The organism is Kitasatospora aureofaciens, from assembly GCF_019192735.1.
Taxonomy (GTDB): Bacteria; Actinomycetota; Actinomycetes; order Streptomycetales; family Streptomycetaceae; genus Kitasatospora; species Kitasatospora aureofaciens_A.
In genome coordinates this window covers 1-115343 of the sequence record NZ_JAHTKP010000019.1, presented here as the reverse complement: position 1 = coordinate 115343, position 115343 = coordinate 1, and the positions used below count along the sequence as shown (strand labels likewise).

Here is a 115343-nt window from a genome sequence, read left to right as displayed (position 1 = left end):
GCCGCCGACGCAGTAGCCCATCACGGCCACCACCTCGTACTTCTCCCACGCGCCGTCCCGCAGCCAGTGCTCGGTGTAGAAGTCGCCGGCCGGACGGTCGGCCAGGCGCACCGGCGGGGGCGTGGTCTGCAGGAACCCGTGACCGGACCAGGCCGGGCCCATCTTCTTCGCGAGGTCCTCGAACCCGGCCTCACGACGCCCGGCCGCAGGGAAATCGACGCCGAGAATAAGGGAATTCGACGTGGGGGCGGTTATGACGCTCCAGGCGTTCTCGTTCGGCACTTTCTCATCCCGTCTTCGGAGTCGGATGGCTGGTTTCCCTGCGGTGCAGCCCGCGGAACTGATCTTCGAAAAAGCGGTTGGACGCTGGCACGATCCCGGATTGCCGCGGACCTCTCATTGGTCCCCGGCGCCTTCCTGAAGTGCCGCCGTCAGCTCGCCGAGCAGGAACTCCGCGATCGCTTCCGGCAGATAGAGGTCATAGACGAAGCCCTCCGGCAGCTTAAGGCCGGTCTGCTCGATAATTCTTTCCCGCAGTTGAACAGCCGACATGGACGTCATGCCCATCTCGAAGACGTCGCGGTTCGGGCGGACCGGGTCGACCGACGCGTAGCCGAGCATCGCGGCGATCTCCTGGCGGACCAGGTCGAGCATCAGCTCCTGCTGCTCGGGCCGGGAGAGGCCGGTCAGCTGCCGCGCCCAGCCGAGGTCCCCGGGCCCGGCCTCGGCCCCGTCATCGCCCTGCGGGCCGTCGAGCGGCGCCAGTTCGCGTTCCCGCTGACGCCACGTCGAGAGCTGCGCCAGCACCGTGCCCAGCGGCATGTCCTCCCGCAACGGCTCGGCCAGGCCAAGGACTTCGGCCAGGGCGGCCATGTCCTTGCCCTCCAGCGCGGCCCAGAAGCGTTGCTCGCCCGGTGAGGCGGAGCCGGCCGTGGCCGGTTCGGAGGCGGGCCTCCGGGCCGGCGGCTGCGGCCAGTAGTGCTGCCGCTGGAAGGCGTACGTCGGCAGATCGACGCGGCGCCCGCCGCCCAGGACCGCGGCCCAGTCCACGGTGACCCCGTGAACGTGGAGGGCGGCCAGGCCGGCCGTGAACGACCGCAGTCCCCCCTCCCCGTGGCGGAGCGTCCCGGTGACGGTGGCTCCGCCCTGGGTTCGCAGGCCCTTGTCGTCCAGGGCCCGGGCGATGGCCGCGGTGAGCACCTGGTCGGGGCCGACCTCGACGTACGCGCCGAACCCGCCGTCGGCCAGGGCGTCCACCAACTCTCGTACCGGCACGGTGTCCTGCGGGCTGCCGCACCAGTGGTCGGCGCCCAGGTCCGCGCCCTCGACCCAGGCCATGGCCCGGGTGGAGAACACCGGCACCGTCCCCGCCTGCGGGCGGATCGAGGCCAACTCCTCCCGGCTCGGATCCGCGCCTGCCGGCGAACGGCCGGTCAGCGCCGCGATCCTGGCCGCGTCCGGCAGCGACAGCACGCCGGCCACGTGCGCGGCCGCGATCTCGCCGACGGCGTGGCCTGCGACGGCGGCCGGGTGCACGCCCGCCGAGCGCCACAGCGCGGCGAGCGACACCATCACCGCCCACAGCGCCGGCTGGCGGACGTCGGGGCGGTCGAGCGCCGGGCTGTCCGCCCCTTCGCGCAGTACCTCGGTCAACTTCCAGTCCACGTACGGGGCCAGGGCCTGTTCACACGCGGCGATCCGGGCCGCGAAGACGGGTGCCTCGTCCAGCAGTGCGGCAGCGGAGCCGGGCCACCCGGACTCGCTGCCGGGGAAGACGAACACCGGCTTCCGGCCCGCCGCCGCGGTTCCGGTCAGGACGTCCCTGGTCTGCACGCCCGCAGCGGCCACGGCGAGGCCCGCGAGCAGGCCGTCCCGGTCCCCGCCCAGCACGACCGCCCGGCGGTCGAAGACCGTGCGCGTCGTGGCCAGCGAGAACCCGATGTCCACCGGGTCCACGTCCGGCCGGTCGAGAAGGAACTCGCGCAGCCGTCCGGCCTGGGCCTGGAGCGCCTCCGTGGTCCGCCCGGACAGCACCCACGGCACCACCGCCGGCGGTGCCGACGGCGCCGCGGCAGTCCCGGTTGACGCAGGGGCGGTCGCGGTCGGCGCCGGGGCCTCCTCCACGATGACGTGCGCATTGGTGCCGCTGATCCCGAACGAGGACACGCCCGCACGACGCGGCCGCCCGTTCGCCTGCCACGGCACCGGTTCGGTCAGCAGCCGCACCTCGCCCGCCGACCAGTCCACGTGCGGCGTGGGCTCGTCCACGTGCAGCGTCGCGGGCAACTCGCCGTGCTGCAGCGCCAGCACCATCTTGATCACACCGGCCACACCGGCAGCCGCCTGCGTGTGCCCGATGTTGGACTTCACCGAGCCCAGCCACAACGGCCGGTCCTCCGACCTGTCCTGGCCGTACGTCGCCAGCAGCGCCTGTGCCTCGATCGGGTCGCCGAGCCTGGTGCCCGTACCGTGCGCCTCCACGACATCGACCTCGTCCGCGCGCAGCTTGGCGTTGGCCAGTGCGGCCCGGATCACCCGCTGCTGCGAGGGACCGTTGGGGGCGGTCAGACCGTTCGACGCACCGTCCTGGTTGGTCGCACTGCCCCGCAGCACCGCAAGCACCTTGTGCCCGTTGCGCTGCGCGTCGGACAGCCGCTCGACCACGAGCATGCCCGCGCCCTCGGCGAAGCCGGTGCCGTCCGCCGCGGCGGCGAACGCCTTGCAGCGGCCGTCCGGGGCGAGCCCGCGCTGCCGGGAGAACTCGACGAACGTCCCCGGGGTGGCCATGATCGTCACGCCGCCGGCCAGCGCCATCGAGCACTCACCGGACCGCAGCGCCTGCGCGGCCAGGTGCAGCGCCACCAGCGCCGACGAGCACGCCGTGTCGACCGTCACCGCCGGCCCCTCCAGGCCGAACGTGTAGGCCAGCCGGCCGGACAGGATGCTGGTCGCGATCCCGGTCATCAGGTGCCCCTCGACCTCGGCACCGCCATGCATCAGCACGCTCATCTCGTACCCGGACGTGTACCCGCCCACGAACGTACCGGTCTGGCTGCCGCGCAGGGAGGCGGAGTCGATCCCGGCCCGCTCGAAGGCCTCCCAGGCCAGTTCGAGGAGCAGCCGCTGCTGCGGGTCCATGGCCAGCGCCTCGCGCGGGCTGATCTCGAAGAAGCCGGCGTCGAACCCGCTGGCCTCCTCCACGAACCCGCCGGCCTGGGTGTACGAGGTGCCGGTGTGAGCGGCGTCCGGGTCGTACAGGGCCTCCAGGTCCCAGCCGCGATCGTCGGGGAACGCCGCTATCGCGTCCTGCCCGTCGGCGAGCATGCGCCAGAGGTCCTCGGGACCGGTCACACCGCCCGGGAACCGGCAGCTCATCCCGACGATCGCGATCGGCTCGTCGTGGGCCGCGGCCCCGACCGGGACCGGAACCTCCGCGCCCACGGCAGCCTCGCCGCCGAGCCGGCCGCGGAGGTGACCGGCGAGCGCGGCCGGGTTGGGGTAGTCGAAAACGAGCGTGGCCGGCAGCCGCAGCCCGGTCGCGGTGGTGAGACGGTTGCGCAGTTGGACGGCGGTGAGCGAGTCGAAGCCCAGCTCCTTGAAGGCGCGGCCCGGCTCGATGGCGTCGCCGGAGGCGTGGCCCAGAACGGCGGCGACGTGTGCGCACACCAGGTTCAGCAGCATCCGGTCGCCGTCCGCGGCGGGCAGCGCCGCGAGTTGCTGCCGCAGCGAGTCCGCGCCCGCCCCGCCGGAGGCGGCGCTCCGCCGGGCCGGCCGGCCGGCCAGCGCCCGCCACAGCGGCGGGATCTCACCGGTGCGGGCCGCCTGGGACCGCAGTCCGGCCAGGTCCAGCCGGGTCGCAACCAGCAGCGCCTCGTCCCGGGCGAGGGCCAGGTCCATCAGGGCCAGGCCCTCGGCCGCGCTCAGCGCGGTGGTCCCGCTTCGGGTCATCCGGGAGCGCTCGGAGTCGGTGAGCTGCCCGGTCAGGCCGCTGACGTTCGCCCACAGGCCCCAGGCCAGCGACGTTCCGGGCAGGCCTGCGGCGCGGCGATCGGCCGCGAGTGCGTCCAGGAACGCGTTGGCCGCAACGTAGTTGCCCTGGCCCGGGACACCGAACGTCGCCGCGGCCGAGGAGAACAGGACGAAGTGCTCCAGGTCCAGGTTCCGCGTGAGCTCATGCAGGTTCCACGCACCGTCGGCCTTCGGCCCCATGACGGTGGCCACCCGCTCCGGGGTCAGCGACGCGATCGTCCCGTCGTCGAGAACACCAGCCGTGTGGACGACGGACTTGAGCGGACGCTCGGCCGGGATACCCGCGAGCAGTGCGGCCAGCGCATCCCGGTCCGCCGCGTCACACGCGACCACGTCCACCGACGCACCCAGCTGTGCCAACCCCGCGGCCAGCACGGCCACATCGGCGGCCGCCGGACCCGAACGGCTCGTCAGCACCAGCCCGTCGGCCCGCCCGGTGGTCACCAGATGCCGGGCAACGAGGCCACCCAGCGTGCCCGTACCACCCGTCACCAGAGCGGTCCGCGGGCCCGACGACTGTTCAACTGCCGCCAGGGAGCGGGATGGACGCGTCAGCCGTCGTCCGTGGGCCACCTCGCCACGGATGGCCACCTCCGCTTCGCCGGCGGCCAGTGCCGTTGGCAGGACGGCGGCGGCCTGGTCGTCAGTGGCGGGCAGGTCCACGAGGACCAGCCGGCCCGGGTTCTCCGACTGCGCCGAGCGCAGCAGACCCCAGACGGCGGCGGCGGACAGGTCGGCGACCCGCTCACCAGGCGAGGCGGCCACGCCGCCACGGGTGACGACGACCAACTGGGCCGTCTCCAGCCGTTCCTCGGCCAGCCAGTCCTGGGCCAGGCCCAGGGCCTCGCCGGTCGCCCGCGTGGCGGCCTGTGCCGCGTTGCCACCGTGCTGGTCACCGGCGCAGGCCAGGACCATGGCGGGCTCGATCTCCCCCGCCTCGGTGGCGGCGGCGACGTCGGCCAGACCCGGGAACGAGCGCACCGACACGCCGGAGGCGCTCAGCGCATCGACCAGACCGAACCGGTCGGCGCCGATCAGCGCCCAGTCCCCGGACGGTGCCTGCGCCCCGGCGATCGGGGCCCACTCGACGGTGAACAGGGCGTCCGCCACTGCCGAGTCGGCGGACTGGAGCTGATCGGCCGCCACCGGGCGGGTGATCAGCGACGCCACCGACACCACGGGAGCGCCCGTGGCGTCCGCCGCCGTCAGCGTCAGGCCGCCCTGCGCGTCACGGCGCAGCCGGGCCCGCAGGACCGAAGCCCCGCCGGCGTGCAGCTCCACGCCCGTCCAGGCGAACGGCAGCCGCACCTGACCCGGCTCGTCGGCGCTGCCGGCCAGGGCACTGGCCTGCAACACCGCGTCCAGCAGCGCCGGATGCAGACCGAACGCCCCTGCGTCCTGCGCCACGGACTCCGGGAGCGCCACCTCGGCGAAGACGTCCTCGCCACGGCGCCAGGCGGCCCGCAGCCCCTGGAACGCCGGGCCGTAGCCGTACGGCCCCTCGGCCGCGGCCTCGTACATGCCGGTGACGTCCACCGCCGTGGCGCCGCGCGGAGGCCAGACCGCGAAGTCCTCCTCCGCCACTGCGGTTTCCTCGGTAGGGGCGACCACACCGCCGGCGTGCTGGACCCATTCCTGCTGCGCGTCGGGACGCGAGAACACCTCGAGTCCGCGCCGCCCGTCGGCGTCCACCTCGGCCACGACCACCTGGACCTGGACCCCGCTGCCGTCGGCCGGCAGGACCAGCGGTGCCTGGAGGGTCAGTTCCTCCAGGAAGCCGCAGCCCACCTGGTCGCCGGCGCGCACGGCCAGCTCCACGAAAGCCGTACCGGGCAGGAGCACAGCCCCGCCGATCGCGTGGTCGGCCAGCCACGGGTGGGTGCGCACGGACAGCCGTCCCGTGCAGACCATTCCCGCGCCACCGGCCAGTTCGACGGCCGCGCCCAGCAGCGGGTGGCCGACCGCGCCCAGGCCGAGCGACACCGCGTCCCCGCCGGTGGCCGGTCCGGCCGCGCGCGGCCAGAACCGCTCGTGCTGGAAGGCGTAGGTCGGCAGTTCGATCCGCTCGGCGGCCGGAAGGACGGACGTCCAGTTCACGGCGGCGCCGTGGACGAAGGCCTCGGCGAGCGAGGTGATCAGGCGGGTCGCGCCGCCTTCGTCGCGGCGCAGCGTGCCGCAGACGGCGGCGGGCGTGATGCCCGGGCCCGCCTCCTGGGCGACCTCTTCGAGGGTGTCGTTCATCGCGCCCATCAGCACCGGGTGCGGCGTGACCTCCACGAACAGCTGGTGGCCCTGACCGGCCAAAGTCCGCACCGCGCGGTCGTAGTGCACCGTCGCGCGCAGGCTTCCGTACCAGTAGGCGGCGTCCAGCTCCTCGCCCGTCAGGGTCTCCCCCGTCATCGCGGAGACCATCGGCACGCGGCCCCGGCGGGGAGCGATCCCGGCCAGGACGGACGTGATCTCCTCCTCCAGCCGGTCGACCTGAGCGCTGTGCGACGCGTAGTCCACGGCGACCATCCGGGCGCGGACGCCCTCGGCCTCCAGCTCCGCCTTCAGCTCCTCCAGGGCCTCCGGCTCACCCGAAACCACCACCACAGCCGGACCGTTGACCGCTGCCAGCGAGAGGCGGTCCCCCCAACGCGGGAGACGTTCCTCAACAGCGGCGGCCGACCGGCTCACCGACAGCATCCCGCCGAGACCGGCCAGCACCTTCAGCGACTGCGAGCGGAGGGCCACCACGCGGGCGCCGTCCTCGATGCTGAGCATCCCGGCGACCGTGGCCGCGGCGATCTCGCCCTGCGAGTGGCCCACGACAGCGTCGGGCGTGACGCCCGCGGCCTCCCAGACCGCCGCGAGCGAGACCATCACGGCCCACAGCGCCGGCTGGACAACATCCGCAGCCTTCATCTCGGGCGCACCCGGCGCGCCGGCGAGAACCTCGCTCAGCGACCAGTCCACATACGGCGCCAGCGCCGCCTCACACTCGGCCAGCCGAGCCGCGAACACCGGGCTGGACTGCGCCAACTCCTGGCCCATGCCGACCCACTGCGACCCCTGACCCGCGAAGGCGAACACCACCCGCGCACCTGGCCGGGCCACACCCGACACCACCGAACCCGCAGGCACACCAGCAGCAAAACTCTGCAGACCCGACACCAGCTCAGCACGGTCGGTACCGACCACGACCGCCCGGTGCTCGAACACCGACCGCGTCGTCGCCAGCGACCACGCCACCTCCGCCGGCGCCGACTCCGGCCGGGCGGTCACCCAGTCGTGGAGCCGCTCCGCCTGAGCCGTCAGGCCTTGAGCCGACCGGCCCGACACCACCCAGGCCTCGGCCCCACCGGGCTCGACCACCAGCGGACCAGCGGCCGGCTCGACCTTCTCGGCGCCGTCCTCGGCGGGCGGTGCCTCCTCCAGCAGAACATGGGCGTTGGTGCCGCTGATGCCGAACGAGGACACGCCCGCTCGCCGCACCCGGCCGTCGGACGGCCACGGCACCGCCTCCGTCAGCAGCTCCACCTCACCGGCGGACCAGTCCACGTGCGGCGACGGCTCGTCCGCGTGCAGCGTCCTCGGCAGCTCCCGGTGCTGCAACGCCAGCACCATCTTGATCACACCCGCCACACCGGCAGCCGCCTGCGTGTGCCCGATGTTGGACTTCACCGAGCCCAGCCACAACGGCCGGTCCTCCGGCCGCTCCTGGCCGTACGTCGCCAGCAGCGCCTGCGCCTCGATCGGGTCGCCCAGCGTGGTGCCCGTCCCGTGCGCCTCGACCACGTCCACATCGGCGGCCGACAGGCGCGCGTTGGCCAACGCCGCCCTGATCACCCGCTGCTGCGACGGACCGTTCGGCGCCGTCAGACCGTTCGACGCACCGTCCTGGTTCACCGCCGACCCGCGCACCACCGCGAGCACCTTGTGCCCGTTGCGCAGCGCGTCCGACAGCCGTTCCAGGACCACCATGCCGGCGCCCTCGGCGAAGCCCATCCCGTCGGCCTGCGCGGAGAACGCCTTGCACCGCCCGTCCTCCGCGAGGCCGCGCTGCTGGCTGAACCCCACGATCCCGTCGGGGGTGGCCATGACCGTGGCCCCGCCGGCGAGCGCCATCGAGCACTCCCCGGCGCGGATCGCCTGGGTGGCCAGATGCAGCGCGACCAGGGACGACGAGCACGCCGTGTCCACCGTCACCGCCGGGCCTTCGAGACCCAGCACGTACGACACCCGGCCCGACATCACACTCGTGGCGAAGCCGGTCGTCAGGTGCCCTTCCGCGCCCTCGCTCCCGGTCGCCAGACCGAGCCCGTAGGCCGACGCGAACCCGCCGACGAAGACGCCGGTCTGGCTGCCGCGCATCGAACCCGGGTCGGTGCCGGCCCGCTCCAGCGCCTCCCAGGACGTCTCCAGCAACTGCCGCTGCTGCGGGTCCATCGCCAGCGCCTCGCGCGGGCTGATCCCGAAGAACCCGGCGTCGAACCCGCCGGCGTCCGCGACGAATCCGCCCTCCCGGGTGTAGGAGGTGCCCACACTCTCGGGGTCCGGGTCGTAGAGCCCGTCCACGTCCCAGCCACGGTCGTCCGGGAAGCGGGAGACCGCGTCCGTCCCGGTGGCGAGCAACTGCCAGAACTCGTCGGGGTCGTTCACGTCGCCGGGGAGCCGGCAGGCCATGCCGACGATCGCGATCGGCTCGTCGGAGACCGCCTCCGCCGTGCGGACCGGCAGGAGACTCACCGGCTGCTCGCCGTCGCCCACGAGCCGGGCCCGGAGGTGACCGGCGAGCGCGACGGGGTTGGGGTAGTCGAAGACGAGGGTGGCCGGCAGCCGCAGGCCGGTCGCGGTGCCGAGGCGGTTGCGCAGTTCCACCGCGGTGAGCGAGTCGAAGCCCAGGTCGGAGAAGGCCCGGCCCGGCTCGACGGCGTCGGCGGAGGTGTGCCCCAGGACGGCGGCCACGTGCGTCCGGACCAGGTCGGTGAGCAGCCGCATCCGGTCCTGCTCGGACAGCCCGGCCAGCTGCTGGTGCAGCGAGTCCGCGCCGCCGGCGCCCGAGGCGGCGGTCCGCCGGCCGGTCCCGGCGGTGACCAGGGTCCGCCACAGCGGCGGAATCTCCGCGCTGCGGGCCGCCTGGGCCCGCAGCCCGGCCAGGTCGAGCCGGGTCGCCACCAGCAGCGCCTCGGATCGGGCAATCCCCATGTCCAGCAGGGCCAGGCCCTCGGCCCCGCTCAGGGCCACGGCGCCGCCGCGGGTCAGGCGGGCCCGGTCGGAGTCGGTGAGCTGCCCGGTCAGGCCGCTGACGTTCGCCCACAGGCCCCAGGCCAGGGACGTTCCGGGCAGGCCGGCAGCCCGGCGGTCGGCCGCGAGTGCGTCCAGGAACGCGTTGGCCGCAACGTAGTTACCCTGGCCCGGGACACCGAACGTCGCCGCGGCCGAGGAGAACAGGACGAAGTGCTCCAGGTCCAGGTTCCGCGTGAGCTCGTGCAGGTTCCAGGCGCCGTCGGCCTTGGGCCCCATGACGGTGGCCACCCGCTCGGGGGTCAGCGACGCGATCGTCCCGTCGTCGAGGACACCGGCGGTGTGGACGACGGACTTGAGCGGACGCTCGGCCGGGATGCCCGCGAGGAGCGCGGCCAGCGCATCCCGGTCCGCCGCGTCGCACGCGACCACCTCGACCGATGCACCCAGCTCCGCCAACCCGGCGGCCAGCACGGCCACATCGGCGGCCGCCGGACCCGAACGGCTCGTCAGCACCAGCCCGTCGGCCCGCCCGGTGGTCACCAGATGCCGGGCAACGAGGCCACCCAGCGTGCCCGTACCACCCGTCACCAGCGCCGACTTGCCGTTCCTGCCGAACTCGAGCGGGGCGGTGGGGATGGCGAGGACCAGCTTGCCGGTGTGCCGTGCCTGCTGCATGAAGCGGAACGCCTCCCGCGCCCGCCGCACGTCCCAGGCGCGGATGGGAAGCCGCGTCAGCTCGTCGGCCGCCATCAGCTCGACGATCCGGCCGAGCATCGCGCCCATCCGCTCGGGACCGGCCTCGCCGAGGTCGAACGGCCGGTAGAGGACCCCCGGATGCTCCGCCGCCAGCAGCTCCGTGTCCCGCAGGTCGGTGCGACCCATCTCGACGAACGCCCCACCGCGCGGAAGCAGCCGCAGCGACGCGTCGATCAGCTCGCCCGCCAGGGAGTTCACGACGATGTCGACACCGGCATTGTTCGTAGCGGCCAGGAACTCCGCCTCGAACCCGGCGCTGCGCGACGAGGAGATGTGCGCCCCGTCCAGACCCATCGCCGCCAGCACCGGCCACTTGGCCGGGCTCGCCGTCGCGAAGACCTCCAGCCCCAGGTGCCGGGCGATCTGCACCGCCGCCATGCCGACACCACCGGCGCCGGCGTGCACGAGCACCCGCTGCCCGGCCTTCGCACCGGCCAGCTCCACCAGGGCGTACCACGCCGTCATGAACGCCACGGGTACCGATGCGGCGTCGGCGAAGGACCAGCCGTCCGGGATCCGCACCATCTGCCGCGCGTCCGTGACCACCACCGGCCCGAACCCGCCTGCGGCGACGCCCATCACGCGGTCGCCGACAGCCAGTCCGGTCACCTCGGGGCCGAGCTCGATCACCGTTCCGGCGATCTCACTGCCCATCACACCACCGCCCGGGTACATGCCCAGGCCGATCAGCACGTCCCGGAAGTTCAGCCCGGCCACCCGGACCGCCACCCGGACCTGCCCGGCCCCCAGCGGGTCACCGGCCTGCGGCGCCGCCGCGAGCACCAGGCCCTCCAGCGACCCGCCGGCATCCGGCTCCAGCCGCCACAGACCCTCGGGCACCACCAACTCGCCCGACGGACGCGCCAAGCGACGCCCGTAGACCGCCTCGCCACGGATGGCCAGCTCCGACTCGCCGCTGCCCACGGCGGACGGCAGCACGTCGGCGTGCGTACCGGTCTCACCGGCCGGCAGGTCCACGAGGATCAGGCGGCCCGGGTTCTCCGACTGCGCGGAGCGCAGCAGACCCCAGACGGCGGCGGCGGGCAGATCGGCGACCCGCTCACCGGCAGCGGCAGCCACGCCGCCTCGGGTGACAACCACCAGACGGGCCGCCTCCAGCCGCTCCTCGGCCAGCCAGTCCTGCACCAGCCCCAGGGCCTCGCCGGTCACCCGCGCGGCGGCCTGTGCCGGGTTACCACCGTCCTCGCCACCGAGGCAGACCAGCACCGGCCCGGGCTCGATCTCCCCCGCCTCGGCAGCAGCGGCAAGCTCTGCCAGGCCCGGGAACGAACGCACCGGGACCCCGGACGCGTCGACGACGCCGAAACGGTCGGCGCCGATCAGCGCCCAGTCCCCGGACGGGGTCTGAGCCGCGGCGATCGGAGCCCACTCCACGGTGAACAGCGCATCCGCCACCCCGGGGCCAGTGGACCGGAGTTGATCCGCCACCACCGGACGGGTGATCAGCGAGGCCACCGACACCACCGGAGCACCCGTGGCATCCGCGGCCGTCAGCGTCAGGCTGCCCTGCGCGTCACGGCGCAGCCGGGCCCGCAGGACCGACGCACCAGCAGCGTGCAGCTCCACGCCCGTCCACGCGAACGGCAGCCGTATCTCGCCCGGCTCAGCGTCCACGCCACCACCGACCAGAGCGGAAGCGTGCAACACCGCGTCCAGCAGCGCCGGGTGCAGACCGAACGACCCCGCGTCCTGCGCCACGGACTCCGGGAGCGCCACCTCGGCAAAGACCTCATCGCCGCGACGCCACACCGCCTTCAGCCCGTGGAACGCCGGACCGTAGCCGTACGGCGTCCCGGCCAGGGCCTCGTACATGCCGCTGACGTCCACCGCCGTGGCCCCACGCGGCGGCCAGACGGCGAAGTCCTCCTCCACCACTGCGGTTTCCTCGGCGGGGGCGACCACACCGCTCGCGTGCTGCACCCATGCCTGCTGCGCATCGGAGGCGTCAGGACGCGAGAACACCTCGACCGTCCGGCGCCCGTCCGCATCGGCACTGGCCACGACCACCTGGACCTGCACGCCGCCGCCGTCGGCCGGGAAGATCAGCGGTGCCTGCAGGGTCAGTTCCTCCAGCAGGCCGCAGCCCACCTGGTCCCCTGCGCGAACCACCATCTCGACGAAGCCGGTACCCGGCAGGAGCACGACCCCGCCGACCACGTGATCGGCCAGCCACGGGTGCGTGCGCACGGACAGCCGTCCGGTGCACACCATGCCCGCGCCACCGGCCAGTTCCACCGCCGCGCCCAGCAGCGGGTGACCCACCGCCCCCAGGCCCAGCGACACCGCGTCCCCGCCGACGGTCGGCCCTGCTGCCGGCGGCCAGTACCGCTCGTGCTGGAAGGCGTAGGTCGGCAGCTCGATCCGCTCACCGGCCGGGAGCACGGACGTCCAGTTCACGGGCGCACCGTTGACGTACGCCTCGGCCAGCGAGGTGAGCAACCGCGTCGCGCCGCCGTCGTCACGCCGCAGCGTCCCGCAGACGGCACCCGGCACCGCACCCGGGCCGGCCTCCTGTGCGACCTCTTCCAGGGTGTCGTTCATCGCACCCAGCAGCACCGGGTGCGGCGTGACCTCGACGAACACCTGGTGACCCTGGCCCGCCAGGGTCCGCACCGCGCGGTCGTAGTGCACCGTCGCGCGCAGGCTTCCGTACCAGTAGGCGGCGTCCAGCTCCTCGCCCGTCAGGGTCTGGCCGGTCATCGCGGAGACCATCGGCACGCGGCCCCGGCGGGGAGCGATCCCGGCCAGGACGGAGACGATCTCCTCCTCCAGCCGGTCGACCTGAGCGCTGTGCGACGCGTAGTCCACGGCGACCATCCGGGCACGCACGCCCTCGGCCTCGAACTCCGCCTTCAGCTCCTCCAGAGCCTCCGGCTCACCCGAAACCACCACCACAGCCGGGCCGTTGACCGCCGCCAGCGACAGACGATCGCCGAACCGCGCAATGCGTTCCTCGACCACCTCGGCGGACCGGCTCACGGAGAGCATCCCGCCGAGACCGGCCAGCACCTTCAGCGACTGCGAGCGGAGGGCCACCACCCGGGCGCCGTCCTCCAGCGACAGCATCCCGGCCACCGTCGCGGCAGCGATCTCACCCTGCGAGTGACCCACAACCGCACTCGGGTTCACGCCGGCGGCCTCCCAGACCGCCGCCAGCGACACCATCACCGCCCACAGCGCCGGCTGGACGACATCCGCAGCCTTCATCTCGGGCGCACCCGGTGCGCCGGCGAGAACATCGCTCAGCGACCAGTCCACGTACGGCGCCAGCGCCGCCTCACACTCGGCGAGCCGAGCCGCGAACACCGGGCTGCACGAAGCCAGTTCCTGGCCCATGCCCAGCCACTGCGACCCCTGACCCGCGAACGCGAACACCACCCGCGCACCGGCACGCGCCACACCCGACACCACCGAACCCGCAGGCACACCGGCGGCCAGACTCTCCACACCGCCGAACAGTTCGGCATGCTCGGTGCCCACCACCACGGCCCGGTGCTCGAACACCGACCGCGTCGTCGCCAGCGACCACGCCACATCCGCCGGCGCCGACTCCGGCCGCGCCGCCGCCCACTCGCGCAGCCGCTCCGCCTGAGCCGTCAGCCCCTCGGCCGTACGGCCCGACACCAGCCAGGCGTCCGCCCCCGACACCACCGGCGCCGTCGCCGGGGTGTCACCGTCCTGGGGCTCGCCGCCCTCGGCGGGCGCCTCCTCCAGGATGAGGTGGACGTTGGTGCCGCTCAGGCCGAACGAGGACACGCCGGCGCGGCGGGTGCGCTCACCGGCCGGCCACGGCACGGCCTCGGTCAGCAACTGCACGTCGCCGTCCGTCCAGTCCACGTGCGGCGAGGGCTCGTCCACGTGCAGCGTCTGCGGAAGCTGCTCGTGCTGCAGCGCCATCACCATCTTGATCACACCGGCCACACCAGCAGCCTGCTGGGAGTGGCCGATGTTGGACTTCACCGAGCCGAGCAGCAACGGCCGGTCCTCCGGCCGGTCCTGGCCATAGGTCGCCAGCAGCGCCTGCGCCTCGATCGGGTCACCGAGCGTGGTGCCCGTCCCGTGCGCCTCGACCACGTCCACGTCAGCGGCCGACAGGCGCGCGTTCGCCAAGGCCGCGCGGATGACGCGCTGCTGTGACGGCCCGTTCGGCGCCGTCAGACCGTTCGACGCACCGTCCTGGTTCACCGCCGACCCGCGTACCACCGCGAGCACCTGGTGCCCGTTGCGCAGCGCGTCCGACAGGCGCTCGACGACGACCATGCCGGCGCCCTCGCCCATCCCCATGCCGTCCGCCGCGGCCGAGAACGCCTTGCAGCGCCCGTCCTCGGCCAGGCCGCGCTGCCGGGAGAAGCCGACGAAGCCGTTGGTGGTGGCCATGACCGTGACGCCGCCGGCCAGCGCCAGCGAGCACTCCCCGGACCGCACCGCCTGGCAGGCCAGGTGCAGCGCCACCAGCGACGACGAGCACGCCGTGTCGATGGACACCGCCGGCCCCTGCAGCCCGAGCAGGTAGGAGATGCGGCCGGACATCACGCTGGCCGCACCACCGGTCATGAGGTGCCAGTCGAGGCCCTCCATGGTCTGCAGGGACTGGTGCGCGACGTAGTCGGAGGGGGCGACGCCGACGAACACGCCGGTCAGCGAGCCCCGGAGCGAGGCCGGGTCGACCCCGGCCCGCTCCAGTGCCTCCCACGAGGTCTCCAGCAGGAGCCGCTGCTGCGGGTCCATCGCCAGCGCCTCACGCGGACTGATCCCGAAGAACCCCGCATCGAAGCTCGCCGCGTCCCGCAGGAACCCGCCCTCGACCACGTAGGAGGTGCCCTGGTGGTCCGGGTCGGGGTCGTAGACACCCTCGGTGTCCCAGCCACGGTCGTCCGGGAAGCCGGAGATCGCGTCCCCGCCGGCGGCGAGCAACTCCCACAGTTCCTCGGGAGTCGTCACGCCGCCCGGGTAACGGCAGCTCATACCGACGATCGCCAGCGGTTCCGAGGCCGCAGAGACGAGCTGGCGGTTCCGCTGCCGCAGCCGCTCGGTCTCCTTCACGGAGGCACGCAGCGCCTCAAGGAGCTTGTCGGCCTGTCCGGTCATCGCTGCCTCCACGCATCGAGCTTCATCAACGTCATTCCGTCTCGCCGTCCAGGGCCAGGCGGATCAGGCTGTCGGCGTCCAACGCGTCGATGTCCTCGACCTCTTCGCCCTGGTCGCTCGTCAGGGCGTCGTCACGGACTCCGGCGAGCCGCATCAGCGCCTCCATGAGCCCGGCCTCACGGAACCTGGACAGCGGGACGGTCGCGAGCGTCTTCCGGAGTTTCTCCTCGGCAGCGTCCGTTTCGCCATGTTCAACGATCTCCGGCAGCAGCTTTTCCAGCAGGAACGCGGCCAGTTCGGTGGGGTTGGGGTAGTCGAACACGAGCGTGGCCGGCAGCCGCAGGCCGGTCGCGGTGCTGAGGCGGTTGCGCAGTTCCACCGCGGTGAGCGAGTCGAAGCCCAGGTCGGTGAAGGCCCGGGTGGACTCGATCGCCTCGGCGGAGGTGTGTCCCAGGACGGCGGCCACGTGGGACCGGACCAGGTCGGTGAGCAGCCGCATCCGGTCCTGCTCCGCCAGCCCGGCCAGCTGCTGGTGCAGCGAGTCCGCGCCGACGCCGCCCGAGGCGGCGCTCCGCCGGCCCGCTCCGCCGCTGACCAGGGCCCGCCACAGCGGCGGGACCTCCGCGCTGCGGGCGGCCTGCGCCCGCAGCCCGGCCAGGTCCAGCTTGGCCGGCACCAGCATCGCCTCGTCCCTGGCCAGCGCCAGGTCCAGCAGGGCCAGACCCTCGTCCGCGCCCAGCGCCGCGATGCCGCCACGGTTGATGCGGGCCCGCTCGGAGTCGGAGAGTTGCCCGGTCAACGCACTGGCCTCGGCCCACATGCCCCAGGCCAGCGACGTTCCGGGCAGTCCGGCCGCCCGGCGGTCGGCCGCCAGCGCGTCCAGGAACGCGTTGGCCGCCACGTAGTTGCCCTGGCCGGGGCTGGAGAACGTCGCCGCCGCCGAGGAGAACAGCACGAAGTGCTCCAGGTCCATGCCCTGGGTGAGCTCGTGCAGGTTCCACGCGCCGTCGGCCTTGGGCCGCATCACCGTCGCCACCCGCTCCGGAGTCAGCGACGCGATCGTCGCGTCGTCGAGGACACCCGCCGTGTGGACGACGGTCGTCAGCGGAGCCTCCGCGGGGACCCTCGCCATGACGGCGGCCAGGGCATCGCGGTCCGCGGCGTCGCAGGCCACGATCTGCACCCGGGCACCCAGCGTCGCCAGCTCCGCCGCCAGCGCGGCCGCAATCGGGGCGGCCGGGCCCGAACGGCCGGTCAGGACAAGACCGTCGGCACGGCCCGTGGTCACCAGGTGCTTGGCCACCAGGCCGCCCAGCGTGCCCGTACCACCGGTCACCAGCGCCGACTTGCCGCTCCTGCCGAACTCGAGCGGGGCGGTGGGGATGGTGAGGACCAGCTTGCCGGTGTGCCGTGCCTGCTGCATGAAGCGGAACGCCTCCCGCGCCCGCCGCACGTCCCAGGCCCGCACCGGAATCCGCGTCAGCTCGCCCGCGGCCATCAGCTCGACGATCCGGCCGAGCATCGCGCCCATCCGCTCGGGCCCGGCTTCGGCCAGGTTGAACGGCCGGTAGAGGACCCCCGGGTGCTCCGCCGCCAGCGCATCCGCGTCGCGCACGTCCGTGCGGCCCATCTCGACGAACGCCCCACCGCGCGGCAGCAGCCGCAGGGACGCGTCCGTCAGCTCGCCCGCAAGGGAGTTCACGACGATGTCCACGCCCGCGCCGCCCGTGGCGGCCAGGAACTCCGCCTCGAACCCGGCGCTGCGGGACGAGGAGATGTGCGCCTCGTCCAGGCCCATCGCCGCCAGCACCGGCCACTTGGCCGGGCTCGCGGTCGCGAAGACCTCCAGCCCCAGGTGGTGCGCGATCTGCACCGCCGCCATGCCGACACCACCGGTGCCGGCGTGTACGAGCACCTTCTGCCCGGCCTTCGCACCGGCCAGCTCCACCAGGGCGTACCACGCCGTCATGAACGCGCTCGGGACGGACGCGGCCTCGGCGTAGGACCAGCCGTCCGGGACGCGCACCACCTGGCGCGCGTCCATGACGGCGACCGGGCCGAACGCGCCCTCGGCGACGCCCATCACGCGGTCGCCCACGGCCAGTCCGGTCACCTCGGGGCCGAGCTCGATCACCGTTCCGGCGATCTCGCTGCCCATCACGCCGCCACCGGGGTACATGTCCAGGCCGATCAGCACGTCCCGGAAGTTCAGCCCGGCCACCCGGACCGCCACCCGGACCTGCCCGGCCCCCAGCGGGTCACCGGCCTGCGGCGCCGCCGCGAGCACCAGGCCCTCCAGCGACCCGCCGGCATCCGGCTCCAGCCGCCACAGACCCTCGGGCACCACCAACTCGCCCGACGGACGCGCCAGACGCCGTGCGTAGGCCACGGTGCCGCGGACGGCCAGCTCCGGTTCTCCGCCGGCGAGCGCCGTCGGCAGGACGGCGATCTGCTCGGCGGTGCCGGTGGCGGGCAGGTCCACGAGGACCAGCCGGCCCGGGTTCTCCGACTGCGCCGAGCGCAGCAGACCCCAGACGGCGGCGGCGGGCAGGTCGGCGACCCGCTCACCGGCCGCAGCGGCCACGCCGCCACGGGTGACAACGACCAACTGGGCCGTCTCCAGCCGCTCTTCGCCCATCCAGTCCTGGACCAGGCCCAGGGCCTCGCCGGTCACCCGGCGAGCGGCCTCGGCCACGGCGTCGCCGCCTTCGTCACCGGCGCAGACCAGCACCTTGGCGGGCTCGATCTCCCCCGCCTCGGTGGCGGCGGCGACCTCGGCCAGCCCCGGGAACAAGCGCACCGTCACGCCGGAGGCGTCGAGAGCGTCGACCAGGCCGAAACGGTCGGCACCGATCAGCGCCCAATCCCCGGACGGGGCCTGCGCCCCGGCGATCGGGGCCCACTCGACGGTGAACAGGGAGTCCGCCATCGCCGAGTCGGCGGACCGCAGCTGGGCCGCGGCCACCGGGCGGGTGATCAGCGAAGCCACCGACACCACCGGAGCACCCGTGGCGTCCGCAGCCGTCAGCGTGAGGCTGCCCTGCGCGTCACGGCGCAGCCGGGCCCGCAGGACCGAAGCCCCGCCGGCGTGCAGTTCCACGCCCGTCCACGCGAACGGCAGCCGCACCTGACCCGGCTCGCCCTCCTCGGCACCACCGACCAGGGCACTGGCGTGCAGCACCCCGTCCAGCAGCGCCGGGTGCAGGCCGAACGCCCCTGCGTCCCCGGCCACGCTCTCGGGCAGCGCCACCTCGGCGAAGAGGTCCTCGCCGCGGCGCCACACCGCCCGCAGCCCCTGGAAGGCCGGGCCGTAGCCGTACGACGCCCCTGCGCCGGCCTCGTACACACCGGTGACGTCCACCGCCGTGGCGCCGCGCGGAGGCCAGACCGCGAAGTCCTCCTCCGACACTGCGGTTCCCTCGACGGGGGCGACCACACCGCTCGCGTGCTGGACCCATTCGTGCTGCCCGTCGGGACGCGAGAACACCTCGACCGTCCGGCGCCCGTCCGCATCGGCATCGGCGACGACCACCTGGACCTGTACGCCGGAGCCGTCCGCGGGCAGGACCAGCGGTGCTTGCAGGGTCAGTTCCTCCAGCAGGCCGCAGCCCACCTGGTCCCCTGCGCGAACCACCATCTCGACGAAGCCGGTGCCCGGCAGGAGCACGACCCCGCCGACCGCGTGGTCGGCCAGCCACGGGTGCGTGCGCACGGACAGCCGTCCGGTGCACACCATGCCCGCGCCACCGGCCAGTTCCACCGCCGCGCCCAGCAGCGGGTGACCCACCGCCCCCAGGCCGAGCGACACCGCGTCCCCGCCGGTGGCCGGTGCGGCCGCCCGCGGCCAGTACCGCTCGTGCTGGAAGGCGTAGGTCGGCAGCTCGACGAGGTCGGCGGACGGCAGGACAGCCGTCCAGTCGACCGCCACACCGTGCACGAAGGCCTCGGCCAGCGACGTGAGCAGGCGCAGGGCGCCACCGTCGTCGCGGCGCAGCGTCCCGCAGACGGCGGCCGACACCGAACCGGAGTCCAGCGCGACCTCGTCCAGGGTGTCGTTCATCGCGCCCATCAGCACCGGGTGCGGGGTGACCTCGACGAACACCTGGTGGCCCTGGCCGGCGAGCACGCGCACGGCCCGGTCGTAGTGCACCGGGGCCCGCAGGCTCTGGTACCAGTACGCGGCGTCGAGTTCGGTGCCCGTGAGGACCTCGCCCGTCATCGCGGAGACCATCGGGACCCGTCCCCGACGCGGCGTCACGCCGGCCAGGACGGACCTGATCTCCTCTTCGAGCCGGTCGACCTGTGCGGAGTGCGAGGCGTAGTCCACGGCGACCATCCGGGCGCGGACGCCCTCGGCCTCGAACTCCGCCTTCAGCTCCTCCAGAGCCTCCGGCTCGCCGGAAACCACCACCGCAGCCGGGCCGTTGACCGCTGCCAGCGACAGACGATCACCGAAGCGCGCAATGCGTTCCTCGACCACCGCGGCGGACCGGCTCACGGAGAGCATCCCGCCGAGACCGGCCAGCACCTTCAGCGACTGCGACCGCAGCGCGACCACCCGGGCACCGTCCTCCAGCGACAGCATCCCGGCCACCGTGGCCGCCGCGATCTCGCCCTGCGAGTGACCCACGACCGCACTCGGGGTGACGCCCGCGGCCTCCCAGACCGCCGCCAGCGACACCATCACCGCCCACAACGCCGGCTGGACGACATCCGCAGCCTTCATCTCGGGCGCACCCGGTGCGCCGGCGAGAACATCGCTCAGCGACCAGTCCACGTACGGCGCCAGCGCCGCCTCACACTCGGCCAGGCGCTCGGCGAACACCGGGCTGCAGGAGGCCAGTTCCCGGCCCATGCCCAGCCACTGCGACCCCTGACCCGCGAACGCGAACACCACCCGCGCACCGGCACGCGCCACACCCGACACCACCGAACCCGCAGGCACACCAGCCGCAAAACTCTGCAGACCCGACACCAGCTCGGCCCGCTTGGCACCGACCACCACGGCCCGGTGTTCGCCCACCGACCGCGTCGTCGCCAGCGACCACGCCACCTCCGCGGGCTCCAGCTCCGGCCGCACGGTCAGCCAGTCGTGCAGCCGCTCCGCCTGCCCGGCCAGCGCGCCGGCCGACCGGCCGGACACCAGCCAGGCCTCGGCCCCACCGGGCTCGACCAGCAGCGGACCAGCGGCCGGCTCGACCTTCTCGGCGCCGTCCTCGACCGCCGGGGCCTCCTCCAGGATGACGTGCGCGTTGGTGCCGCTCAGGCCGAACGAGGAGACACCGGCCCGCCGCACCCGGCCGTTGGCCGGCCACGGCACCGCGTCCGTCAGCAGCTCCACCTCACCGGCGGACCAGTCCACGTGCGGCGACGGCTCGTTCACGTGCAGCGTCCGCGGCAGCTCGCCGTTCTGCAGCGCCAGCACCATCTTGATCACACCGGCCACACCGGCAGCCGCCTGCGTGTGCCCGATGTTCGACTTCACCGACCCCAGCCGCAGCGGCTGCTGACCGCCCCGGTCCTGGCCGTACGTCGCGAGCAGCGCCTGCGCCTCGATCGGGTCACCGAGCTTGGTGCCCGTGCCGTGCGCCTCCACCGCGTCGACATCGGCGGCCGTCAGTCCGGCGTTCGCCAGCGCGGCCCGGATCACCCGCTGCTGCGAGGGACCGTTCGGCGCCGTCAGACCGTTCGACGCACCGTCCTGATTGGTCGCACTGCCCCGCAGCACTGCGAGCACCTTGTGCCCGTTGCGCCGCGCGTCGGAAAGGCGCTCCACCACGAGCACGCCCGCACCCTCGGCGAAGCCCATGCCGTCCGCCTCGGCCGAGAATGCCTTGCAGCGACCGTCCGTCGCCAGGCCGCTCTGCTCGCTGAAGCCGACGAAGCCCTCGGGGCTCACCAGGATCGTGACACCACCGGCCAGGGCCATCGAGCACTCGCCGGAGCGCAGGGCCTGGGCGGCCATGTGCATCGCCACCAGGGACGACGAGCAGGCCGTGTCGACCGTGACCGCCGGCCCTTCGAGCCCGAGCGCGTACGACACCCGGCCGGACAGCACGCTCGTCGCGTTGCCGGTGATGAGGTGGGCCATCCCGTCGATGTCCGCGCCGTAGCCGTAGCCGGACGTGTACCCGCCGACGAAGACGCCGGTCGCGCTGCCGCGCAGCGACTCCGGGTCCATGCCGACCCGCTCCAGCGCCTCCCAGGACAGCTCCAGCATCAGCCGCTGCTGCGGATCCATCGCCAGCGCCTCGCGCGGGCTGATCCCGAAGAACCCCGCATCGAACCCGCTCATGTCCTGGACGAACCCGCCGGCCCGGACGTACGAGGAGTCGCCGAGGGCCGCCAGGTCCCAGCCGCGGTCGTCCGGGAAGCCGGAGATCCCGTCCCCGCCGGAGGTCAGCAGCGCCCACAGCCCGTCGGGGTCGGTCACGCCGCCGGGGTAGCGGCAGGCCATGCCGACGATCGCGATCGGCTCGTCGGCCGCGATCACGGCCGGCACGGCCGCCGGCGCCCCGGTGTCGTCCGGCAGGGCCCCCAGCAGCTCCGCCTCCAGGTGGTCGGTCAGCGCGGCCGGGGTGGGGTAGTCGAACAGCAGGGTCGCGGGCAGCCGCAGCTCCGTGGCGGAGCTGAGGTCGTTGCGCAGCTCCACCGCGGTCAGCGAGTCGAAGCCGAGTTCGCTGAAGGCGCGGTTGACCTCGACCGCCTCGGGCGACGGGTAGCCGAGTACGTGGGCCGCCTTGGCCTGGACGAGTTCGGTCAGCACCCGGCGCTGCTCGGCCCGGCTCAGGCCGGCCAGTCGGCGCACCAGGTCCTGCTCGGCCGGTGCGGCCGGGACCTCGGCCACCAGCGCGGCCAGCCGGTGGATCTCCGGCAGGTCCCGCATCAGGGGGACCTGCAGCAGGCTCGCCGCCGACTGCGGCACCGAGAGGATCACGGACCAGTCGATGTTCGTCACCGTCAGCACGGTGTCGCGGGCGTCCAGCGCCTCGCCCAGGGCCCGGACCGCCAGATCCGGATCCATCACGCCTTCCCACTGGTTGCGGGCCAGCCGCTGCCGCGCCGCCTCGGAGCCCTGCGCCACACCGGCCGCCCACGGGCCCCAGGCCACGGCGAGCGCGGCCAGGCCGCGGCTGCGCCGGTTCTCGGCCACGGCGTCCAGGTAGGCGTTCGCCGCACCGTAGTTGGCCTGGCCCGGGCCGCCCGTGGTGGCCACCACGGAGGAGAACAGCACGAAGGCGTCCAGGTCCAGGTCCGCGGTGAGCTCGTCCAGGTAGGCCGCGCCGGCAGCCTTGGCCGCGAGCACCGACTCCAGGCGGGCCGCCGAGAGGCCGTCGATCACGCCGTCGTCCAGCACCGCCGCGGTGTGCACCACCGTGCCCAGCGCGGGGCCGCTCGTGGCGATCCAGTCCAGCACTCCGGCCAGGTCGGACCGGTCGGCCGCGTCACAGGTCACCACGTCCACGCGGGCACCCTGCGCGGCCAGTTCGGCCGCCTGCGCGGCGACGCCGGGGGCTCCGGCTCCGGAACGGCTGGTCAGCACCAGTCGCTCCATGCCGCGTCCGGTGAGCCAGCGTGCCACGTACCCGCCGAGCGCGCCGGTACCACCGGTGATCAGCGCGCTTCCGTTCGTCGGCCGCCAGGTGCCGGTCGCCGACGGCTGCGGGGCGTGGGTCAGCCTGCGGCCCACGATTCCCACCGGGCGGATCGCGACCTGGTTCTCGTCGCAGCCGGCGAGCACGGTCACGAGCCGCGAGCCGGTCCGCTCGTCCAGGACGGCGGGCAGGTCGATCAACCCGCCCCAGCGGTCCGGGTATTCGAGGCCGACGACGCGGCCGAAGCCCCAGACCTGCGCCTGCAGCGGGCTGGTCAGCACCTCGCCCGGTCCGGTGGCGACGGCGCCGCGGGTGAGGATCCAGAGCGGTGCGACGACCTCGGCGTCGCCCAGGCCCTGCACCAGACCCAGCGTGGCGGCGAGGCCCACGGTCACCACCGGGTGGGCGGGCATCGGCGTCTCGTCCAGCGCGAGGAGCGACAGCACGCCGGACACCGCCTCGGCGCCCTGGAGCACCTCGCCGAGCAGCGTGGCGATCTCGGTCCGGTCCACGGTCCCGGCCGGGACCTCGACGAACACGACCTCGGCTCCGCGGGAGGAGAGCGCCGCCAGGCAGCCCTGCGCCACGTCGCCGCCGATCTCCCCGGCGGGGAGCACGACCAGCCACCGGCCCGCCAGCCGGGCGAGGCCGCCCGGCTCGACCGCGGGCGACCAGGTCACCCGGTAGCGCCAGCCCTCGGTCACCGAGCGGTCCCGTTCGCGGCGTCGCCAGGACGCCAACGCCGGGAGAACGGCGCTGAGTTGCTTCTGGTCCTCGATCGCCAGCGTGTCGGCGATCCGGGCAAAGTCGCCGCCCTCGACGGCCGCCCAGAACCGGGCCTCGGCGGCCGTGCTCGCGCCGTCGCCACCGATCGGGGACGTCGTCGCGGCGGCCTGCAGCCAGTAGCGCTGGTGCTGGAAGGCGTAGGTCGGCAGGTCCACCGGCTCGGCGGCGGGCAGAACGGTCTTCCAGTCGACGGTCAGGCCGCCGACGTAGGCCTGCGCGAGCGAGGTGATCAGGCGCGTGGCGCCGGCGTTGTCACGCTCCAGCGTGCCCACCGTCAGAACGTCGGCGATGCCCGCGTCCTCGGCCGTCTCCGTCACCGACGCCGTCAGCACCGGGTGCGGCGACACCTCGACGAACGCACCGTAGCCGCCACCGAGAAGGACGCGGACGGCCTCCTCGAAGCGGACCATCCGCCGCAGGTTCGCGAACCAGTAGGCAGCATCCACCTCGGTACCGGACAGCCACTCGCCGGTGACCGTGGAGATCATCGGCATCCGGCCGGCCTGCGGGGTGATCCCGGCCAGCTCGCTCTCCAGCATGGCGGCCAGCGGCTCCACAGCCGGCGAGTGCGCGACGAAGTCCGTCGCCGGGATACGCCAGCGCAGCACCTTCCGCGACGCCAGCTCCCGCTCGAACTCGGACAGCGCGTCCGGCTCACCCGAGACGACGACCGCCGCAGGGCCGTTGATCGCGGCCACCGACAGACGCTCGCCCCAGCCCTCGACAATCTCCCGCACAGCCTGGGACGGCATCACCACGGACACCATCGAGCCCTGCACGTCCAGGCTCGTCAGCGCCCGCGCACGAACCGCCACAACCCGGGCGCCGTCCTCCAGCGACAGCATCCCGGCGACCGTCGCAGCCGCGATCTCGCCCTGCGAGTGACCCACGACAGCGTCTGGGGTCACGCCGGCGGCCTCCCACACCGCGGCCAGCGACACCATCACCGCCCACAGCACCGGCTGCACGACATCCGCCGAGTCCAGCCCCGGAGCACCCTCGGCCCCGGCCAGAACCTCGGACAGCGACCACGGCACATGCGGCGCCAACGCCCGCTCACACTCCGCAAGCCGAGCCGCGAACACCGGGCTGGACAGCGCCAACTCCCGGCCCATCCCGACCCACTGCGCACCCTGACCCGCGAACACGAACGCCGTCCGGCCACCCGAACGGGCAACACCCGACACCACCGAACCCGCACGCGTGCCGGCAACCAGGCTGCCCAGCCCCGACACCAGCTCCTCACGACCGCCACCGACCACCACAGCCCGGTGCTCGAACACCGACCGCGTCGCCGCCAGCGACCACGCCACATCCGCCGGCGCCACCTCCGGCCGCGCCGACACCCAATCCCGCAGCCGACCCGCCTGCCCGGCCAGCGCCTCGGGCGACCGGCCCGACACCAGCCACGCGCCGACACGGTCGCCCTCGACCACCACCGAAGCAGCAGTCGATCCGACCTCATCAGCGGGCTCGTCCAGGACGTCCGCCTGCTCGGCGTCCCCGGCCGGGGCCTCCTCCAGGATGACGTGCACGTTGGTGCCGCTCATCCCGAACGCCGACACGCCGGCCCGGCGCACATGCTCGCCGGTCGGCCACGCCACCGGCTCGGTCAGCAGCCGCACCTCGCCCGCCGACCAGTCCACGTGCGGCGTCGGCTCGTCCACGTGCAGCGTCCGCGGCAACTGCTCGTGCTGCAGCGCCAGCACCATCTTCATCACACCGGCCACACCGGCGGCCGCCTGCGTGTGCCCGATGTTCGACTTCACCGAGCCCAGCCACAGCGGACGGTCCTCGGCACGTTCCTGGCCGTACGTGGCCAGCAGCGCCTGCGCCTCGATCGGGTCACCGAGCTTGGTCGCCGAACCGTGCGCCTCGACCACGTCCACGTCGGCGGGCGACACACGGGCACTGGCCAGCGCCGCGCGGATCACCCGCTGCTGCGACGGACCGTTCGGCGCCGTCAGACCGTTCGACGCACCGTCCTGGTTGACCGCCGAACCGCGGATCACCGCGAGCACCTTGTGCCCGTTGCGCAGCGCGTCCGACAGCCGCTCGACCACGAGCATGCCCGCGCCCTCGGCGAAGCCGGATCCGTCGGCCGCCGCGGCGAACGACTTGCAGTGCCCGTCCACCGAGATGCCGCCCGCCTTGGCGAAGGCCGCGAACACCCCGGGGGTGGCGGTGACCGTGGCCCCGCCGGCGAGGGCGAGCGAGCACTCTCCCCCGCGGAGCGCCTGGGCGGCCATGTGCAGCGCCACCAGCGACGACGAGCACGCGGTGTCCACCGTCACGGCCGGCCCCTCCAAGCCGAACGTGTAGGACAGCCGGCCCGAGAGCACGCTGGTCGCGTTCCCGGTCACCAGGTGCCCCTCGACGACGTCCGTCCCGTCCAGGTCCACGTCGGTCGCGTACCGGGAGCTGTACCCGCCGACGAAGGCACCGGTCTGGCTGCCGCGCAGCGACGCGGGGTCGATCCCGGCCCGCTCGAACGCCTCCCAGGACGTCTCCAGCAGCAGTCGCTGCTGCGGGTCCATGGCCAGGGCCTCACGCGGGCTGATCCCGAAGAAGCCGGCGTCGAAGGCGCTGGCGTCCTGGACGAATCCGCCCGCCTGCTCGTACGACGCGCCCGCGCCTTCCGTGTCCGTGTAGTTGAGGCTCTCCAGGTCCCAGCCGCGATCCCGCGGGAAGGGGCCGATCGCGTCCGCGCCCGTGGCCAGCAGGTGCCACAGCTCCTCCGGGCTGGCCGCGCCGCCCGGGAACCGGCAGGCCATGCCGACGATCGCGATCGGCTCGTCCACCGCACCCGTCGCCACCGGCGCGGCGGGTGCCGCGACGGCGCCCAGGTCCCCCGCCAGCTCCCCGCGCAGCAGCGCGGCCAGCGCGGTCGGGGTGGGGTAGTCGAACACGAGCGTCGCGGGCAGCCTCAGGCCGGTCTCGGCGTTCAGACGGTTCCGCAGCTCCACCGCGGTCAGCGAGTCGAAGCCGACGTCGGTGAACGGCCGGCCCGCGTCGATCGCCGCCGCCGAGGCGTGCCCCAGCGTGGCGGCGACATGGGCGAGCACGAGGTCCAGCAGCACCCGGTCGCGCTCCGCGCCCGACAGGGACGCCAGCTGTCGCCGCAGGGCCTCCGCCGCGTCGGCACCCGTGCCGACGGCAGCGGCCGAGGCGGCCGTGCGCCGGACGGACACACCGGCCAGCGTCCGCCACAGCGGCGGGATGTCCGTGCTGCCCGAGGCCTGCGCCCGCAGCGCCGCCACGTCGAGGCGGGCGGGCATCAGCACCGCCTCGTCCCTGGCCAGCGCCACGTCCAGGACGGTCAGGCCGTCCTCGGCGCCCAGCGGCACGAAGCCCCGGTCGATCCGCGACAGCGACGTCCGGTCCAGGTTCCGGCCGATGCCGGCCTCGTGCATCCAGGGACCCAGCTGCAGCGACATCCCCGCGAGGCCCGCGGCCCGGCGGTACCCCGCCAGGGCGTCCAGGAACGAGTTCGCCGCCACGTAGCTGCCCTGGCCGGCCGCGCCGAAGGTCGACGCCGCGGACGAGAACAGGACGAAGTGCTCCAGCTCCAGCTGCGCCGTCAGCTCGTGCAGGTTCCAGGCCGCGTCGACCTTCGGCCGCATGACCGCCGACAGCCGCTCCGGCGTCACCGACGCGATCACGCCGTCGTCGACGACGCCCGCGGAGTGGACGACGGAGCCCAGCGGGCACTCGGCCGGGATCCGCTCCAGCACCGCGGCCAGCGCGCCCCGGTCGGCCGCGTCGCACGCGATCACCTGGACCCACACGCCCAGCTCCGCCAGCTCGGCGGCCAGCACGGCCACACCGGCGGCACCCGGGCCCGAACGGCTGGTCAGCACCACGCCGCCGGCCCGTCCCGTCGCCACCAGGTGCCGGGCCACCAGCGCGCCCAGCGTCCCGGTGCCACCCGTCACCAGCAGCGAACGGGCCGCGGGATCGGCCTTGGGCTCGGCCGGCCATTCGACCGGCACCAGCTCGCCGGAGGGGCGGGTCAGGCGCCGGCCGTAGGCGGCCCGTCCGCGGATCGCCAGCTCGGGCTCACCGCTGCCGACCACCGTGGGCAGCAGCGCGATCTGCCCATCGGCGTCGACGGCGGACAGATCGGCCAGGACCAGCCTGCCCGGGTTCTCCGCCTGCGCCGACCGCAGCAGACCCCGGACGGAGGCCGCCACCAGGTCCGTCACCGCCTCGCCGGCGACCGCGTCCACCGCGCCACGGGTGACGGCCACCAACTGCGCGGCGCCCAGGCGCTGTTCGTCCAGCCACTCCTGCACCAGCCGCAGCGCCGCGGCACCGGCCCGCCGCACCGCGTCCGGGAGCCCGGCGCTCGCGTCGTCGTCCGCGCCGAGCAGGGCGTCGGCGCACACCAGGACCGTGCCCGGGTCGATCTCGCCCGCCTCGGCGGCGGTGGCCAGCTCGGCGATGCCGGCGAAGGAGCGCACCTGCACGCCCGCGGCGCCCAGCCCGTCGACCAGACCGACGCGGTCGGCGCCGATCAGCGCCCACTCCCCGGCCGGGACGTCGGTCCCGGCCACCGCGGTCCAGTCCTGGACGAACAGCGAATCGGTCAACTCGTTGTGAACTGCCCGCAGTTGGTCCATCGAGACCAGCCGCTTCACCAGCGACCCCACCGACACCACCGGAGCCCCGGTGGCGTCCGCGGCCGTCAGCGACACACCGCCCTGCGCGTCCTGGCGCAACCGCACCCGCAGCACCGACGCCCCGCCGGCGTGCAGCTCGACGCCCGTCCACGCGAACGGCATCGGCACCTGGCCCGGCCCGGCCTCGACCGCCGTCTCCGCCAGGATCGAGGCGTGCAGCGCCGCGTCGAGCAGCGCCGGGTGCAGACCGAACGCACCCGCCTCCTGCGCCACCTCCTCCGGCAGCGCCACCTCGGCGAAGACGTCCCCGCCGCGACGCCAGACGGCCCGCAGGCCGTGGAACGCGGGGCCGTACACATCCGCCAGGTGCACCGCGTACACGTCCGTGATGTCCACCGGCGCGGCGTCCCGCGGCGGCCACACCACCAAGTCCTCGTCGGTCTTCCCGGCCGTCGTGGCGGGGGCGACCACACCACTGGCGTGCAGAACCCACGCCTGCTGCGCACCTGCCTCCTCGGGACGGGAGAACACCTCGACCCCGCGGCGGCCCTCCGCGTCGGGCGCGGCCACGACCACCTGGAGCTGGACCCCGCTGCGGTCGGCGGGCACCACCAGCGGCGCGTGCAGCGTCAGCTCCTCCAGGAGGCCGCAGCCCACCTGGTCGCCGGCGCGCACCGCCAGCTCCACGAAGCCGGTGCCGGGCAGGAGCACCACCCCGCCGACCGCATGGTCGGCCAGCCACGCATGCGTGCGCAGCGACACCCGGCCCATGCACACCAGGCCCGCGCCACCGGCCAGTTCCACCGCCGCGCCCAGCAGCGGGTGGCCCACGGCGCCCAGGCCCAGCGACAGCGCGTCGCCACCGGCCGACCGCGACGACCTCAGCTCCCCCAGCGTGCCCTTCGGCCAGAACCGCTGGTGCTGGAAGGCGTACGTCGGCAGGTCCACCTGCCGGCCGGCCGGGAGCACGGACGCCCAGGTGACGGCCACGCCGTTGACGAAGGCCTCGGCGAGGGAGGTGACCAGCCGGGTCGCGCCGCCGTCGTCGCGGCGCAGCGTGCCGCAGACGGCGGCGGCCACGGCGCCCGGGCCGGCCTCCTGCGCGACCTCTTCCAAGGTGTCGTTCAGCGCGCCCAGCAGCACCGGGTGCGGCGAGACCTCGACGAACACTCGGTGGCCCTGGCCGGCCAGGGTCCGCACCGCGCGGTCGAAGTGCACCGTCGCGCGCAGGCTCTGGTACCAGTAGGCGGCGTCCAGCTCCTCGCCGGTCAGCGTCTCGCCGGTCATCGCGGAGACCATCGGGATCCGGCCCTGCCGCGGCGTCACGCCGGCCAGGACGGACATGATCTCCTGCTCCAGGCGCTCGACCTGGGCCGAGTGCGACGCGTAGTCCACGGCGACCATCCGGGCGCGGACGCCCTCGGCCTCGAACTCCGCCTTCAGCTCCTCCAGCGCCTCCGGCTCACCCGAAACCAGCACCACAGCCGGGCCGTTGACCGCCGCCAGCGACAGACGATCACCGAACCGCGCTATCCGCTCCTCGACCACAGCGGCGGACCGGCTCACCGACAGCATCCCGCCGAGACCGGCCAGCACCTTCAGCGACTGCGACCGCAGCGCAACCACCCGGGCGCCGTCCTCCAGCGACAGCATCCCCGCGACGGTCGCCGCGGCGATCTCACCCTGCGAGTGACCGACAACCGCCTCCGGCGCCACACCGGCGGCCTCCCACACCGCCGCCAGCGACACCATCACCGCCCACAGCGCCGGCTGGACGACATCGGCAGCCTTCAGCTCGGGCGCGCCTTCGGCACCGGCCAGCACGTCGCTCAGCGACCAGTCCACATACGGCGCCAGCGCCGCCTCACACTCGGCCAATCGGGCCGCGAAGACCGGGCTGGCCTCCGCCAACTCCCGGCCCATGCCGACCCACTGCGAACCCTGACCCGGGAACACGAACACCGGCCGCGCCGCATCGGTCCGGGCCACGCCCGAGACGACGGCACCGCTCGGCACCCCGTCGGCCAGGTTCTCCAGACCGGCCAGCAGCTCGCCGCGGTCGCCACCCACCACGACGGCACGGTGCTCGAAGGTCGCGCGCGTGGTCGCCAGCGACCACGCCACATCCGCCGGCTTCGCCTCCGGCCGCGCCGACACCCAGTCGCGCAGCTGGCCGGCCTGCGCCGACAGACCCTCCGTCGAACGCCCCGACACCAGCCACGCGCCGGCACCCGAGACGACCGGAGGAGCAGCCTCCTCCGCCTCGGACGCGCCGTCCTCGGCGGGCGCCTCCTCCAGGATGATGTGCGCGTTCGTACCGCTGCCGCCGAACGACGACACACCCGCACGGCGCACCCGCTCACCGGCCGGCCACGGGACGGGCTCGGTCAGCAGCTCCACCTCACCGGCGGACCAGTCGACGTGCGGCGTGGGCTCCTTCACGTGCAGCGTCCGCGGCAGCTCGCCGTTCCGCAGCGCCAGCACCATCTTGATCACGCCGGCCACGCCGGAGGCCGCCTGGGTGTGCCCGATGTTGGACTTCACCGAACCCAGCCACAGCGGCTGCCCGCCGCCGCGCTCCTGGCCGTAGGTCGCGAGCAGCGCCTGCGCCTCGATCGGGTCGCCCAGCTTGGTGCCCGTCCCGTGCGCCTCCACCGCGTCGATGTCGCCGGCGGACAGCCGGGAGTTCTCCAGCGCGGCGCGGATCACCCGCTGCTGGGACGGGCCGTTGGGCGCCGTCAGGCCGTTGGACGCACCGTCCTGGTTGATCGCGGAGCCGCGGATCACCGCCAGCACCTTGTGCCCGTTGCGGCGCGCGTCGGACAGCTTCTCCACCACGAGCACGCCGGTGCCCTCGGCCCAGCCGGTCCCGTTCGCGTCCTCGGAGAACGCACGGCACCGGCCGTCCACCGACAGGCCCTGCTGCCGGGAGAACTCGACGAACATGCCCGGCTGCGCCAGGACCGTCACACCGCCGGCGAGCGCCATCGAGCACTCCCCGGCGCGGATCGCCTGGCAGGCCAGGTGCAGCGCCACCAGGGACGACGAACACGCCGTGTCCACCGTCACCGCCGGGCCCTCAAGACCCATCACGTAGGACACGCGGCCGGAGAGCACGGCGGTCAGGTTGCCGGTCATCATGTGACCTTCCAGCCCGGCCGTGCCCCCTTCCGCCAGCTCCAGGTTCACGAGGTAGTTCGAGGTGAAACCGCCGACGAAAACGCCGGTCCTGCTGCCCTTCAGCGTCCCCGCGTCGATTCCCGCGCGTTCCAGGGCCTCCCAGGCCACTTCGAGGAGCAGCCGCTGCTGCGGGTCCATGGCGACCGCTTCACGCGGGCTGATCCCGAAGAACGCGGCGTCGAATCCGCTCGCGTCCTTCACGAAGGCCCCGGAACTCGTGTACGACCGGCCGGACTTCTCCGGGTCCGGGTCGTAGATGCTCTCCAGGTCCCACCCGCGGTCGGTGGGGAACTCGCCCACCGCGTCGCCACCGGCCGCCAGCAGCTTCCAGAGGTCCTCCGGGGTCTCCACATCGCCCGGGTACCGGCACGCCATGCCGACGATCGCCAGCGGCTCGTACTCGCCGGCCTCCAGCTTGTGCAGGCGCTTGCGCGTCTCCTGGAGCTCGGCCGCGGTCTTCTTGAGGTAGTCGAAGAGTTTCTCTTGGTTATCCACAGTGACCCCTTACCAAAACATGCCGTCAATTAGCGCGAAGTAACTAGTTGGACAGACCAAGTTCCTTGTCGAGAAACTCAAACACCTGGTCGGGTGTTGCCGACTCGAGTTCAACCTCACCGCTGCCGGACTCCGCTGCGCCCTGCTTTTCGATCCACTTCGACAGAATGCTCTGCAGCCGCCTCGTGATTCGCTCGCTCGTGTCCTGGTCGGGCGCAGCCGAACCCGACAGGCTGGATTCGAGCCTGTCGAGGTCGTCGAGCACCGGCACCGAAGCCGCCTCGTCCGGGACGAGTTCGGTGCGCAGCCAGGCGGCCACCGCCACCGGGGTGGGGTAGTCGAAAATCAACGTAGCGGGCACCCGCAGTCCGGTCGCAGTGTTCAACCGGTTGCGGATCTCCACGGCCGTCAGCGAGTCGAAGCCCAGGTCCTTGAACGCCTGCTGGGCCTGGACCCCCTCCGCCGACGCGTGGCCCAGGACGACGGCCGCCTCGGCCCGCACCAGGTCCGTCAGCACCCGCTCCTGCTCGGTGCGGTCCAGGCCGGCCAGGCGCCGGCCCAGCTCGCCCTCGCCGGGGACGGCCGCCTCGGCGGACCGGGCGCCGACGGTGGCGAGTCGACGGACCTCCGGCAGGTCCCGGACCAGCGGCGCCTTCGGCAGGTCCACCGCGGTCTGCGCCAGCACGGCCCAGTCGACGTCCATCACCGTCACCACGGCGTCGGGGCCCTGCAGCGACTCGCCCAGCGCCCGGACCGCCAGCTGCGGGTCCATCGCCGACATCGGGAGCTTCTTCATCCGCTCCCGGATCGCGTCCTTGGACTCCGCCAGGCCGCCGCCGCCCCACTGGCCCCAGGCCACCGACAGACCGGTCAGCCCGCGGGCCCGCCGGTTCTCGGCGAGGGCGTCGAGGAAGGAGTTCGCGGCCGCGTAGTTGCCCTGGCCGGCGGAGCCGAGGGTCGACGCCGCGGAGGAGAACAGCACGAACGCGTCCAGGTCCAGATCCGCGGTCAGCTCGTCGAGGTACGCGGCGCTCGCGGCCTTGGCCGCCAGCACCGTCTCCAGACGGGACACCGACAGCCGGTCGACCACACCGTCGTCCAGGACCGCGGCCGTGTGCATCACCGAGGACAGTGCCGGACCGGTCTCCCCGATCCAGGCCACCAGGCCGGCCAGCGCCTCCCGGTCGCTCACGTCACAGGACACCACGTCCACCCGCGTGCCCCGAGCGGCCAGCTCCGCGACCGTCGCCGCGACACCGGCGGCCGCCGGACCGGAACGGCCCGTCAGCACCACGCGCGCCGCGTCCCCTTCGGCCAGCCAACGGGCCACGTGCCCGGCGATCGCGCCGGTGCCGCCGGTGATCAGCACGGTCCCGCGCGGCGTCCAGCGGCCCTCGTCGGCACGCGCCTCGGCGGCCCGGCTCATCCGGCGGCCCAGCATCCCGGCCGGCCGGATGGCGACCTGGTCCTCGCCGCAGCCGGCGAGCACCGCGACCAGCCGCGCGCCGGCCCGGTCGTCCATCACCTCGGGCAGGTCGATCAACCCGCCCCAGCGGTCCGGGTGTTCCAGGCCGACGACCCGGCCGAGGCCCCACACCTGCGCCTGCACCGGACCGGTCGGCACCTCGCCGCGCGCGGCCGCGACCGCGCCGCGCGTCGCCGGCCACAGCGGCGCCTCGATTCCGGCGTCGCCCAGTGCCTGGATGAGGGTCAGGGTGGCGGCCAGCCCGCCGGCCACCACCGGATGGTCCGGCACCGGCGTCTCGTCCAGCGCCAGCAGCGACAGCACACCGGACACGTCGGCCGGCTCCGCGCCCGCGTCCCGGAGCGTCCGCGCGAGCAGCGCCGTCAGGGCGGCCCGGTCCGTGGTCCCGGCCGGGACCTCGGCCACCACGACGTCGGCGCCGCGGACGCCCAGCGCCACCGCACAGCCCTGCGTCAGATCGTCGGCGGCCAGGTCCGCGGGGACCGCCACGAGCCACGTGCCGGACAGCACGCCCGGGTCGGGCTCGGCGACCGGCGCCCAGCCCATCCGGTACCGCCAGCTCGCGGTCGTCGACCGGTCTAGGTCACGCCGTCGCCACGAGGCCAGCGCGGGCAGCACCTCGCCGAGATGCTGCTGGTCCCCGATCGCCAGCGTGTCCGCCAGCTGCTCCAGGTCGCCGCCCTCGACGGCCGCCCAGAACGCCGTTTCGGCCGCCGTGCCCGACCCGTCCCGGCCGGTGGCCGAACCGCCGGCCGGCAGGGCCGACGGGACCTTCGGCCAGAAGCGGTCGTGCCGGAAGGCGTACGTCGGCAGGTCCACGCGCTTTCCGGCCGGGAGCACGGACGTCCAGTCGACGGCCGCGCCGTTGACGAACGCCTCGGCGAGGGACGTGATCAGGCGGGTCGCGCCGCCGTCGTCACGGCGCAGCGTGCCGCAGACGGCAGCGGGCACCGCGGCCGCGCCCGCCTCCTGCGCGACCTCTTCCAGCGACTCCGTCATCGCGCCCGGCAGCACCGGGTGCGGCGAGACCTCGACGAAGACCCGGTGGCCCTGACCGGCGAGGGTCCGCACCGCGCGGTCGAAGTGCACCGTCGCACGCAGGCTGCCGTACCAGTAGGCGGCATCCAGCTCCTCGCCCGTCAGGGTCTCGCCGGTCATCGCGGAGACCATCGGGACGCGGCCCCGGCGCGGGGCGATCCCGGCCAGGACGGACGTGATCTCCTCCTCCAGCCGCTCGACCTGGGCCGAGTGCGAGGCGTAGTCCACCGCGACCATCCGGGCGCGGACGCCCTCGGCCTCGAACTCCGCCTTCAGCTCCTCCAGCGCCTCCGGCTCGCCGGAAACCACCACCACGGCCGGGCCGTTGACCGCCGCCAGCGACAGACGATCACCGAACCGCGCTATCCGCTCCTCGACCACCGCGGCGGACCGGCTCACCGACAGCATCCCGCCGAGACCCGCCAGCACCTTCAACGACTGCGAGCGGAGGGCCACCACGCGGGCGCCGTCCTCGATGCTGAGCATCCCGGCGACCGTCGCCGCCGCGATCTCACCCTGCGAGTGACCCACGACAGCGTCGGGCGTGACGCCCGCGGCCTCCCAGACCGCCGCGAGCGAGACCATCACGGCCCACAGCGCCGGCTGGACGACATCCGCCGCCTCCATCGCGGGCGCACCCTCGGCACCGGCCAGCACGTCACTCAGCGACCAGTCCACATACGGCGCCAGCGCCGCCTCACACTCCGCGAGCCGCGCGGCGAAGACCGGGCTGCACGACGCCAACTCCCGGCCCATGCCGACCCACTGCGAACCCTGACCCGGGAACACGAACACCGGCCGCGCATCGGACCGGGCCACGCCGGACACCACCGACCCGGCGGACGTACCCGCCGCCAGGCTCGCCAGCCCCGTCACGAGCTCCGCGCGGTCGCCGCCCACGACGACGGCCCGGTGCTCGAACAGGGACCGGGTCGCCACCAGCGACCCGGCCACGTCGGCCGGCTCCGCCCCGGGCCGGGCGGCCACCCACTCGCGCAGCCTGCCCGCCTGTCCCGACAGCGCCTTGGCCGAGCGGCCCGACAGCACCCACGCGCCGGCACCCGAAACCACCGGAGCCGTCTCCTGCACCTGGGCGGCCTCGGCAGCCGGCGCCTCCTCCAGGATGATGTGCGCGTTGGTGCCGCTGATCCCGAACGAGGACACGCCCGCGCGGCGCGGCCGCCCGTTCGCCGGCCACGGCACCGCCTCGGTGAGCAGCCGCACGTGTCCGGCCGACCAGTCGATGTGCGGCGACGGCTCGTCCACGTGCAGCGTCCGCGGCAGTTCCTGGTGCTGCAGCGCGAGCAGCATCTTCATCACGCCGGCCACGCCGGCGGCCGCCTGGGTGTGCCCGAGGTTGGACTTCACCGAGCCGAGCCACACCGGACGGTCCTCGGGACGGTCCTGGCCGTAGGTGGCGAGCAGCGCCTGCGCCTCGATCGGGTCACCGAGCTTGGTCCCCGTGCCGTGCGCCTCCACCGCGTCCACGTCGGCGGCCGACAGTCCGGCGCCGGCCAGCGCGGCGCGGATCACGCGCTGCTGCGACGGGCCGTTGGGCGCCGTCAGGCCGTTGGACGCACCGTCCTGGTTGACGGCGGAACCGCGCAGCACGGCCAGCACCGGGTGCCCGTTGCGTCGCGCGTCCGACAGCCGCTCGACCACGAGCATGCCGACGCCCTCGGCCATGCCCATGCCGTCGGCCGCCGCGGCGAACGCCTTGGAGCGTCCGTCCACCGCCAGGCCGCGCGCCTGGGAGAAGGCGATGAACCCGTCCGGGGCCGCCATGACCGTGATGCCGCCGGCGAGCGCGAGCGAGCACTCCCCCGACCTGACCGACTGGCTCGCCATGTGCAGCGCCACCAGCGACGAGGAGCACGCCGTGTCCATCGTCACGGCGGGACCCTCCAGGCCGAAGGTGTACGACAGCCGGCCCGACAGCACGCTGGTCGCGTTCCCGGTCATCACGTGCCCGTCGATGCCCTCGAACTCCGACTCGCCGTCGAGGCTCATCCCGGCGTAGCCCGATCCGTAACCGCCGACGAAGGCACCGGTCCGGCTGCCGCGCAGCGCGGCCGGATCGATCCCGGCCCGCTCGAACGCCTCCCAGGACACTTCGAGGAGCAGCCGCTGCTGCGGGTCCATCGCCAGCGCCTCACGCGGGCTGATCCCGAAGAACGCCGGGTCGAACCCGCTCACGTCCCGGACGAACCCGCCCTCCTGGGTGTAGGAGGTTCCGGCGTGCTCGGTGTCCGGGTCGTACAGCGCGTCGAGGTCCCAGCCGCGGTCCTGCGGGAACGGGCCGATCGCGTCCCGGCCCGCGGCCAGCAGCTCCCACAGCTCCTCGGGGCTGCCCGCGCCGCCGGGGAACCGGCAGGCCATGCCGACGATCGCGATCGGCTCGTCCGTCACCACGGCGGACGGACGGACGGGCTCGACCGCGGGCAGCTCGCCCGCCAGCTCGCCCCGCAGCAACGCGGCCAGCGCGACGGGCGTGGGGTAGTCGAAGACCAGCGTGGCCGGCAGCCGCAGCCCCGTCTCCGTCCGCAGCCGGTTCCGCAGCTCCACCGCGGTGAGCGAGTCGAAGCCCAGGTCGGTGAAGGCCCGGGTGGGCTCGATCGCCTCGGTGGAGGCGTGTCCGAGCACGGCGGCCACGTGCGCCCGCACGAGGTCCAGCAGCATCCGGTCGCGGTCCTGGCCGGACAGCTCGGCCAGGCGGCGCCGCAGCGTCTCCGCGGCGTCCGCACCGGCCGTGGCGGTCCGGCCCGCAGCCGTCCGCCGGACCCGGCCACCGGCCAGCACCCGCCACAGCGGCGGGATCTCACCGCTGCGGGCGGCCCGCGCCCGCAGATCCGCCAGATCCAGCCGGGCCGGCACCAGAACGGCCTCGCCGCGGGCCAGCGCCGTGTCCATCACGACCAGGCCCTCGTCCGCGCCCAGCGCCGCGACTCCCGACCGGCTGATGCGGGTCAGCAGCCGCTCGCCCAGGTCCCGGCCGATGCCGGCCTCGTGCACCCACGGGCCCCACGCCAGCGACAGACCCGCCAGCCCGGCGGCCTGCCGGTAGCCGGCCAGCGCGTCCAGGAAGGAGTTGGCGGCGACGTAGTTGCCCTGGCCGGGCGCGCCGAAGGTCGCGGCGGCCGAGGAGAACAGGACGAAGTGCTCCAGGTCCAGGTCCTGCGTGAGTTCGTGCAGGTGCCAGGCGGCGTCGACCTTCGGCCGCATGACCGCCGCCAGCCGCTCGGCGGTGAGGGTGCCGATCACGCCGTCGTCGATGATCCCGGCGGCGTGGAAGACGGAGCCCAGCGGGCACTCGGCCGGGATCGTCGCCAGGAGCGCGGCCAGCGCGTCCCGGTCGGCCACGTCGCACGCCACGACCCGGACCCACGCGCCCAGCCCCGCCAACTCGGCGGCCAGCCCGGCCACCTCGGCGGCGGCCGGACCCGAACGGCTGGTCAGCACCACGCCGTGGGCCCGTCCCGTCACCACCAGATGACGGGCCACCAGGCCACCCAGCGTGCCCGTCCCACCGGTCACCAACAGCGACCGCGGGCCGTCGGCGAGGAGGCTCGCAGGCCGTTCAACCGCTGCTCCGGCCTCGGACGGACGGGTCAGCCGCCGTCCGAACGCGGCCGTTCCGCGGAGGGCCAGCTCCGGTTCGCCGGCGGCGAGAACCGTCGGGAGAACGGCGATCTGCTCGCCGGTGTCGGCCACCGGCAGGTCGACGAGGACCAGTCGGCCGGGGTTCTCCGCCTGCGCCGAGCGCAGCAGGCCCCGGACCGCGGCCGCCGCCAGGTCCACCACGGCCTCGCCGTCCGCGGCCGCCACGCCGCCGCGGGTGACGACCACCAACTGCGCGGACCCCAGCCGCTGTTCGTCCAGCCACTCCTGGGCCAGACCCAGCGCGTCGGCGGCGAGCCGGCGGGCCGCCGCCGGGACCGCCTCGGCTTCGGTCTCGGGAGCACCGACGCAGACCAGCACCACCTGCGGAGCGGTCTCGCCCGCCTCCGTCGCCGCGGCCGCCTCGGCCAGGTCGGCGAAGGTACGCACCGGCACGCCGGCGACCCCCAGCCCCTCGACCAGCCCGAAGCGGTCGGCGCCGATCAGCGCCCACTCCCCGGCCGGGACGGGTGCCCCGGCCACCGGAGCCCACTCCTCGACGAACAGCGTGTCGGTCACCCCGCGGTCGGCGGTCGGCAGCTGACCGGCCGACACCGGGCGGCTGACCAGCGACTCCACCGACACCACGAGCGCCCCCGCGGGGTCCGCCGCCGTCAGCGCCAGACCGCCCCGCGCGTCACGGCGCAGCCGGGCCCGCAGGACGGAGGCCCCGCTCGCGTGCAGCTCCACGCCCGTCCACGCGAACGGCATCCGGACCTGACCCGGCTCGACGTCCGCGTCCGCCAGGGCCGTGCCCTCCAGCAGCGCGGCGTGCAGGGTCGCGTCGAGCAGCGCCGGGTGCAGACCGAACGCACCGGCCTCCCGCGCCACGGACTCCGGGAGCGCCACCTCGGCGAAGACGTCCTCGCCGCGACGCCAGGCGGCCCGCAGGCCGTGGAACGCCGGACCGTACACCTCGGCCAACCGGACGGCGTACACCTCGTCGATGTCGAGCGCGGTCGCGCCCTCCGGCGGCCAGACCGACAGCTCCTCGGGCGTCCGCCCGTCCATCGGGGCCGGGGCCACGACGCCACTGGCGTGCTGCACCCAGGCCTGCTGCGGGTCGGACGCGTCGGGGCGCGAGAACACCTCGATCGCCCGCCGGCCCTCGCCGTCCGCCTCGGCCAGCACCACCTGGACCCGCACCCCGCCGCCGTCGGCGGGCAGGACCAGCGGTGCCTGCAGGGTGAGTTCCTCCAGGAGGCCGCAGCCCACCTGGTCGCCCGCACGGACCACCATCTCGACGAAGCCGGTGCCCGGCAGGAGCACGACCCCGCCGACCACGTGATCGGCCAGCCACGGGTGCGTACGCAGCGAGAGCCGTCCGGTGCACACCATGCCCGCGCCACCGGCCAGTTCCACCGCCGCGCCCAGCAGCGGGTGGTCCACCGCGCCCAGGCCCAGCGACGCCGCGTCCTGGCCCGCGCCCACCGGCGACAGGGGGATCATCCCCTGCGGCCAGTAGCGCTCGCACTGGAAGGCGTAGGTCGGCAGTTCGATCCGCTCGGCGGCCGGGAGCACGGACGTCCAGTCGACGGGCGCGCCGTGCACGAAGGCCTCGGCGAGCGAGGTGACCAGCCGGGTCGCGCCCCCTTCGTCGCGGCGCAGCGTGGCGCAGACGGCGGCGGGCACGATGCCCGGGCCTGCCTCCTGGGCGACCTCCTCCAGGGTGTCGTTCATCGCGCCCAGCAGCACCGGGTGCGGGGTGACCTCGACGAACACCTGGTGGCCCTGGCCGGCGAGCACGCGCACGGCCCGGTCGTAGTGCACCGTGGCGCGCAGGCTCTGGTACCAGTAGGCGGCGTCCAGCTCCTCGCCGGTCAGCGTCTCACCAGTCATCGCGGAGACCATCGGGACCCGGCCCTGGCGCGGGAGGATCCCGGCCAGGACGGACGTGATCTCCTCTTCCAGGCGCTCGACCTGGGCGGAGTGCGAGGCGTAGTCCACCGCGACCATCCGGGCGCGGACGCCCTCGGCCTCGAACTCCGCCTTCAGCTCCTCCAGAGCGTCCGGCTCACCCGAAACCACCACGGCGGACGGGCCGTTGACCGCAGCCAGCGACAGACGGTCCCCCCAACGCGGGAGACGTTCCTCAACAGCGGCGGCCGACCGGCTCACCGACAGCATCCCGCCGAGACCGGCCAGCACCTTCAGCGACCGCGAGCGGAGGGCCACCACGCGGGCGCCGTCCTCGATGCTGAGCATCCCGGCCACCGTCGCCGCGGCGATCTCGCCCTGCGAGTGACCGACAACCGCCTCCGGCGCCACACCGGCGGCCTCCCAGACCGCCGCCAGCGAGACCATCACGGCCCACAGCGCCGGCTGGACGACATCCGCCGCCTCCATCGCGGGCGCACCCGCCGCGCCGGCGAGAACCTCGCTCAGCGACCAGTCCACGTACGGCGCCAGCGCCGCCTCGCACTCCGCGAGCCGCGCGGCGAAGACCGGGCTGGCCTCCGCCAACTCCCGGCCCATGCCGACCCACTGCGAACCCTGCCCCGCGAAGGCGAACACCACCCGCGCGCCAGGACGGGCCACGCCCGACACCACCGAGCCCGAAGGCACACCGGCCGCAAAGCTCTGCAGGCCGGACACCAGCTCGCCGTGCTCGGTTCCGACCACGACCGCCCGGTGCTCGAAGGCCGACCTCGTGGTGGCCAGCGACCACGCCACCTCCGCCGGCTCCAGCTCCGGCCGGGCGGTCACCCAGTCGTGGAGCCGCTCCGCCTGAGCCGTCAGGCCTTGAGCCGACCGACCCGACACCAGCCACGCACCGGCACCCGACACCACCGGAGCCGTCTCCTGCACCTGGGCGGCCTCAGCAGCCGGCGCCTCCTCCAGGATGATGTGCGCGTTGGTCCCGCTCATCCCGAACGAGGACACACCCGCCCGCCGCACCCGGCCGTCGGACGGCCACGGCACCGCCTCCGTCAGCAGCTCCACCTCACCGGCGGACCAGTCGACGTGCGAGGACGGCACGTCGGCGTACAGCGTCTGCGGAAGCTGCTCGTGCTGCAGGGCGAGGATCATCTTGATCACGCCCGCCACACCGGCGGCCGCCTGCGTGTGCCCGATGTTGGACTTCACCGAGCCGAGCAGCAACGGCCGGTCCTCCGGCCGGTCCTGGCCGTAGGTGGCGAGCAGCGCCTGCGCCTCGATCGGGTCGCCCAGCGTCGTGCCCGTCCCGTGCGCCTCGACCACGTCGACGTCAGCGGCCGACAGGCGCGCGTTGGCCAACGCCGCCCGGATCACCCGCTGTTGTGACGGGCCGTTGGGCGCCGTCAGGCCGTTGGACGCGCCGTCCTGGTTGACGGCGGAACCGCGCAGCACGGCCAGCACCGGGTGCCCGTTGCGTCGCGCGTCCGACAGGCGCTCGACCACGAGCATGCCCGCGCCCTCGGCCCAGCCGGTGCCGTCCGCGTCCTCGGAGAACGCGCGGCACCGCCCGTCCACGGACAGCCCCTGCTGCCGCGAGAAGTCGATGAACATGCCCGGCGTCGCCATCACCGTCGCGCCACCGGCCAGCGCGAGCGAGCACTCGCCCGAGCGCAGGGCCTGCGCGGCCAGGTGCAGCGCCACCAGGGACGACGAGCACGCCGTGTCGATCGTCACCGCCGGGCCTTCGAGACCCAGCACGTACGACACCCGGCCCGACAGCACACTCGTCGCGTTCCCCGTCAGCAGGTGGCCCTCGACACCGGCCCCGCCCTCACCCGCCAGGGTGAAGCCGTAGCCGGACGCGTAGCCACCGGCGAAGACGCCCGTCGCCGTGCCGTGCAGCGCCGCCGGGTCGATGCCGGCCCGCTCCAGCGCCTCCCACGACGTCTCCAGCAGGAGCCGCTGCTGCGGGTCCATCGCCAGCGCCTCACGGGGGCTGATGCCGAAGAACCCCGCGTCGAACTCCGTCGCGTCGCGGACGAAGGCGCCCTGCGCCACGTACGAGGTGCCCTCGCGCTCGCCGTCCGGGTCGTACACGCCCTCCAGGTCCCAGCCGCGGTCGGTCGGGAACCCTCCCACCGCGTCGCCGCCCGAGGACAGCAGCTCCCAGAACTCCTCCGGACTGCCACCCCCCGGGAAGCGGCACGCCATGCCGACGATCGCCAACGGCTCGTCCGCAGCCGCTGCCGCCACGGCGACGACCGCGCCCGACCCGGTTGCCTCCCCGGTCAGTTCGCCCCGCAGGAAACCGGCCAGCAGCAGCGGGGTGGGGTAGTCGAAAACCAGCGTGGCGGGCAGCCGGATGCCGGTCACCGCGTTGAGGCGATTGCGCAGCTCGACGGCGGTCAGCGAGTCGAAGCCCAGGTCCTTGAACGACCGCCGGTCCTCGATCGCGTCGGCGGAGGCGTGCCCCAGCACGACGGCCACCTCGGTTCGGACGACATCCGTCAGCACCCGCTCCTGCTCGGCCCGGCCCAACCCCGCCAGCCGCCGTGACAGTTCACCCTCGGCACGCGCGACGGCCGCGGTCCCGGCACCCGGGGCGGTCAGCCGGCGGACCTCCGGCAGGTCGCGGAAGAGCGGCGCCTCCCGCAGATCCGCTGCCCCGGCCGCGGACGCCAACTGGGCCCAGTCCACGTCCATCACGGTGACGACGGCGTCCCGGCCCTCCAGCGCCTCGCCCAGCGCGCGTACGGCGAGCTGCGGGTCCATCGCCGGCATCGGGCCGCGCTCGACCCGCGCCCGTGCCGCCTCGCTGGACTCGGCGAAACCGCCGCCGCCCCACGCCCCCCACGCCACCGACAGCCCGGTCAGCCCGCGGCTCCGCCGGTTCTCGGCGAGGGCGTCCAGGAGGGCGTTCGCCGCCGCGTAGTTGCCCTGACCGGCAGCGCCGAGCGTGGACGCGGCCGAGGAGAACAGGACGAACGCGTCCAGGTCCAGATCGGCGGTCAACTCGTCGAGCAGGACCGCGCCTTCGGCCTTCACGCTCAGCACGGATGCCAGCCGCGCCGCCGAGAGGCGGTCGACCACGCCGTCGTCCAGGACGGCGGCCGTGTGCAGCACCGAGGACAGCGCCGGGCCGGTCTCCGCGATCCAGGCCAGCAGCCCGGCCAGAGACTCTCGGTTACTGACGTCGCAGGACACGACATCCACACGCGTGCCCTGAGCGGCCAGCTCCGCGACCGTCGCCGCAATGCCGGCGGCAGCGGGACCGGAGCGACCGGTCAGCACCAGCCGCTCGGCACCCCGATCGGCCAGCCAGCGCGACACGTGCCCGGCGATCGCGCCGGTGCCGCCGGTGATCAGCACACTGCCGCGCGGCGCCCAGTGGGTCCTGCCGCGAGACTGCGACGCACGGGTCAGCCTGCGCCCCAGGATCCCGGCCGACCGGATCGCGATCTCGTTCTCGCCGCAGCCGGCGAGGACCGCCACCAGCCGCGCACCGGCACGGTCGTCCATCACCTCGGGCAGGTCGATCAACCCGCCCCAACGGTCCGGCTGTTCCAGGCCGACGACCCGGCCAAGACCCCACACCTGCGCCTGCACCGGGTTGGTCAGCACCTCACCCGGACCGGCCGCCACGGCACCGCGCGTCGCCAGCCACAGCGGCGCGCCGATCCCGGCGTCACCCAGCGCCTGGATGAGGCTCAGGGTGGCCGCCAGGCCACCGGTCACCACCGGGTGGTCCGCAACCGGCGTCTCGTCCAGCGCCAGCAACGACAGCACACCGGACACGGCGGAAGGTTCCACCGCCTCGCCGAGCAGCGCCACCACCTCGGCCCGGTCCACAGCACCGGCCGGGACCTCGACCACGACGACCTCGGCCCCGCGAGCAGCCAGCGCGGACACACACTGCTGCTCGGCCGAGCCGGTCGGCACCACCAGCACCCAAGTGCCGGACAGCACACGGGAGTCGGGCTCGCCGATCGATGCCCAGTTCACCCGGTAGCGCCAGTTCGTGGTCACCAACCGGTCCAGCTCACGGCGCCGCCAGGACGCCAGCGCCGGCAGCACCTCGCTCAGCTGGCGCTGGTCCTCGATGGCCAGCGTGTCGGCGATCCGCGCCAAGTCGCCGTCCTCGACGGCCGCCCAGAACTGCGCCTCCACTGCCGTACTCGTACCGTCCCCGCCGGCCATCGCCGGTGGCATGAGCGACACCACGCCTTCCGGCCAGAACCGCTGGTGGCGGAAGGCGTACGTCGGCAGCTCGACCGGCTTCCCGGCAGGCAGAACCGAACTCCAGTTCACCGGCACGCCCTGCACGAACGCCCGGGCCAGACCCGTCACCAGACGCGCGACGCCCTCGTCGTCGCGCCGCTGCAGCGGGACGAACACGGCCTCGTCGCCGTCGACGCCCGCCACCGCGTCCGGGCCCAGGGAGGACAGCGACCCGTCCGGGCCCACCTCGATGAACACCGAGACGCCCTGCTTCGCGAGAGCCGCGACGGCGTCGGCGAAGCGCACCGCCCGGCGCGTCTGCGCCGGCCAGTACCCCGCCTCGCACTCGGTCACCAGCTCACCGGTCAGCGCACCCGCCCACATCATGTTCGGACGGTGGTACTCCAACCCGGCTGCCACAGCAGAGAGTTCATCGAGCACGGGGTCCATGGCGGGCGAGTGGAAGGCATGCGACACCCGCAGCCGCCGCACCCGCCGACCCCGCTCACGCCACACCTCCACCAGCTTGTCCACGGCGTCGGTCTCACCCGAAACCACCACCGACTCCGGCCCGTTGACCGCCGCGATCGACACACCCTCGGCAAGCGTGGAAACCACGTCCGCCTCCGGCGCATTGATCGCCGCCATCGCGCCACCGCCGGGCAACGCCTGCATCAGGCGAGCACGCGCCGCCACCAGCCGAGACGCGTCCTCCAGAGAGAGGACCCCGGCCACGTACGCGGCCGCAACCTCACCCACCGAGTGACCGACCACCGCATCCGGCGTCACGCCAGCAGCCTCCAGCACGGCCGCGACACCGACCTCGAAGGCGAACAACCCCGCCTGCGCATACAGCGTCTGATCCGCCAGAGCCCCGTCGACACCGTCCGCACCCAGGACCACGTCCCGGACCGACACGCCCAACTCCAGCTCCAGCAGCCCGCACACGCGATCGAACGTCTCCGCGAACACCGGGCTGCCCTCGTACAGGCCGCACCCCATGCCGGTCCACTGCGAACCCTGACCCGCAAAGATCAGGCCCACCCGAGCACCGGCACGCGCAACACCCGACACCACCGATGCCGCCGACACACCAGCGGCCAGACTCTCCACACCACCGACCAGCTCGGCACGCTCGGTGCCCACCACCACGGCCCGGTGCTCGAACGCCGACCGCGTCGTCGCCAGCGACCACGCCACATCCGCCGGCTCCAGCTCCGGCCGCGCCACCGCCCACTCGCGCAGGCGACCCGCCTGAGCCGTCAGACCCTCCGCCGACCGACCCGACACCACCCACGCACCGGCACCCGACACCACCGGAGCCGTCTCCTGCACCTCGACGGCCTCAGCCGCCGGCGCCTCCTCCACGATGACGTGCGCATTGGTGCCGCTGATCCCGAACGAGGACACGCCGGCGCGGCGCGGACGCTCCCCCGCGGGCCACGGCTCCGACTCCGTCAGCAACTTGACGTCGCCGGCCGTCCAGTCCACGTGCGAGGACGGCACGTCGGCGTGCAGCGTCGGCGGCAACTCCTCGTTCTGCAGCGCCATCACCATCTTGATGACACCCGCCACACCGGCAGCGGCCTGCGTGTGCCCGATGTTGGACTTCACCGAGCCGAGCAGCAACGGCCGGTCCTCCGGCCGGTCCTGGCCGTACGTGGCGAGCAGCGCCTGCGCCTCGATCGGGTCGCCCAGCGTCGTACCCGTCCCGTGCGCCTCGACCACGTCCACATCGGCAGCCGACAGGCGCGCGTTGGCCAACGCCGCCCTGATCACCCGCTGCTGCGACGGACCGTTCGGCGCCGTCAGACCGTTCGACGCACCGTCCTGGTTCACCGCCGACCCACGCAGCACCGCGAGCACCTTGTGCCCGTTGCGCTGCGCGTCCGACAGCCGCTCGACCACGAGCATGCCCACACCCTCGGCCCAGCCCGTGCCGTCCGCGTCCTCCGAGAACGCGCGGCACCGACCGTCCGCCGACAGCCCCTGCTGCCGCGAGAACTCCACGAACGTCCCCGGTGACACCAGCACCGTGACACCACCGGCCAGCGCCAGCGAGCACTCCCCCGACCGCAGCGCCTGGGCAGCCAGGTGCAGCGCCACCAGCGACGACGAGCACGCCGTGTCGATCGTCACCGCCGGGCCTTCGAGACCCAGCACGTACGACACCCGGCCCGACAGCACACTCGTCGCGTTCCCGGTCATCAGGTGACCCTCGACACCGGCCCCGCCGTCACCGGACCAGGAGACACCGATCCCGTAGTTGGACGCGAAGCCGCCCGCGAACACCCCGGTCGCGGTCTCCCGCAGGGACGCCGGGTCGATGCCGGCCCGCTCCAGCGCCTCCCACGACGTCTCCAGCAGCAAGCGCTGCTGCGGGTCCATCGCCAGCGCCTCACGCGGGCTGATCCCGAAGAACCCCGCGTCGAACCGGGTCGCGTCCCGCAGAAACGCACCCTGCGCCACGTACGAGGTGCCCTCGCGCTCGCCGTCCGGGTCGTAGACGTCGTCCAGGTCCCAGCCGCGGTCGGTCGGGAACCCTCCCACGGCGTCGCCGCCCGAGGACAGCAGCTCCCAGAACTCCTCCGGGCTGTCCGCACCCCCCGGGAAGCGGCACGCCATGCCCACGATCGCCACCGGCTCCGCCGCCTGCTCCTGCACCTTGCGCAGTCGTGCGCGGGCGTCCTGGGCGTCTGCGATGGCCCGCTTTAGGTAACTACGAAGCTTGTCCTCGTCGGACACAGTCGGCTCCCAGCAATGGTGTTTCGGCAGAGTCAGGGACGGGCTGTCCCGCACAGAGCGTGCGGGACAGCCCGGTTCGGGCGGAGCCCTCAGGGTCGGGCAGGCGTCACTCGAGTTCGTCGACGAGAGCGAACAGCTCGTCGTCGCTCGCGTCCTCAAGTTCCGCTTCGCGCTGCTTCTTGCTGTCGGCGGCCTGGTCGCCGATGGCGTCCAGCAGCCGACGCAGCCGGTCGGTGGCCTCTTCCCGCACCAGGTCGTCCATCGACCCGGCCCGGAGCGCGGCGTCGAGCCGGTCGAGCTCGGCCAGGATCGGCACCGACACCGCTTCCTCCGAGACAATCTCGGATCGCAGCCAGGTGGCAAGCGCGTTCGGGGTCGGGTAGTCGAACACCAGGGTGGCGGGCAGCCGCAGCCCCGTCACCGCGTTGAGCCGATTGCGCAGTTCGACGGAGGTCAGGGAGTCGAAGCCCAGGTCCTTGAACGCGCGCCGGTCCTCGATCGCGTCGGCCGAGGCGTGCCCCAGCACCACGGCGACCTCGGCCCGGACCACGTCCGTCAGCACCCGGTCCTGCTCCGCCCTGCCCAGCCCGGCCAACTGCCTTGCCAGTCCGCCCTCTTCGCGCACCGCACCGCTGCCGTTCGCGCTCGTGGCGGCGGCCAGCCGACGGATCTCGGGCAGGTCCCGCACCAGCGGCATCTCCCGCGGATCCACCGGGCCGGGCGAGGCCACCAGCTCGGCCCAGTTGACGTCCATCACGGTGACGACGGCGTCCGGGCCGTCCAGCGACTCGCCCAGGGCCCGAACGGCGAGCTGCGGGTCCATCGCCGGCATCGGGGCGCGCTCGACCCGCGCCCGGACCACCTTGCTGGACCCGGCCATACCACCGCCGGCCCAGGCACCCCAGGCGACGGTCAGACCGGCAAGCCCGCGGCTCCGGCGGTTCTCCGCGAGGGCGTCGAGGAAGGCGTTCGCCGCCGCGTAGTTGCCCTGACCGGCAGCGCCGAGCGTGGACGCGGCCGAGGAGAACAGGACGAACGCGTCCAGGTCCAGGTCCGCGGTCAGCTCGTCCAGGTACACCGCGCTCGCCGCCTTCGCGGCCAGCACCGTCTCCAGACGGGACACCGACAGCCGGTCCACGACACCGTCATCCAGGACGGCGGCCGTGTGCATCACCGAGGACAGCGCGGGACCGCTCTCCCCGATCCAGGCCACCAGCCCGGCCAGAGCCTCTCGGTTACTGACGTCACAGGACACGACATCCACGCGCGTGCCCCGAGCGGCCAGCTCCGCCACCGTCGCCGCGACACCGGCGGCCGCCGGACCGGAACGGCCCGTCAGCACCAGCCGCTCGGCACCCCGATCGGCCAGCCACCGCGAGACGTGCCCGGCGATCGCGCCGGTACCGCCGGTGATCAGCACGCTGCCGCGCGGCGCCCAGTGGGCCTTGCCGCGAGACTGCGACGCACGCGTGAGCCTGCGGCCGAGGATTCCGGCGGACCGGATGGCGACCTGGTCCTCGCCGCAGCCGGCGAGCACCGCCACCAGACGGGCGCCCGCACGGTCGTCGAGCGTCTCGGGCAGGTCGATCAACCCGCCCCAACGGTCGGGCTGTTCCAGGCCGACGACCCGACCCAGACCCCACACCTGCGCCTGCACCGGACGGGCCAGGGCCTCACCCGGACCGGCCGCCACGGCACCGCGCGTCGCCAGCCACAGCGGAGCGTTCAACCGTGCATCTGCCAGCGCCTGAACAAGGGTCAAGGTGGCGGCGAGTCCACCGGTCACGACCGGGTGGTCCGGCACCGGCGTCTCGTCGAGCGCCAGCAGTGACAGCACACCGGACACGGCGGAAGGCTCCACCGCCGCACTCAGCAGCGCCGCCACCTCCGCCCGGTCCACGGTCCCGGCCGGGACCTCGACCACGACGACCTCGGCACCGCGAGCAGCCAGCGCGGCCGCACACTGCTGCGCCGTGTCGCCGACCGGGCCCACAGGAGCGACGACCAGCCAAGTACCGGACAGCACACGGGAGTCGGGCTCGGCGATCGCCGCCCAGCCGCCCCGGTACCGCCAGTTCGCGGTCATGGACCGGTCCAGCTCACGACGCCGCCAGGACGCCAGCGCGGGCAGGATCTCGCCCAGCTGGCGCTGGTCCTCGATGGCCAGCGTGTCGGCGATCCGGGCCAGGTCGCCGTCCTCGACGGCCGCCCAGAACCGGGCCTCCGCCTCGGTGCTCGCGCCGTCGCCGCCGACAACCGGAGTCGCCGTCGGCAGGGCCAGGATGCCCTCCGGCCAGAACCTCCGGTGCCGGAACGCGTAGGTGGGCAGCTCGACCGGCGTGCCGGACGGGAGCACCGAACTCCAGTCCACCGCAGCGCCGTTGACGAAGGCCCGAGCGAGACCGCTCACCAGCCCGGTCACGCCCTCGTCGTCGCGCCGCTGCAACGGGACGAACACGGCCTCGTCGCCGTCGACGCCCGCCACCGCGTCCGGGCCCAGGGAGGACAGCGACCCGTCGGGTCCGACCTCGACGAACGCCGAGACGCCCTGCTTCGCGAGAGCGGCGACGGCGTCGGCGAAGCGCACGGCCTGGCGCGTCTGCGCCGGCCAGTAGCCCGCCTCGCACTCGGTCACCAGCTCACCGGTCAGCGCACCCGCCCACATCATCTGCGGACGGTGGTACTCCAACCCGGCTGCCACAGCAGAGAGTTCATCGAACACGGGGTCCATGGCGGGCGAGTGGAAGGCATGCGACACCCGCAGCCGCCGCACCCGGCAACCCCGATCACGCCACACCTCCACCACCTTCTCCACGGCGTCGGTCTCACCCGAAACCACCACCGACTCCGGCCCGTTGACCGCCGCGATCACCACACCCTCGGCAAGCGTCGAAACGACGTCCGCCTCCGACGCGTTGATCGCCGCCATCGCGCCGCCGGACGGCAGCGCCTGCATCAGCCGCGCACGCGCCGCCACGAGCCGGGACGCGTCCTCCAGGGAGAGGACCCCGGCCACGTACGCGGCCGCGACCTCACCCACCGAGTGGCCGACCACCGCATCCGGCGACACGCCCGCAGCCGTCAGCACCGCCGCGACACCGACCTCGAAGGCGAACAACCCCGCCTGCGCGTACAGCGTCTGATCCGCCAGAGCCTCGTCGACGCCCTCGGCACCGAGCACGACGTCCCGGACCGAAATCCCGAGTTCCAGCTCCAGCAGCCCGCACACCCGGTCGAAGGCCTCGGCGAAGACCGGGCTGCCCTCGTAGAGGCCCCGGCCCATGCCGACCCACTGCGAACCCTGACCCGCGAAGATCAGGCCCACCCGAGCACCGGCACGCGCCACACCCGACACCACCGACCCCGAGGAAACCCCGGCGGCCAGACTCTGCAGACCCGACAGCAACTCGCCGCGCCCGGCACCGAGCACAACCGCCCGGTGCTCGAACGACGACCGCGTCCTCGCCAGCGACCACGCCACGTCCGCCGGCTCCAGCTCCGGCCGCACGGAGATCCACTCCCGCAGCCGGCCCGCCTGAGCCGTCAGACCCTCGGCCGACCTGCCCGACACCACCCACGCACCGGCACCCGACACCACCGGAGCCGTCTCCTGCACCTGGGCGACCTCAGCAGCCGGCGCCTCCTCCAGGATGATGTGCGCGTTGGTCCCGCTCATCCCGAACGCCGACACACCCGCCCGCCGCACCCGGCCGTCGGACGGCCACGGCACCTGCGCGGTCAGCAACTTGACGTCGCCGGCCGTCCAGTCGACGTGCGAGGACGGCACGTCCGCGTGCAGCGTCTGCGGAAGCTGCTCGTGCTGCAGGGCGAGGATCATCTTGATCACGCCCGCCACACCGGCGGCCGCCTGCGTGTGCCCGATGTTGGACTTCACCGACCCCAGCAGCAACGGCCGGTCCTCCGACCGGTCCTGGCCGTAGGTGGCGAGCAGCGCCTGCGCCTCGATCGGGTCACCGAGCCTGGTGCCGGTGCCGTGCGCCTCCACGACGTCCACGTCACTCGCGGACAGCTGGGCGCTCGCGAGAGCCGCCCGGATCACCCGCTGCTGCGACGGCCCGTTCGGGGCGGTGAGCCCGTTGGACGCACCGTCCTGGTTGACGGCGGAGCCGCGCAGCACGGCCAGGACGGGGTGCCCGTTGCGCCGGGCGTCCGACAGCCGTTCGACCACGACCATGCCCGCGCCCTCGCCCCAGCCGGTGCCGTCGGCGTCCTCGGAGAACGCCCGGCAGCGACCGTCCGCCGCCAGCCCCTGCTGCCGCGAGAAGTCGATGAACGTCCCCGGCGTCGCCATCACCGTGACACCACCGGCCAGCGCGAGCGAGCACTCGCCCGAGCGCAGGGCCTGCGCGGCCAGGTGCAGCGCGACCAGCGACGACGAGCACGCAGTGTCCACCGTCACCGCCGGGCCTTCGAGACCCAGCACGTACGACACGCGACCCGACAGGACGCTCGTCGCGTTCCCGGTCATCACGTGCCCCTCGGCCCCGGAGTCGCCCTGGCTCGCCAGCGTCACACCGAACCCGTAGCCCGAGGCGAAGCCGCCGGCGAACACGCCGGTTTCGCTTCCCCGCAGGGACGCCGGGTCGATCCCGGCCCGCTCCAGCGCCTCCCACGACGTCTCCAGCATCAGCCGCTGCTGCGGGTCCATCGCCAGCGCCTCACGCGGGCTGATCCCGAAGAACCCGGCATCGAACTCCGCCGCGCCACGCAGGAACGCACCCGACTGGGTGTACGAGGTCCCCGTGCTCTCGCGATCCGGGTCGTAGAAGCCCTCCAGGTCCCAGCCGCGGTCGGTCGGGAACGCGCCCACCGCGTCACCGCCCGAGGACAGCAACTGCCAGAACTCCTCCGGGCTGCCCGCGCCGCCCGGGAAGCGGCACGCCATACCGACGACCGCCAGCGGCTCGTCCGCGAGCGCGGCCGCCACGGCGACGACCGGAGCAGCGGCATCCGCCTCCTTCCCGGTCAGTTCGCCGCGCAGGAACTCGGCGAGTGCCACCGGGGTGGGGTAGTCGAACACCAGCGTGGCGGGCAGCCGGATGCCGGTCACCGCGTTGAGGCGGTTGCGCAGCTCGACGGCGGTCAGCGAGTCGAAGCCCAGGTCCTTGAACGCGCGCCGGTCCTCGACCGCGTCGGCGGAGGCATGCCCCAGCACGACGGCGACCTCGGCCCGGACCACGTCCGTCAGCACCCGCTCCTGCTCGGCCCGGGCCAGCCCGGCCAGCCGGCGCGCCAACTCGCCTTCGGTGCGGACCACGGCAGCCGTGCCCTGGCCGGCCGCGGCCAGCTGACGGATCTCGGGCAGGTCCCGGACCAGCGGCCGCTTGGGCAGGTCCGCCGCGCCCGGCCCGGACGCCAGCTGCGCCCAGTCCACGTCCATCACTGTCACGAGGGCATCCGGGCCCTCCAGCGCCTCGCCCAGCGCACGGGCGGCGAGCTGCGGGTCCATCGCCGGCATCGGGCCGCGCTTGACCCGCGCCTGCACCACGGCGCTGGACTCGACCATGCCACCGCCGGCCCAGGCGCCCCACGCCACGGTGAGCGCGGCCAGCCCGCGGCTCCGGCGGTTCTCCGCCAGGGCGTCGAGGAAGGCGTTCGCCGCCGCGTAGTTGCCCTGACCGGCGGCCCCCAGCGTCGAGGACACCGAGGAGAACAGGACGAACGCGTCCAGGTCCAGGTCCGCGGTCAGCTCGTCCAGGTACGCCGCACTCGCCGCCTTCGCGGCCAGCACCGTCTCCAGACGGGACACCGACAGCCGGTCGACCACACCGTCGTCCAGGACCGCGGCCGTGTGCAGCACCGAGGACAGCGCCGGACCGGTCTTCCCGATCCAGGCCACCAATCCGGCCAGCGCCGGCCGATCGGTCACGTCGCAGGCGACGATGTCGACCGCGGAACCGGCCGCCGCAAGCTCGGCCGCCAGCGCCGCCGCGCCCTTCGCGGCGGGACCGGAACGGCTGGTCAGCACCAGTCGAGGCGTCTCGCGCCCGGTCAGCCACCGGGCGATGTGCCCGGCGATCGCGCCGGTGCCGCCGGTGATCAGCACGCTGCCGCGCGGTGTCCAGCGGGCCTTGCCGCGAGACTGCGACGCACGCGTGAGCCTGCGCCCCAGGACCCCGGCCGACCGGATCGCGATCTCGTTCTCGCCGCAGCCGGCGAGGACCGCGACCAGCCGCGCACCCGCACGCTCGTCGAGCGTCTCGGGCAGGTCGATCAACCCGCCCCAACGGTCCGGGTGTTCCAGGCCGACGACCCGGCCCAGACCCCACACCAGCCCCTGCACCGGGTTGGTCAGCGCCTCCCCCGGACCGGCCGCCACCGCACCGCGCGTCGCCAGCCACAGCGGCGCAGCGATGCCGGCGTCGCCCAGCGCCTGCACGAGGCTCAGAGTGTTCGCCATGCCTCCGGTCACGGCCGGGTGGTCCGGCACCGGCGTCTCGTCGAGCGCCAGCAGCGACAGCACGCCGGACACGGCGGAAGGCTCCACCGCCTCGCCGAGCAGGGTCGCCACCTCGGCCCGGTCCACGGTCCCGGCCGGGACCTCGACCACGACGACCTCGGCCCCGCGAGCAGCCAGCGCGGACACACACTGTTGCTCGGCCGAGCCGGCCGGCACCACCACCAGCCAAGTGCCGGACAGCATACGGGAATCGGGCTCAGCGACGGCCGACCAGGCGGTCTTGTAGCGCCAGTTCGCGGTCAGGGACCGGTCCAGCTCGCGGCGCCGCCACGACGCCAGCGCCGGCAGCACCTCGTTGAACGGACGGCCACCGTCCACGGCCAAGGTCTCGGCGAGCTGCGTCAGGTCCCCGCCCTCGACGGCCGCCCAGAACCGGGCCTCCGCCTCGGTGCTCGCGCCGTCCCCACCAGCGACCGGGAGGGCCAGGATGCCCTCCGGCCAGAACCGCTGGTGCCGGAACGCGTACGTCGGCAGCTCGACCGGCGTGCCGGCCGGGAGCACCGCGCTCCAGTCGACGGCGGCACCGTTGACGAAGGCCCGCGCGAGACCGCTCACCAGGCCGGTCACGCCCTCGTCGTCGCGCCGCTGCAGCGGGACGAAGACGGCCTCCTCGCTCCCGATGCCGGCCACGATGTCCGAACCGAGCGAGGACAGCGACCCGTCGGGTCCGACCTCGACGAACACCGACACACCCTGCTGGGCGAGAATGGCGACGGCGTCGGCGAACCGCACCGCCTGGCGCGTCTGCGCCGGCCAGTAGCCCGCCTCGGGCTCGGTCACCAGCTCACCGGTCAGCGCACCCGCCCACATCACCTGCGGACGGCCGTACTCCAACCCCGCTGCGACAGTACCGAGTTCATCAAGCACCGGGTCCATCGCCGACGAGTGGAAGGCATGCGACACCCGCAGCCGCCGCACCCGACGACCCCGCTCACGCCACACCTCCACCAGCTTGTCCACGGCGTCGGTCTCACCCGAAACCACCACGGACTCCGGCCCGTTGACCGCCGCGACCGCCACACCCTCGGCAAGCGTCGAAACAACCTCCGCCTCCGGCGCGTTGATCGCCGCCATCGCGCCACCCGAGGGCAGCGCCTGCATCAGCCGAGCACGCGCCGCCACCAAGCGGCAGGCGTCCGGCAGCGACAACACCCCGGCCATGTACGCGGCCGCGACCTCACCCACCGAGTGACCGACCACCGCATCCGGCGTCACACCGGCCGCCTCCAGCACCGCCGCGACACCGACCTCGAACGCGAACAGGCCCGCCTGCGCATACAGCGTCTGGTCCGCCAGGCCCTCGTCGACGCCGTCCGCGCCCAGGACCACGTCCCGGACCGACACGCCCAACTCCAGCTCCAGCAGCCCGCACACGCGATCGAACGTCGCCGCGAACACCGGGCTGCCCTCGTACAGGCCGCGCCCCATGCCGGTCCACTGCGAACCCTGACCCGCGAAGATCAGGCCCACCCGCGCATCCGCACGAGCAACACCCGACACCACCGAACCGGCGGAAACCCCGGCAGCCAGGCTCTGCAGACCCGCCAGCAGCTCGCCGCGCCCGGCACCGAGCACGACGGCCCGGTGCTCGAAGGCCGACCTCGTGGTGGCCAGCGACCACGCCACGTCCACCGGCTCCAGCTCCGGCCGCTGGGAGATCCACTCCCGCAGCCGGCCCGCCTGAGCCGTCAGACCGTCCGCCGACCGGCCCGACACCACCAGCGCACCGGCACCGGACACCACCGGCTCCGTGACCGTGGCCTCCGCCTCGACCGCCTCGGCGACCGGGGCTTCCTCCACGATGATGTGCGCGTTGGTGCCGCTGATCCCGAAGGCCGACACACCCGCCCGGCGCGGACGCCCGTTGGCCGGCCACGACACCGACTCCGTCAGCAGCTTGACGTCGCCGGCCGTCCAGTCGACGTGCGACGACGGCACGTCGGCGTGCAGCGTCTGCGGAAGCTGCTCGTTCTGCAGCGCCAGCACCATCTTGATCACACCCGCCACACCGGCCGCAGCCTGCGTGTGACCGATGTTCGACTTCACCGAGCCCAGCCACAACGGCTGTTCCTGGGACCGCTCCTGGCCGTAGGTGGCGAGCAGCGCCTGCGCCTCGATCGGGTCGCCCAGCGTCGTACCCGTCCCGTGCGCCTCCACCGCGTCCACGTCGGCGGCGGTGATCCGAGCACTCGCGAGAGCCGCCCGGATCACCCGCTGCTGCGACGGACCGTTCGGCGCCGACAGGCCGTTGGACGCACCGTCCTGGTTGATCGCGGAGCCGCGGACCAGCGCGAGCACCTTGTGCCCGTTGCGCCGGGCGTCCGACAGCCGCTCCACCACGAGCACACCCGCGCCCTCGCCCCAGCCGGTCCCGTTCGCCTCCTCGGAGAACGCCCGGCACCGCCCGTCCGTCGCCAGCCCCTGCTGCCGCGAGAACTCGACGAAGGAGAACGGCGTCGCCATCACCGTCACGCCACCGGCCAGCGCGAGCGAGCACTCGCCCGAGCGCACGGCCTGGGCCGCCAGGTGCAGCGCGACCAGGGACGACGAGCACGCCGTGTCCACCGTCACCGCCGGGCCCTCAAGACCCAGCGCGTACGACACCCGACCCGACAGCACACTCGTCGAGTTGCCGGTCATCAGGTGGCCCTCGACGCCCTCGTCCTGGCCCGTCAAGGCCATTCCGATGGCGTAGCCCGACCCGAAGCCGCCGGCGAACACACCGGTCGCGCTTCCCCGCAGGGACGCCGGGTCGATACCGGCCCGCTCCAGGGCCTCCCACGACGTCTCCAGCATCAGCCGCTGCTGCGGGTCCATCGCCAGCGCCTCACGCGGGCTGATCCCGAAGAACCCGGCGTCGAACTCCGCCGCGCCGCGCAGGAACGCACCCGACTGGGTGGACGAGGTCCCCGCGCTCTCCCCGTCCGGGTCGAAGAATCCGTCCAGGTCCCAGCCGCGGTCGGTCGGGAACCCGCCCACCGCGTCACCGCCCGAGGCCAGCAGCTCCCAGAACTCCTCCGGGGTGCCCGCGCCGCCCGGGAAGCGGCACGCCATGCCCACGATCGCCAGCGGCTCGTCCACGACCGGAGCCGCGACGGTGGCCACCGGAGCACCGGTGTCGGCCGTCTGCTCCCCGATCAACTCGCCGCGCAGGAAGCCGGCGAGGGCCACCGGGGTCGGGTAGTCGAACACCAGCGTGGCGGGCAGCCGGAGCCCGGTGGCGGCGTTCAGCTGGTTGCGCAGTTCGACCGCGGTCAGCGAGTCGAAGCCCAGGTCCTTGAACGCCTGCCTGGCCTGCACCATGTCCACCGAGGAGTGGCCCAGGACGGCGGCGGCCTCCGCCCGTACGACGTCGGTGAGCACCCGGTCCTGCTCGGCCCGGCCCAACCCGGCCAGGCGGCGCGCCAGTTCGCCGTCGGTCCGGGTCGCGCCGCCGGCGCCCGCACGTTCGGCGGCCAGCCGGCGGATCTCGGGCATGTCGCGCACCAGCGGCATGTCCAGGACGTCCGCCGTGCCCGGTGCCGAGCCCAACTGCGTCCAGTCGACCTCCATCACCGTGACGACGGGCTCCGGGCCCTCCAGCGACTCGGCCAGCGCCCGCACGGCCAGCTGCGGGTCCATCGGCGGCATCGGGATCCGGCGCATGCGCGACCGGATCGCCTCGTTGGACTCCGCGAGACCGCCGCCGCCCCACAGGCCCCAGGCGACCGCGAGGCCGGCCAGGCCGCGGCTGCGGCGGTTCTCGGCCAGGGCGTCGAGGAAGGCGTTCGCCGCCGCGTAGTTGCCCTGGCCCGGGCCGCCCAGCGTGGACGCGGCCGAGGAGAAGAGCACGAACGCGTCCAGGTCCAGGTCCGCGGTCAGCTCGTCCAGGTACACCGCGCTCGCCGCCTTCGCGGCCAGCACCGTCTCCAGACGCGCCACCGACAGCCGGTCCACGACGCCGTCGTCCAGGACCGCGGCCGTGTGCAGCACCGAGGACAGCGCCGGACCGGTCTCCCCGATCCAGGCCACCAGCCCGGCCAGCGCCGACCGATCGGTCACGTCACAGGACACCACGTCCACCCGCGTGCCCTGAGCGGCCAGCTCCGCGACCGTCGCCGCAATGCCGGCGGCCGCGGGACCGGAACGGCCCGTCAGCACCAGCCGCTGAGCACCGCGGCCGGCCAGCCACCGCGACACGTGCCCCGCGATCGCACCCGTCCCACCGGTGATCAGCACGGTCCCCCGAGGCGCCCAGCTCTCCTCGGAGCCGCGCTGCGGCACCCGCGAGAGCCGCCGGCCGAGGATCCCGGCCGTCCGGATCGCGACCTGGTCCTCGCCGCAGCCGGCCAGAACCGCCACCAGGCGCGCACCCGCACGCTCGTCGACCGTCTCGGGCAGGTCGATCAACCCGCCCCAGCGCTCCGGGTGTTCCAGACCGACGACCCGGCCCAGACCCCACACCTGCGCCTGCACCGGACGGGCCAGCGCCTCACCCGGACCGGCCGAGACCGCGCCGCGCGTCGCCAGCCACAGCGGCGCAGCGATCCCCGCGTCACCCAGCGCCTGCACCAGGCCCAGCGTCGACGCCAGGCCCTCGGCCACCACCGGGAACTCCGCGACCGGCGTCTCGTCGAGCGCCAGCAGCGACAGCACACCGGACACGGCGGAAGGCTCCACCGCCGCACTCAGCAGCGCCGCCACCTCCGCCCGGTCCACGGTCCCGGCCGGGACCTCGACCACGACGACCTCGGCACCGCGTCCGACCAGCGCGGAAACACACTGCAGCTCGGCCGAGCCGGCCGGCACCACCAGCACCCAAGTACCGGACAGCACACGGGAGTCGGGCTCGGTGATCGCCGCCCAGTTCACCCGGTACCGCCAGCCCGCGGTCACCGACCGGTCCAGCTCCCGGCGCCGCCACGACGCCAGGGCCGGCAGCACCTCGTTGAACGGACGGCCACCGTCCACCGCCAACGTGTCGGCCAGGTGCGTCAGATCGCCGCCCTCGACGGCCGCCCAGAACTGGGCCTCCGCCACGGTGCTCGTCCCGTCCCCACCCACGACGGACCCCGCCGCCGGCAGCGCCAGAACGCCCTTCGGCCAGTACCGCTGGTGCCGGAAGGCGTACGTCGGCAGCTCGACCGGCTCGCCGGCGGGCAGCACCACGCGCCAGTCCACGGTGGCGCCCTGCACGAAGGCCTCGGCGAGCGAGGTGATCAGCCGCGTCGCGCCGCCGTCGTCACGCCGCAGCGTCCCGCAGACGGCACCTGGCACCGCGCCCGGGCCGGCCTCCAGCGCGACCTCTTCGAGGGTGTCGTTCATCGCACCCAGCAGCACCGGGTGCGGCGTGACCTCGACGAACACCTGGTAGCCCTGGCCCGCCAGAGTCCGCACCGCACGGTCGTAGTGCACCGTGGCCCGCAGGCTTCCGTACCAGTAGGCGGCGTCCAGCTCCTCGCCGGTCAGCGTCTCGCCGGTCATCGCGGAGACCATCGGCACGCGGCCCCGGCGGGGAGCGATCCCGGCCAGGACGGACGTGATCTCCTCCTCCAGCCGGTCGACCTGAGCGCTGTGCGACGCGTAGTCCACGGCGACCATCCGGGCGCGGACGCCCTCGGCCTCGAACTCCGTCTTCAGCTCCTCCAGAGCGTCCGGCTCACCCGAAACCACCACGGCGGACGGGCCGTTGACCGCAGCCAGCGACAGACGATCACCGAACCGGGCAATACGCTCCTCGACCACAGCAGCGGACCGGCTCACCGACAGCATCCCGCCGAGACCGGCCAGCACCTTCAGCGACTGCGAGCGGAGGGCCACCACCCGGGCGCCGTCCTCGATGCTGAGCATTCCGGCGACCGTGGCCGCCGCGATCTCGCCCTGCGAGTGGCCCACGACAGCGTCGGGCGTGACGCCCGCGGCCTCCCAGACCGCCGCGAGCGAGACCATCACGGCCCACAGCGCCGGCTGGACGACATCCGCCGCCTCCAGCGCAGGAGCACCCTCGGCGCCCGCCAGCACATCGCTCAGCGACCAGTCCACATACGGCGCCAGCGCCGCCTCACACTCGGCCAGGCGCTCGGCGAACACCGGGCTGCAGGACGCCAGTTCCCGGCCCATGCCCAGCCACTGCGAACCCTGACCCGCAAACGCGAACACCACCCGCGCACCCGGCCGGGCCACACCCGACACCACCGAACCCGACGGCACACCGGCCGCAAAGCTCTGCAGACCCGACACCAGCTCAGCGCGCTCGGTACCGACCACGACCGCCCGGTGCTCGAACACCGACCGCGTCGTCGCCAGCGACCACGCCACATCCGCCGGCGCCGGCTCCGGCCGCGCCACCACCCACTCGCGCAGCCGGCCCGCCTGAGCCGACAGCGCCTCGGCCGTACGGCCCGACACCAGCCACGCGCCGCCACCCGACACCACCGGCGCCGCGGCCGGCACCTCGGCGGTCCCGGCGGCCTCGGTGGCGCCGTTCTCCGGCGCATCGCCCGCGCGCGCGGCGTCCTCGGCCTCGACGTCCTCGGCCGGGGCCTCCTCCACGATGACGTGCACGTTGGTGCCGCTGATGCCGAACGCCGACACGCCGGCCCGGCGCACACGTTCCCCGGCCGGCCACGGCACCAGCTCGTTCAGCAGCTTGATGTCGCCGGCCTCCCAGTCCACGTGGGAGGACGGCACGTCCGCATACAGCGTCTTCGGCAGCTGCTCGTGCTGCAGCGCCAGCACCATCTTCATCACACCGGCCACACCGGCGGCCGCCTGCGTGTGCCCGAGGTTCGACTTGACCGAGCCCAGCCACAGCGACCCGCGCTCGCCGCGGTCCTTGCCGTACGTCGCCAGCAGCGCCTGCGCCTCGATCGGGTCGCCCAGCGTGGTGCCGGTCCCGTGCGCCTCGACCACGTCGACGTCGGCCGTCGAGAGCCGGGAGTTGGCCAGCGCCGCCCGGATCACCCGCTGCTGGGACGGGCCGTTCGGCGCCGTCAGACCGTTGGACGCACCGTCCTGGTTGATCGCGGAGCCACGGATCACCGCGAGCACCGGGTGCCCGTGGCGCCGGGCGTCCGCCAGCCGCTCCACGACGAGCATGCCCGCGCCCTCGGCCATGCCCATGCCGTCGGCGTCGTCCGAGAACGCCTTGGAGCGCCCGTCCTCCGCCAGACCACGGGCGTTGGAGAACGCCCGGAACCCGTCCGGGCTCGCCATGATCGTGACACCGCCGGCCAGGGCCAGCGAGCACTCCCCGGACCGCAGTGCCTGGGCGGCCAGGTGCAGCGCCACCAGCGACGACGAACACGCCGTGTCGATCGTCACCGCCGGGCCCTCAAGACCCAGCACGTACGACACCCGGCCCGACAGCACACTGGCCGCGTTCCCGGTCATCAGGTGCGCCCCGAGGCTCTCCAGCTCCTCCTCGTCCGCCATGCTGACGGCAAGGTACGAAGAGCCGTAGCCACCGACAAAGGCGCCGGTCTGGCTGCCCCGCAGCGACGCGGGGTCGATCCCGGCCCGCTCCAGCGCCTCCCACGAGGTCTCCAGCAGGAGCCGCTGCTGCGGGTCCATCGCCAGCGCCTCACGCGGACTGATCCCGAAGAACCCCGCATCGAAGGCACTCGCGTCCTGGACGAACCCGCCCACCTGCGTGTAGGAGGTTCCGACGTTCTCCACGTCGGGGTTGTACAGGGCCTCGATGTCCCAGCCGCGGTCGGTCGGGAAGGTCGACAACCCGTCCGTGCCGGAGGCCAGCATCTGCCACAGCTCCTCCGGGCCGGTCGCACCGCCCGGGAACCGGCAGGCCATGCCGACGATCGCGATCGGCTCGTCCATGGCCAGTGCCACCGTCGTCGCCGGGCCGACGGGCTCCGCGACGTCGGACAGGTCCCCGGCGAGCTGCTCGCGCAGCAGGGCGGCCAGGGCCACCGGGTTGGGGTAGTCGAACACCAGGGTGGCCGGCAGCCGCAGCCCGGTCGCCGGGTTCATCCGGTTGCGGAACTCGACCGCGATCAGCGAGTCGAAGCCCAGGTCGGTGAACGGACGGTTCGCCTCGATCGCGTCGCCCGAGGCGTGTCCGAGCACCGCGGCCGCGTGGGTGCGGACCAGGTCCAGCAGCACCCGGTCGCGTTCCGCGCCCGGCAGCCCGGCCAGCTGCCGGCGCAGCACGTCCGCGGCACCGGCGCCGGTCGCGCCGGCGGCGGAGGTGACGGCCGCCCGGCGGGGCATGATCTCGTCGGCCAGCACCTGCCAGAGCGCCGGGACGCCGGTGGCGGCCGCCTGCGCGCGCAGGGCGGCCTTGTCCAGCCGGGCCGGGACGAGGATGGCCTCGGCCCGCTCCAGGGCCAGGTCCAGCAGGACGAGGCCCTCGTGCTCGCTCAGCGCGGCGAGGCCCGACCCGGTCATCCGTCGGAGCATCACCTCGTCCAGGCCACGGCCGATACCGGCCTCGGGCATCCAGGGGCCCCACGCCAGCGCGGTGCCCGCCAGCCCGGCGGCCCGGCGGTGGCCCGCCAGCGTGTCCAGGGCGGCGTTCGCCGCCGCGTAGTTGGCCTGGCCCGCGCCGCCGAACGCCGCCGCCACCGAGGAGAACAGCACGAAGTGGTCGAGGTCAAGGTCCCGGGTCAGCTCGTGCAGGTGCCAGGCCGCGTCCACCTTCGGACGCATGACCGCCGCCACGCGCTCCGCGCTCAGCGAGTCGACCATGCCGTCGTCGATGATGCCCGCGGCGTGGAAGACGGACCCGAGCGGGCAGTCGGCCGGGAGGGCGTCCAGCACACCGGCCAGCGCGTCCCGGTCGGCCACGTCGCACGCGACCACCCGGACCCACCCGCCCAGCGCGGCCACCTCGGCGGCCAAGGCTGCGACGCCGGCGGCGCCCGGGCCCGAACGGCTGAGCAGCACGGCCCCGCCGGCCCGTCCGGTGGCCACCATGTGCTTGGCGACCACACCACCGAGCGTTCCGGTACCACCGGTCACGAGCACCGACCGCAGGCCCTCGCCGTCCGGCCGCTCCTCCGTCCGGTCGGGGACCACCAGGTCGCCCGACGGACGGGTCAGGCGCCGGCCGTAGCCCTTCCGGTCACGGATCGCCACCTCCGGCTCACCGCTGCCCAGCGCGGTCGGCAGCGCCGCCAGTTCACCGTCGCCACCGGCCGCGGGGAGGTCGGCCAGGACGAACCGGCCGGGGTTCTCCAGCTGGGCCGACCGCAACAGGCCCCACACCGCGCCCGCCGCCGGGTCCGCCACGGCCTCGCCGGCCTGTGCGGCCACGCCGCCACGGGTGACGACCACCAGCTGTGCGGGCTCCAACTCCTGCGCGCCCAGCCACTCCTGCGCCAGCTCCAGCGCCTCCCCCGCGACCTGCCGGGCGGCCACGGCCACGCCGTCGGCGCCTTCGCCGCTCACGCACGCGACCACCACGCGGGGGGCTATCTCCCCCTCGCCGGTGGCGGCGGCCAGCTCGGCGATGCCGGCGTAGGTGTGCACCGGGATCCCGGCGGCGCCCAGCTGCTCGGCCACGGCGAAGCGGTCGGCACCGACCAGCGCCCACGGCCCGTCCAGCATCGCGCCCTGGGCCAGCGGGGCCCACTCCACGGTGAAGAACGCGTCGCGGATCCACTCGTCGCTGCTGGTCTGCAGCTGGTCCGGCGACACCGGGCGGGTGATCAGCGAGGCCACCGACACCACCGGCCGGCCCGTGGCGTCCGCCGCCGTCAGCGTCAGGCTCCCCTGCGCGTCACGGCGCAGCCGGGCCCGCAGCACGGACGCACCGGCCGCGTGCAGCTCCACGTCCGTCCAGGCGAACGGCATCCGGATCTGGCCCTGCTCGCCGTCCCCGGACTCCTGCGCGTCCGCCGCCTCGGCCACGACGCCCGCGAGCAGCGCCGCGTCCAGCAGCACCGGGTGCAGCCCGTACGAGGCCGCGTCCCCGGCCTCCTCGGGCAGGGCCACCTCGGCGAAGATGTCGTCGCCACGGCGCCAGACGGACTGCAGGCCCTGGAACGCCGGGCCGTAGATGTCGGCCAGGTGCACGGTGTACAGGTCGGTGATGTCGAGCGCCTCGGCGCCCCGCGGCGGCCAGACGGTGAGGTCCTCGTCCGCCTGTGCGGCCGCCCGGGCGGGGGCGATCACCGCGGCGGCGTGCTTCACCCAGACGTGCTCCTCCTCCGGGCGATCGGGGCGGGAGAACACGTCCACCTGGCGCCGGCCCTCGTCGTCGGCCGCGGCCACGACCACCTGGACCTGGACGCCGGCGCCGTCCGCGGGCAGGACGAGCGGCGCCTGCAGGGTCAGCTCCTCCATCAGCGAGCAGCCCACCTGGTGGCCGGCGCTCACCACCATCTCGACGAAGCCGGTGCCCGGCAGCAGGACCACGCCGCCGATCGCGTGGTCGGCCAGCCACGGGTGCGTGCGCAGCGCCAGCCGTCCGGTGCACACCAGCTCGGCGTCACCGGCCAGTTCGACCACCGCGCGCAGCAGCGGGTGGCTCACGGCGCCCAGGCCCAGCGAGGCCGGGTCCCCGTCGCCCGCCTTGGCCGCGCCGGGCAGCGCCAGCATGCCCTTCGGCCAGTACCGCTCGTGGCGGAAGGCGTAGGTGGGCAGCTCCACCCGGTCCGCGGCGGGCAGGACCTTGGCCCAGTCGACGGCCACGCCGGCGACGAACGCCTCGGCCAGCGACGTGAGCAGGCGCAGCGCCCCGCCGTCGTCGCGGCGCAGGGTGCCGCACACCGTCCCGGCCTGCACGGCCGGACCGGCGTCGACGGCGGCCTCCTCCAGGGTGTCGGTCATCGGCGCGATCAGCACCGGGTGCGGGGAGACCTCGATGAACGCCTGGTGGCCCAGGTCGGCCAGGGTCCGCACCGCCCGCTCGAACTGCACGGTGGCCCGCAGGCTGGTGTACCAGTACCCGGCGTCCAGTTCCTCGCCGCTCAGCACCTCACCGGAGACCGCCGAGACCATCGGCATCCGTCCCGCGCGCGGTGCCACTCCGGCGAGCAGGGAGGTGATCTCCTCCTCCAGCCGCTCCACCTGCGCGCAGTGCGAGGCGTAGTCGACCGCGACCATCCGCTCGCGCACACCTGCGGCCTGCAGTTCCTGCTGCAGCTCCTTCAGGGCGGCCACGTCGCCGGAGACCACCACGGCCGAGGGGCCGTTGACGCAGGCCAGGGAGAGCCGGCCGTCCCAACGTCCCAGCCGCTCCGCCACCTTGGCGGCCGGCTCGGTCACCGACAGCATCCCGCCGATGCCGGTGATCGCCCGCAGCGCCTTCGAGCGCAGCGCCACGACCTTGGCGGCGTCATCGAGGCTCAGCATGCCCGCGACGGTCGCTGCGGCGATCTCGCCCTGCGAGTGGCCGACGACCGCCTCCGGGGTCACACCGGCGGCCTCCCACACCGCCGCCAGCGACACCATGACGGCCCACAGCACCGGCTGCACCACATCGGCCGCCTCCATCGCGGGCGCGCCCTCGGCACCGGCCAGCACCTCGGCGAGCGACCAGTCCACGTACGGCGCCAGCGCCGCCTCGCACTCGGCCAGCCGCGCGGCGAACACCGGGCTGCAGGACGCCAGTTCCTGACCCATGCCCAGCCACTGCGAGCCCTGGCCGGGGAAGACGAAGACCGCCCGCGCGCTCGCATGCGCCACACCCGAGACGACCGAGGCCGTCTGCAGCCCGCCGGCCAACTGGCCCAGGCCACCCATGAGTTCGGCACGGTCCACGCCCAGCACCACGGCCCGGTGCTCGAAGGCCGCGCGCGTGGTCACCAGCGACCGCGCCACCTCGGCCGGCTCCAGCGCCGGCCGCGCGGAGAGCCAGTCGCGCAGGCGGTCCGCCTGGGCGACCAGCCCGTCCGCCGAACGCCCCGACACCAGCCACGCCGCGGCGCCCGAGACCACCGGTGCCGCGTCCGCCGCCTCAACAGCCTCCGTGACGACGTTCTCGGACGCACCGTCCGCACCATCGGACTCCGCGGACTCGGCGTCCTCGGCCGGGGCCTCCTCGATGATGACGTGCGCGTTGGTGCCGCTGACGCCGAACGAGGACACGCCGCCGCGGCGCACCCGCTCCCCGGCCGGCCAGGGCATGCCCTCGTTCAGCAGCCGGACGTCACCGGCCGACCAGTCGATGTGCGGCGACGGCTCCTGCGCGTGCAGCGTCTGCGGCATCCGCTGGTTCTGCAGCGCCAGCACCATCTTGATGACACCCGCGACGCCGGCCGCGGCCTGGGTGTGCCCGATGTTGGACTTCACCGAGCCGAGGAACACCGGACGGTCCTCCGAGCGGCCCTGACCGTAGGTGGCGATCACGGCCTGCGCCTCGATCGGGTCACCCAGGGTGGTGCCCGTGCCGTGCGCCTCCACCACGTCCACGTCGGCGGTCGACAGCCGGGAGTTGGCCAGCGCGGCCCGGATCACCCGCTGCTGCGAGGGGCCGTTCGGCGCGGCCAGGCCGTTGGAAGCACCGTCCTGGTTGATCGCGGAGCCACGGATCACCGCGAGCACCGGGTGCCCGTTGCGCCGCGCGTCGGACAGCTTCTCCAGGACGACCATCCCCGCGCCCTCGGCGATGCCCATGCCGTCGGCCTCCGCCGAGAACGCCTTGCAGCGCCCGTCGTGGGCCAGCCCGAGCTGCTTGGAGAACTGGGTGAACATGATCGGAATGGCGGTCACCGTGACGCCGCCGGCCAGCGCCAGCGTGCACTCGCCCGAGCGCACCGCCTGGGCCGCCAGGTGCAGCGCCACCAGCGACGACGAGCAAGCGGTGTCCACGGTCACCGCAGGGCCCTCAAGACCCAGCGAGTACGACACGCGGCCGGAGATGACGCTGGTGGAGGTCCCGGTCATCAGGTGGACGTCCAGGTCCTCGTCCGTGCCGAAGCCGTAACCGGACAGCGCGGCGCCGGCGAACACACCGGTCAGCGAACCCCGCAGCGACGTCGGGTCGATGCCCGCCCGCTCCAGCGCCTCCCAGCACACCTCCAGCAGCACCCGCTGCTGCGGGTCCATCGCCACCGCTTCACGCGGGCTGACGCCGAAGAACCCCGCGTCGAATCCGCTGGCGTCCGCGATGAAGCCGGCCTCGCGCACCTGCGATATGCCGTCCGGATCGTCCGCGTAGAGCTCCTCGATGTCCCAGCCGCGGTCGGTCGGAATTCCGGCGACCCCGTCGCCGCCGGTGGCCAGCAGATTCCAGAAATCCTCCGGAGCCTGAACGCCGCCGGGGTAACGGCAGCCGATGCCGACGATCGCAATCGGCTCGTGGCTGCGCTCCTCCACCTCACGCAGACGCTGACGCGTGTTGTAGAGATCGGCCGTCACCCATTTGAGGTAGTCGCGGAGAGTCTCTTCGTTCGCCATCGGATCTCACCATTCCAGTCTGTGAAACGCAAGCTTGCTATCCGCACCCACGGACAACCACTTACCTGCCGAGTTCCTTGTGAATGAACTCGAATATCTCGTCGTCCGTTGCGGACCCGATCTTCTCCGCGACCGCCTGACCTTCCGTCGAAGCGCCGGCCTCCTTCCACTGGGAAAGGAGCCCCTGCAGGCGATCGTTGATCAGTTGGTACGTCTTCTCGTCCGGCATCGCCTCGGTCAGCAGCGACCCGAGCCGGTCGACCTCCTCCACCAGGGACACCGGACCGGACCCGTCCTGGAACGCCTCGTTCCAGAGGTACTCGGCCAGCGCGACCGGGGTCGGGCAGTCGAACAGCAGCGTGGCGGGCAGTTGCAGGCCGGTGGCGGTGCTCAGCCGGTTGCGCAGCTCGACCGAGGTCAGCGAGTCGAAGCCCAGGTCGCTGAAGGCCCGGGTGGCCTCGACCGCCTCGGGCGACGCGTAGTCGAGCACCGCGGCCGCCTTTGCCTGGACCAGCTTGACCAGCGTCCGGTTCTGCTCGGCCCGCGACAGGCCCGCCAGTTGCTGCGTCAGGGACGCACCCGCATCCGGGTCGGCGGCCGGGCCGGCCCCATCGCCGGCCAGCGCCGCGACGACCTCGGGCAGGCCCTCGATCAGCGGGCTGCGCCGGCGCAGCGTGAACGGCGGGGCGAACCGCGCCCAGTCCACGTCCGCGATCGTGACCGATCCCTCGCGACCGTCCAGGATCTGGGCCAGCGCCTGGACGGCGTGGTCCTCGTCCATGACCATCAGGCCGCCCCGCGCCATCCACGCGGCGGTGTCGGAGTCGGTCATGCCGCCACCGCCCCACGGTCCCCAGGCCACCGAGGTGGCGGGCAGGCCCTGCGCCGTGCGGCACTCGGCCAGGCCGTCGAGGAACGTGTTGGCCGCGGCGTAGGCGGGCTGGACGCTGCTGCCCCAGGTCGCCGAGATCGAGGAGAAGAGCACGAACGCGTCCAGGTCCATGTCCCTGGTCAGCTCGTCCAGGTGCACGGCGCCCGCCGCCTTGGCCGCCAGCACCGCGGCCGTCTCGGCCAGGTCGGTGTCCTGCACCGTGGTGGCCTGCCCGATGCCGGCGGTGTGCATCACCGTCGACAGCGCGGGGCCGGTCGTACCGATCCAGTCGAGCGCTCCGGCCAGGTCGGCCCGGTCGCTCGCGTCGCAGGCCACGACGTCCACGCGGCTGCCCCGGGCCGCCAGTTCGGCGACCGTCGCGGCGAGACCGGCGGCGGCAGGGCCGGACCGACTCGTCAGCACGAGCCGCTGAGCACCGCGACCGGCCAGCCAGCGGGCGACGTGCCCGCCGATCGCACCGGTCCCACCGGTGACCAGGACGGTCCCGCCGGGCGTCCACGCCTGGCCCGCCGTTCGGGGGTGGGGAGCCCGGGTCAGCCGCCGGGCCAGGATCCCGGCCGGACGGATCGCGACCTGGTCCTCACCGCACCCGGCCAGCACGGCGGCCAGGCGTCCCGCGGCCTGCTCGTCGACCGTCTCGGGCAGGTCGATCAACCCGCCCCAGCGGTCGGGGTGTTCCAGCGCGACGACGCGGCCCAGACCCCACATCTGCGTCTGCACCGGACCGGTCGGCCCCTTGCCCGGCCCGCCGGCGACCGCACCGGACGTGGCCACCCACAGCGGTGCGCCCACCTCGGCGGCGCCCAGCGCCTGCACCAGGGCCAGCGTCGCGGCGAGGCCCTGGGGAACCACCGGGTACTCGGGCACGGGCGTCTCGTCCAGCGCCAACAGCGACACCACACCGGCGAACCCGGCTTCCGGCAGCACCGCGCGGATCTGCTCCGCCATCCGCTCCCGGCCGGCTGCGGCCGTGGTCTCCATGACGACGAGCTCGGCACCGCGGGCGGTCAGCGCCGCCGTGCACTGCTGCGCGAGGTCGCCGTCGGCCCGTCCGGCGGGGAGCACAACCAGCCACTGCCCGGACAGCCGGGCGGGGGCGGGGTCCGCGACGGGCGCCCAGGTGACCCGGTAGCGCCAGTTCTCCGTCACCGAGCGGTCCTGCTCCCGGCGGCGCCAGGACGCCAGGGCGGGCAGCACCGCGCTGAGCTGCTTCTGGTCCTCGATCGCCAGCGTGTCGGCGATCCGGGCCAGGTCGCCGCCCTCGACGGCGGCCCAGAACTGGGCCTCGGCGGCCGTGCTCGCGCCGTCGCCACCCACCGGGGACGCCGTTGCGGCGGCCTGCAGCCAGTAGTGCTGGTGCTGGAAGGCGTAGGTCGGCAGGTCCACCGGCTCAGCGGCGGGCAGGACCGTCTGCCAGTCGACGGACAGCCCGCCGACGTAGGCCTGCGCCAGCGACGTGATCAGGCGCCCGGCACCGCCGTTGTCGCGCTCCAGGGAGCCCACGCTCACGACGTCGATGCCTGCGTCCTCGGCGGTCTCGGTGACCGAGGCGGTCAGCACCGGGTGCGGGGACACCTCGACGAAGGCCCCGTAGCCGGAGGACGTCAGGGTACGGACGGCCTCCTCGAAGCGGACCATCCGCCGCAGGTTCGCATACCAGTAGCCGGCGTCGACCTCGGTGCCGGTCAGCCACTCGCCGGTGACCGTCGACACCATCGGCACCCGGCCCGCCTGCGGCGTGATCCCGGCCAGCTCCTTCTCCAGCACGGCAGCCAGCGGCTCGACGGCGGGCGAGTGAGCGACGAAGTCGGTCTCCGGGACGCGCCAGCGCAGCACCTTCCGCGAGGCCAGCTCCCGCTCGAACTCGGACAGGGCGTCCGGCTGACCCGAGACGACAACTGCCGCAGGGCCGTTGATCGCGGCCACCGACAGACGCTCGCCCCAGCCCTCGACGATCTCGCGCACGGCCGGCGACGGCATCACGACCGACACCATCGAGCCCTGCACGTCCAGGCTCGTCAGCGCCCGGGCCCGGACGGCCACCACGCGGGCGCCGTCCTCCAGGGACAGCATCCCGGCGACGGTCGCCGCCGCGATCTCGCCCTGCGAGTGACCCACGACAGCGTCAGGGGCGACGCCCGCGGCCTCCCACACCGCAGCCAGCGAGACCATGACGGCCCACAGCACCGGCTGCACCACGTCCGCCGTGTCCAGCCCCGGAGCACCCTCGGCCCCGGCGAGAACGTCGGACAGCTTCCACGGCACGTGCGGCGCCAACGCCCGCTCGCACTCGGCCAGTCGGGCCGCGAACACCGGGCTGGACTGCGCCAGCTCCCGGCCCATCCCGACCCACTGCGAGCCCTGACCCGCGAAGACGAACGCCGTCCGGCCACCGGTACGGGCCACGCCCGACACCACCGAGGCCACCCGCGTACCGGCGGCAAGACTCTCCAGACCCGACACCAGCTCACCACGCTCGCCACCGACCACCACGGCCCGGTGTTCGAAGGCGGACCGCGTCGCCGCCAGCGACCACGCCACGTCCGCCGGCGTCAACTCCGGCCGCGCGCCCACCCACTCGCGCAGCCGACCCGCCTGAGCCGTCAGCCCCTGAGCCGAACGACCCGACACCAGCCATGCGCTGACCTCGCCGCCCTCGACCACCAGCGGAACAGCAGCCGACTCGACGTCATCACCCGGCTCGTCCAGGACAACCGCGTCCCCGACCGGGGCCTCCTCCAGGATGAGATGCGCATTGGTGCCGCTCATCCCGAACGACGACACGCCGGCCCGGCGCACCCGGTCCTCGGCCGACCACGGCATCGCCTCGGTCAGCAGCTCCACGTCACCGGCCGACCAGTCGATGTGCGGCGAGCGCTCGGCGGCGTGCAGCGTCTTCGGCAGCTGCTTGTGCTGCAGCGCCAGCACCATCTTGATCACGCCCGCCACACCGGCGGCCGCCTGGGTGTGCCCGATGTTGGACTTCACCGAGCCGAGCCACAGCGGCCGGTCCTCGGCACGTTCCTGGCCGTACGTGGCCAGCAGCGCCTGCGCCTCGATCGGGTCGCCCAGCGGGGTCCCCGTCCCGTGCGCCTCCACCACGTCGACCTCGTCGGCACGGACCCCGGCGTTCGCCAGAGCCGCCCGGATCACGCGCTGCTGCGACGGACCGTTCGGCGCCGTGAGCCCGTTGGACGCACCGTCCTGGTTGGTCGCACTGCCGCGGATCACCGCGAGCACCTTGTGCCCGTTGCGCTGCGCGTCCGACAGTCGCTCCACGACGAGCATGCCCGCGCCCTCGCCCAGGCCCATGCCGTCGGCCGCCTCCGAGAACGGCTTGCACCGTCCGTCCGGCGCCAGCCCCATCTGTCGGCTGAACTGGTCGAACAGGAGCGGGTTGGCCGCCACCATGACGCCGCCCGCCAGGGCCAGCGTGCACTCGCCCGAGCGCACCGCCTGGGCGGCCAGGTGCAGCGCCACGAGGGACGACGAGCACGCCGTGTCCACCGTCACCGCCGGCCCCTCAAGACCCAGCACGTACGACACCCGGCCGGACACCACGCTGGTCGAGATCCCCGTGACGAGGTGCCCGTCCAGCTCGCCCTGCAGGCCGGAGCTCCAGCCGTAGCCCGAGGCGGAGGCGCCCGCAAAGACGCCCGTCGCGGAACCGCGCAGCGACGCGGGGTCGAGGCCGGCCCGCTCCAGCGCCTCCCAGGCCACTTCGAGCAGCAGCCGCTGCTGCGGGTCCATCGACACGGCCTCGCGCGGGCTGATCCCGAAGAACCCCGCGTCGAAGCCGGTCGCGTCGTAGACGAAGCCGCCCGCCCGGACGGGTCCGCCCTCGGTGGCGTCGGTCCGGTCCTCGATGACCCAGCCCCGGTCCTCCGGCAGGACGGAGATGGCGTCGGTCCCGGAGGTCACCAGGTCCCACAGCTCCTCCGGGCCGGTCACGCCGCCCGGGTACCGGCACGCCATGCCGACGATCGCCAGCGGCTCGTCGCTCGCCGCCGCCACGACCGGAGCGGTCTGCGCGCCGTCGGGGACGCCCGCCAGCAGCGCCAGCAGGAACTCGGCGGCGGCCGTGGGGTTGGGGGCGTCGAACATCAGGGTGGCGGGCAACTGCAGGCCGGTGGCGGCGCTCAGGCGGTTACGCAGCTCGACCGAGGTCAGCGAGTCGAAGCCCAGGTCGCTGAAGGCGCGGGTGGCCTCGACCGCCTCGGGCGACGGGTAGTCGAGCACCGCGGCCGCCTGGGTCTGGACCAGGCTGACCAGCATCCGGTTCTGCTCGATCCGCGGCAGGCCCGCGAGCTGCTGCTTCCAGGACGCGCTCGCGTCCGTACTGCCCGCAGCGTCGCCCCCGGCCCCGTCCGGCCGGTCGCCGGCCAGGGCCTGCCGGACCTCGGGCAGGTTCTCGATCAGCGGGCTGGGCCGGCGCAGCGTGAACGGCGGGGCGAACCGCGCCCAGTCGATGTCGGCGACCGTCAGCTGCGCCTCGCCGCCGTCCAGGATCTGGGCCAGCGCCTGGACGGCCCGGTCCTTGTCCATGACGATCAGACCGCGGCGCAGGCCCTGCGCGGCGCCGTCCTCGTCGGTCATGCCGCCGCCGCCCCACGAACCCCAGGCCACCGAGGTCGCGGTCCGGCCCTGGGCCCGGCGGTACTCGGCCAGGCCGTCCAGGAAGGTGTTGGCCGCGGCGTAGGCGGGCTGAAGGCCACTGCCCCAGGTCGCGGCGATGGAGGAGAAGAGGACGAAGGCGTCCAGGTCCATGTCCCTGGTCAGCTCGTCCAGGTGCACGGCGCCCGCCGCCTTGGCGGCCAGCACGGCGGCGGTCTCCGCCAGGTCGGTCTCGTGCACCGTGGAGTGCTGCACGACGCCGGCGGTGTGCATGACGGCGGACAGCGCAGGGCCGTCCGTCGCCAGCCAGTCGAGCACTCCGGCCAGGTCGGAGCGGTCGGCCGCGTCGCAGGCCACGACGTCCACCCGGCTGCCCCGGGCCGCCAGTTCGGCGACCGTCGCGGCGAGACCGGCGGCAGCCGCCCCGGACCGGCTGGTCAGCACGAGCCGCTGAGCACCGCGGCCGGCCAGCCACCGCGCGACGTGCCCGCCGATCGCACCGGTGCCACCGGTGACCAGGACACTGCCACTGGGCGTCCACTGCTCGGAGTTGGCGCGCGGCTGGCCGGCCCTGGTGAGACGGCGGCCGAAGATCGCGGTCGGACGGATCGCGACCTGGTCCTCGCCGCAGCCGGCCAGCACCGCGCACAGCCTGGCCGCGACCTGCTCGTCGAAGTCGGCCGGAAGGTCGATCACCCCGCCCCAGCGATCGGGGTGTTCCAGGCCGACGACGCGGCCGAAGCCCCAGATCTGCGTCTGCAGCGGGTTGGTCAGCTCCTCGCCCGGCGTCGCCGCGACGGCGCCGCGGGTGAGCACCCACAGCGGCGCGTCGATCTCCGCGTCGCCCAGCGCCTGCACCACGGCCAGCGTGGCGGCGAACCCCTGGGGAACCGCCGGGTACTCGGGCACGGGCGTCTCGTCCAGGGCCAGCAGCGACACGACACCGGCCGGTGCCTCGGCGTCCTGCAGCGCCCGGCCGATGACGGCCGCGACGTCGCTCCGGTCCGCGGCACCGGCCCGCACCTCGGCGACCGTGACGTCCGCCCCACGGGCGGTCAGGGCCTGGACACAGGCCTGCGTCAGGTCGTCCTCGGCCTGGTCGGCGAGCACCAGCCAGCGGCCGGCGAGTGCGGCGGAGCCGGGGTCCGCGACCGGCGCCCAGGTGACGCGGTAGCGCCAGTCGGCGGTCGCCGACCGGTCCCGCTCACGGCGGCGCCAGGACGTCAGCGCCTCCAGCACGTCACCGAGAGAGCGCTGGTCGTCCAGCTCCAGAACCTCGGCGATGTGGGCCAGGTCGCCGCCCTCGACGGCCGCCCAGAACCGGGCCTCCGCCGCGGTGCTCGCGCCGTCGCCACCGGCAGGGGTCACGCTCGCGGCCGAGGGCTCCAGCCAGTAGCGCTGCTGCTGGAACGCGTAGGTCGGGAGCTCCACCTGCTCGGCGGCGGGCAGAACGGTCTTCCAGTCGACGGACAGCCCGCCGACGTAGGCCTGCGCGAGCGACGTGATCAGACGGGACGCGCCGGCGTTGTCGCGCTCCAGCGTGCCCACCGTCAGGACCTCGGCGATGCCCGCGTCCTCGGCGGTCTCCGTCACCGAGGCCGTCAGCACCGGGTGCGGCGACACCTCGACGAACGCACCGTAGCCGCCGCCGAGAAGGATGCGGACGGCCTCCTCGAAGCGGACCATCCGCCGCAGGTTCGCGAACCAGTAGGCAGCATCCACCTCGGTACCGGACAGCCACTCGCCGGTGACCGTGGAGATCATCGGCACCCGGCCGGTCCGAGGGGTGATCCCGGCCAGCTCCTCTGCCAGCACGGCCGCCAGCGGCTCCACAGCCGGCGAGTGCGCGACGAAGTCCGTCGCCGGGATACGCCAGCGCAGCACCTTCCGCGACGCCAGCTCCCGCTCGAACTCGGACAGCGCCTCCGGCTCACCCGAGACGACAACCGCCGCAGGGCCGTTGATCGCGGCCACCGACAGACGCTCGCCCCAGCCCTCGACGATCTCCCGCACAGCCTGGGACGGCATCACGACGGACACCATCGAGCCCTGCACGTCCAGGCTCGTCAGTGCCCGAGCACGAACCGCCACAACCCGGGCGCCGTCCTCCAGCGACAGCATCCCGGCGACCGTCGCAGCCGCGATCTCGCCCTGCGAGTGGCCGATGACCGCGTCCGGCGTCACGCCGGCGGCCTCCCACACCGCGGCCAGCGACACCATCACCGCCCACAGCACCGGCTGCACGACATCCGCCGAGTCCAGCCCCGGAGCACCCTCGGCCCCGGCCAGAACCTCGGACAGCGACCACGGCACATGCGGCGCCAACGCCCGCTCACACTCCGCGAGCCGAGCCGCGAACACCGGACTGGACAGCGCCAACTCCCGGCCCATCCCGACCCACTGCGCACCCTGCCCCGCGAACACGAACGCCGTCCGCCCACCGGAACGCGCAACACCCGACACCACGGAACCGGCGGAGACTCCGTCGGTCAGACTCTCCAGACCCGACACCAGCTCGCCACGCTCGCCACCGACCACCACAGCCCGGTGCTCGAAGGCCGACCGCGTCGCCGCCAGCGACCACGCCACATCCGTCGGCGTCAACTCCGGCCGCGCGCCCACCCACTCGCGCAGCCGACCCGCCTGAGCCGTCAGCCCCTGAGCCGACCGGCCGGACACCGCCCACGCGGCGAGCCCGTCCAGCTCCACCACCGCAGGAGCAGCGGCCTCGACCTCGGCCGGCTCGTCCAGGACCTCCGCCTCGTCGCCGTCCTCGGCCGACGCCTCCGCCGTCTCCGGGTCCCCGGTCGGGGCCTCCTCCAGGATGATGTGCACGTTGGTGCCGCTCATCCCGAACGCCGACACACCGGCCCGGCGCACCCGCTCCCCGGACGGCCACGGCACCGGGTCGGCGAGCAGCTCGACGTCACCCGCCGACCAGTCCACCTCCGGGGTCGGCTCCGCCACGTGGAGCGTCGCCGGCAGCTGCTCGTTCCGCAGCGCCAGCACCATCTTGATGATCCCGGCCATGCCCGCGGCCTGCTGGGTGTGCCCGATGTTGGACTTCACCGAGCCGAGCCACAACGGCTGCCCCTCCGGCCGGTTCTGACCGTACGTGGCGAGCAGTGCCTGCGCCTCGATCGGGTCGCCCAGCGGGGTCCCCGTCCCGTGCGCCTCCACCACGTCCACGTCGGCCGTCGACAGCCGGGCGCTGGCCAGCGCCGCCCGGATGACCCGCTGCTGCGACGGACCGTTCGGGGCGGTGAGCCCGTTCGACGCACCGTCCTGGTTGATCGCGGAACCGCGCACCACCGCGAGCACCTGGTGCCCGTTGCGCCGCGCGTCCGACAGCCGCTCCACCACCACGACACCGGCGCCCTCGGCGACGCCCATGCCGTCGGCCCCGGCCCCGAAGGTCTTGCAGCGGCCGTCGGGGGACAGCCCGAGCGACCGGCTGAAGTCGGTGAACAGCACCGGCGTGGCCGCCACGAACGCGCCCCCGACCAGCGCCATCGTGCACTCGCCGGAGCGCAGCGCCTGGGCGGCCAGGTGCAGCGAGACCAGCGACGACGAGCACGCCGTGTCGACCGTCACCGCCGGGCCCTCCAGGCCCAGCGTGTAGGACACCCGGCCGGACAGGATGCTCGTCGCGTTGCCGGTCATCACGTGGCCGTCGAGCTCGCCCTGCTTGCCCGTGATCCAGCCGTACCCGGAGGCGGACGCGCCCGCGAACACGCCCGTCGCGGAACCGCGCAGCGTCGCCGGGTCGATCCCGGCCTGCTCCAGCGCCTCCCACGACACCTCCAGCAGCAGCCGCTGCTGCGGGTCCATCGACAGGGCCTCGCGCGGGCTGATCCCGAAGAACCCCGCGTCGAACTGGGTGGCGTCGTAGACGAAGTTGCCCGCCTGCACCTCCGCGCCGGACTCGGGGTCGTCGGGGTCGCCGACGGCCCACCCCCGGTCCTGCGGCAGCCCGGCCACCGATTCCCGCCTGGCGTCCAGCAGCTCCCACAGGGCCTCGGGGCTGCGCACACCGCCGGGGAAGCGGCAGCTCATGCCGACGATGGCAATGGGCTCACCACTGGCCGCTTCCAGTTCCTGCAAACGGTGCCGGGTCTCATGGAGATTGGCGGTCACCCGCTTGAGGAAGTAGCGGAGCTTCTCTTCGCTCACTTACGTCACCTCGTCGAGGAAGTTGCGGCGGTTGGCCTTGTCAGTAAATTCCGAGTTCTTTTCCGATGAAATCGAAGACTTCGTCGTCGCTTGACGATTCGAGCTTCTCCGCAACTCCGGCCTCGGCGATCTGTGCCCGGGTCTCCTTCCACTTGGAAAGGACGACCTCGAGTCGGTTCGTGATCAGGGTGGATTCGTCGTCGCCGGCGATCGCGGCGAGCATGCCCTCCAGCTTGTCCAGCTCGGCCAGTACGGGCTGGGCCGGGCTGGTCTCCTCCGTCAGGCAGGCCCGCAGATGGTCGGCGAGCGCGGCGGAGGTGGGGTAGTCGAACAGGAGCGTGCTGGGCAGGCGCAGTCCGGTGGACCGGCCCAGCCGGTCCCGCAGTTCGACGGCGGTCAGCGAGTCGGCTCCGAGGTCGTTGAAGGCCCGGTCGGCCTCGACGGACTCGACGCTCGCGTGGCCCAGGACGGCGGCGGCCTCGGTGCGGACCAGGTCGGTCAGCAGCCGGTCCTGTTCCACCCGGGACAGGGCCGCCAGTTGCTGCGCCAGCGCGCTCCCGGCCGGCGAGTCGGCCGGACCGGTGTCGTCGCCCTTCCCGGCCAGGGCCTCGACGACCTCGGGCAGGCTCTCGATCAGCGGGCTGGGCCGGCGCAGCGTGAACGGCGGCGCGAACCGCGCCCAGTCCACGTCCACGACCGTCATCAGCCGGTCGCGGCCGTCGAGCACCTGGGCCAGGGCCCGGATCGCCTGGTCCGGATCGATCAGGCGCAGGCCGCGCCGCGTCATCGCGGCCGCGCCCTCCGCGTCGGTCATCCCGCCGCCGCCCCACGGGCCCCAGGCCACCGAGGTGGCGGCCAGGCCCCGGGCCAGGCGGTTCTCCGCCAGGGCGTCCAGGTAGGAGTTGGCTGCCGCGTAACCGGCCTGAAGGCCACTGCCCCAGGTCGCCGCGATGGAGGAGAACAGGACGAACGCGTCCAGGTCCAGGCCGGCGGTCAACCGGTCGAGGCTCGCGGCGCCCGCGGCCTTGGCCGCCAGGACCGCAGCCGTTTCCTCCACCGAGACCTCGTCCAGTGCGGTCGCCTGCGCGAGACCGGCGGCGTGCATGACCGCGGTCAGCGGCGGGCCGCCCGCACCGATCCTGGCGATCACCCCGGCCAGCGCGGCGTCCTCGGCGGCATCGCACGCGAACACGTCAACCTCGGCCCCGGCCGTCGCCAACTCGGCCGCCAGCGCGGCCGTACCGGCCGCCCCGGCCCCGGACCGGCTCGTCAGCACGAGCCGCTTGGCGCCGCGGCCGGCCAGCCAGCGCGCGACGTGGCCGCCGATCGCACCGGTCCCGCCGGTGATCAGGACGGTCCCGCGCGGCACGAACTGCTCGGCGTTGTCGCGGGGTTGCGCCGCCCTGGTCAGGCGGCGCCCGAAGATCCCGGCCGGACGGATCGCGACCTGGTCCTCGCCGCACTCGGCCAGCACCGCGCAGAGCCGCGTCGCGGCCTGCTCGTCGAACTCGGCCGGCAGGTCGATCAGGCCGCCGCCGTGGTCGGGGTGTTCAAGGGTCGCGACCCGGCCCAGCCCCCAGGTCTGCGCCTGCACCGGGCTGGTCGGGGCCTCGTCCGGCGTGGCACCGACGGCACCGCGGGTGAGCGCCCACATCGGCGCGTGGACCCCCTGGGCGATCAGGGCCTGGACCAGTGTCTGGGTCCCGGCGAGGCCGTTCGCCAGCACCGGGTGACCGGGCAGCGGCGTCTCGTCCAGGGCCAGCAGCGACACGACGCCGGAGACCCCGGCCTCGGGAAGCGTCGCGGCGATCTGCGCGGCCATCCGCTCCTGGTCGGCGGTTTCCGTGGTCGCCATCGTCACCACGTCGGCGCCCCGGGCGGTCAGCGCCTGCACGCAGGCCTGCGTCAGGTCGTCCTCGGCCTGCCCGGGCGTGACCACCAGCAGCCAGTGCCCGGTCAGCACCGCCGGAGCGGGGTCGGCCACCGGCGCCCAGCTCACCCGGTACCGCCAGTTCGTGGTCACCGAACGGTCCTGCTCACGCCGCCGCCAGGACGCCAGGGCCGGCAGGACCTCGCTCAGCTGCCGCTGGTCCTCGATGGCCAGGGTGTCGGCGAGCTGCGTCAGGTCCCCGCCGTCGACGGCGGCCCAGAACCGGGCCTCGGCGGCCGTGCTCGTCCGGTCCCCGCCGGCGTTCGGCGGGGTCTGCACACCCTCGGGCCAGTACCGCTGGTGGCGGAAGGCGTAGGTGGGCAGCTCGACCGGCGCGCCGGTCGGGAGCACCGAACTCCAGTCCACTGCAGCGCCGTTGACGAACGCCCGGGCCAGACCGCTCACCAGGCTCGCGACGCCCTGGTCGTCGCGCCGCTGCAACGGGACGAACACGGCCTCCTCGCTCCCGATACCGGCCACGATGTCCGAGCCCAGCGAGGACAGCGACCCGTCGGGTCCGACCTCGACGAACACCGACACGCCCTGCTTCGCGAGAGCCGCGACGGCGTCGGCGAAGCGCACCGCCCGGCGCGTCTGCGCCGGCCAGTACCCCGCCTCGCACTCGGTCACCAGCTCACCGGTCAGCGCACCCGCCCACATCATCTGCGGACGGCGGTACTCCAACCCGGCCGCCACAGCACCGAGTTCATCGAGCACGGGGTCCATGGCGGGCGAGTGGAAGGCATGCGACACCCGCAGCCGCCGCACCCGACGACCCCGCTCACGCCACACCTCCACCACCTTCTCCACGGCATCGGTCTCACCCGAAACCACCACCGACTCCGGCCCGTTGACCGCCGCGATCACCACACCCTCGGCAAGCGTGGAAACCACGTCCGCCTCCGGCGCATTGATCGCCGCCATGGCCCCGCCGGACGGCAGCGCCTGCATCAGGCGAGCGCGCGCCGCCACCAAGCGGCAGGCGTCCGGCAGCGACAGCACCCCGGCCACGTACGCGGCCGCGACCTCACCCACCGAGTGACCGATCACCGCATCCGGCGTCACGCCCGCAGCCTCCAGCACGGCCGCGACACCGACCTCGAAGGCGAACAACCCCGCCTGCGCATACAGCGTCTGATCCGCCAGAGCCCCGTCGACACCGTCCGCACCCAGGACCACGTCCCGGACCGACACGCCCAACTCCAGCTCCAGCAGCCCGCACACCCGGTCGAACGTCTCCGCGAACACCGGGCTGCCCTCGTAGAGGCCCCGGCCCATACCGACCCACTGCGAACCCTGACCCGCGAAGATCAGGCCGACGCGAGCACCGGCACGCGCAACACCCGACACCACCGATGCCGCCGACACACCAGCGGCCAGACTCTCCACACCACCGACCAGTTCGGCACGCTCGGTGCCCACCACCACGGCCCGGTGCTCGAAGGCCGACCTCGTGGTGGCCAGCGACCACGCCACATCCGCCGGCTCCAGCTCCGGCCGCGCGGAGACCCACTCCCGCAGCCGGTCCGCCTGCGCCGTCAGCCCCTCGGCCGACCGACCCGACACGACCCACGCACCGGCACCCGGCAGCACCGGAGCCGTCTCCTGCACCTCGATGGCCTCGACGGCCGCAGCCGCCGGCGCCTCCTCCACGATGACGTGCGCGTTGGTCCCGCTGATCCCGAACGCCGAAACACCCGCCCGGCGCGGACGCCCGTTGGCCGGCCACGGCACCGACTCCGCCAGCAGCAGTACCTCACCCGACGCCCAGTCCACGTGCTGCGACGGCTCGTCCACGTGCAGCGTCCGCGGCAACTCCTCGTGCTGCATCGCCAGCACCATCTTGATCACACCGGCCATACCGGCGGCCGCCTGCGTGTGCCCGATGTTGGACTTCACCGACCCCAGCCACAACGGCCGTTCCCCGTCCCGCTCCTGGCCGTACGTCGCCAGCAGCGCCTGCGCCTCGATCGGGTCCCCGAGCGGGGTTCCCGTCCCGTGCGCCTCGACCACGTCCACATCGGCGGCGGTCAGCTGGGCGCTCGCGAGAGCCGCCCGGATCACCCGCTGCTGCGACGGACCGTTCGGGGCGGTGAGCCCGTTGGACGCACCGTCCTGGTTGATCGCCGAGCCGCGCACCACCGCGAGGACCCGGTGCCCGTTGCGCCGGGCGTCGGAGAGCCGCTCCAGCACCACCATGCCGGCGCCTTCACCCATGCCCATGCCGTCGGCCGCGGCCGAGAACGCCTTGGACCGTCCGTCCGCCGCCAGCCCGCGCTGCCGGGCGAAGCCCACCATCTCCCACGGCGTCGCCATGACCGCGACCCCGCCGACCAGCGCCAGCGAGCACTCCCCGGACCGTACGGACCGGGCGGCCATGTGCAGCGCCACCAGCGACGACGAACACGCCGTGTCCACCGTCACCGCCGGACCCTCCAGGCCCAGCACGTACGACACCCGGCCGGAGATGATGCTCGTCGCGTTCCCGGTCACCAGGTGGCCCTCCACCTGCCCGGCGCCGTCCTGGCCGCCGAGCTGCATGCTGGCCAGCGCGTAGTTCGACGAGTACCCGCCGATGAACACGCCGGTGTGCGAGCCGCGCAGCAACGCCGGGTCGAGGCCGGTGGACTCCAGTGCCTCCCACGACAGTTCGAGCATCAGCCGCTGCTGCGGGTCCATCGCCAGCGCCTCACGCGGACTGATCCCGAAGAATCCCGCGTCGAACCGGCTCGCCTGGTGGAGGAAGCCGCCCTCGCGCGCGTAGGTGGTGCCGGCGTGCGCGGGATCGGGGTCGAACAGGGCGTCCGCGTCCCAGCCACGGTCCTGCGGGAGGCCGGAGATGCCTTCTCCGCCCGCGGCCAGCAACTTCCAGAGCTCTTCCGGGGTGTTCAGCCCGCCGGGGAACCGGCAGCTCATCGCGACGATGGCGATCGGCTCGTCATCGGGGACCACGGCGGCCGGCACGACCGGCGCCGACGCGTTGTCGGCCAGGGCGCCGAGCAGCTCCGTCCGCAGGTGGTCGGCCAGCACCGTCGGGGTGGGGTAGTCGAACATCAGCGTCGCCGGCAGGCGCAGCCCGGTCGCCGTGGAGATGCGGTTCCGCAGCTCGACCGAGGTCAGCGAGTCGAAGCCCAACTCGCTGAAGGCGCGCCCGGGTTCGACCTCGTCGGAGCTGGCGTGGTTGAGGACGGCGGCGGCCTCCTCCCGGATCGTGTCCACCAGGATCCGGTCCTGCTCCGCCCGCGACAGGCCGACCAGCCGCTGGGCGAGCTCGCCCTCGGCCTGCTGCCCGCCCCGGCTCTCGGTCCGCTGGGCCGCCTTCAGCTGCTGGGCGTCCGGCAGGTCGCGCAGGAACGGGACGTCCAGGATCTGTGCCTGGCCGGGAGCGGCCGCGAAGGCGGGCCAGTCGAGGTCCATGATCGTCAGGACGGTGTCCGGTCCGGCCAGGGCGCCGCCCAGGGCCTTGACCGCCAGCTCGGGGTCCATCAGGACCTCCCAGCGGTTGCGGCGCAGCCGCTGCCGGGCCGCCTCGCTGCCCCCGGACACGCCCTCGCCGGCCCAGGGGCCCCAGGCCACCGAGAGGGCGGTGAGGCCGCGGGAGCGCCGGTTCTCCGCCAGCGCGTCCAGGAAGGCGTTCGCCGCCGAGTAGTTGGCCTGGCCCGCGCCACCGAACGTGGACGCGGCCGAGGAGAACAGCACGAAGGCGTCGAGGTCGAGGTCCGCGGTGAGTTCGTCGAGGTGGACGGCGCCGACGGCCTTGGCCGCGAGGGCGTTGGCCAGCCGGTCGACGTCGAGCCGGTCGAGGACGCCGTCGTCGAGCACGCCGGCGGTGTGCATGACCGTGGTCAGCGGCGGGCCGCCCGCACCGATGCGGTCGACGACCCCGGCGAGATCGGCGCGGCTCGCGCTGTCGCAGGCGCTGATCTCGACGTCGGTCCCGGCGGCCGCCAGGCTCGCGGCCAGCGCCACGGCGCCCGGGGCGGCGACGCCGGACCGGCTGGCCAGGACGAGCCGCTCGGCGCCGCGGCCGGCCAGCCAGCGGGCCACGTGCCCGCCGACCGCGCCGGTCCCGCCGGTGATCAGGACGGTGCCGCGCGGCGTCCAGTCCCGGCCCGCCCTGGGCTGCGGGAGCCGGGTCAGGCGGCGGCCCAGGATCCCGGCGGGCCGGATCGCCACCTCGTCCTCGCCGCAGCCGGCGAGCACCGTGCACAGCCGGCTCGCGGCCCGGTCGTCGAGCACGGCGGGCAGGTCGATCAGGCCGCCCCAGCGGTCCGGCTGCTCCAGGAAGACGACCCGGCCGAGGCCCCAGGTCTGCGCCTGCACCGGGTTGGTCAGCAGGTCGCCCGGGCCGGTGGCGATCGCCCCGGAGGTGAGCGTCCACAGCGGCGCGGTGATCCCGGCGTCGGTCAGCGCCTGCAGCAGGGTCAGGGTGCCGACCAGACCGGCGGGCACCACGGGCCGTTCCGCGATCGGGGTCTCGTCCAGTCCCAGCAGCGACACCACGCCGGTCACGCGCGACGGCGTGTCCTCGTCGGTGTGCAGGGCCCGGGCGATGTCCGCGGCCAGCGCCTCGCGCTGCGCCGTGGCGGCCTCGACCTCGACGACCTCGACCTGGGTGCCCCGGGCGGTCAGCGCCCGGAGGCACGCCTGGATCAGGTCCGCCGTACGGCCGGCCCGGTTCGCGGGAACCGCGACCAGCCAGGTGCCGGCCGGCTTGGCCGGTGCCGGGTCGGTGACGGGCGCCCAGGTGACGCGGTAGCGCCAGTTCCCGGTGACGTCCCGGTCCCGCTCGCGGCGCCGCCAGGACGCCAGCGACGGAAGCACCTCGCCGAAGGAGCGCTCTCCGTCCACGGCGAGCGTGTCGGCGAGCTGCTGCAGGTCGCCGCCCTCGACGGCCGCCCAGAACCGGGCCTCGGCCTCCGAGGACGCGCCGTCCCCGCCGGTCGCCGTCGGCGCGGCCAGGCGGGCGGCGGCGAGCCAGTACCGCTGGTGCTGGAAGGCGTAGGTGGGCAGGTCCGTGCGCCGTCCGGCCGGCAGCACCTTCTGCCAGTCGACGAAGGTGCCGCCCACATGCACCTGGGCGAGCGCCGCCAGCAGCCGCCGCGGGCCGCTGTTCTCGCGGTCCAGCGTCCCGGTGATCACCGGGGCACCGGCCGTTCCCAGGTCCTCGATCGTCTCGGCGATCCCGGTGGTCAGCACCGGCTGCGGGGACACCTCGATGAACGTGCGGTTCCCGGCCGCGGCCAGCTCCCGGATCGACTCGTCGAAGCGGACGGTCCGGCGGACGTTGGCGAACCAGTACCCGGGGTCCAGCTCCGGGCCGCTCATCCAGCGGCACTCGACCGTGGAGAACATCGGGATCCGTCCGGCCCCCGGCCGGATGCCGGCCAGACGCTCGGTCAGGACGCCCTCCAGTTCCGCCACCCCGGCCGAGTGCGCCACGAAGTCGGTCACCGGGATCGGCCACCGCATGACCCTCCGGGCCGCCAGCTCGGCGCCGAACTCCGCCAGCGCCTCCGTCTCGCCGGAGACCACGGTGGCGGCGGGCCCGTTCACCGCCGCGACCGCGAGCCGGTCGCCCCAAGGGGCCAGCAGCTCGCGCACCGCCGCGGCGGGCATGACGACCGACAGCATCCCGCCGCCGGTGCCGAGCCCGGACAGCGCCCGGCTGCGGACCGCCACGACCCTGGCCGCGTCCTGGAGCGACAGGATCCCGGCCACCGTCGCGGCCGCGATCTCGCCCTGGGAGTGGCCGACCACGGCACCCGGCGTGACGCCCGCGGCCTCCCACACGGCGGCCAGCGACACCATCACCGCCCACAGCGCAGGCTGGACCACGTCGGCGCGCTCCAGCTCGGGCGCGCCCTCCGCACCGGCCAGTACCTCGGTGAGCGACCAGTCCACGTACGGTTCCAGGGCCTGCGCGCACTCCGCGAGCCGCGCGGCGAACACCGGCGAGGACGCCATCAACTCCCGGCCCATGCCGGCCCACTGGGCGCCCTGGCCGGGGAAGACGAAGACCGGCTCGCTCGCCTCGGCGGCCGCGGACGTTCCGGCGACCACCCCGGGAGCGCGCTCGCCGGCCGCCACCGCGGCCAGGCCGGCGGCCAGTTCCTCGCGGGCGGTCCCGGTCACCACGGCCCGGTACTCGTGCACCGAGCGGGTCGCCGCCAGCGACCACGCCACGTCCGCCGGGTCGAGCCCGGAGCGCGTCGCCACGTACTCCGCCAGCCGGGCCGCCTGCCTCCGCAGGCCGTCCGCCGTCCGCCCGGACACCACCCAGGCAGAGGCGCCGGGAGCGTCGAGGACCGCGGGGGCCTGGGGCGTTCCGGCACCCTCGTGCTCCGCGGACGCCTCGACGTCCGCCGGCTCGGGGGCCTCCTCGAGGATCACGTGGGCGTTGGTGCCGCTGACCCCGAACGAGGACACCCCGGCCCGGCGCGGACGTCCGTCCGTCTGCCACGGCCGCGACTCCGTGAGCAGCCGGACGTCGCCCGCCGACCAGTCCACGTGCGGCGAAGGCTCGTCCGCGTGCAGCGTGGCCGGCAGGTGCTTGTGCTGCAGCGACAGCACCATCTTGATGAGGCCGCTGACACCGGCCGCGCCCTGGGTGTGACCAATGTTGGACTTCACCGACCCCAGCCACAGCGGCCGTCCCTCCGGCCGGTCCTGGCCGTAGGTGGCGATCACCGCCTGCGCCTCGATCGGGTCGCCCAGCACCGTGCCGGAGCCGTGCGCCTCCACCACGTCCACGTCGGCGGTCGACAGCCCGGCGTTGGCCAGGGCCGCCCGGATCACCCGCTGCTGCGAGGGACCGTTGGGCGCCGTCAGACCGTTCGACGCACCGTCCTGGTTGATCGCCGAGCCGCGCACCACGGCCAGCACCGGGTGCCCGTTGCGCCGGGCGTCCGAGAGGCGCTCCAGCACCACCATGCCTGCGCCCTCGGCGATGCCCATGCCGTCCGCCGCGGCCGAGAACGACTTCGACCGGCCGTCGGGGGACAGCCCCCGCTGCTTGCTCACCCAGACGAACAGGTCCGGGGTGGACGCGATGAACGCGGCGCCGGCCAGCGCCAGCGAGCACTCTCCCGAACGCAGCGCCTGGGCGGCCAGGTTGACCGCCACCAGCGCCGACGAGCAGGCCGTGTCGACCGTCACCGCGGGGCCCTCCAGGCCGAAGGTGTAGGCCACCCGGCCGGAGAGCACGCTGGTCGTGGTGCCCGTCAGCAGGTGCGCCTCCAGGCCCTCCGTGGCGTCCGGCCCGGCCAGGCCGTACCCCGCGTAGCTCGCGCCCGCGAACACGCCCGTCCTGCTGCCGCGCAGCGACGACTGGACGATGCCCGCCCGCTCCAGGGCCTCCCAGGACGTCTCCAGCAGGAGCCGCTGCTGCGGGTCCATCGCCAGCGCCTCACGGGGGCTGATGCCGAAGAAGCCGGCGTCGAACTCGGCCGCGTTGTAGACGAATCCACCCTGGCGCACGTACGAGGTGCCGGCCTGGTCCGGGTCCGGGTCGTAGAGGCCGTCCAGATCCCAGCCCCGGTCCTGCGGGAACGCCCCGATCGCGTCCGTGCCCGAGGCCAGGAGCTCCCACAGCTCCTCCGGGCTCCGGACCCCGCCGGGGAAGCGGCAGCCCATGCCCACGATCACGACCGGATCGTCGTCCAGCGGCGCCGTGCTCGTCACGACGACCCCGCCGGCGCTCCCGGTCCGGGCGCCCAGCAGCTCGGACCGCAGATAGCCGGCCAGCACCGCCGGGCTCGGGTAGTCGAAGAGCAGCGTGGCGGGCAGCTTCAGGCCGGTGGCGGCGCCCAGCCGGTTGCGGAGTTCGACGGCGGTCAGGGAGTCGAAGCCGAGCTCGCTGAAGGCCCGGCTACTGCCGATGGCCTCCGGGGAGGAGTACTCCAGCACGGCGGCGGCCTCGGCCCTGACCAGGTTGACCAGGGCGCGGTCCTGCTCGGCCGCGGGCAGGTCGGCCAGTTGCTGCCGCAGGGGCGTGCCGGCGTCCAGGTCAACGGCCGGGTCGGGCCCGTCGCCGGCCAGGGCCTGGGCGACCTCGGGCAGGTTCTCGATCAGCGGGCTGCGCCGGCGCAGGGTGAACGGCGGGGCGAACCGGGCCCAGTCCACGTCGACGACCGTCGTCAGTGCCTCGCCGCCGTCCAGGATCTCGGCCAGTGTCCGGATGGCCAGGGCGGGGCTCATCAGCCGCAGCCCGCGCCGCTCCAGCTGAGCGCCGTCGTCCCCGGAGCCCATCACGCCGACGCTCCACGGGCCCCAGGCCACCGAGGTGGCGACCAGGCCCCGGGCCAGGCGGCTCTCCGCCAGTGCGTCCAGGAAGGCGTTCGCCGCCGAGAATCCGGGCTGCTGGCCGCCGCCCCAGACGGCGGCGACCGAGGAGAACAGGACGAACGCGTCGAGGTCCAGGTCCGCGGTCAGCTCGTCCAGCCAGGCCGCCGCGTCCGCCTTGACCGCGAGCACGCCGGCGAACTCCGCGAGGTCGAGCTCGTCGATCGGCCTGTTGTCGATGGCCTCCGCGAGGTGCAGGACGGACGACAGCTCGGCGCCGGTCGTCCCGATCCAGTCGAGCAGGCCGGCCAGGTCGGCACGCTGCCCGGCGTCGCACGCCACGACGTCCACGCGGGCGCCCTGCGCGGCGAGTCCGGCCGCCTGCGCGGCGATGCCGGGGGCGGCGGGACCGGAAGTGCTGCTCAGCACCAGCCGGGACGCGCCCCGGTCGGCCGACCAGCGGGCGACGTGCCCGCCGATCGCGTCGGTGCCGCCGGTGACCAGCACGCTGCCGCGCGGCTTCCAGTCCCGGCCCGCCTCGGGCCGCGGGGCGCGGGTCAGGCGGCGGCCCAGGAGTCCGGTCTGCCGGATCGCGACCTGGTCCTCGCCGCAGCCGGCCAGGACGGCGGCCAGCCGCGCGCTCACCCGCTCGTCGACCGTGTCGGGCAGGTCGATCAACCCGCCCCAGCGGTCCGGGTGTTCGAGTGCGACGACGCGGCCGAGGCCCCACACCCGGGCCTGCTCCGGGCCGGCCGGCGCCTCGCCCGGCGCGGCCGCGACGGCGCCGCGGGTGACGACCCACAGCGGCGCGGTCACGCCGGTGTCGCCGAGGGCCTGCACGAGGGCGAGCGTCGCGGCAAGGCCGCCGGGCACCGCCGGGTGGGCGGGCAGGCGCCGCTCGTCGGTCGCGAGGAGCGACAGCACGCCGGACACCGCCTCGGCGCCCTGCAGCGCCTCGCCGAGCAGCGCGGCCATGTCGGTCCGGTCGACGGTTCCGGCCGGAACCTCGACGAACACGGCCCCGGCTCCGCGGGCGGTCAGCGCCGCCGCGCACTGCTGCGCCAGGTCGCCGTCGGCCGTCCCGGCCGGGGTGACGACCAGCCAGCTCCCGGACAGCACACCCGAGGACTGCTCGGTCACCGGTGCCCAGGTCACGCGGTAGCGCCAGCCCTCGGTCACCGACCGGTCCCGCTCACGGCGTCGCCACGACGCCAGGGCGGGCAGCACCTCGGCGAGCTGCTGCTGGTCCTCGATGGCCAGCGTGTCGGCGATCCGGGCCAGGTCGCCGCTCTCGACGGCCGCCCAGAACCGGGCCTCCGCGGCCGTACCCGAGCCGTCCCCGCCCATCACGGTGGCGGTCGCGGCCGGGGACTCCAGCCAGAAGCGCTGACGCTGGAAGGCGTAGGTCGGCAGGTCCACCGGCTCGGCGGCAGGTAGGACCGTCTTCCAGTCGACGGTCAGGCCGCCGACGTAGGCCTGCGCGAGCGAGGTGATCAGACGGGACGCGCCCGCGTTGTCGCGCTCCAGCGTGCCCACCGTCAGGACGTCGGCGATGCCCGCGTCCTCGGCCGTCTCCGTCACCGACGCCGTCAGCACCGGGTGCGGCGACACCTCGACGAACGCACCGTAGCCGCCGCCGAGAAGGACACGGACGGCCTCCTCGAAGCGGACCATCCGCCGCAGGTTCGCGAACCAGTAGGCGGCGTCGACCTCGGTGCCCGACAGCCACTCGCCGGTGACCGTGGAGATCATCGGCATCCGGCCGGCCTGCGGGGTGATCCCGGCCAGCTCGCTCTCCAAAATGGCGGCCAGCGGCTCCACAGCCGGCGAGTGCGCGACGAAGTCCGTCGCCGGGATACGCCAGCGCAGCACCTTCCGCGACGCCAACTCCCGCTCGAACTCGGACAGCGCCTCCGGCTCACCCGAAACCACCACGGCGGCCGGGCCGTTGATCGCGGCCACCGACAGACGCTCGCCCCAGCCCTCGACGATCTCCCGCACAGCCTGGGACGGCATCACCACAGACACCATCGAGCCCTGCACGTCCAGGCTCGTCAGCGCCCGCGCCCGCACCGCCACAACCCGGGCGCCGTCCTCCAGAGACAGCATCCCGGCGACCGTCGCCGCCGCGATCTCACCCTGCGAGTGACCAACAACAGCGTCCGGCGTCACGCCGGCGGCCTCCCACACGGCGGCCAGCGAGACCATGACGGCCCACAGCACCGGCTGCACGACATCCGCCGAGTCCAGCCCCGGAGCACCCTCGGCCCCGGCGAGAACGTCGGACAGCGACCACGGCACATGCGGCGCCAACGCCCGCTCACACTCCGCGAGCCGGGCCGCGAACACCGGGCTGGACAGCGCCAACTCCCGGCCCATCCCGACCCACTGCGCACCCTGACCCGCGAACACGAACGCCGTCCGGCCACCCGAACGCGCAACACCCGACACCACCGAACCCGCACGCGTGCCGGCAACCAGGCTGCCCAGCCCCGACACCAGCTCCTCACGACCGCCACCGACCACGACCGCCCGGTGCTCGAACACCGACCGCGTCGCCGCCAGCGACCACGCCACATCCGCCGACGCCACCTCCGGCCGCGCCGACACCCAATCCCGCAGCCGACCCGCCTGAGCCGTCAGCACCTCCGCCGACCGGCCCGACACCAGCCACGCGCCGACACCGTCGCCCTCGACCACCGCAGGAACGGCAGGAGCCGCCTCGACCTCGGCGGCCGGGGCCTCGCTCACCGCCTCGTCAGCGCCCTCACCGGCGGGCTCACCCGCGCCCGCGGACTCGCCGTCCGCCGTCGGGGCCTCCTCCAGAATGAGGTGGACGTTGGTGCCGCTCATCCCGAACGACGACACGCCGGCCCGGCGCACACGCTCCCCGGTGGGCCACGCCACCGCCTCGCTCAGCAGCTTGACGTCGCCGGCCGCCCACTCCACGTGCGGCGTCGGCTCGTCCGCGTGCAAGGTCTGCGGCAGCTGCTCGTGCTGCAGCGCCAGCACCATCTTGATCACACCGGCCACACCGGCGGCCGCCTGGGTGTGCCCGATGTTCGACTTCACCGAGCCCAGCCACAACGGCTGCTCCTGGGAACGTTCCTGACCGTACGTCGCGAGCAGCGCCTCGGCCTCGATCGGGTCGCCGAGCGTGGTCGCCGAACCGTGCGCCTCCACCACGTCGACCTCGTCGGCGCGAACCCCGGCGTTCGCCAGCGCCGCCCGGATCACCCGCTGCTGCGACGGACCGTTCGGCGCCGTCAGACCGTTCGACGCACCGTCCTGGTTGACCGCCGAACCGCGCATCACAGCCAGGATCCTGTGTCCGTTGCGCCGGGCGTCCGACAGCCGCTCCACCACGAGGACACCGACGCCCTCGGCCCAGCCGGAGCCGTCCGCCGACGCGGCGAAGGACTTGCAGCGCCCGTCCACCGACATCCCGCGCTGCCGGGAGAAGCCCACGAAGACCGACGGGCTGGAGATCACCGTGGCGCCGCCGACCAGCGCCAGCGAGCACTCGCCGGAGCGCAGCGCCTGGGCGGCCAGGTGCAGCGAGACCAGCGACGACGAGCACGCGGTGTCGACCGTGACGGCCGGGCCCTCCAGGCCGAAGCTGAACGCCAGCCGACCCGACGTGACACTGGTCGCGATGCCGGTGAGGAGGTGCCCCTCCGAACCTCCGGTCTGCGCCGCCGGGTCCGTGCCGTAGCCCTGGCTGTACGCGCCGGCGAACACGCCGGTCTGGCTGCCGCGAAGGGAGCCGGCGTCGATGCCCGCCTGTTCGATCGCCTCCCAGGCCACCTCCAGCAGCAGGCGCTGCTGCGGGTCCATCGTGATCGCCTCGCGCGGGCTGATCCCGAAGAAGCCGGCGTCGAACTCGGGGGCGTCGTAGATGAATCCGCCGTGGCGCGCGTACGAGGTGCCCGGGTGGTCCGGGTCGGGGTCGTACAGGTTCTCCAGGTCCCAGCCGCGGTCCTGCGGGAACGGGCCGATCGCATCGGTCCCCTCGGTCAGCAGCCGCCACAGCTCCTCGGGGTTCTGCACCCCGCCGGGGAACCGGCAGCCCATGCCGACGATCGCGATCGGCTCCTGGTTCCGCTCCTCGACCTCAGCCAGTCGACGGCGGACCTGGCGCAGATTGGCCGTCACGAGCTTGAGGTAATCGCGAAGCTTGTCTTCGTTGGCCATTTGTTTCCGCCATCCCTGCTTACCGAGGATATGCCAATTCTGATCTGCACAGCCGCGGTGCGGGATTACCGCGGAAATTACGCAAAATCGGGGATTCTCAATACCTGCAAAAGGGATCGAGCCCACCAGCAACAGGAACGTATCCACCCCTGGTGGGCGGCGCAACGTGGCAGTTGAACACTTGAACCACGCGCGGGAATCGAGGAATCGGCACTCAATCCGCCGCAACGCGCAGGTACCCGGTAGCACTGAATACCATGGACGACTATTCAGGTCCAGGGTCAGGTCCAGGGTTCGGGTCCAGGGGCCGCGGACACGCGTCCCGGTTCCGTCGACAACACGTCCGTCGACTACACGTCCGTCGACAACGCAGAGGGCGGCGGCCGGCCCGTACGAGCCGACCACCGCCCTGTGCCGGACCGCGGTCCGGCCTGTACCTCAGAGTGCGCTTTCCCCGCGCATCCACTGCCCGAGCGTCCGCCGCGGGTACCTGACCACCACGTCACCGCCGCGGACCCGGCCGGTCACGGTCACCCGGAGCACGACCGGCTCGATCTCGTCGGCGCCGGGCACGCGGACCTTGACCTCGCCCACGCCCACCGTCAGGTCGTCGGTCACCACCACGATGCCCGGCCTGACCACCAGGATCAGGTTTCCGCCGATGCTCAGGTAGACGTCGAGGTCGAGGGTGTCATGGCTGATCACCGCCTGGGTGAAGTCGAGCTTGACGTCGCCCCCGTGCATCCGGATGTCCAGCCGGCGCGGGACCTCCCAGGGCCCGGACCGGTGCAGGGTGCCGAACCGCTGGTTGATCTCCACCACGTCCTTGGGTCGCCGGCCCGGCTCGGCGGGGGGAGCGGGATCGGGGGAGACCGGAAGATCGCGGGTCAGCGCGGCCAGTTCGCCGATGGTCCGGGCGTTCAGCGCCGCCGCGATGCGCTCGTCGAGCTCCTCGGCCGTGAGCCGGCCGTCCCCCGCGGCGTCGCGGAGAATCTCGACGACCTGGTCCCGGTCGGAGTGCGAAGCCCTGAGGTCCTCCGCGGACACGTCTCCGGCATTGTGACTGCTTGACGACCTGTCATCCGTCATGTCTCCAACCTGAGCTTTCTCTGGGAGAGTCACGTCGAATCGACGGTACATGACATCGGATTGCGCCCTCGACCACAACAGAACATCAGGCACTGTTCAACTGGCAACCCCGCCCGCCCGAACGGATCCCGGAGTACCGCCGGGTCCCGCGGCAGCCCGCGAACTTCCCGGTTGCGGCGAGGCAGTTGAACGACGCGACGCGAGGCCACTACCTCAACTACCGTCTGCCGCAACGGCAGTCCGGCATCGGCGAACACGAACCGTATCCGCAACCTGCCATCGAGCCGAGGAAGTGAACGGGGCCATGGAAACGTCGTTGGTGAGTCTTGTCATGGGGTCGATGACGTCCGCGACGGTCGGCGCCGCGGCGCACCTGGGTGTCGCGGACGCCCTCGCGGACGGGCCGGCCACGGCCGCCGAGCTGGCCGCGGCCGTCGACGCGGACCCCGACGCGCTCGTGTCCCTCATGACGGCCCTGACGGCGCTGGGGGTCTTCGCGCGGGACGAGGAGGGCCGCTACACCAACTCGCCCCAGTCCGAGCAGCTCCGGACCGATCACCCCGAGTCGATCCGGCACCTGACCGTGCTGCTCTGCGGCCTCTACGCCCAGGCGGCCGCCGGCGGGCTCACGCAGGCGGTGCGGACCGGCACCTCGGTCATGCCCAACGCGTTCGGCGTCTCGCTCTACGAGTACCTGGAGAAGGACCCCGAGACCGCCCGGATCTTCGACCTCGCGATGCAGGACTGGGCCCGGCCGATCGGCGCGGTGCTGGCGGAGCACGTCCCGTTCGAGAACGTCCGCACGGTGATCGACGTCGGCGGCGGCAACGGCGCACTCCTCAAGGCCATTCTCACGGCGCACCCGCACCTCAAGGGCATCTGCGTGGACCGCCCGGACACCTGCCGGCGCGCGGAGGCCGACCTCCGCGCATCGGGCAACGAGGACCTCATCGAGCGACTCACCTACCGGCCCGCCGACATCCTCCGCGAAGTCCCCGGTGGCGGCGAGCTCTACATCCTCAAGAACGTTCTCCACGACTGGAGTTCGGAGAGCGGCGTCCAGATCCTGAGCAACATCCGCCGCGCGATGAGCGCCGCCACCGCCCCGGACGGCGCCCCGACGCTCCTGGTCATCGACCCCTTGGCGGAACACGACTCCGGCGCCGCCTTCCGCAACGTCATCAAGATGGTGGTCGGCGAGACCGACGCCCGCGAACGCACCGAGGCCGACATGCGCCGCGAGGCAGCGGCAGCCGGCCTCCAGGTCCTCTCCATCACCCCCTGCCCCGCCGACCTGAGCGTCACCGCCTGCATCGTCGCCGACAGCGGACAGCCCGCCTGACGACCCCGCTCAGGCGCGGTTCGGCACCCGGCCCAGGGTGCGGGTCGGGCGGGCGACCAGCAGGGCGGCGGCGGTGAGGAGGGCGACCACGATGCCCACCTGGAGCACCCGGTCGGTGCCGAACGCCCCGACGGCCGGACCGGCCAGCGCACTGCCGACCGGGAACATGCCGACGGAACCCGCGACCTCGTAGGCGTGGACGCGGTTGAGCACCTCGCCCGGCACCTGGGTCTGCACGCTGGTGGCCCACATGACGCCCCAGAAGGTGATGCCCGCCCCGACCGCGACCTGGGCGACGGCGAGCAGCCAGACCGGCCAGCCGAGCACGATGCCGAGCGGGTAGAGCGGGTAGGCCAGCATCGCCACGGCCCCGGCGAGCGAGGTACGCGGCACGTGCAGCAGCAGGACGGCGGCGGCCCCGGCGAGGGCGCGCTGCTGCATACAGGCACGGGCCACCTCGTCGGTGGACGGCAGCCGTCCTGGTCGCCGCTCACCGGTGTGCAGCCGGTACACCCCGTCCTGCTCGGGTTCCGTCGTCGACCGCAGGACCAAGGTGGCGGACAGCGGCGAGGCGTCAGGAAGGTCGGTCTCCAACGGCGTCGACAGGGCCGAGACCGCTCGCCAGACCGCAGCGGCGGAGACGGGTTCGCCCGTGAACGCCTTGCTGGAGACTCGCGTCCCGATCAGTTCCGACCATTCGGACGGGTCACCCAACCTGCCTTGCCCGCCGGGCAGTTGTCGGTCAGTGCGGATTCGCGCGAGCGGAGCGGGTACCGCCTGGAGGGCTGGAGAGCCGGAGTGCTCGGGCCACCCGGCGAGGGAGTCCCAGCAGGTGCTCTCCAACCAGGACCGCCAGGTGGGCCCGCGCAGCTCCCGGTCGGTGCTGTCGTGCACTGTCCAGCGGGTCCACGACTCGTCGGCCGAGCCGGCCGGCACCAGGATCGCGGAGTGGATCTCCCGGCAGTTCTCGCCCGCCTCCAGCAATCCCGAGAGGGATTCCCTCGGGAAGCGCAGCCGCAGCGCCCCCGGGGCGCCACGGCCGGCCGCGGCCAGTACGAGGTTCCCGGCCGCATGCCCCGCATCGAGCTGTGTGTACAGGTACCCGCGGTCGCCGTACTTGCGCATCGAAAGCCAGGGACGGGTGAGGGTGACCACCAGCGTTCCGCCGTCTTCCGGAATGGCCAGCATGGACGTATCCAGTGCGGCGGTGACGCGGGCCCCGACAGCCAGCCGGGCACAGATCCGGCGGTCGGCGTCGATCCGGAAGGCCGTCGGCACACCGTTCTCCATGACGAGGACGGCGAACTCGTACGGGTACACAGCCCCGGCCGACGGTACCGCCCGCGCCACGTACGAGCCGCAGGAACGGTTGGCGCGGCTGGTCAACACGCCTTCCTCAAGCAGGGACAGGGCAAGACGCAGGCCGGGTGCAACAACGGGCTCGGCGGGTGGCTCGGGTGACGCCGGCGGCAGGGCCACCCGGGACCACAGGTCATCTGCGCCGCCCGAGGATTCGCGCTCGGGCGCGTATGCGACTGATATGGCCTTCTGTGCGATCAGATTTCCTTGCACGTCTGACGCAAACCTCCTGTTCTCTGGCAGTCCACGGAATATGCATGAGGCAGGCATGCGGGCAGGCGGTGCCCTCCGCGGCAATGTCACGCGTCGGACTTTGCGCCAGGGCTCGCTTCCTGCGGGCCCTGCCGTTTGAACCTGCGACCCCTTGACCCTCAGCCCGAGTCGCCCTGCGCAGCCTGCTCGAAGGCCACAACCGCGGCTTCACCGCCGACCCCAACCAGACCGTCGCCGACTACCTCACCGCCTGGCTCCGCGCCGCCGCCGGGCAGGTCGGTGATCTCCACGCACTGGCCTTCGCCGGCTCTGTGCGGCGACTTGCGCCAGACGGCGCCGGTGAGGTCGGGGCCGAGTAGGAACCGTGCGAAGAACGCAGTTCGGTGTCACATCGGCAGTGGATCGAGGCGAGACTCTTCGAGTGAAAAGCCAGAGCAAGGCCGCCCGATTGGCGGTTCGCCGGCTGTTGAGGGATCGTCAAACCATACGTTTGACGTCGGCGCTCACAGCGGCGGCCTCGTACACAGAGTTCGTTCACACCTGCCACAGACCACAAAGCCAAGAGGAACAGTCATGCGCCTCACCCGCTGCGCTCTCGCTGCTGCAACGGTGGCGGCTTCCGCCTCAGCCTTTGGCCTGCCCCTCCTCCTCACGGACTGGATGTCCCAGAGTTCCGATGCCAGGCAGGTCCGCCTGGTGAGCGCCCCCGGCACCTCTCGGAGCAAAGCCGAACTGCCCCGGCCACCCTCCACGAATCCGGGCCCGCAGGAATCGGCGCCCCCCTGTTACAGCTACGGCGGCCCCTACTGTGGCTGGGTGGGAACATACTGGGGCGGCTGTGACAAGGAGTGGGGCCTGAGCTTCGGATTCAAAAACCCTGACTTGATCTGCCGCCACGACCCCCGCCCGAGCTCCTCGGCCACACCCAGTCCCTCGGACGAACCCAGCCTTTCGGACGAACCCAGCCCCTCGGACGAGCCCAGCCCCTCGGACGAGCCCAGCCCCTCCGCCACACCCAGCCGCGCTCGGCCACGCCCAGCCCCTCGGCCACACCCAAGCCGCTCGAACAAGCCCAGCCCCTCCGCCACACCCAGCCCCTCGGCCACGCCCAGCCCCTCCGCCACACCCAGCCCCTCGGCCACGCCCAGCCCCTCCGCGACACCCAGCCCCTCCGCGACACCCAGCCCCTCCGCCAGGTCGGCCTCCGCCGGAAGCAGCAGTTCCTCCTGACCAGTCCTGCCGGGAGGGCTCCGGCTACCAGCAGCAGCGGCTGCGCGTGCCCGCCGATGACGGTCGAACCGCAGGTGCTGCTGAGGGAAGCGAGACCTGCTCGTCTCGGCCCCGATCTCCGCACCGGGGTCGGCCAGCCGGTACCGACCGTGAGAGCCAGACAGACCTGCCGGTTCCTCTTCCGGCCGAGTATCACGCGGCAGAACGACGCCGGCGAAGCCATGCCGTAGTCAGCATTCCCAGAACCATCAGCAAACCGCCGGCCGCGATCCCGATGTGCTTCGCGCTCAGAAGACGATCGCTCCTACCGGCACCCTTGGCACCGCGCGGAAGAGGGCGGACGGTGCCCCCGGAGCCGAGAGTCTCCGGCTCACGCCGGCCGTCTTGATGGTGGTCCCCTGCCTGGGGCGACGGGGAGCCGGACGCGCCACTCCCGTCGGCAGCTTCACCACCATATGGAAGAGCATGGTCACCGTGGTCACGGTGGTCACCGTCGTCTCGGTCGTCGATGCAGTGGGCAGCTGGGAAGGGGAAAGCCCGCTCGTGGCGGTCGAATGCCTTCACCACGAAGAGCGGGTGCTCCCTGAAGAAGTCACGAATCTTCCACTCATACTGGTTGCTGGTCTGGGTGGGATAATTCACGTCCAAATACGTTGAAACAGTAAAGCTATCCCATGGTGCCGCCGGCGACGAGGACGAGGATGACGGGCCGCGCTGGAGGACGAGAGCCTCCGGCCCACGCCGGCCGTTTCTCAGGATCACCCTGAAGTTCTGGTCGATGAGTACGACACGGCGGGGACTGTAGCAGTCACGCCAGGGATTGTGGTGATGGTGGCGCCCGTCCCCGTCCCCGCCCCCTTCCTGGAGCCACGGGGAGCCGGACGCGTGCCGTGTGGACGCCTGCGCAGCGACGCCTGCAGGCGGAGACGCAAGGGCGATGGCCGCACCTGCCAGCGATGCTGCAACCCAGGGACGAAGATTCATCCAATGACCTCCATGGGTGGCGAGCGCAGGCAACCGCCTGCTGAGCAACACATCCGAATCCCAGAAGAAGTTAAGAGGAGTCAACTCGTCACATCGTGAACATCCCCGGGGAGCCGCACCCCTTGTCACTCAGCCGCAGCAGTTTCGGGCGAAAGAGGTAGGTCGTGGGCGGCTTCGACTGGGTGACCGCCACCGTGGGCGGCCGGCCTGCGGGACAGTACGGGTGCCGACAAATCATCCTCGCAGGACTCTGACCCTTCCCGGGCGCCGCCACCAAGATCGCCCACGTCGGCGGAGAGAGCGCACTTGTCGCCACGCCGGCTTCAAGGCGCCGAATCCGAATAGCCCACTCGAGGTCGGCAAGCGGATCTCCTACGGCACCGCACCCGCAACACCGGGCGCTCCACCCCGCTACGGCAGCCTCCGCCGCCTGCTTCACCACCGCCCGGCACCGGCGGTGACCCGGGCTCCGTCGAACCATGACACACGGCCCCGCCCCGGAAAAGGCCGTCCCCGCATTGCTGCGGAGACGGCCTTCCAGCCTGCGTAAACGTCACGCCGACAGGGGCAGCAGGATCTGAATCTGCGCCCCCCTGACCCCCATCACCCTATGATCTTCCCGCCGAAAGGGCGGACATCTTTGCGATCACGAGTCGCAGAGTCAGGGATCCTGCCTCACTGATCTGCATATTCGCCTCCTCGCGATCGTCCTACCGGTAACTTCTCCCGGCACTCTCCAGAATACTCCGCGCGGCGAGAATTCGAGCGCGCCATGCGGATGGATTATTAATCCCCACGCGTGACGTTTGACCAGAAAACTCATCCGAGAGATACACTGCGCCGCACCCCACGGCGACGAGATCCTGGCTGAGGTGTCGCGGGGTGAGGGCCGGTGCCATGCTGGACAGGGGAAATGCCGGTGAGGCGTGCGCCGATCCACGTGGAGGCAAGGCGAGGAAGGCGGCCGCGGAAGAGGACTGCGTCGCGAAAGTGAGGTGTCCATGGCGGAATTCGCACCGAGGAACCACAGGGCTGTGGTGGACCGGTCGGAAGGATTCGGTGAGCGGCTGCTGGGGCATCTGCTGGACCGGGCTCACGAGATGCCGCCCCAGCTCATCGCTCCGCTGGTGGCCGAAGAGGTGCGTGCGATCGGTGGCCGGGACGTCTCGATCCTTCTCCAGGACTACGGCCAACTCATGCTCGTGCCGCTCCCCGGCAGGGGACTCGCCGTTGGGGATCCGGTGCCCATCGACGCTTCCCGGGCCGGCGAGGTCTTCCTCCGTGCCACCCCTGCCGAGCACCCGCAGGCTGACGGCATACGAATGTTCCTGCCGCTCCTCGACGGCAGCGACGAGGTCGGGGTGCTCGCCGTCACCCTCGACCGCGTCGATGACAATGACCGCCGGTTACTACGCCGTCTCGCCGGACTGGTCGCCGACATGCTGGTCACCAAGAACGGCTACACGGACCAGTTCTTCCAGGCGCGGCGTCGCGAGCCGATGAGCGTGGCTGCGGAGATCCAGTGGTCGCTGCTGCCCCCGCTGGCGATGAACACCCCGCAGGTCGCAGTCGCCGGGATCCTGGAGCCCGCCTACAACATCGCCGGCGACAGCCTGGACTACGCCCTCAACGACGACGTCCTGCATCTGGCCATGATCGACGCGATGGGCCACGGCCTGAACGCCGCCGTCCTGGCGACCGTCGCTGTGGGCGCCTACCGGCATGCCAGGCGCGCCGACGTCGGGCTCGCCGGACTGTACGCGTTCATGGACACCGCCATCGACCAACAATTCGGCCCAGACCACTTCGTCACAGCGCAGATGATGCGACTCGACATCGGAACAGGCCACCTGCAATGGGTCAACGCCGGCCACCCGGCACCGTTGCTGATCCGCGACCACCGGGTCATCCAGGCCCTGGACAGCCCGGGAACCCTGCCGGTCGGCTTCGGCGGTGACACACCGCAGATCAGCGAGCGGCAGCTCCGGCGCGGCGACCGGGTGCTGTTCTACACCGACGGCGTCGTCGAGGAACACCAGACCGGTGGGGAGCAGTTCGGCGAGGAACGCCTGATCGCCGTCATCGAGCGCGTCGGGCCCGCCAGTGGCGGGGTGCAGGAGATGGTGCGGAACCTCTCCCACACCCTGATGCGGGAGAGAGGTGGGACCACAACCGATGACGCGAGCCTCTTCCTGGTCGAGTGGCGCGGCGGCACCGCCGATCACCTCGCCGTGCCAGAACGGTAGGCGGCCCCTCAGTGAGACCGGCCGCAGCCCCGCCCGAACAGAACAGCGCGCACACTCTGCGCCCATGCCTACCTGCGTTGTTCCACGCCAACCTGGCGAGGAACTTACTAGGGCATAAAGGGTAATCCGTTCACACCAAATGCCCTCTCACAGTTGCTTTGCAGCCTCGTAGCCATCTGCACTGATGAAGGCGCCGCTACAGGTCAAGTGCCTACCCTGACGGCCCGCGATTCGGGTGGGCCATGAGGGTGGTCGTCACCTTGAGTGGTGTGTCCCGGGGCGGTGCGCCAGGTGGCTGCACGGCACGATAGGCGGTCGGCGGTGGCTTTCGCGCTTGCCGTGGGCGGTCTGCCAGGGGCGCATTTCGGCGCTGACCGGTACATCCGTAGTGGTGCCCGCCGGGAGGAGGACGACTTGCGATCCGTTGATGCGTCGCCGGGAGGAGCGTTGCGGACACCGCGCGCCGCGGGGGTGGCGGGTGTGATCTCCGCCCTGCTGCTGGCCGCCGTCATGGTCCTGGTGCGCAGCACGGTCCCTGCCGATCCGAGTGGTGCGGGCAGCTGGGTCACCGACTCTTCGCGCCGGGATGCCCTGCGGGTCGCACTGGACCTGGTCCCGTTCGCCGGGATCTTCTTTCTGTGGTTCATGGGTGCGGCGCGGGACTACTTCGGGAAGGCGGAAGACAAGTTCTTCGCCACCCTCTTCCTGGGCGGCGGGCTGCTGTTCGTGGCCATGCTCTTCGCTCTCTCGGCAGCGGCCTACGGTCTTCTGTCCTCGGCCGACACGTCCCAGACGTCTTCCCAACTGCACCTGTGGCAGTACGGCCGTCAGCTCACCCTCACACTGCTCTCCAGCTACTGCACGCGCATGGCCGCGGTGTTGACCCTGTCGACCACGACGATCGGGCACGGTCTGGGCGTCTTCCCCCGCTGGCTCGTCCGGCTCGGCTACCTCGTCGCGCTGGTGCTGCTGTTCGTCCACATCGACTGGTCCGAACTGGTCTTCCCCTTCTGGGTCCTGGCCGTCAGCGGCTACATCTTCCTGACCGGCCCCAACCACCGGAGCGCACGAACCTCGTCTTCCTGATCCCCGCCACCGGGCACCGTGCTTGGGTCTGCACCGTCATCGGTGTAACTCCCGATCAAGGAAGAACACCTGATGAGCAACGTGATCGGGGCTGGGTGAGGTTCGCTGGTCGGGGGTCCGCGACGGGGGTTATGGGCGGGGCTGGGTGAACAGGCCGGGTTCGGTCTCGGTGAGGATGCCTCTGCCGACCAGGCGTTTCACGATCGGCTCGCCCTCTCCCGGCTCGGCCTCGCGGGCACCGTGCGGGGCGGCGCACTGCTGGCGCTGGACGCCGTGTACAAGGTCCGACAGCGGCGATGACCGGCGCGCAGGCCGGCACCGGCACGATGCTGCGCGCCCGATCCTGCCGGGCGCGCGGCTGCCGCGCCCGGGCGGAACGGCTGGCCCGGGCGCGGCAGCGTGTGACTGGTCGTCAGCGAGCGAGTGTGGCAGTGGTGTTCGGCGTCGCGTTGCCCACCGAGCGGGTGATGATGGGCCATTCGTTGTGGTACTGCTTGAACGGCAGGTCCTTCTCCAGCAGCGGGGTGCCGAGGATGGCGATGCGCGCCAGCACGGCTCCGGTCACGTCGAGCCCGCCGTAGAGGCCGGCCGTGCCGGTGACGGTGGGCTTGCCGGCGCTGCTGTCGATGCTGACCCGGCCGTCCACGGCCGCCCGCAGGTACGGCTCGACGGTCGCCTTCACGCCCAGGCTGTCGTAGAGCGCGACGGAGCCGTCCGCGACCAGGCCGCTGCGCACGTTGGCGGTGCCGGTGAATGTCGCCTTGACCGGGGAGACCTTGGTGGTGACGGGTTCGGTCGCGGAGGTCCAGCCACCCGCCTTGGTGTAGTCGGCGTGGATCCCCCAGTCGCCGTCGACCTGCTGCGTGGTGTCGACGGTCACGGTGCCGTCGGCACTGACCTCGGCGTAGACGGTCAGGTTGAGGGTGATCACGACGGGCACCTGGCCGACCATGACCGTGGGGGTGGCCGTGAGGGTGGCGATCGGGATCTTCACCTGGCCGGTGGAGCCGGAAAGGCTCGCGGTGAGGTGCCAGTTGGCGTGCGCGCCGAGGTCGAAGCCGACCTTGGCCCGGTCGGCACCGAGGATGCCGTTGGCGCCGTGGTAGGAGAAGGTGACGCTGGGGTCGAGTTCCAGCGAGCCGCTGAGCGTGGCCGTGGCCCCGCCGGGCAGCGGGACGGAGTCGTTGGCGTCCAGTTCCAGGGCGGCCGAGGCGGAGCCGTTGCCACCGTCGGGGTTCGGGACGTAGGAGGCCTTGAGGTCCTTGAGCTTCGGGGTGACCTGGATCTTGTGCGGGTCGAGGGCGCTCTTGATGTCGGCCCAGGTCCGGCCGAGCAGTTCGGAGATGGTGGCCGGGCGGGTGCTGGCTGCGACCTTGCCGTCGGCGGCCGACTTGACCTCGGTGATGGCGAGCAGCGCTCCGTGCGGTGCGGCGGCCGACGGCGGACTGTCGATCAGCTCGCCGGGCCGGACGGCAGCGGTGGCAGCGGCCGAGGCGGCCGGGCTGGGGGTGCCAGGGTTGCCGCTGTCGGCGGCGGCGAGGACGACCTTGCCGCTCTGCTGGTCGTAGGAGTCCAGCTTGAGGTCGGGGGTGCCGGCCGTCGCGGGCGCCCCCGACGGGACCGGGCCGGTCGGCGCCGAGTTCGGCGCGGGCGTGCCGGCGACGGCGGGGCCGGCGGCGCTCGGGGCGGCCTGCGCCGCAGTCGGAGCGGTCGGGCCGGTGGACGGTCCGGCAGGCGATGCGATCGCGGATCCGGTCGGTGCTCCGGTCGGCGCTCCGGCTGACGATCCGGCCTGCGCCTGGTCGGCGGCGGGAGTCACCAGGGTCACCCGCTGGCTTCCCGAGGGGGTCTGCGAGTCCGACGGGTTCCCGTCGGTCGTGGTGGATGCGGCCAGGGCGGCCGCGCTGGAAGGGCTGGCGGACTGGGCGGCCGGCGCCGTCGGATCGCAGGCGCTGAGCGAGAGCACAACGGATGCGGCGAGCGCGGGCAGCGCGAGGGTGCGCATGGACATGCGGAGGGTCACCTTCGGCGAAAGGCGGACAGAGGACTGTTGACATGCCAATGAAATGTCAAGGGCATGCCAGACTTCGCGTCGGCGAGGTCCACCACGGGAGAAACCGCAGCGGGTTCCGGCAAGTTGAGGGATCGCGCGGGTGGCAGCCGAAGTCCGCCGTCGGCCAAGCCGGCGGAGACAAGTTGTTCTCCGCGGCCATGCCTGGCAGCACGGGGTGCCACCAGGCAGGATCCACCCGGCGCCCCATAAAACTAGAGCCAGTAGTTTCGCCTGGCGAGAACGTACACTAGTCCGCGTTCACAGCCCAGCACCGGGGTGGACGGACTCGGACAGCGAGAGGAGGGCGAGATGGGCAGGCCGTCACGGCCGCTGCTGACCCGGGACGGGATCATGGAAGCCGCTCTCGCCCTGGTCGACGAGGAGGGCGCCGAGGCCCTGTCGACCACCCGACTCGCGGCCCGACTGGGCGTCAAGGGCCCGTCCCTCTACAACTACGTCTCCAGCCGCGCCGAGATCGTCGACGGGATCAGCGAGCTCATCGTCGCCGAGATGGATCTCGACCCGACCATCCGCCCCTGGACCGCCGCGCTCGACAGCTGGGCACGCACCTACCGCGCAACGTTCGCCGCCCACCCGAACATGGTTCCACTGCTGGTGACACGGCCGACGCGATCCATCGCCGCGTTCCAGAGCTACGCCAACACCCTCGCAGTGCTGCGCGAGGCGGGCTGGCCGGAGGACCGCCTGGCACCGATCGTGCAGTGCCTCGAGTACTTCCTCGCCGGCGCGGCCCTCGACTTCGGCCTGCCGCGCGAGCTGTCACTGCCGGCCGAAGGCCTGCCGCCCGGCCTGGAACCCATCCTCACCGCCCCGCCGAACCTCAGCGACCTCGCCTTCGAGACCGGCCTGACCATCCTGATCCGCGGCTTCGAGGAGATCCTGAACAGCCTGCGGCCCCAGCGGCACAACTGACGTAGCGTCAGCCAGAACCGGCCGGCACCTGAGGTGCGTCGTCGCACCCCCGCGCCCGCCCTTGCCCCCGGCGTCGGACCGCGAACGCGGACTGGTGTACCTTCATGCCGAGCTAAAACTACTGGCTCTAGTTTTATTGGGCGCCCAGTGGGCCGCATCCGGCATGCCCTCGCGACACCCGGAAGGCGACCTCTCACCCACGAGCCGGTTCACGCCTCAGCAGAAGAAAGGCCGAGCCCCAGACATGAGCATCAAGGCGAAGTTCGTCACCACCGCGGCCCTGACGGCCGCGATCACCACCGGCCTCGCCGCCCCCGCGATCGCCGCCCCGGCGCACCCGGCGGCGGCCGCCCCGGCGAGCGCCGGCACCGCGAGCACCAACACCGCAAGCACCGGCACCGCGAGCACCGGAACGGTGACCGAAGAGCAGTGGCTGACCGACGTGAGCACCGCGATCGCGCCGGCCCGCGCATACGTCGAGCAGCGCACGGCCCAGCCCACGGACCAGCACCTCGCGATCGTGTTCGACATCGACAACACCACGCTCGCCACGCACTTCCACCCGTTCACGATGCCGGGCATCGCACCGGTCGTGCAGCTGGCGCAGTACGCCCACTCGCGCGGCGTCGCGCTGATCTTCGTCACCGCGCGGCTGGACTTCATCGACCCGATCACCCGTCACAGCCTGGCCGAGGCCGGCTACACCGTGGACGAGCTGCGCGGACGGGACGTCAGCGATCTGTTCGAGCCGGTCCAGCAGTTCAAGACGAACCAGCGGATCAAGGTGGAGAACGAGGGCTACACGATCATCGCCAACATCGGCAACAACTGGACCGACATCAACGGCGGCCACGCCGAGCAGACCTTCAAGCTGCCGGACTACAACGGCCTGCTCTCCTGACGGCAGGCACAGGCCACGGCACCGCCCGCGAGGTCCGGGCGGTGCCTTCCGTCACTTTGCCCTCCTCCTTGCCTGAACAACCGGAACCCCCGGCGTCCCACGCTCGCGCCCACCCCTGTCCGCCCAACCTCGCACGTCGCTCACCATCCGGCCGGCCAAGGGCCGTTGCCCGGCTCCGACAGTGCCCGCAGCCCGCTTCCTCCCCGGACGGACACAAGCAGCACATCCTCAGCGGGCCACTACAGGCCTGGCATCCCCGCGCCGCCGGAGAAGCTCCGGCCCCTGAGTCACCGTCGGTGACAATCGGCGATCCCTTCCGAACCGTGGCGTGCAGCACTCAACAACTCCAGCCGCAACTCCAGGCTTCTGCGGCCACGGTGCCTCGGGGCAGGCGAAAACAGGGCTTCAGGCCGCCGTCTTCCGGCCGGTCGCCCTCATTCTTCGCACCAGCCCGGGGGCTATCCGGGTGCGCGGTGGGTGAGGCGGTGCTGGGCGAGGATCGCGAGGGCGGCTGCGAGGATGACGGCGATGCCGTAGCCGAGGACGGTGTGCAGGAGTCCGATCGGGGCGATCAGGAGTCCTGCGATGATCGTCGGTATGCCGAAGCTGAGGTACGCGACCAGGTAGACGGCCGCGAACAGTGCCGCCCTCCGGTGGGGCTGCGCGAGCGGGGCGATGGTGCGGATGGCTCCGGAGAAGGAGGCTCCGAAGCCCACCCCGCCGATGATGCCGCCGGCCCACAGCAGGGCCAGGATGCCGGTGGCGACACCGGATTCGATGACGGCTGTTCCCAGCAGGACGCCGACGGCGCCGACGACTATGGTGCGTCGTGCCGTCAGACGCCCGAGGAACAGGCCGGCCACCGCTGCTGCCGCGGGTTCGACGAAGGCGGTGGCGCCGTTCAGGAGGCCGCTGTGCAGACCCAGCAGATCCCGGATGATGGTGGGCACCAGCCCCATGAACAGACCGGCCAGCATCCATGCGGCCATGTGCGCGGGGATGCCTGCCAGGAACTCCCGGCGCGCGGCCGCGGGCACCACGACGCGCGGGATCAGGGAGCGGGCCGCCCCGGGACGGGGGGTGGCCGTCTCTGCGGAGGAGGCGGCGATGCCGGCGCCGACGGCCATGACGACCGCAAGAGCCGTGAAGACGATCAGCGTGGCGTGGCTGCTGAACTGGATTGTTGCACCGGTCAGCAGGGCGCCGACACCGAGTCCGCCGGCGGGGGCGACGCTGGTGATGATGGTGGCGAGCTTCTTGTGCCGTTCCGGGGCGTGTTCCACGATCGAGGCGGAGAAGGCGCTCGTCGCGGCGCCGGTGGCGACGCCCTGGATGGTGCGGGCGGCGATGACCCAGCCGATGTTCACGGCGAAGACGAACAGCAGCATCGCGCCGAGTTCCACCACGAGCGATCCGATCAGGACGGGGCGGCGTCCGACGTGGTCGGACAGTGATCCGGCGACCAGCAGTGCCGCCAGCAGCCCGAGCGCGTAGGAGGCGAAGGCGACCGTCAGTACCCACGGAGGGAAGTGCCACTGCTGTTCGAGGACGACCAGCAGCGGCGTAGGGGCGCCCGCGGCGACGTAGAGGGCCGCGAAAGCGGCGGCCGAACCAGCGAATGCCGCAGAGGAAGGGAGCAGTCGGCGGGGCCGGGCGGACTGGATGGAGGCGGGGCCGGTGATGCGGTCCGGCCGGGTGGCGCTGGGGGACATTGCAAGCCTCCTAATGCCAATTGCTGTGCGTTAAATGCAGCATAGACCCGAGCGCGCGCTAATGCCAAGAGTTGTGCGTTACAGTGGTCACATGGATGCAGAATCGATCCCGCGGCGGCGCACAGGCGGCCGCAGTGCCCTGGTGCTGGCGTCCATCAGGAAGGCCGTCGAGGAACTGATCGCCGAACGCGGCAGCGACGCCGTCACGATCCCGCTGGTCGCGGAGCGTGCGGGAGTGAATCACTCCAGCATCTACCGGCGCTGGGGCGATGTCCGGACCATGATCAACGACCTGGCGACCTACCGGCTCGACCCGGAACGGAGCCTTCCCGACAGCGGGGACCTGCGGGCGGACCTGACCGCATGGGCGCAGGAGCTGATCAGCCACTACGGCAAGCCGGTGAACGCGTCGCTGCTGCGGGGCGGTGCCGCCGCGGCCGGTGAGAGCGAGTCGGACTGCCTGCGCGACCGGCGGGCGGAAGCCGCCGCCTTCGCCGCCCGACCGGGCAGCAATTTCACCGGCGACCAGGTCATCGACCGGGTCGTGAGCCCGATCATCTACCGGGTCATCTTCCTGCCCTGGACGCTGACCGAGGTGGACGCCCGCACCTACGTCGATGTCCTCTGCAACCAGGCATCCTGACCCCGCCCCGGCCAAGGCGGGGGCATCGCCCCCCTGGGGGCGGGCTGACGTGACGAGCAGACGAGGAGACCGCACATGACGGAATTCGCACCTCTGCCGGAGTTCGCTCAAGGTGCGGACATCCCCGCATCCGGCCATGCCGTCACAGATCTCGGCTGCGGTGTCTACGGCATCACTCAAGGGATGATCAACACGATGTTCGTGGTGACCAAGAAGGGCGTCGTCCTCGTGGACGCTCCTCCGGCCCTGGAAGAGCAGCTGCCGGCGGCCGTCGCAGAGGTCACCGCGAAGCCGCTCACGCACCTGATCTACAGCCACGCCCACTCCGACCACATCGGGGCGGCCCACCTGCTGAACCGGGACGGCCTGAAGATCATCTCGCACGAGATCACCGGCCGGTTCATCCAGGAGGCCAGTGACAGCAGGCGGCCCCCGCCCACCGACAACGCATGGAGCGTCTTCATCGACTAGAGACCCCCAGGAACAGCCCTGCCGATGTACGGCAAAACGGCAACGACTTCCCCAAGGAGCGCCGAACATGAGCACGTACCGAGTCGCACAGGTCAACACCCCGAACGGCACACTCGAACTCACCGAGCGCCAGGTGCCGCAACCGGGTCCCGGTCAGGTCAGAATCGCCGTCGAGGCGTGCGGCGTCTGCCACACCGACGCCGCCTTCGTCAGCGGCGCACTGCCCGGCGTCACCTTCCCCGAGGTCCCCGGGCACGAGATCGCCGGACGCGTCGAAGAACTCGGCGACGGCACGTCCGACCGCGGCTGGCAGGTCGGCGACCGGGTCGCGGTCGGCTGGTTCGGCGGCAGCTGCGGACACTGCAAGCCCTGCCGGGACGGCGACTTCATCGTCTGCCGGAATCTGAAGGTCCCCGGCTGGACCTACGACGGAGGCTTCGCCGAGAAGGTGATCGCGCCCGCCGACGCCCTGGCTCGCATCCCCGACGCACTGTCAGCCACCGACGCCGGACCGATGGCCTGCGCGGGCGTGACCGTCTTCAACGGCCTGCGCCGCAGCGCCGCCCGGCCCGGCGACCTGGTCGCGATCCTCGGCCTCGGCGGCCTCGGGCACCTCGGGGTGCAGTACGCGGTCGCCATGGGCTTCGAAACCGTCGCCATCGCCCGCGGCCCCCAGAAAGCCGACTTCGCCAAGCAACTCGGCGCCCACCACTACCTCGACAGCACCTCCGGCACCCCCGTCGCAGAAGCCCTGCAAGCCCTCGGCGGCGCCAAGGCCGTGATCGCCACCGCCGCAAACTCCGACGCCATCACCGCCACCGTGGACGGACTGGCACCCCGCGGCGAACTGGTGGTCATCGGCGCCGACACCGCACCGCTGGGCATCAACCCTTCCCAACTCCTCATGGGCGCTCGCATCCTCCGAGGCCATCCCTCCGGAACCGCCCAGGACGTGGAGGACGCCATGGCCTTCAGCGTCCTGCACAACATCCGGCCGATGACCGAGACCGTGCCGCTGGAGCAAGTCAACGACGCGTACCAGAAGATGCTCGCCGGCAGAGCGCGCTTCCGCATGGTGCTCACCACCGGCTGACACCCGCCGGCGAGTGCCGCTCTCCCGGGCACACGTCAGGTCGGGCCGATCTGCCCCCACAAAGGTGGATCGGCCCGACGGTGCGCTTCGCCCCTCAGCCCTCCAGCAGCGGGTAGTCGATGTGGCCGGCGGCATCCTGCCCGTGGGCGACCACAGGCCCGGAACGTCATGCCATCCGACCGCGTCCCGGCTGATCCACACCCCTCGGAAACGATCAACCCCGCTGACGCCCGCTGGGCGCAGTACGCGGCATGCAACTCAGTGGGCAACAGGGCGCGATTGCGGGCACGACTCCGTGTCAACGGAGCCATCACCACCCGGTTCGCCAAAGAGACGTCCCGCATCCGGTACGGCAGAAGCAACGATTGCGTCGAACTCATGACTGACTCCAACCCGAAGGACCGCCCATGAACAGCGCCGTCGCCGACCTGATGCGCTGCAACCTCCTCGCCGTCTTCAACGAACCGGACCCCGAGCGCCGCAACGCGGCCATCGTGCTGACCTACGCCCAGGACGTCGTGTGGCACGAACCCGACCGCGTCATTCGAGGCCGCGAGGCGCTCGCCCAGCGCGCTACAGAGCTGCGTGCGCAGACCCCGGACTGGGTCTTCCGGCCCGACGGCCCCGTCTCTGTCAACGACGACCTCGGCCACCTCGGCTTCCAGGTCGGCCCCGCCGGTCAACCGCCCGTCGCGACCGGAATGGACATCGCCCGCTGCAAGGACGGCGTCATCGTAGAGCTCTACACCTTCGTCGGCGGGAGCAGCCAACCGTCCTAGCGCGACGGGTCCGAGCGCTCCGCCACGGCCGCCCGGCACGCGGGTGCACACGCCACGGCCGCGGCGACCAGGTCACCCTTCGAGACCGGCGGATCGCCCAGCCAGGCCCTGATCGCCCCGGCGAAGGCGTCGGTGATGAGGATCCGCGAAAAAATGGCTCTGCCCGCGCGTCCGTGAATCTCAGGGTCGGGTGAGGATTCGGGTCCGGAGGAGGCGGAACGATGCCCGGCCGTACCAGTGGCAACACCGCCGACCATCTGCATGCCGGCGAACCCTGGCGGCAACGGGCGCGATGCCCGCAGTGGTGTCGGTGAAGGCCCGGCCGGTGGCGCCGTTCGTCTGTACCTCGACTGGCGGCTGACGGGCCCGGTCGGCGGGCGGCGAGGCCGTCCGCCCGATCCAGGACCAGACCAAGCACCTGAGCGAGGGCCTCGTCGCCGACGCCGACGCCACAGTCCCAGCGGCGGAACCGCCCTGCCTCAAAGTCGGCAGTCGCAGCTCACTCGCGGAGGACCTTGCGGGAGCGGGACGACGACGGCGGAGCGTTTGATGAGCTGCTCGCGCATAGCTGCGTCCTCGGCGAGCAAAGCCGCAATAACGGTGGCGGCGGCGTCGACCTGGTCGTGGAGGCGCCGGCGGTCTTGCCGGTTGTCCTTGAGCTGTCGACGGAGACGGGTGATCTCCTCGGTCTGCTTCTGGTCGCGCCTGCCGGCCGGGCTCTGGCCGATGCGGCTGTCCCACTCGGCAAGGACGGCGGCGGCGCGGTTCATGGTGGCTCGGCTGACGCCGGCCTCGCGCCAGAGGTTGTTCTCGGCCAGTTTGCCGTCGGTGCGGGCCGGCTTGCCGGCGAACAGCCGCTCCATCGCCTCGCGCAGGGCCTGCTCCGTCATGACGGAGACCGTGGGCGGGGTCATTGGCCGGCCTTGCGGATCACGAGGTCGACTTCGTGGAGCTGGTCGGTGAGCTGGGCCCGGCGGGCCGGCTCCGCCAGGCCCACGCCTCGAGTGGGCGATCTAGCATGAAGAGCGAGGCTACTTCTCCAGGCCCGCGCCGCAGCGGCAGGGAGGCCGATATGGCGTTCGACACGACTGGCTTCGAGCAGGCGGACGGCCGCTACATGCCGATCTCCGAGCACGGCCTGATCGGCGATCTTCGTACGGCCGCGCTGGTCGGCACGAACGGCACCATCGACTGGTACTGCTGCCCGCGCTTCGACGCGCCCAGTGTGTTCGCGGCCATCCTCGACGCCGACCGGGGCGGCTCGTTCGAGCTGGCCGCCGAGGTCCCGACACGCACCAGGCAGTTCTACTTCCCCGACACGAACGTCCTGATCACGCGATTCTTCGCCGCAGACGGGGTGGCGGAGATCCAGGACTTCATGCCGGTGGTCGACGAGTCGCGCGAGGCGGCCCGGCACCGGCTGATCCGGCGGGTGATCTGCGTCCGCGGGGCCCTCCCGTTCAGGGCGCGGATCGCCCCGCGCTTCGGCTACGGCGCCGAAGCGCACACCGCTCACCTCGAAGGCAACCAGGCGGTGTTCCGCTCCCCGTCACTGACGCTCGCGCTGACCGCCACCGCACCGCTGGAGAGCGACGGCCTGGACGTGTGGTCGCACTTCAAGCTCCTTGAGGGCGAGTCTGTCGTGTTCGCCCTCGACCAGATCGGAGACGACGTCCCGGCCCGGTCGTGTCCGCATGCCGAGGCGGAGGAGCAGTTTGAGGCGACCGTCCGGTTCTGGCGCCGCTGGCTGGCCGGGTCGCGCTACCACGGGCGCTGGCGGGAGATGGTGCACCGCTCCGCGCTGGTGCTGAAGCTGCTCACCTACGCGCCGACCGGTGCGATTGTCGCCGCACCGACCACCAGCCTGCCCGAGCAGATCGGCGGCGAGCGCAACTGGGACTACCGGTACGTCTGGGTCCGCGACGCCGCCTTCTGCGTCTACGCCATGCTGCGCCTGGGGTTCACCTCGGAGGCCGAGGCGTTCATGGGGTTCCTCGGCGAGGGCGGCATCATGTGCGGCACCGGGGAGACCGGCCCGCTGCAGATCATGTATGGCATCGACGGGCGCAGCGAGCTACCCGAGTACGAGCTGCCGCACCTGGAGGGCTACCTCGGCTCCGCACCGGTCCGGGTCGGCAACGCCGCCACCGGCCAGCTCCAGCTGGACATCTACGGAGCCCTGATCGACTCCGTCTACCTGTACGACAAGTGGGGGCAGCCGATCAGCAGCGCCCGCTGGGACGAGGTCGGCGCGGTGGCGGACTGGCTCTGCGAGCACTGGGACCAGCCCGACGAGGGAATCTGGGAGACCCGTGCGGGCCGGAGGGACTTCGTGTACTCGCGGCTGATGTGCTGGGTGGCGCTGGAGCGGGCGATGCGGATGGCGAACCGCCGCGGCCTGCCGGCCGACCTGCCCCGCTGGCGGGAGTCCCGGGATGCGATCTACCGGCAGATCATGCAGCGCGGCTGGTCGGCCCAGCGGGGCGCGTTCGTCCAGGCTCTGGACAAGGGTGAGCTGGACGCCTCGCTGCTGATGATGCCGATGGCCAAGTTCATCTCGCCCACCGACCCCAAGTGGCTCTCCACCCTGGACGCGCTCACCGTGGACCTGGTCTCCGACTCGCTGGTCTACCGCTACGACCCGACCGCCAGCCCCGACGGCCTGCGCGGCTCCGAGGGCACCTTCTCGATCTGCTCGTTCTGGTACGTGGAGGCGCTGGCCCGCGCAGGCCGGCTGGAGGAGGCCCGGCTCGCTTTCGAGAAAATGCTCACCTACGCCAACCACCTCGGTCTGTTCGCCGAGGAGATCGGCCCGACAGGCGAACAGCTCGGCAACTTCCCCCAGGCATTCACCCACCTCTCGCTGATCAGCGCCGCCTTCAACCTCGACCGTGCGTTGGGCTGACGCAACGTCGCAGCCTGGATGGCGGTGCCCGGAAGGTTGCTGCGGGTCGACGGCCGGGGGCGGCGGTAACGTCGAACGCGCTTGGCCGGCAAGTCCGGGAGGCCAGGAACGCCGGGAACTTCTGAGTGGGTCCTCGACCAGTTGCGCAAGCGCACCGCAGAGGCCGGCCTGCTCCGCATCGGCCTGCACGACCTCCGACACACCGCCACCAGCATCAGGTCCAGTACCTCGGCGGCGGACAGATCGGCCGTCACCTTGCGCGGCAGCTCGGCCCGCAACTGCACGGCGGCCCAGCGGCCCAGCACAGTCAACGTGGCACTGCGGAACTCGCGGCCTCCGAACCGGTCGTCCACCGGTTCGCCCAACTCCACCGCGCCGAAGGACTCCAGGAGCAGGAACCAGGGGGCTCCATCCGACCAAGGCTGGCGCAGCAGCCCGAGTGCCAATGCCGCCGCCCACGGTCCCTGGACCTGCGGCAGGTCCGCCACCGACCGCACCTTGCCGGGGACGTCCACGCCCAGTACCCGCCCCAGCTCGGGCACATCCGGCCGCCGCAGCGCCCCGGCGGCACTCAACTTCCGTCCGCGCCCGGCCAACCCCACCCACCTGGTCAGTGCTGCGGCCCCGCGCACCGCCGCACACCCCGCAGCTGCCGCCGCCAGCGCCTGGACCGGTTCGCCGGCCGAGAGCTCACCCATTCGGTAGAGGCCACCGGTGCTGCCCACCGCCGGGTGCTGGGCGCCGTCGTCCTTTTGGCCGCGCCGTAGGATCGGACCGTCTGCGGCGTTCAGGCGGGAATCGGTCTGCGGCGTTCAGGCGGGAATCGAGAGGAGCAGGCGGATGGCGGGGAGCGCGCGGCAGCGGCTGGCTCAACTGCTGGGCGGTTCTGGTTCGGCGGGGTCCTTCAGCGCCCAGCTCGAGGCGCCTGTGCACGGCTTCGGTCTCGAGGTGGCCGGGGTCGGACCGGTGAGCCTTCCGCTGCGTGCACCGATGGCGAAGAAGCTGATCGCGGTGGCGCGCCCGGCGAGGTTCGGGCGCGGCGAGGAGACGTTGAGCGACACCGGCGTCCGTGACACCTGGGAGATCTCTCCAGAGCAGGTCACGGTCGGCGGCCCCGCCTGGCCGGCACTGCTGCGCGGCGCGCTGGAGCACTTCCGGGAAGAGCTCGGGCTCCCCGCGTCCACACGGCTGCGGGCCGAGCTGCACGCGATGCTGGTGTACGGCAAGGGGCAGTTCTTCCTCCCGCACCAGGATTCGGAGAAGGACGACGCCATGGTGGGCACGCTGGTGCTGTCGTTGCCTTCGGCGCACGCCGGCGGCGAACTGGTCATCGACCACGCCGGGCAGAGCAGGGCCTACCGTGCGTCGAAGCAGGACCTGACCCTCCTCGCGTTCTACGCCGACTGCCGACACGAGGTCACCCCGGTCACCTCCGGACACCGGGTGACGCTCACCTTCAACCTGCTTGCCGATCCCGGTACTTCCGAGCCGGAAGCCGCCCCGCTCGCCGAGCTGGCGCACTGCCTGGGGCAGCACTTCAGCAGGCCGTCCACGCCGCGTTACGGGGGACGGGCCCTCGACCCGCCGAACCGTCTCGTGTACCTGCTCGACCACGAGTACACCCAGCGTGGCCTGAGCTGGAGCCGGCTCAAGGGTGCAGACTCGGAGCGTGTCGCGCTGCTGCGCGCCGCCGCCGAACAGGCCGGGTGCGAGTCGGTGCTCGCCCTCGCCGAGGTGAAGCAGACCTGGGATGCCCAGCCCGTCGGCGACGACCCCTGGGACGACTACGGGTACGACGAGGATGAGGACGAGGACGACGGTGCCACTGAGGACGGCGACTACGATCTCGGCGACCTGATCGACGATGAGATCACTCTCAGCTGGTGGACCGGCCCGGACGGCAAGGGAGGCGAAGCAATCTCGTTGTACATCCACGACTACGAGTCCTGCACGAGCACCCCGAGCGCTGACCTCACGCCTTATGAGTCCCAGTACGAGGGCTACATGGGCAACTACGGCAACACCCTGGACCGGTGGTACCGGCGCGCCGCGGTCGTCGTGTGGCCGCGCGAGCGGGCCTTCGCGGCGCGCGGCGAAGCCGGATCGCAGTGGGCTCTTGAGGAGCTGTGCGACCGCATCGCCGGGGGCGACCTGGACGGGGCGCGCACTGCGGCGCAGTCCCTCGCGCCGTTCTGGAAGCGGAACGGATCGCAACCCGCGCTGCTGGAGCGCGCGTTGCACGTGGCCGCAGGTCTGGAGGCGGCCGAGACCGCGGCGATGCTGCTGGAGCCCTTCAGGGTGGGCGCGCTCGCACCGGAGCACGCGGCCGGGCTGGCCGCGGCAGCCGATCGGTACGGCACCCAGTGGGCGCTTCGGGTCGTCGACGGCTGGTTCGGATCGGACCACCGTTTCGAAACGCACCGTTACGCGTGGACGGAGGGGCTTCCGGAGCTGTGCGCGGCGCTGCGCTCCCACCGGAGCGCAGCGGTGGCGCGGGCCCTGCTCGCCGGGGGTTGGGACGCGGTGGACCACGACCTGCGACTGTGGACCGCGACCGGACCGGCCGAAATCCGTCGTGCCCAGCTGGAGCAGCTGGCTCCGCCGCTGGCACGCATCCTGGAGGCGGCCGACGAAGAGCTGCGGAGCGGGATCCGAACAGTGCTGCGCGGGTACGGGGACAGGGTGCTGGAGTGCCTTGTCCCGATGCTGCGCCGTTCGGCGGACGTACTGTCGGCGGATGCCCGGCGGGCGGCCGGGCTCGATGAGGTCGCGCGGGACTGCGTGGACCGGCTCCGCACGATCGCCGCACGAGCGCCGCGTGACAAGGACGACTGGTCGATCGCGTGGACCGGCTGCGGCTGCGAGCTGTGCGACAGCCTGGGCACGTTTGTCCGTTCCCGGGAGCGGCGAGTCCTCGAATGGCCGCTCGCGAAGGACGGCCGTCGGCATGTGCACGGCGCAATCGACTCGGCCGCGCTGCCGGTGCGCCACCAGACCAGGCGGCAGGGACGTCCGTACACACTCGTGCTGACGAAGACGGAGGAGCTGTTCGCAACCGAGCAGACAGCCCGCCACCAGGCCGGAGCCGACCTGGCCTGGCTGGCCTCGGCCTGGAACGACCCGGGAGCGGGGCGGCGCTGAGCTTGGTTTCTAGCCGCGTGGGCATCCTTGGCGGGCGTACCGCCCCAGAATGGTTGCACCGCCCCTGACCAGGGACGATGTTCCTCCGCGCAGGTAGGGCACCTGGGTACTTATGCTCGTGCGCCCGCTCTGCCCAATCGCCACGCGGATCTTCGCGTGGCTCGCTCGACGCCGAGGAGATACTTCCAGTCGATCCTTGCGCGTGTGGCGTGAGCGGCCTGGCGGTCGGTCAGGTTCTCAGCGAACTGCAGGACGCAGACCAACGCCAACTGTCCCGGCGAGACACCAGGACGGCCTCGGACGATGGCGTCCCGCTGAGTGGTGTAGCAGGGATCTTGGTGTAACCCCTGGTCATGAAGGAGCCATCGCGCAACTCTCCGAGTAGGAAGGCTCGTTGAGTGAGAGGTGCGCGATGGCCTTGTCCCAGTC

Annotated in this window: 25 protein-coding genes and 2 pseudogenes (1 of these 27 running past the window's edge); 12 read left to right on the top strand and 15 right to left on the bottom strand. The window is 73.2% G+C overall.

Annotation, left to right across the window (positions count from 1 at the left end; translation table 11 throughout):
* From KV557_RS20465 to KV557_RS20315, 8 genes and pseudogenes are all read right to left on the bottom strand, one after another.
* Positions 1-282, bottom strand: partial view of a hypothetical protein gene (locus KV557_RS20465; protein WP_218202293.1) — the 5' end (the start) only. Its footprint begins 555 nt before the window's first position; only the first 282 of its 837 coding nucleotides appear in the window; its start codon is at positions 280-282; its stop codon lies off the left edge, out of view.
* 189 nt (positions 283-471) lie between these two features.
* Positions 472-15108, bottom strand: a pseudogene (locus KV557_RS20450) (SDR family NAD(P)-dependent oxidoreductase); the annotation flags it as partial.
* Positions 15109-15157: 49 nt separating this feature from the next.
* Positions 15158-31804 carry a type I polyketide synthase gene (locus KV557_RS42795; protein ID WP_308129987.1) on the bottom strand — a complete coding sequence of 5549 codons (16647 nt, stop codon included), beginning with the start codon at positions 31802-31804 and terminating at the stop codon, positions 15158-15160.
* A 43-nt stretch (positions 31805-31847) separates the two neighbouring features.
* Positions 31848-46880: a type I polyketide synthase gene (locus KV557_RS44110; protein WP_374106653.1), complete on the bottom strand. Its 15033-nt coding sequence runs from the start codon at positions 46878-46880 to the stop codon at positions 31848-31850.
* A 52-nt stretch (positions 46881-46932) separates the two neighbouring features.
* Entirely contained in the window at positions 46933-66648 is a 19716-nt protein-coding gene (locus KV557_RS42770) for a type I polyketide synthase (RefSeq protein WP_256177710.1), read from the bottom strand.
* A gap of 61 nt (positions 66649-66709) precedes the next feature.
* Positions 66710-76327, bottom strand: a complete 9618-nt coding sequence (locus KV557_RS20325; RefSeq protein ID WP_218202289.1) for a type I polyketide synthase — start codon at positions 76325-76327, stop codon at positions 66710-66712.
* 40 nt (positions 76328-76367) lie between these two features.
* A complete protein-coding gene (locus KV557_RS20320; RefSeq protein WP_218202287.1) occupies positions 76368-90734 on the bottom strand; it encodes a type I polyketide synthase in 14367 nt (4788 codons plus the stop codon).
* A 438-nt stretch (positions 90735-91172) separates the two neighbouring features.
* Positions 91173-91781, bottom strand: a complete 609-nt coding sequence (locus KV557_RS20315) for a DUF1707 domain-containing protein (RefSeq protein ID WP_308129986.1) — start codon at positions 91779-91781, stop codon at positions 91173-91175.
* 91 nt (positions 91782-91872) lie between these two features.
* On the opposite strand from KV557_RS20315, the gene KV557_RS20310 reads away from it, so the two are divergent.
* Positions 91873-93165, top strand: coding sequence for a methyltransferase (locus tag KV557_RS20310; RefSeq protein ID WP_308129985.1), 1293 nt, complete (start codon positions 91873-91875; stop codon positions 93163-93165).
* Between the two features lie 9 nt (positions 93166-93174).
* Here KV557_RS20310 and KV557_RS42765 read toward each other — a convergent pair whose 3' ends face one another.
* On the bottom strand, positions 93175-94551 hold the full coding sequence (locus KV557_RS42765; RefSeq protein WP_256177708.1) for a hypothetical protein: 1377 nt from the start codon (positions 94549-94551) through the stop codon (positions 93175-93177).
* Positions 94552-94895: 344 nt separating this feature from the next.
* Entirely contained in the window at positions 94896-95027 is a 132-nt protein-coding gene (locus KV557_RS20300; protein WP_308129984.1) for a hypothetical protein, read from the bottom strand.
* A gap of 1405 nt (positions 95028-96432) precedes the next feature.
* Between KV557_RS20300 and KV557_RS20295 the strand changes: the two genes are divergently transcribed.
* From KV557_RS20295 to KV557_RS20285, 3 genes are all read left to right on the top strand, one after another.
* Positions 96433-96624 carry a hypothetical protein gene (locus KV557_RS20295; RefSeq protein WP_218202282.1) on the top strand — a complete coding sequence of 64 codons (192 nt, stop codon included), beginning with the start codon at positions 96433-96435 and terminating at the stop codon, positions 96622-96624.
* A 1328-nt stretch (positions 96625-97952) separates the two neighbouring features.
* Positions 97953-99197 (top strand): PP2C family protein-serine/threonine phosphatase, encoded by a 1245-nt coding sequence (locus KV557_RS20290; RefSeq protein ID WP_218202280.1) that lies wholly within the window; start codon positions 97953-97955, stop codon positions 99195-99197.
* A 447-nt stretch (positions 99198-99644) separates the two neighbouring features.
* Positions 99645-100283 carry a hypothetical protein gene (locus KV557_RS20285; protein WP_256177707.1) on the top strand — a complete coding sequence of 213 codons (639 nt, stop codon included), beginning with the start codon at positions 99645-99647 and terminating at the stop codon, positions 100281-100283.
* Positions 100284-100695: 412 nt separating this feature from the next.
* Here KV557_RS20285 and KV557_RS20280 read toward each other — a convergent pair whose 3' ends face one another.
* Positions 100696-102294, bottom strand: coding sequence for a hypothetical protein (locus tag KV557_RS20280; protein ID WP_218202275.1), 1599 nt, complete (start codon positions 102292-102294; stop codon positions 100696-100698).
* A 351-nt stretch (positions 102295-102645) separates the two neighbouring features.
* On the opposite strand from KV557_RS20280, the gene KV557_RS20275 reads away from it, so the two are divergent.
* Together KV557_RS20275 and KV557_RS20270 are read left to right on the top strand one after the other, a co-directional pair.
* Entirely contained in the window at positions 102646-103269 is a 624-nt protein-coding gene (locus KV557_RS20275) for a TetR/AcrR family transcriptional regulator C-terminal domain-containing protein (RefSeq protein WP_218202273.1), read from the top strand.
* Positions 103270-103513: 244 nt separating this feature from the next.
* Entirely contained in the window at positions 103514-104170 is a 657-nt protein-coding gene (locus KV557_RS20270; RefSeq protein ID WP_218202271.1) for an HAD family acid phosphatase, read from the top strand.
* 458 nt (positions 104171-104628) lie between these two features.
* Here the strand turns inward: KV557_RS20270 and KV557_RS20265 are convergent, their stop codons facing one another.
* Positions 104629-105882 carry an MFS transporter gene (locus KV557_RS20265; protein WP_218202270.1) on the bottom strand — a complete coding sequence of 418 codons (1254 nt, stop codon included), beginning with the start codon at positions 105880-105882 and terminating at the stop codon, positions 104629-104631.
* Positions 105883-105973: 91 nt separating this feature from the next.
* Here KV557_RS20265 and KV557_RS20260 point away from each other — a divergent pair, with 91 nt between their 5' ends.
* From KV557_RS20260 to KV557_RS20250, 3 genes are all read left to right on the top strand, one after another.
* Positions 105974-106525, top strand: coding sequence for a TetR/AcrR family transcriptional regulator (locus tag KV557_RS20260; protein ID WP_256177706.1), 552 nt, complete (start codon positions 105974-105976; stop codon positions 106523-106525).
* A gap of 75 nt (positions 106526-106600) precedes the next feature.
* Positions 106601-106996 carry an MBL fold metallo-hydrolase gene (locus tag KV557_RS20255; protein WP_218202268.1) on the top strand — a complete coding sequence of 132 codons (396 nt, stop codon included), beginning with the start codon at positions 106601-106603 and terminating at the stop codon, positions 106994-106996.
* Positions 106997-107063: 67 nt separating this feature from the next.
* Positions 107064-108089 carry an alcohol dehydrogenase gene (locus KV557_RS20250; RefSeq protein WP_218202266.1) on the top strand — a complete coding sequence of 342 codons (1026 nt, stop codon included), beginning with the start codon at positions 107064-107066 and terminating at the stop codon, positions 108087-108089.
* A gap of 35 nt (positions 108090-108124) precedes the next feature.
* Here KV557_RS20250 and KV557_RS20245 read toward each other — a convergent pair whose 3' ends face one another.
* Positions 108125-108400 carry a hypothetical protein gene (locus KV557_RS20245; RefSeq protein WP_256177712.1) on the bottom strand — a complete coding sequence of 92 codons (276 nt, stop codon included), beginning with the start codon at positions 108398-108400 and terminating at the stop codon, positions 108125-108127.
* 96 nt (positions 108401-108496) lie between these two features.
* Here KV557_RS20245 and KV557_RS20240 point away from each other — a divergent pair, with 96 nt between their 5' ends.
* Complete coding sequence (locus KV557_RS20240; RefSeq protein WP_218202263.1) at positions 108497-108868, top strand: nuclear transport factor 2 family protein; 372 nt, start codon at positions 108497-108499, stop codon at positions 108866-108868.
* A gap of 479 nt (positions 108869-109347) precedes the next feature.
* Here the strand turns inward: KV557_RS20240 and KV557_RS20235 are convergent, their stop codons facing one another.
* Positions 109348-109758 (bottom strand): hypothetical protein, encoded by a 411-nt coding sequence (locus KV557_RS20235; RefSeq protein WP_256177705.1) that lies wholly within the window; start codon positions 109756-109758, stop codon positions 109348-109350.
* A 182-nt stretch (positions 109759-109940) separates the two neighbouring features.
* On the opposite strand from KV557_RS20235, the gene KV557_RS20230 reads away from it, so the two are divergent.
* Complete coding sequence (locus KV557_RS20230) at positions 109941-111773, top strand: glycoside hydrolase family 15 protein (RefSeq protein WP_218202259.1); 1833 nt, start codon at positions 109941-109943, stop codon at positions 111771-111773.
* Positions 111774-112763: 990 nt separating this feature from the next.
* Positions 112764-114914, top strand: coding sequence for a 2OG-Fe(II) oxygenase (locus KV557_RS20225; protein ID WP_256177704.1), 2151 nt, complete (start codon positions 112764-112766; stop codon positions 114912-114914).
* Positions 114915-115078: 164 nt separating this feature from the next.
* On the opposite strand, the pseudogene KV557_RS20220 reads toward KV557_RS20225, so the two are convergent.
* Positions 115079-115213, bottom strand: a pseudogene (locus KV557_RS20220) (transposase); the annotation flags it as partial.
* Positions 115214-115343 lie beyond the last annotated feature (130 nt).

Coding starts and splice junctions, on each gene's coding strand:
- KV557_RS42770 (WP_256177710.1), bottom strand. CDS start 66,648: ATGGCGAACGAAGAGACTCTCCGCGACTACCTCAAATGGGTGACGGCC.
- KV557_RS20255 (WP_218202268.1), top strand. CDS start 106,601: ATGACGGAATTCGCACCTCTGCCGGAGTTCGCTCAAGGTGCGGACATC.
- KV557_RS20280 (WP_218202275.1), bottom strand. CDS start 102,294: ATGTCCATGCGCACCCTCGCGCTGCCCGCGCTCGCCGCATCCGTTGTG.
- KV557_RS20310 (WP_308129985.1), top strand. CDS start 91,873: ATGACATCGGATTGCGCCCTCGACCACAACAGAACATCAGGCACTGTT.
- KV557_RS20250 (WP_218202266.1), top strand. CDS start 107,064: ATGAGCACGTACCGAGTCGCACAGGTCAACACCCCGAACGGCACACTC.
- KV557_RS20260 (WP_256177706.1), top strand. CDS start 105,974: ATGGATGCAGAATCGATCCCGCGGCGGCGCACAGGCGGCCGCAGTGCC.
- KV557_RS20225 (WP_256177704.1), top strand. CDS start 112,764: ATGGCGAAGAAGCTGATCGCGGTGGCGCGCCCGGCGAGGTTCGGGCGC.
- KV557_RS20265 (WP_218202270.1), bottom strand. CDS start 105,882: ATGTCCCCCAGCGCCACCCGGCCGGACCGCATCACCGGCCCCGCCTCC.
- KV557_RS20240 (WP_218202263.1), top strand. CDS start 108,497: ATGAACAGCGCCGTCGCCGACCTGATGCGCTGCAACCTCCTCGCCGTC.
- KV557_RS20245 (WP_256177712.1), bottom strand. CDS start 108,400: ATGGCTCCGTTGACACGGAGTCGTGCCCGCAATCGCGCCCTGTTGCCC.
- KV557_RS20290 (WP_218202280.1), top strand. CDS start 97,953: ATGGCGGAATTCGCACCGAGGAACCACAGGGCTGTGGTGGACCGGTCG.
- KV557_RS20275 (WP_218202273.1), top strand. CDS start 102,646: ATGGGCAGGCCGTCACGGCCGCTGCTGACCCGGGACGGGATCATGGAA.
- KV557_RS20295 (WP_218202282.1), top strand. CDS start 96,433: ATGGTCACCGTGGTCACGGTGGTCACCGTCGTCTCGGTCGTCGATGCA.
- KV557_RS20230 (WP_218202259.1), top strand. CDS start 109,941: ATGGCGTTCGACACGACTGGCTTCGAGCAGGCGGACGGCCGCTACATG.
- KV557_RS20320 (WP_218202287.1), bottom strand. CDS start 90,734: ATGGCCAACGAAGACAAGCTTCGCGATTACCTCAAGCTCGTGACGGCC.
- KV557_RS20270 (WP_218202271.1), top strand. CDS start 103,514: ATGAGCATCAAGGCGAAGTTCGTCACCACCGCGGCCCTGACGGCCGCG.
- KV557_RS20235 (WP_256177705.1), bottom strand. CDS start 109,758: ATGACGGAGCAGGCCCTGCGCGAGGCGATGGAGCGGCTGTTCGCCGGC.